The organism is Ruegeria sp. ANG-R (genome assembly GCF_000813985.1).
GTDB lineage: Bacteria > Pseudomonadota > Alphaproteobacteria > Rhodobacterales > Rhodobacteraceae > Ruegeria.
In genome coordinates, this window is the sequence record NZ_JWLJ01000006.1 from 1 (window position 1) to 111,963 (window position 111,963).

At 59.1% G+C, this 111,963-nt stretch carries 122 protein-coding genes (1 of these 122 only partly in view); 53 read left to right on the forward strand and 69 right to left on the reverse strand.

Translation table 11 applies throughout. The annotated features are described in order from the left end of the window. Positions 1-305: 305 nt before the first annotated feature. The 11 genes from RA27_RS24415 to RA27_RS14440 all read right to left on the reverse strand — a co-directional run bounded on the left by RA27_RS24415 (position 306) and on the right by RA27_RS14440 (position 7,944). Positions 306-446 (reverse strand): hypothetical protein, encoded by a 141-nt coding sequence (locus tag RA27_RS24415; RefSeq protein ID WP_193746520.1) that lies wholly within the window; start codon positions 444-446, stop codon positions 306-308. 154 nt (positions 447-600) lie between these two features. Further along, positions 601-849 (reverse strand): hypothetical protein, encoded by a 249-nt coding sequence (locus RA27_RS14395; protein WP_039540408.1) that lies wholly within the window; start codon positions 847-849, stop codon positions 601-603. Between the two features lie 89 nt (positions 850-938). Next, complete coding sequence (locus RA27_RS14400; protein WP_039540410.1) at positions 939-1,718, reverse strand: succinate dehydrogenase iron-sulfur subunit; 780 nt, start codon at positions 1,716-1,718, stop codon at positions 939-941. A 12-nt stretch (positions 1,719-1,730) separates the two neighbouring features. Further along, positions 1,731-3,539: a succinate dehydrogenase flavoprotein subunit gene (sdhA, locus tag RA27_RS14405; RefSeq protein WP_039540414.1), complete on the reverse strand. Its 1,809-nt coding sequence runs from the start codon at positions 3,537-3,539 to the stop codon at positions 1,731-1,733. A gap of 12 nt (positions 3,540-3,551) precedes the next feature. Then, entirely contained in the window at positions 3,552-3,935 is a 384-nt protein-coding gene (gene sdhD / locus RA27_RS14410) for a succinate dehydrogenase, hydrophobic membrane anchor protein (RefSeq protein ID WP_039540418.1), read from the reverse strand. A gap of 13 nt (positions 3,936-3,948) precedes the next feature. Next, on the reverse strand, positions 3,949-4,332 hold the full coding sequence (gene sdhC / locus RA27_RS14415; RefSeq protein WP_039540421.1) for a succinate dehydrogenase, cytochrome b556 subunit: 384 nt from the start codon (positions 4,330-4,332) through the stop codon (positions 3,949-3,951). A gap of 204 nt (positions 4,333-4,536) precedes the next feature. Further along, positions 4,537-5,211 carry a DUF1194 domain-containing protein gene (locus RA27_RS14420; RefSeq protein ID WP_039540424.1) on the reverse strand — a complete coding sequence of 225 codons (675 nt, stop codon included), beginning with the start codon at positions 5,209-5,211 and terminating at the stop codon, positions 4,537-4,539. Positions 5,212-5,277: 66 nt separating this feature from the next. Next, positions 5,278-6,306 carry a MaoC family dehydratase gene (locus tag RA27_RS14425; RefSeq protein WP_039540427.1) on the reverse strand — a complete coding sequence of 343 codons (1,029 nt, stop codon included), beginning with the start codon at positions 6,304-6,306 and terminating at the stop codon, positions 5,278-5,280. Continuing rightward, positions 6,306-6,512 carry a DUF1737 domain-containing protein gene (locus tag RA27_RS14430; RefSeq protein ID WP_039540430.1) on the reverse strand — a complete coding sequence of 69 codons (207 nt, stop codon included), beginning with the start codon at positions 6,510-6,512 and terminating at the stop codon, positions 6,306-6,308. The genes RA27_RS14425 and RA27_RS14430 overlap by 1 nt, the downstream gene beginning before the upstream one ends. Positions 6,513-6,524: 12 nt before the next feature. Then, positions 6,525-7,079 (reverse strand): NnrU family protein, encoded by a 555-nt coding sequence (locus tag RA27_RS14435; RefSeq protein ID WP_039540433.1) that lies wholly within the window; start codon positions 7,077-7,079, stop codon positions 6,525-6,527. Between the two features lie 7 nt (positions 7,080-7,086). Beyond that, positions 7,087-7,944, reverse strand: a complete 858-nt coding sequence (locus tag RA27_RS14440) for a CoA ester lyase (protein WP_039540436.1) — start codon at positions 7,942-7,944, stop codon at positions 7,087-7,089. Between the two features lie 177 nt (positions 7,945-8,121). Here RA27_RS14440 and RA27_RS14445 point away from each other — a divergent pair, with 177 nt between their 5' ends. Next, a complete protein-coding gene (locus RA27_RS14445) occupies positions 8,122-8,427 on the forward strand; it encodes a hypothetical protein (RefSeq protein ID WP_039540437.1) in 306 nt (101 codons plus the stop codon). Positions 8,428-8,430: 3 nt separating this feature from the next. Here the strand turns inward: RA27_RS14445 and RA27_RS14450 are convergent, their stop codons facing one another. Then, entirely contained in the window at positions 8,431-9,186 is a 756-nt protein-coding gene (locus RA27_RS14450; RefSeq protein WP_039540441.1) for a sulfite exporter TauE/SafE family protein, read from the reverse strand. A gap of 159 nt (positions 9,187-9,345) precedes the next feature. Here RA27_RS14450 and mdh point away from each other — a divergent pair, with 159 nt between their 5' ends. The 13 genes from mdh to RA27_RS14520 all read left to right on the forward strand — a co-directional run bounded on the left by mdh (position 9,346) and on the right by RA27_RS14520 (position 25,285). Beyond that, positions 9,346-10,308, forward strand: a complete 963-nt coding sequence (gene mdh / locus RA27_RS14455) for a malate dehydrogenase (protein ID WP_039540444.1) — start codon at positions 9,346-9,348, stop codon at positions 10,306-10,308. 258 nt (positions 10,309-10,566) lie between these two features. Then, a complete protein-coding gene (locus RA27_RS23180; protein WP_052265300.1) occupies positions 10,567-11,877 on the forward strand; it encodes a Hint domain-containing protein in 1,311 nt (436 codons plus the stop codon). 323 nt (positions 11,878-12,200) lie between these two features. Continuing rightward, entirely contained in the window at positions 12,201-13,394 is a 1,194-nt protein-coding gene (sucC, locus tag RA27_RS14465) for an ADP-forming succinate--CoA ligase subunit beta (RefSeq protein ID WP_039540446.1), read from the forward strand. Between the two features lie 594 nt (positions 13,395-13,988). After that, positions 13,989-14,144 carry a hypothetical protein gene (locus RA27_RS24420; RefSeq protein ID WP_193746521.1) on the forward strand — a complete coding sequence of 52 codons (156 nt, stop codon included), beginning with the start codon at positions 13,989-13,991 and terminating at the stop codon, positions 14,142-14,144. Beyond that, complete coding sequence (locus RA27_RS23185; RefSeq protein ID WP_052265301.1) at positions 14,144-14,809, forward strand: class I SAM-dependent methyltransferase; 666 nt, start codon at positions 14,144-14,146, stop codon at positions 14,807-14,809. The genes RA27_RS24420 and RA27_RS23185 overlap by 1 nt, the downstream gene beginning before the upstream one ends. Before the next feature lie 78 nt (positions 14,810-14,887). Further along, positions 14,888-15,769, forward strand: a complete 882-nt coding sequence (gene sucD / locus RA27_RS14475; RefSeq protein ID WP_039540448.1) for a succinate--CoA ligase subunit alpha — start codon at positions 14,888-14,890, stop codon at positions 15,767-15,769. A gap of 747 nt (positions 15,770-16,516) precedes the next feature. Next, positions 16,517-17,056 carry a DUF805 domain-containing protein gene (locus RA27_RS14485; RefSeq protein WP_039540452.1) on the forward strand — a complete coding sequence of 180 codons (540 nt, stop codon included), beginning with the start codon at positions 16,517-16,519 and terminating at the stop codon, positions 17,054-17,056. Next, positions 17,053-17,628: a DUF805 domain-containing protein gene (locus tag RA27_RS14490; protein ID WP_039540454.1), complete on the forward strand. Its 576-nt coding sequence runs from the start codon at positions 17,053-17,055 to the stop codon at positions 17,626-17,628. Before RA27_RS14485 ends, RA27_RS14490 begins: the two co-directional genes overlap by 4 nt. Continuing rightward, complete coding sequence (locus RA27_RS14495; RefSeq protein ID WP_039540456.1) at positions 17,625-20,582, forward strand: 2-oxoglutarate dehydrogenase E1 component; 2,958 nt, start codon at positions 17,625-17,627, stop codon at positions 20,580-20,582. The genes RA27_RS14490 and RA27_RS14495 overlap by 4 nt, the downstream gene beginning before the upstream one ends. A 3-nt stretch (positions 20,583-20,585) precedes the next feature. After that, positions 20,586-22,094, forward strand: coding sequence for a 2-oxoglutarate dehydrogenase complex dihydrolipoyllysine-residue succinyltransferase (gene odhB, locus RA27_RS14500; RefSeq protein WP_039540458.1), 1,509 nt, complete (start codon positions 20,586-20,588; stop codon positions 22,092-22,094). A gap of 2 nt (positions 22,095-22,096) precedes the next feature. Further along, positions 22,097-22,366 carry a hypothetical protein gene (locus RA27_RS14505; protein WP_039540461.1) on the forward strand — a complete coding sequence of 90 codons (270 nt, stop codon included), beginning with the start codon at positions 22,097-22,099 and terminating at the stop codon, positions 22,364-22,366. A gap of 517 nt (positions 22,367-22,883) precedes the next feature. Continuing rightward, the gene (gene lpdA, locus RA27_RS14515; RefSeq protein WP_039540466.1) at positions 22,884-24,272 is read left to right on the forward strand and encodes a dihydrolipoyl dehydrogenase; all 1,389 of its coding nucleotides are present in this window, start codon (positions 22,884-22,886) and stop codon (positions 24,270-24,272) included. Between the two features lie 164 nt (positions 24,273-24,436). Next, positions 24,437-25,285 carry a DUF533 domain-containing protein gene (locus RA27_RS14520; protein WP_039540468.1) on the forward strand — a complete coding sequence of 283 codons (849 nt, stop codon included), beginning with the start codon at positions 24,437-24,439 and terminating at the stop codon, positions 25,283-25,285. A gap of 20 nt (positions 25,286-25,305) precedes the next feature. On the opposite strand, the gene RA27_RS14525 is transcribed toward RA27_RS14520, so the two are convergent. The 4 genes from RA27_RS14525 to RA27_RS14540 are packed head-to-tail and all read right to left on the reverse strand — an operon-like array spanning position 25,306 to position 28,223. Next, positions 25,306-25,911: a pyridoxamine 5'-phosphate oxidase family protein gene (locus RA27_RS14525; RefSeq protein WP_039540470.1), complete on the reverse strand. Its 606-nt coding sequence runs from the start codon at positions 25,909-25,911 to the stop codon at positions 25,306-25,308. Then, entirely contained in the window at positions 25,898-26,638 is a 741-nt protein-coding gene (locus tag RA27_RS14530) for a lysophospholipid acyltransferase family protein (RefSeq protein ID WP_039540473.1), read from the reverse strand. Before RA27_RS14530 ends, RA27_RS14525 begins: the two co-directional genes overlap by 14 nt. After that, positions 26,638-27,537: an FtsX-like permease family protein gene (locus tag RA27_RS14535; RefSeq protein WP_039540476.1), complete on the reverse strand. Its 900-nt coding sequence runs from the start codon at positions 27,535-27,537 to the stop codon at positions 26,638-26,640. The genes RA27_RS14530 and RA27_RS14535 overlap by 1 nt, the downstream gene beginning before the upstream one ends. Continuing rightward, positions 27,534-28,223, reverse strand: a complete 690-nt coding sequence (locus RA27_RS14540; protein ID WP_241484088.1) for an ATP-binding cassette domain-containing protein — start codon at positions 28,221-28,223, stop codon at positions 27,534-27,536. Before RA27_RS14540 ends, RA27_RS14535 begins: the two co-directional genes overlap by 4 nt. A gap of 170 nt (positions 28,224-28,393) precedes the next feature. On the opposite strand from RA27_RS14540, the gene RA27_RS14545 reads away from it, so the two are divergent. Beyond that, the gene (locus tag RA27_RS14545) at positions 28,394-29,122 is read left to right on the forward strand and encodes a zinc-ribbon domain-containing protein (protein ID WP_039540479.1); all 729 of its coding nucleotides are present in this window, start codon (positions 28,394-28,396) and stop codon (positions 29,120-29,122) included. On the opposite strand, the gene RA27_RS14550 is transcribed toward RA27_RS14545, so the two are convergent. The 5 genes from RA27_RS14550 to argH form a co-directional block, all read right to left on the reverse strand. Next, entirely contained in the window at positions 29,119-31,662 is a 2,544-nt protein-coding gene (locus RA27_RS14550; RefSeq protein ID WP_082025136.1) for a TIGR02302 family protein, read from the reverse strand. The genes RA27_RS14545 and RA27_RS14550 overlap by 4 nt on opposite strands. Positions 31,663-31,697: 35 nt before the next feature. Further along, positions 31,698-32,963 carry a diaminopimelate decarboxylase gene (gene lysA / locus RA27_RS14555; RefSeq protein WP_039540485.1) on the reverse strand — a complete coding sequence of 422 codons (1,266 nt, stop codon included), beginning with the start codon at positions 32,961-32,963 and terminating at the stop codon, positions 31,698-31,700. Between the two features lie 65 nt (positions 32,964-33,028). Further along, positions 33,029-33,178, reverse strand: a complete 150-nt coding sequence (locus RA27_RS24425) for a hypothetical protein (protein WP_193746522.1) — start codon at positions 33,176-33,178, stop codon at positions 33,029-33,031. Between the two features lie 74 nt (positions 33,179-33,252). Beyond that, positions 33,253-33,435, reverse strand: a complete 183-nt coding sequence (locus RA27_RS14560; protein ID WP_052265322.1) for a hypothetical protein — start codon at positions 33,433-33,435, stop codon at positions 33,253-33,255. Further along, positions 33,435-34,823 carry an argininosuccinate lyase gene (gene argH / locus RA27_RS14565; protein ID WP_039540488.1) on the reverse strand — a complete coding sequence of 463 codons (1,389 nt, stop codon included), beginning with the start codon at positions 34,821-34,823 and terminating at the stop codon, positions 33,435-33,437. Before argH ends, RA27_RS14560 begins: the two co-directional genes overlap by 1 nt. 21 nt (positions 34,824-34,844) lie before the next feature. On the opposite strand from argH, the gene RA27_RS14570 reads away from it, so the two are divergent. The 11 genes from RA27_RS14570 (at position 34,845) to RA27_RS14620 (ending at position 43,302) form a co-directional block, all read left to right on the forward strand. Beyond that, the gene (locus RA27_RS14570) at positions 34,845-35,411 is read left to right on the forward strand and encodes a TlpA disulfide reductase family protein (RefSeq protein WP_039540491.1); all 567 of its coding nucleotides are present in this window, start codon (positions 34,845-34,847) and stop codon (positions 35,409-35,411) included. Positions 35,412-35,476: 65 nt separating this feature from the next. Continuing rightward, positions 35,477-35,842 carry a hypothetical protein gene (locus RA27_RS14575; RefSeq protein ID WP_039540493.1) on the forward strand — a complete coding sequence of 122 codons (366 nt, stop codon included), beginning with the start codon at positions 35,477-35,479 and terminating at the stop codon, positions 35,840-35,842. A gap of 94 nt (positions 35,843-35,936) precedes the next feature. Continuing rightward, positions 35,937-36,266, forward strand: a complete 330-nt coding sequence (locus RA27_RS14580; protein WP_039540495.1) for a hypothetical protein — start codon at positions 35,937-35,939, stop codon at positions 36,264-36,266. A 59-nt stretch (positions 36,267-36,325) separates the two neighbouring features. Beyond that, a complete protein-coding gene (locus RA27_RS14585) occupies positions 36,326-36,712 on the forward strand; it encodes a hypothetical protein (RefSeq protein WP_039540498.1) in 387 nt (128 codons plus the stop codon). After that, the gene (locus RA27_RS14590; protein WP_039540501.1) at positions 36,709-37,683 is read left to right on the forward strand and encodes a sterol desaturase family protein; all 975 of its coding nucleotides are present in this window, start codon (positions 36,709-36,711) and stop codon (positions 37,681-37,683) included. Before RA27_RS14585 ends, RA27_RS14590 begins: the two co-directional genes overlap by 4 nt. A 90-nt stretch (positions 37,684-37,773) precedes the next feature. Next, entirely contained in the window at positions 37,774-37,962 is a 189-nt protein-coding gene (locus RA27_RS14595; protein WP_039540503.1) for a hypothetical protein, read from the forward strand. A gap of 112 nt (positions 37,963-38,074) precedes the next feature. Then, the gene (locus tag RA27_RS14600) at positions 38,075-38,908 is read left to right on the forward strand and encodes an EAL domain-containing protein (protein WP_082025137.1); all 834 of its coding nucleotides are present in this window, start codon (positions 38,075-38,077) and stop codon (positions 38,906-38,908) included. A gap of 194 nt (positions 38,909-39,102) precedes the next feature. Continuing rightward, a complete protein-coding gene (locus RA27_RS14605) occupies positions 39,103-40,278 on the forward strand; it encodes an acetyl-CoA C-acetyltransferase (RefSeq protein WP_039540509.1) in 1,176 nt (391 codons plus the stop codon). A gap of 187 nt (positions 40,279-40,465) precedes the next feature. Then, positions 40,466-41,188 carry an acetoacetyl-CoA reductase gene (phbB, locus tag RA27_RS14610; protein WP_039540512.1) on the forward strand — a complete coding sequence of 241 codons (723 nt, stop codon included), beginning with the start codon at positions 40,466-40,468 and terminating at the stop codon, positions 41,186-41,188. Between the two features lie 303 nt (positions 41,189-41,491). Next, a complete protein-coding gene (locus tag RA27_RS14615) occupies positions 41,492-42,439 on the forward strand; it encodes a transcriptional regulator GcvA (RefSeq protein WP_039540515.1) in 948 nt (315 codons plus the stop codon). Further along, the gene (locus tag RA27_RS14620) at positions 42,436-43,302 is read left to right on the forward strand and encodes an EamA family transporter (RefSeq protein WP_039540518.1); all 867 of its coding nucleotides are present in this window, start codon (positions 42,436-42,438) and stop codon (positions 43,300-43,302) included. Before RA27_RS14615 ends, RA27_RS14620 begins: the two co-directional genes overlap by 4 nt. Here the strand turns inward: RA27_RS14620 and RA27_RS23715 are convergent. From RA27_RS23715 to RA27_RS14630, 3 genes are all read right to left on the reverse strand, one after another. Then, entirely contained in the window at positions 43,299-43,463 is a 165-nt protein-coding gene (locus RA27_RS23715; protein ID WP_010443648.1) for a DUF465 domain-containing protein, read from the reverse strand. The two genes, RA27_RS14620 and RA27_RS23715, sit on opposite strands and share 4 nt — an antisense overlap. 115 nt (positions 43,464-43,578) lie before the next feature. Then, positions 43,579-44,358, reverse strand: coding sequence for a methyltransferase domain-containing protein (locus tag RA27_RS14625; RefSeq protein WP_039540521.1), 780 nt, complete (start codon positions 44,356-44,358; stop codon positions 43,579-43,581). Next, positions 44,355-44,570 (reverse strand): DUF2007 domain-containing protein, encoded by a 216-nt coding sequence (locus RA27_RS14630; protein ID WP_039540523.1) that lies wholly within the window; start codon positions 44,568-44,570, stop codon positions 44,355-44,357. Before RA27_RS14630 ends, RA27_RS14625 begins: the two co-directional genes overlap by 4 nt. 56 nt (positions 44,571-44,626) lie before the next feature. On the opposite strand from RA27_RS14630, the gene RA27_RS14635 reads away from it, so the two are divergent. Beyond that, on the forward strand, positions 44,627-45,625 hold the full coding sequence (locus RA27_RS14635) for a polyprenyl synthetase family protein (RefSeq protein WP_039540526.1): 999 nt from the start codon (positions 44,627-44,629) through the stop codon (positions 45,623-45,625). Here RA27_RS14635 and RA27_RS14640 read toward each other — a convergent pair. The 4 genes from RA27_RS14640 to soxR all read right to left on the reverse strand — a co-directional run bounded on the left by RA27_RS14640 (position 45,618) and on the right by soxR (position 50,484). Then, positions 45,618-46,439, reverse strand: a complete 822-nt coding sequence (locus tag RA27_RS14640) for a 4-(cytidine 5'-diphospho)-2-C-methyl-D-erythritol kinase (protein WP_039540528.1) — start codon at positions 46,437-46,439, stop codon at positions 45,618-45,620. The two genes, RA27_RS14635 and RA27_RS14640, sit on opposite strands and share 8 nt — an antisense overlap. Continuing rightward, positions 46,429-48,141 (reverse strand): tetratricopeptide repeat protein, encoded by a 1,713-nt coding sequence (locus RA27_RS14645; protein WP_039540531.1) that lies wholly within the window; start codon positions 48,139-48,141, stop codon positions 46,429-46,431. The genes RA27_RS14640 and RA27_RS14645 overlap by 11 nt, the downstream gene beginning before the upstream one ends. A 104-nt stretch (positions 48,142-48,245) precedes the next feature. Beyond that, entirely contained in the window at positions 48,246-49,892 is a 1,647-nt protein-coding gene (locus RA27_RS14650) for an electron transfer flavoprotein-ubiquinone oxidoreductase (RefSeq protein ID WP_039540534.1), read from the reverse strand. 136 nt (positions 49,893-50,028) lie between these two features. Next, positions 50,029-50,484 carry a redox-sensitive transcriptional activator SoxR gene (soxR, locus tag RA27_RS14655; RefSeq protein ID WP_039540536.1) on the reverse strand — a complete coding sequence of 152 codons (456 nt, stop codon included), beginning with the start codon at positions 50,482-50,484 and terminating at the stop codon, positions 50,029-50,031. 87 nt (positions 50,485-50,571) lie between these two features. On the opposite strand from soxR, the gene RA27_RS14660 reads away from it, so the two are divergent. The 3 genes from RA27_RS14660 (at position 50,572) to RA27_RS14670 (ending at position 52,663) form a co-directional block, all read left to right on the forward strand. Beyond that, positions 50,572-50,952: a VOC family protein gene (locus RA27_RS14660; protein WP_039540540.1), complete on the forward strand. Its 381-nt coding sequence runs from the start codon at positions 50,572-50,574 to the stop codon at positions 50,950-50,952. A 233-nt stretch (positions 50,953-51,185) separates the two neighbouring features. Next, positions 51,186-51,656, forward strand: a complete 471-nt coding sequence (greA, locus tag RA27_RS14665) for a transcription elongation factor GreA (protein ID WP_039540543.1) — start codon at positions 51,186-51,188, stop codon at positions 51,654-51,656. Positions 51,657-51,670: 14 nt separating this feature from the next. Next, positions 51,671-52,663, forward strand: a complete 993-nt coding sequence (locus tag RA27_RS14670; RefSeq protein ID WP_039540546.1) for a hypothetical protein — start codon at positions 51,671-51,673, stop codon at positions 52,661-52,663. 44 nt (positions 52,664-52,707) lie between these two features. Here the strand turns inward: RA27_RS14670 and glp are convergent, their stop codons facing one another. From glp to RA27_RS14690, 4 genes are read right to left on the reverse strand one after another with little or no spacing between them, the layout of a single operon-like run. Further along, positions 52,708-53,973, reverse strand: coding sequence for a gephyrin-like molybdotransferase Glp (gene glp, locus RA27_RS14675; RefSeq protein ID WP_039540549.1), 1,266 nt, complete (start codon positions 53,971-53,973; stop codon positions 52,708-52,710). After that, a complete protein-coding gene (mobB, locus tag RA27_RS14680; protein ID WP_039540551.1) occupies positions 53,970-54,461 on the reverse strand; it encodes a molybdopterin-guanine dinucleotide biosynthesis protein B in 492 nt (163 codons plus the stop codon). Before mobB ends, glp begins: the two co-directional genes overlap by 4 nt. Beyond that, the gene (gene mobA, locus RA27_RS14685) at positions 54,458-55,102 is read right to left on the reverse strand and encodes a molybdenum cofactor guanylyltransferase MobA (RefSeq protein ID WP_082025161.1); all 645 of its coding nucleotides are present in this window, start codon (positions 55,100-55,102) and stop codon (positions 54,458-54,460) included. The genes mobB and mobA overlap by 4 nt, the downstream gene beginning before the upstream one ends. A gap of 4 nt (positions 55,103-55,106) precedes the next feature. Beyond that, positions 55,107-56,048: a formate dehydrogenase accessory sulfurtransferase FdhD gene (locus RA27_RS14690; RefSeq protein WP_241484080.1), complete on the reverse strand. Its 942-nt coding sequence runs from the start codon at positions 56,046-56,048 to the stop codon at positions 55,107-55,109. Here RA27_RS14690 and RA27_RS14695 point away from each other — a divergent pair. Next, entirely contained in the window at positions 56,047-56,757 is a 711-nt protein-coding gene (locus tag RA27_RS14695) for an AzlC family ABC transporter permease (protein ID WP_039540558.1), read from the forward strand. The two genes, RA27_RS14690 and RA27_RS14695, sit on opposite strands and share 2 nt — an antisense overlap. Further along, complete coding sequence (locus RA27_RS14700) at positions 56,754-57,086, forward strand: AzlD domain-containing protein (RefSeq protein ID WP_039540559.1); 333 nt, start codon at positions 56,754-56,756, stop codon at positions 57,084-57,086. The genes RA27_RS14695 and RA27_RS14700 overlap by 4 nt, the downstream gene beginning before the upstream one ends. Here the strand turns inward: RA27_RS14700 and RA27_RS14705 are convergent. The 7 genes from RA27_RS14705 to RA27_RS14735 all read right to left on the reverse strand — a co-directional run bounded on the left by RA27_RS14705 (position 57,075) and on the right by RA27_RS14735 (position 63,580). Next, positions 57,075-57,707, reverse strand: a complete 633-nt coding sequence (locus RA27_RS14705) for a hypothetical protein (protein WP_052265302.1) — start codon at positions 57,705-57,707, stop codon at positions 57,075-57,077. The two genes, RA27_RS14700 and RA27_RS14705, sit on opposite strands and share 12 nt — an antisense overlap. 19 nt (positions 57,708-57,726) lie before the next feature. After that, positions 57,727-57,861, reverse strand: a complete 135-nt coding sequence (locus tag RA27_RS14710) for an aa3-type cytochrome c oxidase subunit IV (protein ID WP_039540561.1) — start codon at positions 57,859-57,861, stop codon at positions 57,727-57,729. Positions 57,862-57,929: 68 nt separating this feature from the next. After that, positions 57,930-58,484 (reverse strand): hypothetical protein, encoded by a 555-nt coding sequence (locus tag RA27_RS14715; RefSeq protein ID WP_052265303.1) that lies wholly within the window; start codon positions 58,482-58,484, stop codon positions 57,930-57,932. Beyond that, positions 58,471-60,309, reverse strand: a complete 1,839-nt coding sequence (locus RA27_RS14720) for a glycerophosphodiester phosphodiesterase family protein (RefSeq protein ID WP_039541241.1) — start codon at positions 60,307-60,309, stop codon at positions 58,471-58,473. The genes RA27_RS14715 and RA27_RS14720 overlap by 14 nt, the downstream gene beginning before the upstream one ends. A 64-nt stretch (positions 60,310-60,373) precedes the next feature. Beyond that, positions 60,374-60,826, reverse strand: coding sequence for a DUF6173 family protein (locus RA27_RS14725; RefSeq protein ID WP_039540563.1), 453 nt, complete (start codon positions 60,824-60,826; stop codon positions 60,374-60,376). Positions 60,827-60,830: 4 nt separating this feature from the next. Next, positions 60,831-61,877: an MBL fold metallo-hydrolase gene (locus RA27_RS14730; protein WP_039540565.1), complete on the reverse strand. Its 1,047-nt coding sequence runs from the start codon at positions 61,875-61,877 to the stop codon at positions 60,831-60,833. Continuing rightward, positions 61,877-63,580, reverse strand: coding sequence for an acyl-CoA dehydrogenase (locus RA27_RS14735; RefSeq protein WP_039540567.1), 1,704 nt, complete (start codon positions 63,578-63,580; stop codon positions 61,877-61,879). The genes RA27_RS14730 and RA27_RS14735 overlap by 1 nt, the downstream gene beginning before the upstream one ends. Positions 63,581-63,712: 132 nt before the next feature. Here RA27_RS14735 and RA27_RS14740 point away from each other — a divergent pair, with 132 nt between their 5' ends. Continuing rightward, on the forward strand, positions 63,713-64,660 hold the full coding sequence (locus RA27_RS14740; RefSeq protein WP_039540570.1) for an L-threonylcarbamoyladenylate synthase: 948 nt from the start codon (positions 63,713-63,715) through the stop codon (positions 64,658-64,660). Here the strand turns inward: RA27_RS14740 and RA27_RS14745 are convergent. Beyond that, on the reverse strand, positions 64,657-65,211 hold the full coding sequence (locus RA27_RS14745; RefSeq protein WP_039540573.1) for a YqgE/AlgH family protein: 555 nt from the start codon (positions 65,209-65,211) through the stop codon (positions 64,657-64,659). The two genes, RA27_RS14740 and RA27_RS14745, sit on opposite strands and share 4 nt — an antisense overlap. Positions 65,212-65,358: 147 nt before the next feature. Here RA27_RS14745 and RA27_RS14750 point away from each other — a divergent pair, with 147 nt between their 5' ends. Together RA27_RS14750 and RA27_RS14755 are read left to right on the forward strand one after the other, a co-directional pair. After that, entirely contained in the window at positions 65,359-66,171 is an 813-nt protein-coding gene (locus tag RA27_RS14750; protein ID WP_039540578.1) for a protein-disulfide reductase DsbD domain-containing protein, read from the forward strand. A gap of 4 nt (positions 66,172-66,175) precedes the next feature. Further along, a complete protein-coding gene (locus tag RA27_RS14755) occupies positions 66,176-66,625 on the forward strand; it encodes an NUDIX hydrolase (RefSeq protein ID WP_039541244.1) in 450 nt (149 codons plus the stop codon). Here RA27_RS14755 and RA27_RS14760 read toward each other — a convergent pair. The 6 genes from RA27_RS14760 to RA27_RS14785 all read right to left on the reverse strand — a co-directional run bounded on the left by RA27_RS14760 (position 66,592) and on the right by RA27_RS14785 (position 74,088). Continuing rightward, a complete protein-coding gene (locus RA27_RS14760; RefSeq protein ID WP_039540581.1) occupies positions 66,592-69,993 on the reverse strand; it encodes an efflux RND transporter permease subunit in 3,402 nt (1,133 codons plus the stop codon). The two genes, RA27_RS14755 and RA27_RS14760, sit on opposite strands and share 34 nt — an antisense overlap. Positions 69,994-69,998: 5 nt before the next feature. Continuing rightward, positions 69,999-71,456: an HlyD family efflux transporter periplasmic adaptor subunit gene (locus tag RA27_RS14765; protein WP_039540583.1), complete on the reverse strand. Its 1,458-nt coding sequence runs from the start codon at positions 71,454-71,456 to the stop codon at positions 69,999-70,001. A 105-nt stretch (positions 71,457-71,561) separates the two neighbouring features. Continuing rightward, positions 71,562-72,104, reverse strand: a complete 543-nt coding sequence (gene moaB, locus RA27_RS14770) for a molybdenum cofactor biosynthesis protein B (RefSeq protein ID WP_039540586.1) — start codon at positions 72,102-72,104, stop codon at positions 71,562-71,564. A 6-nt stretch (positions 72,105-72,110) separates the two neighbouring features. After that, positions 72,111-72,731 carry a LysE family translocator gene (locus RA27_RS14775; protein ID WP_039540589.1) on the reverse strand — a complete coding sequence of 207 codons (621 nt, stop codon included), beginning with the start codon at positions 72,729-72,731 and terminating at the stop codon, positions 72,111-72,113. Then, complete coding sequence (locus RA27_RS14780) at positions 72,728-73,327, reverse strand: metallophosphoesterase family protein (RefSeq protein ID WP_039540591.1); 600 nt, start codon at positions 73,325-73,327, stop codon at positions 72,728-72,730. The genes RA27_RS14775 and RA27_RS14780 overlap by 4 nt, the downstream gene beginning before the upstream one ends. Next, entirely contained in the window at positions 73,324-74,088 is a 765-nt protein-coding gene (locus RA27_RS14785; protein WP_039540594.1) for a uracil-DNA glycosylase, read from the reverse strand. The genes RA27_RS14780 and RA27_RS14785 overlap by 4 nt, the downstream gene beginning before the upstream one ends. A 760-nt stretch (positions 74,089-74,848) precedes the next feature. On the opposite strand from RA27_RS14785, the gene RA27_RS14790 reads away from it, so the two are divergent. The 8 genes from RA27_RS14790 to RA27_RS14830 all read left to right on the forward strand — a co-directional run bounded on the left by RA27_RS14790 (position 74,849) and on the right by RA27_RS14830 (position 80,723). Next, the gene (locus RA27_RS14790; protein WP_039540596.1) at positions 74,849-75,784 is read left to right on the forward strand and encodes an aspartate carbamoyltransferase catalytic subunit; all 936 of its coding nucleotides are present in this window, start codon (positions 74,849-74,851) and stop codon (positions 75,782-75,784) included. Further along, positions 75,781-76,302: a hypothetical protein gene (locus RA27_RS14795; protein WP_039540598.1), complete on the forward strand. Its 522-nt coding sequence runs from the start codon at positions 75,781-75,783 to the stop codon at positions 76,300-76,302. The genes RA27_RS14790 and RA27_RS14795 overlap by 4 nt, the downstream gene beginning before the upstream one ends. After that, a complete protein-coding gene (locus tag RA27_RS14800; RefSeq protein WP_193746523.1) occupies positions 76,287-76,673 on the forward strand; it encodes a hypothetical protein in 387 nt (128 codons plus the stop codon). Before RA27_RS14795 ends, RA27_RS14800 begins: the two co-directional genes overlap by 16 nt. Before the next feature lie 454 nt (positions 76,674-77,127). Further along, the gene (gene pyrC / locus RA27_RS14810; protein ID WP_039540604.1) at positions 77,128-78,408 is read left to right on the forward strand and encodes a dihydroorotase; all 1,281 of its coding nucleotides are present in this window, start codon (positions 77,128-77,130) and stop codon (positions 78,406-78,408) included. Continuing rightward, the gene (gene plsY, locus RA27_RS14815) at positions 78,408-79,013 is read left to right on the forward strand and encodes a glycerol-3-phosphate 1-O-acyltransferase PlsY (protein ID WP_039540606.1); all 606 of its coding nucleotides are present in this window, start codon (positions 78,408-78,410) and stop codon (positions 79,011-79,013) included. The genes pyrC and plsY overlap by 1 nt, the downstream gene beginning before the upstream one ends. Continuing rightward, positions 79,010-79,285, forward strand: coding sequence for a hypothetical protein (locus RA27_RS14820; protein WP_039540609.1), 276 nt, complete (start codon positions 79,010-79,012; stop codon positions 79,283-79,285). The genes plsY and RA27_RS14820 overlap by 4 nt, the downstream gene beginning before the upstream one ends. 171 nt (positions 79,286-79,456) lie before the next feature. Then, on the forward strand, positions 79,457-79,930 hold the full coding sequence (locus RA27_RS14825; protein ID WP_039540612.1) for a YHS domain-containing (seleno)protein: 474 nt from the start codon (positions 79,457-79,459) through the stop codon (positions 79,928-79,930). Between the two features lie 259 nt (positions 79,931-80,189). Beyond that, positions 80,190-80,723, forward strand: coding sequence for a porin family protein (locus RA27_RS14830; protein ID WP_039541249.1), 534 nt, complete (start codon positions 80,190-80,192; stop codon positions 80,721-80,723). Positions 80,724-80,765: 42 nt separating this feature from the next. On the opposite strand, the gene RA27_RS14835 is transcribed toward RA27_RS14830, so the two are convergent. Further along, a complete protein-coding gene (locus RA27_RS14835) occupies positions 80,766-81,749 on the reverse strand; it encodes a quinone oxidoreductase (RefSeq protein WP_039541252.1) in 984 nt (327 codons plus the stop codon). Positions 81,750-81,961: 212 nt separating this feature from the next. On the opposite strand from RA27_RS14835, the gene RA27_RS14840 reads away from it, so the two are divergent. Then, a complete protein-coding gene (locus RA27_RS14840) occupies positions 81,962-82,819 on the forward strand; it encodes a DUF2189 domain-containing protein (RefSeq protein ID WP_039541255.1) in 858 nt (285 codons plus the stop codon). Positions 82,820-82,834: 15 nt separating this feature from the next. Here RA27_RS14840 and RA27_RS14845 read toward each other — a convergent pair whose 3' ends face one another. Continuing rightward, positions 82,835-83,821: an NAD(P)H-quinone oxidoreductase gene (locus tag RA27_RS14845; protein ID WP_039541257.1), complete on the reverse strand. Its 987-nt coding sequence runs from the start codon at positions 83,819-83,821 to the stop codon at positions 82,835-82,837. Between the two features lie 72 nt (positions 83,822-83,893). Beyond that, complete coding sequence (locus RA27_RS14850) at positions 83,894-84,586, reverse strand: COQ9 family protein (protein ID WP_039540615.1); 693 nt, start codon at positions 84,584-84,586, stop codon at positions 83,894-83,896. Between the two features lie 111 nt (positions 84,587-84,697). Here RA27_RS14850 and rpsU point away from each other — a divergent pair, with 111 nt between their 5' ends. Both rpsU and RA27_RS14860 read left to right on the forward strand, forming a co-directional pair. Next, positions 84,698-84,904, forward strand: a complete 207-nt coding sequence (rpsU, locus tag RA27_RS14855) for a 30S ribosomal protein S21 (protein WP_005614280.1) — start codon at positions 84,698-84,700, stop codon at positions 84,902-84,904. Positions 84,905-85,200: 296 nt separating this feature from the next. Then, positions 85,201-86,433, forward strand: coding sequence for a CAP domain-containing protein (locus RA27_RS14860; protein ID WP_039540619.1), 1,233 nt, complete (start codon positions 85,201-85,203; stop codon positions 86,431-86,433). A gap of 52 nt (positions 86,434-86,485) precedes the next feature. On the opposite strand, the gene ppk2 is transcribed toward RA27_RS14860, so the two are convergent. After that, on the reverse strand, positions 86,486-87,424 hold the full coding sequence (gene ppk2 / locus RA27_RS14865; protein WP_039540622.1) for a polyphosphate kinase 2: 939 nt from the start codon (positions 87,422-87,424) through the stop codon (positions 86,486-86,488). A 150-nt stretch (positions 87,425-87,574) separates the two neighbouring features. Next, on the reverse strand, positions 87,575-88,033 hold the full coding sequence (locus RA27_RS14870; RefSeq protein WP_039540625.1) for an Lrp/AsnC family transcriptional regulator: 459 nt from the start codon (positions 88,031-88,033) through the stop codon (positions 87,575-87,577). Positions 88,034-88,168: 135 nt separating this feature from the next. Here RA27_RS14870 and ald point away from each other — a divergent pair, with 135 nt between their 5' ends. After that, complete coding sequence (gene ald / locus RA27_RS14875; RefSeq protein WP_039540627.1) at positions 88,169-89,287, forward strand: alanine dehydrogenase; 1,119 nt, start codon at positions 88,169-88,171, stop codon at positions 89,285-89,287. Positions 89,288-89,476: 189 nt separating this feature from the next. Here the strand turns inward: ald and RA27_RS14880 are convergent, their stop codons facing one another. Further along, positions 89,477-90,283, reverse strand: a complete 807-nt coding sequence (locus RA27_RS14880; RefSeq protein ID WP_039540630.1) for a mechanosensitive ion channel domain-containing protein — start codon at positions 90,281-90,283, stop codon at positions 89,477-89,479. 221 nt (positions 90,284-90,504) lie between these two features. On the opposite strand from RA27_RS14880, the gene RA27_RS14885 reads away from it, so the two are divergent. Beyond that, positions 90,505-91,203 (forward strand): glutathione S-transferase N-terminal domain-containing protein, encoded by a 699-nt coding sequence (locus RA27_RS14885; RefSeq protein ID WP_039540632.1) that lies wholly within the window; start codon positions 90,505-90,507, stop codon positions 91,201-91,203. 49 nt (positions 91,204-91,252) lie between these two features. Here RA27_RS14885 and RA27_RS14890 read toward each other — a convergent pair whose 3' ends face one another. Together RA27_RS14890 and RA27_RS14895 are read right to left on the reverse strand one after the other, a co-directional pair. Then, positions 91,253-91,702, reverse strand: a complete 450-nt coding sequence (locus RA27_RS14890; protein ID WP_039540635.1) for a YtoQ family protein — start codon at positions 91,700-91,702, stop codon at positions 91,253-91,255. A gap of 84 nt (positions 91,703-91,786) precedes the next feature. Further along, positions 91,787-92,419: a class I SAM-dependent methyltransferase gene (locus tag RA27_RS14895; protein WP_039540638.1), complete on the reverse strand. Its 633-nt coding sequence runs from the start codon at positions 92,417-92,419 to the stop codon at positions 91,787-91,789. A gap of 84 nt (positions 92,420-92,503) precedes the next feature. Here RA27_RS14895 and RA27_RS14900 point away from each other — a divergent pair, with 84 nt between their 5' ends. Beyond that, complete coding sequence (locus RA27_RS14900; RefSeq protein WP_039540641.1) at positions 92,504-93,388, forward strand: LysR family transcriptional regulator; 885 nt, start codon at positions 92,504-92,506, stop codon at positions 93,386-93,388. Between the two features lie 45 nt (positions 93,389-93,433). On the opposite strand, the gene pheT is transcribed toward RA27_RS14900, so the two are convergent. From pheT to RA27_RS14945, 9 genes are all read right to left on the reverse strand, one after another. Beyond that, positions 93,434-95,830: a phenylalanine--tRNA ligase subunit beta gene (gene pheT / locus RA27_RS14905; protein WP_039540643.1), complete on the reverse strand. Its 2,397-nt coding sequence runs from the start codon at positions 95,828-95,830 to the stop codon at positions 93,434-93,436. A gap of 77 nt (positions 95,831-95,907) precedes the next feature. Beyond that, positions 95,908-96,315, reverse strand: coding sequence for a cupin domain-containing protein (locus RA27_RS14910; RefSeq protein ID WP_082025139.1), 408 nt, complete (start codon positions 96,313-96,315; stop codon positions 95,908-95,910). Between the two features lie 66 nt (positions 96,316-96,381). Further along, a complete protein-coding gene (locus RA27_RS14915) occupies positions 96,382-97,185 on the reverse strand; it encodes a polyhydroxybutyrate depolymerase (protein ID WP_152610707.1) in 804 nt (267 codons plus the stop codon). Between the two features lie 354 nt (positions 97,186-97,539). Next, on the reverse strand, positions 97,540-97,947 hold the full coding sequence (locus RA27_RS14920) for a DUF2513 domain-containing protein (protein WP_082025140.1): 408 nt from the start codon (positions 97,945-97,947) through the stop codon (positions 97,540-97,542). Then, positions 97,944-99,017, reverse strand: a complete 1,074-nt coding sequence (gene pheS, locus RA27_RS14925) for a phenylalanine--tRNA ligase subunit alpha (RefSeq protein WP_039540652.1) — start codon at positions 99,015-99,017, stop codon at positions 97,944-97,946. Before pheS ends, RA27_RS14920 begins: the two co-directional genes overlap by 4 nt. Before the next feature lie 70 nt (positions 99,018-99,087). After that, positions 99,088-100,458, reverse strand: coding sequence for a glutamate--cysteine ligase (locus tag RA27_RS14930; protein ID WP_039540655.1), 1,371 nt, complete (start codon positions 100,456-100,458; stop codon positions 99,088-99,090). Between the two features lie 67 nt (positions 100,459-100,525). Further along, positions 100,526-101,053: a hypothetical protein gene (locus tag RA27_RS14935; RefSeq protein WP_039540658.1), complete on the reverse strand. Its 528-nt coding sequence runs from the start codon at positions 101,051-101,053 to the stop codon at positions 100,526-100,528. Next, entirely contained in the window at positions 101,050-101,898 is an 849-nt protein-coding gene (locus RA27_RS14940; RefSeq protein ID WP_039540661.1) for a GNAT family N-acetyltransferase, read from the reverse strand. Before RA27_RS14940 ends, RA27_RS14935 begins: the two co-directional genes overlap by 4 nt. Further along, the gene (locus RA27_RS14945; RefSeq protein ID WP_039540664.1) at positions 101,895-102,620 is read right to left on the reverse strand and encodes a 16S rRNA (uracil(1498)-N(3))-methyltransferase; all 726 of its coding nucleotides are present in this window, start codon (positions 102,618-102,620) and stop codon (positions 101,895-101,897) included. The genes RA27_RS14940 and RA27_RS14945 overlap by 4 nt, the downstream gene beginning before the upstream one ends. Before the next feature lie 12 nt (positions 102,621-102,632). Here RA27_RS14945 and ubiA point away from each other — a divergent pair, with 12 nt between their 5' ends. The 3 genes from ubiA to RA27_RS14960 all read left to right on the forward strand — a co-directional run bounded on the left by ubiA (position 102,633) and on the right by RA27_RS14960 (position 105,888). After that, complete coding sequence (gene ubiA / locus RA27_RS14950; RefSeq protein WP_039540667.1) at positions 102,633-103,595, forward strand: 4-hydroxybenzoate octaprenyltransferase; 963 nt, start codon at positions 102,633-102,635, stop codon at positions 103,593-103,595. Between the two features lie 66 nt (positions 103,596-103,661). Further along, on the forward strand, positions 103,662-105,581 hold the full coding sequence (locus RA27_RS14955; protein WP_039540670.1) for an OmpA family protein: 1,920 nt from the start codon (positions 103,662-103,664) through the stop codon (positions 105,579-105,581). Beyond that, positions 105,568-105,888, forward strand: a complete 321-nt coding sequence (locus tag RA27_RS14960) for a hypothetical protein (protein WP_039540673.1) — start codon at positions 105,568-105,570, stop codon at positions 105,886-105,888. The genes RA27_RS14955 and RA27_RS14960 overlap by 14 nt, the downstream gene beginning before the upstream one ends. A gap of 5 nt (positions 105,889-105,893) precedes the next feature. Here the strand turns inward: RA27_RS14960 and RA27_RS14965 are convergent, their stop codons facing one another. Genes RA27_RS14965 through pgsA form a run of 3 tightly spaced genes read right to left on the reverse strand, consistent with a single transcriptional unit; the run spans position 105,894 to position 107,259 of the window. After that, complete coding sequence (locus RA27_RS14965; protein ID WP_039540675.1) at positions 105,894-106,337, reverse strand: molybdenum cofactor biosynthesis protein MoaE; 444 nt, start codon at positions 106,335-106,337, stop codon at positions 105,894-105,896. 4 nt (positions 106,338-106,341) lie between these two features. Further along, a complete protein-coding gene (gene moaD / locus RA27_RS14970; RefSeq protein ID WP_039540677.1) occupies positions 106,342-106,587 on the reverse strand; it encodes a molybdopterin converting factor subunit 1 in 246 nt (81 codons plus the stop codon). A gap of 3 nt (positions 106,588-106,590) precedes the next feature. Further along, positions 106,591-107,259, reverse strand: coding sequence for a CDP-diacylglycerol--glycerol-3-phosphate 3-phosphatidyltransferase (gene pgsA / locus RA27_RS14975; protein ID WP_039540681.1), 669 nt, complete (start codon positions 107,257-107,259; stop codon positions 106,591-106,593). 189 nt (positions 107,260-107,448) lie between these two features. On the opposite strand from pgsA, the gene RA27_RS14980 reads away from it, so the two are divergent. Beyond that, on the forward strand, positions 107,449-108,333 hold the full coding sequence (locus RA27_RS14980; RefSeq protein WP_039540683.1) for a DMT family transporter: 885 nt from the start codon (positions 107,449-107,451) through the stop codon (positions 108,331-108,333). Here RA27_RS14980 and uvrC read toward each other — a convergent pair. From uvrC to RA27_RS14995, 3 genes are all read right to left on the reverse strand, one after another. Beyond that, positions 108,330-110,204: an excinuclease ABC subunit UvrC gene (gene uvrC / locus RA27_RS14985; RefSeq protein ID WP_039540687.1), complete on the reverse strand. Its 1,875-nt coding sequence runs from the start codon at positions 110,202-110,204 to the stop codon at positions 108,330-108,332. The genes RA27_RS14980 and uvrC overlap by 4 nt on opposite strands. A 290-nt stretch (positions 110,205-110,494) precedes the next feature. Beyond that, complete coding sequence (locus tag RA27_RS14990) at positions 110,495-111,274, reverse strand: SDR family oxidoreductase (protein ID WP_039540691.1); 780 nt, start codon at positions 111,272-111,274, stop codon at positions 110,495-110,497. Positions 111,275-111,295: 21 nt separating this feature from the next. After that, positions 111,296-111,963 carry the 3' portion of a calcium/sodium antiporter gene (locus tag RA27_RS14995; protein ID WP_039540694.1) on the reverse strand. The gene runs 295 nt beyond the window's last position, so 668 of the gene's 963 nt are visible here — the last part of the coding sequence; its start codon lies off the right edge, out of view; it ends in the stop codon at positions 111,296-111,298.

The window sequence follows — 111,963 nt, forward strand, 5'->3', positions numbered from 1 at the left end:
GGTTCCGAGAATCTATCATGGGCTGAGAGTGGCGCAGTTCGTCCTGACGCGAAAGCCCCCAACTGCGTTACTGCCCTTTCAGGCATTGTGTGGGTTCTGCATCAGACTGCGAAACCGCGCCGCAGAAAACACAACGCCAATCGCCTTCCTTACGGTGCTGCCGCCACCTGCATTCGCGCGTCAGCGAAGACGTGCGGGACCGCCAAAGAAAATAGGCGAAAACGCCCGCGGCAAGCAGAAGCAGGAGAATAGGCATACTCCTGCATTGCCGATTGCTTCGGACTTTTCAAGCCTGCGCAATCCCATCAGGCCGCGTTGGCGTATTCAAAAAGCTCCGGTGTTTCGTCTCTCGCCGGGATTACGGGCTCGGGCGTATAATAGGCCCAGGCCTGTTCCAGTAGCTCCAGTGCCTTATATGCCTGCGATTTTGTGTTTTGCTTGTCCATCGGAGAGATCCTGTTCCAATTCAGCCACTCCTTCCCCCTTGCAAGGCTATGCTGGCAAGCACGTAACTTCACCACATCTTTTTGCAGTCTTGGTATGCTTAAAACACATAAAAGGCTGGCACATATATCTGCCAACCTAGAATAACGACGCAGGTTATGCGCCCATACACGCGTTCGCTTTGGCGGCCTGTGCCTCGCTGACGCCATTGCCCGCAACGAATACTTCGGTTTGCTTGCCATTTTGCAGGACGTATTGCGTCGTAAATGAACCTTCGATCCCTGCCTGATTGGCGCATTCTACTTGCTTAAAAACAAGGTCCGCCCGATTACTGCCAGATCCGCCGCAGGCTGAAAGAGCGATGATCGCAACCAAGGATAGAGCTTTCACTACTGTTTGGGTCATTGATATTCTCCGATATTTCAACGCCCGCATAACATGAAAAAACCCGGGAAGTTTCCACCCCGGGTATTAAACTATTTGCACAGCTGTAATCAAACCGCCCGGTCGACCATCATCTTCTTAATCTCGGCAATCGCTTTGGCCGGGTTCAGACCCTTTGGGCAGGTCTTGGCACAGTTCATGATGGTATGGCAGCGATACAGCTTGAACGGATCTTCCAGCTCATCCAGACGCTCACCCGTCGCCTCGTCCCGGCTGTCGATAATCCAGCGATAGGCGTGCAGCAGCGCGGCAGGTCCGAGATAGCGGTCGCCGTTCCACCAGTAGCTGGGGCACGAAGTCGAACAGCTGGCGCACATCACGCACTCATACAGACCGTCCAGCTTTTTGCGGTCTTCGATCGACTGCTTCCATTCCTTTGCCGGACGGTTGGTCTTGGTTTCCAGCCAAGGCATGATGCTTGCGTGCTGGGCGTAGAAATGGGTCAGGTCCGGTATCAGATCTTTCACAACCGGCATATGCGGCAGTGGATAAATCTTCACATCGCCTTTGATCTCATCCATGCCGTAGATACAGGCCAGCGTGTTGATCCCGTCGATATTCATCGCGCAGGAGCCACAGATACCTTCACGGCACGAGCGGCGGAACGTCAGCGTCGGATCGATTTCATTCTTGATCTTGATCAGCGCGTCCAGAACCATTGGGCCGCAAGCATCCATATCGACAAAATAGGTGTCTACGCGGGGGTTCTGGCCATCATCCGGGTTCCAGCGATAGATTTGGAACTTGCGCACATTCGTTGCGCCCTCGGGCTTGGGCCACGTTTTGCCGGTGGTGATCCGGGAATTCTTGGGGAGGGTCAGTTGTACCATGGATTCCTCTCCTTAGAACGTGCGCGCTTTGGGCGCGATTTTCTGCAGACTGATGCCGCCTTCGTCTTCGGTCGACAGCGGGTCGACGATGACAGGACGATAGCTGAGTTCGACCTCGTTCCCATCAACACGGGAAACGGTGTGAACGCGCCAGTTTTCATCATCTCGCTCGGTAAAGTCCTCGTGGGCGTGGGCCCCCCGCGATTCCTTGCGGGCCTCGGCCCCGACGATGGTGGCCAGAGCGCTTGGCATCAGGTTGGTCAGCTCCAGCGTTTCCATGAGATCACTGTTCCAGATGAGGCTGCGATCGGAAACCTTGATGTCATCCATCTTGGCTGCAATCGCTGTCATCTTCTCGACCCCTTCCGCCATGGTCTTGGCGGTGCGGAACACGGCAGCGTCCGCCTGCATGGTCTTTTGCATCTCAAGCCGCAGTTCGGCGGTTGCGATCTCGCCACTGGCGTTGCGGACCGCATCAAAGCGGTCGAACGCCTTATCGACCGACGCCTGGTTCAGAACCGGGTTCGGAGCGTCTGCATCAACAACCTTGCCCGCGCGGATGGCCGCCGCACGACCAAAGACCACTAGGTCGATCAACGAGTTCGAACCAAGTCGGTTTGCCCCGTGAACTGAGGCGCAGCCCGCCTCACCCACAGCCATAAGGCCCGGAACCACCGCTGTCGGATTGTCAGCAGTCGGGTTCAGAACTTCGCCCCAATAGTTTGTCGGGATACCGCCCATGTTGTAATGGACCGTTGGCAGAACCGGGATCGGCTCTTTCGTTACATCCACGCCCGCAAAAATCTTGGCGCTTTCGGAAATGCCGGGCAGGCGTTCATGCAGCGCTTCGGCTGGCAGGTGGCTGAGGTTCAGGTGAATGTGATCCCCTTCCGCCCCGACGCCACGCCCTTCGCGGATTTCCATGGTCATGGACCGGCTGACATAGTCGCGCGGCGCCAGGTCCTTGTATTGGGGCGCATAGCGCTCCATGAACCGTTCGCCTTCCGAGTTGGTCAGATAGCCGCCCTCGCCCCGTGCGCCTTCGGTAATCAGACAGCCCGAGCCGTAGATGCCGGTTGGGTGGAATTGCACGAATTCCATGTCCTGCAGCGCTAGCCCCGCGCGGGCCACCATGCCGCCACCGTCGCCGGTGCAGGTATGCGCCGAAGTGGCGCTGAAATAGGCGCGGCCATAACCACCGGTCGCCAGCACCACCATTTTGGCGTTGAAAACATGCATCGTGCCATCGTCCAGCTTCCAGCAGACCACGCCCTGGCATTGACCATCATCGGACATGATCAGGTCGATGGCAAAGTACTCGATATAGAACTCGGCGTTGTTCTTCAGCGATTGGCCATAGAGCGTGTGCAGGATCGCGTGGCCGGTCCGGTCAGCCGCAGCGCAGGTCCGCTGCACAGCAGGGCCCTCACCGAATTCTGTGGTGTGGCCGCCAAAGGGGCGCTGATAGATCTTGCCCTCTTCGGTCCGGCTGAACGGAACACCATAATGTTCCAGCTCATAGACGGCCTTTGGAGCCTCACGCGCGAGGTATTCCATCGCGTCGGTATCGCCCAGCCAGTCCGAACCTTTGACGGTGTCGTACATGTGCCATTGCCAATGGTCCGGGCCCATGTTCGACAGGGAAGCGGCGATGCCCCCCTGCGCCGCGACCGTATGGGAACGGGTCGGGAAAACCTTGGTCACGCAGGCTGTGCGCAGTCCCTGTTCCGCCATGCCCAGAGTTGCGCGCAGACCCGCGCCCCCGGCGCCGACAACCACCACGTCGTATTCGTGGGTCTCGTATTCATATGCTGCTGTCATTGTTCTTGTTCCTTACTGCGCATAACCGAGGGCAAGCCGTGCGAGCGCAAAAAGACCCGCTGCAATCAGCGTGTAGGCAAAGGCCCGCGCCGCCATCAGGGTAAGCTTTTCTGCTACGCCATGTACGTAGTCCTCAATCGCTTCTTGCACCTCGCGCAGCAGATGCGGAACAACAACAACCAATGTCAGGCCCATGACAATCGACGGGAACGGACGGCTGTAGTAAGCCAGCGCTTCGTCGTAGGTCCCGCCCAGAGCGTGTCCGAAGGTGAATACGAACAGCGGAACCAGAATGACCAACGCCGCCGAACTGAGCATCATCTGCCAGTGGTGATGCGTACCTGCGCGTCCGGCTCCCATGCCCTGTGCGCGTTTGCGATCTGTCAGAAACTGCATAGCCAACCTCCCTTTAAAGCGCCGCGGCTGTGATCAGGGCCAGCACCGTCGCGAGAACGAACATGCCAATGCCCATCTTCTCGGACACTTCAACATTCAGGCAATATCCCAGATCCCAGATGACGTGCCGCAAACGGCCCAGCATGTGATAGAAAATGGCCCAAGCCGCGCCGAACATGACCAGATCACCCAGGAAACTGGTCATCAAACCGTTGATCAGGTCAAAGGCGCTTTGCGATGTGGCAGCGGCAAGCAACCACCAGACAACCAGCAAAGCCAAACCAAAAGAGGCGATGCCCGTGATGCGCACCATGATCGAAGAGATCGACGTCATCTGCGGACGATAGATCGTCAAATGTGGAGAGAGTGGGCGGTTGCCTCGATTTACATCGGCCATGTTGGCTCCTTTTCGGTTGGCTACCGAACGTTTTACTGGTTTTTACGACTCTGTCACGCGCTGCAGGTGCAAAATCCAGTAAATTTGATGCAAAATCGCTGATAAGGTACGTTTGTGATCACACAAAATATTCTCGTGATCACAAAATACATGCGGCGTGATCAATGTTAGCGTTTTCAATGGAAAAGCAATGTGATCACGAATCTAGCGCAGCGGCTGTTTCAGGTCCGCGGTCTGCTGCGTCACCTCGCGCAAAAGTTTCTTGCGGATACGTTCGGGGTAATCGGCGAAGCCAGCGGCTGAAACGACAAACGCCCCCTCACCGACGATAACGTTCTCGAAAAAATACGCCGTCAGGTCGGGCTCGCTCTCTTCAATCGCGATGGCGTTCACGGTGACCCCGCGATCACGCAGCTTGCCGTGAAGCGTTGCCGGTTCGATCCCTTCATTCGAGACACCGTCGCCGGAAAGATCGATCAGATGCCTTTTGCACTCGGACACTTCGTCAAAACTGGCAACGGTCATTTCAAGCGCTTCACCAATCGCGGTCGAGAAATTACGCCAGACGCGCGGATCGGCAGCGACGTTGTCTGCAAACCTGTCCAGCGTGGCAAAGCTGTCGATCCGGGTCCATGGGATCGTGATCCGCTGGCGCGAGCTGCCGGTCCACTGCACCAGCATCAAACGTGCCTGCCCGCGCACCAACGCCTCGGACACGATCGGATCGCGCAACCCGGCGGAAAGCCCATCCATCTGAATGCGGTATTCGTCAGAATCGACCGAGCCAGATACGTCCACTGCCAAGGCCAGGGCCAGATCGCAGGCATGAACCTGCGGAGCCAGACAAAGGCTGGCCAGAAACATGCGCAACATCATCATATCGCAAGCGTATCACGGATTTCGCAAGCCATGATCACTTCAATGTCAGCAATCGGACGAAGGGCCCTAGATGGGCATCAATGCCCAGTAATCCAGATCCAGCAGAACGTTGGGCAGATATTTCCCATCTTCATTGCGCAAAGCAAACGGTGCGCCGCCCTTGGTCGCAACCAGCCGCAGACGCAGCGCACCAACGCCGGGCACATCAGTTTCGGCTTTATCCAAAACTTCTGACCAGGCCTTGATGGTATCGCCCGCAAAACAGGGGTTCGCATGGGCCCCGCCATTCAGGCCAGCGATCATCTGCGCATTTGCCAACCCGTTGAACGACAGGGCACGCGCCATCGAGATCACATGGCCGCCATAAATCAGGCGACCCTCGGGACGGAAGGTCAGGTCGAAATGCACCTTGGCCGTGTTCTGCCACAAGCGGGTAGCCAGCATGTGCTCGGCCTCTTCAACGGTCACGCCATCGACGTGATCGATCATTTCTCCCGTGTTGTACGCATCCCAGCGATGGTTTTCGCCGGATTGTACAAAGTCGTATTTCGAGAAATCGAGCCCCTTCGGAACCACGAGGTCACCGACGTCCAGCGTCTTTTTCAGATCGGGCACAACCGTCTCAGGTGCAGGGGCATCGAGGTTCGATTTGCGCACCATCACCCAGCGCACATATTCGATCACCACTTCATCGCGCTGGTTCAGCCCGCGCGTGCGGACCCATACAACCCCGGTCTTGCCGTTCGAGTTCTGCTTGAGACCGATCACCTCGGATTCCGAACGCAAGGTATCGCCGGGATAGACCGGCTTCAGCCAGCGGCCTTCGGCATAGCCCAGATTGGCCACCGCATTCAGCGAGATATCGGGGACGGTTTTGCCAAAGACCACATGAAAGGCGGCCAGATCATCGATCGGGCTCTGCGGCAGACCGCAATTCCGTGCGAACTCGTCCGAGGAATACAGGGCGTGACGCGCGGGATAGAGTGCGTGATAAAGCGCACGCTCTCCATCTGTAACTGTGCGCGGGACCGCATGATGCAGCACCTGCCCGACAGAGTAGTCCTCGAAAAAGCGGCCCGGATTCGTTTTTGCCATTATTGCTGTCCCAGTTTCATGTCAGGGGAATAGTCGGCGTCGACCTCTTTGGTCACCGCCTGCGCGCAGCGCATCACGTTATTTGCCGTATCAAAGGCGTAGGACGGATCGCCATAAAGCTCCCACCCTTTTGCCAATGCGTCCGAGACTTTGTGACAGAAGGCCGAGGTGTCCTCTTCGGTCAGCAAACGATAAAGCTTCGCCATCAGATAAGCCCCTTACGATCCAAACGGGGATGGGCCGACAAGCCCGTGAATATACCCCACGATGCCCAGCAGCACGATCGAGGCCAAAAAGAACATAGCATCCTTGCCATAGGTGCCGGGTTCGCCCGGGGTCCAGTCGGGCTCGGCCCGGTTTATGACGATCACCTCGACAATCGCCCACGCGAGCAAGCCGCCGAACAGGACGATCGAAGCCAGATCGCCATTCACCAGCAAATGCGCAAAAGCCCACAGCTTGAAACCGCCGAGCATCGGGTGGCGCATTCGACTCAGTAGACGGCCTTTCTGGCCTGCTGGACTCATCATGTAGAACGCGATCAACACCAACAGGTTGTTGATATGAATCAGGAAAGTTGGCGGTGCCCAGACATAGATAAAATCGGTCATGCGGTAGCCGAAGATCATCAACAGAATCGCAGCAACCAGTGCCAGTGCCACCGCACCTTTGCCCGCATTACCCATGGCGGCGCGGCGTTCGGGCATCGCGCGTTTGAACAGATGTGCGGCCCACCACAAGGCCACACCAAGGATCAGAAGAAAGAAGCCCATTGCTGGCTTACCCCGCTTGCAAAGCTAATATCGCGTCTGCTTTTGCCAGAGTTTCGCGGGCAGTTACAACATGCAGGTTTTCAACAATCTTGCCATCCACGACCGCGACCCCCTGCCCCTGTGCCTCGGTCTCTTCAAAGGCCGCGATCTGACGGCGCGCCAGATCGATCTCATCCTCTGATGGGGCAAAGGCTGCGTTGGCGATATCGACCTGAGCGGGGTGGATCAGTGTCTTGCCGTCAAAACCCATGTCGCGGCCCTGAGCGCATTCGGCCTCGAGCCCTTCGGCATCTTTGAAGGCATTGTAGACACCGTCGACAATAATCAGACCCTCGGCCTTGGCAGCCAGAAGACACAGGCCCAAAGAGGTCATCATCGGAAGGCGGTCAGGGCGAAAGCGGGTCTGCAATTCCTTGGCCAGATCATTGGTACCCATCACAAACCCGGCCATCAGCGGATGCGCCGCGATTTCAGCTGCATTGAGCATACCGCGCGGAGTTTCCATCATAGCCCAGATCGGCAGATCACCCGTAATCGCGGCCAGCGCATCAACGTCTGCGGCCGAATTCACCTTGGGCAGCAGCACCGCATCGGCATCCATCCCGCGCACAGCTTCCGCGTCGGCACGACCCCATTCGGTGTCCAATCCGTTGATTCGTACGATCTTGACTCGTGCGCCATACCCTCCGGTGGCCAGGGCGGCCTTCAGCGTTTCGCGGGCGTTGGGCTTTTCATCGGCAGCAACTGCATCTTCGAGATCGAAGATAACCGCATCGACCGGCAGGCTGCGGGCCTTATCCAGCGCCCGGTCACGCGAACCGGGGATATAGAGAACTGAACGATAGGGGCGCTGACGGGACTCCACTGGCCTCTCCCTTTGAAATAATGTTGCGCGGAATGGGACATTTTTTGACGGAAAGTTCAAGAGCAAAATCGCCGCAGCGCAGCATTGGCCCTTCGAACGATGCAACGTGCGTTGCTTTAACGTGATTTCTCCTTTGCCCGGGCAGGCTGGAAACCACTCGCAAAAGAGGGGACCAGAATGAAACCGACATTTATCAAGATGACCATGGGGCTGGGCCTAATGGTGCTGGCGGCACAGCAGCTCTATGCGCAACCCCGCCAATGTGCCCCACGCGACGACGTGATACAGCGATTGGCGGAAAATTATGGTGAAACCCGCCGGGGCATTGGCATCGCCCGTCAGGGAGCAGTGATGGAGCTGTTTGCGTCCGGCAGTACCGGCAGCTGGACGATTACGGTTACCCTGCCGGATGGCGTTACCTGCCTTATCGCCTCGGGTCAGGCGTTTGAAACGCTGGCCGAAGCACTGCCGCCCAACGCCTGAACCTCAGACAAGCGCATCCCAGATCAGCTTGCTGCCTGTGATGGTCAGCAACACGTAGGCGATCCCAAAAAACAGGCGTTCGGACATCATCCAGTGGGCCCGAACGCCAAGCCATGCGCCCAAGATGGCAAAGGGCGTAAGCAACAGATCCGCCAGCGCAGTGTGCCAGGTGAACATGCCCAGATAAGCATAAGGTACGAACTTGGCGGCGTTGATGACCCAGAACACCAGAACAGTGCTGGCCTGAAACTCGGTTTTCGACAGGCGTTGAGACAGCAGGTAGACGGCTGCCGGCGGGCCGCCCGCATGACTGACAAAGCTCGTGAACCCCGCAACCACTCCGGCGAACAAGCCTGCAGGCGGCGGCAAACGGTTGGCAAAACCGCGCACCCAACCCTGTGTCTTGCCGACATGCCAGATGACGAAGCCAACAGAGATGCCTCCGATCAGCAGCCGCAGCAGATCGGCGTCGGTGGCTTTATAAAGCCACGCGCCCAGCGCGACGCCGGGGATGGCACCCAGCATCAGCAGCCGGGAGTCCGGCCAGTTCCAGCGTTTCCAGTAGGGACCAAGCGTGGCAACATCGATAACCATCAGGATCGGCAACATCAGCGCCAGCGCCTGACCGGGGTCCAGAATAAGGGCCAGAATCGACGATGACGCGAAGGCTACACCCGAGCCGAACCCGCCCTTCGAGATGCCCGCAAAGATCACCGCCGGGATCGCGACGGCAAAAAACAAAAAATTCAATTCGAACATCTGATGCCTCGAAACGGCCTGTTTTGCTGGTCATTTAGCGCAAACTGCCGGACAGGCGCAAACGGTATGCGGTCGCATGCCGCGTCGCAGAGGCCTTGCGCGCTGTCGTTTTAAAGACTAGCACAACCGCGATTTCATTACCGACCGGAGACTTTCCAAATGGCCAGACCCAAGATCGCGCTGATCGGCGCTGGGAACATCGGCGGCACGCTTGCGCACCTCGCTGCCATCAAGGAACTGGGCGACGTTGTCCTGTTTGATATCGCCGACGGGCTGCCGCAGGGCAAGGCGCTCGACATTGCCGAATCCGGCCCGACCGAAGGATTTGACGCCGCCATGTCCGGCACCAGTGATTACGCCGATATCGCTGGAGCCGATGTCTGCATCGTAACCGCCGGGGTCGCCCGCAAGCCGGGGATGAGCCGCGATGACCTGCTGGGCATCAACCTGAAAGTCATGAAGTCGGTCGGCGAAGGCATCGCTGCACACGCACCCGACGCTTTTGTCATCTGCATCACCAACCCGCTGGACGCGATGGTCTGGGCCCTGCGCGAGTTCTCGGGCCTGCCGCACAACAAGGTCTGCGGTATGGCGGGCGTTCTCGATTCCGCGCGCTTCCGCCATTTCCTGGCGGAAGAGTTCAACGTGTCGATGCGCGACGTCACCGCCTTCGTTCTGGGCGGCCACGGCGACACCATGGTGCCTTCAGTGCGGTATTCCACCGTTGCCGGTATCCCGCTGCCCGATCTGGTCGAGATGGGCTGGACTTCGCAAGAGAAGCTGGACGCCATCGTGCAGCGTACCCGTGACGGTGGGGCTGAAATCGTTGGCCTGCTGAAAACAGGTTCGGCCTACTATGCCCCCGCTACGTCCGCGATCGAGATGGCCGAAGCCTATCTGAAAGACCAAAAGCGTGTTCTGCCCTGCGCAGCCTATTGCAACGGCGAGCTGGGCGTCGACGGCATGTATGTCGGTGTCCCGACCGTAATCGGCGCCGGCGGCATCGAGCGTATCGTCGATATCAAGCTCAACGACGAAGAGCAGGTCGGTTTCGACAATTCGGTCAACGCAGTGAAGGGCCTGATCGACGCGTGCAAAGGCATCGATAGCTCACTGACCTGACCAGTCACCGAACCTGGAACAGAAATGCCCCGCCCGAGTTGGCGGGGCTTTTTTGTCTGGATTGACGAAAACCGCAGGCAACACCAGAAAGTCACGGCATTCCGACCCATAAAATTCATAAATTACATTGATTTAGGCGAAATTTTCAAGTTTCGCTGGAATCTTGCCACAATCTTGTAACAGGACAGCGCTCAGCTTTGACACCGCACCAGACCAGTGTCGGCAGTGAGCGAATTATTTAATTGAGGAACGTCGAGTATGGGAACCTTTACCTACAAGAACTCGTTTGACGATGACGGAGATGGCGACAACCTGAACGGCGCTTCCGAATTCGGCACAAGCGGCACCGGCCTTGGCGTATTCAACTCTCCCAACTCGGGCGATGGAGACAACGAGTTTGTATTTTATTCCGGCGCGGGCGAGGAAAACAAACTCGATCTCAACGCCAACCTGACCGGGACGGACCGGGTGAACTCGTTCACCGCCGAGATGACCCTGGATTTTACAACTCGGCCCGGCCCCTGGGGTGATGGTGAATCCGACGGTCTTACGTTCAACCTCGGCGACCCGAGTTCACTGAGTTCGATCGAAGAACGCGGCGTCTCCACCGGCCTGGCCATTCGCCTTGCCCCTTTTAGCTGGGGCACCACGGGGTACGCGGGCAACGTTATCGAAATCCGCTGGAACAATACGATTATCGGCTCAACCACGGTGTCTGACCTCAGCTCGCCTGCAGCTTCTACTTTTTCGGTCTCGGTTGATACGTCCGGGAACGTCTCCGTCAGTTTCGGGTCGGAAACGGCCAGCGGCTCGATTCCGGGGACAGAGTGGACCAGCACCAGTCAGGACGGTTGGGATTTCCTCATCGCAGGCCGAACCGGGGCGAATGCCGGTGAAGCCTATATCGACGACATAGACGTAACCGCCAACACGGTATGTTTCGCGGCAGGCACTCTTATCGACACGCCCATAGGCCCGGTTCCTGTCGAGACGTTAAGACCCGCAGACATGGTGCTGACGGCCGACAACGGATCTCAGCCGATACGCTGGATAAACACCCGAAAATTCTGCAAGGCACAACTGGAAGCCGCAACAAATCTCAAACCCGTCATCATTCGGGCGAACGCGCTGGGGAAGGGGTACCCCGCGTCTGACCTGACGGTCTCGCGGCAACATCGCATCATGGTGCGCTCGCGCATTGCCGAACGCATGTTTGGTTGCCCTGAGGTTCTGGTACCGGCGGTCAAACTACTGGACCTTCCCGGGGTTTTTGTCGACGCGGAAGCCGACGGCGTAACCTACGTTCATTTTCTCTGCGACAATCACGAAGTCGTCTTTGCCAATGGCCAGCCCAGCGAGACTCTGCTGCTGGGCGATCAGGCATGTGAGACGCTTGGTGCGGATGCATTGGAAGAAATTCGGGCCATCTTCCCCGATATCGACATCAGTGATCGGCTCCCGATTTCGGCTAAAGCCATCCCCGACAGGGCCCGGCTGGGACAGTTCGTGGCGCGCCACCGCAAGAACAAAAAACCCTTCCTGTCCGCCGTCGAGCCCGAGCCAGCCTGAACCACTGCCGCAGGCTCTGCCCTGCTTCTCGCTTGGCGAGATTTCCTGCGCCCGGTTTATCTCTTACATCTGAAAGCGCTCGGCCTCGACGATCACGTCGGGCCAGCTTACAGATACTGTATTCGATGCGATTTTTGTGATCGCAATCGAAATTCGAATCAATTCCCGACACTCCGTCCATTTTGTGATCACACCTTAAAATACTGTGATCACAAACGGTGACAATCTTTGCTAAAATCCTGTTGCCCGTCAAAAAACCCTTTATAAATGACGATTAGACACGGCTATATCGAACAAATCGTAGTCAGACAGGACAGTTTTCGATGAATATTCACGAATATCAGGCCAAAGCGCTTCTTCGCAGCTATGGCGCTCCGGTCTCCGACGGTCGCGCGGTTCTGCGCGCCGAGGAAGCCAAATCCGCAGCCGGTGAACTGGATGGCCCTTTGTGGGTCGTTAAGGCGCAAATCCACGCGGGCGGTCGCGGCAAGGGCTCGTTCAAAGAGGTGGATGCCGGTGAAAAAGGCGGTGTTCGTCTGACAAAGTCGGTTGAGGAAGCCGCCGAGGAAGCCAAGAAAATGCTGGGCCGCACGCTGGTCACGCACCAGACCGGCCCCGCGGGCAAGCAGGTCAACCGCATCTATATCGAGGCCGGGTCCGGCATCGAGCGCGAATTGTATCTGGCCCTGTTGGTGGATCGCCAGACCAGCCGCATCTCTTTCGTCTGTTCGACCGAAGGCGGCATGGACATCGAAGAGGTCGCCGCCGCCACGCCCGAGAAAATCCTGTCCTTCTCGGTTGATCCCGCCACTGGTTATCAGCCCTATCACGGCCGCCGCATCGCCTTTTCGCTGGGACTGCAAGGCGCGCAGGTCAAGCAATGCGTCAAGCTGATGAGCCAGCTCTACAATGCCTTCGTCGAGAAGGACATGGAGATGTTGGAGATCAACCCGCTGATCATCTCGGACAAGGGTGATCTCAAGGTGCTAGATGCCAAGGTTGGCTTTGACGGCAACGCGGTCTACCGCCACCCCGATATTGCCGAGCTGCGCGACACGACCGAGGAAGACCCCAAGGAGCTGGAAGCCAGCAAATACGACCTGAACTACATTGCGCTGGATGGTGAGATCGGGTGCATGGTCAACGGCGCCGGTCTGGCCATGGCCACGATGGATATCATCAAACTCTACGGTGCCGAACCTGCCAACTTCCTCGACGTGGGCGGCGGTGCCACCAAAGAGAAGGTGACCGAGGCGTTCAAGATCATCACCTCGGACCCGCAGGTCAAAGGCATTCTGGTCAACATCTTCGGCGGCATCATGCGCTGTGACGTGATTGCCGAGGGCGTGGTCGCCGCGGTGAAAGAGGTCGGCCTGCAGGTTCCACTGGTCGTGCGTCTGGAAGGTACAAATGTGGAAAAAGGCAAAGAGATCATCAACACCTCTGGCCTGGACGTGATCGCGGCGGACAACCTGAAAGACGGTGCCGAGAAGATCGTGAAGGCGGTTAAGGGGTGAACACTGCCCGTCGTATAAGACTATTGTCGGGATTGTTGGCCGCGTGCGCTTTGCTTTCTGCATGTGTTGAAAGCCCTTCGGGGCTTTCTTCTGGAGGAAGCGTTGCGCAACAAGCAGCCAATGCATTCTCAAGCACATGCCTTAAGAGTTTGCCCAGCTTCGATGGATTTCAGACTGACGCCCGCGCCGCATCACTGAAACCATCAGAGAACCTAGGCAACATTCATTCGGTATACGTAGTGCCGAATAGCAAGGTTTTTATCGGCCTCCAGAATCTACCAAGTGCATCTGACGTTCAGGTCTGCGGTGTTAGAGCGGTTAGTTCCGAACCTTCTTCAGTCGTTGGAAATGCTATTCTGAACGCAGCCCGTTCGGCAGTAGGCTCAGGAACTGAAAAGCAGTTTCCGTCCGAGAGGTTCGAATACGCTATCCAGCTTCCAAACGGCAGCCTTCTTACACACGACGCAAAATACATGGGGAGCACGACAAGCAACGTGTTTCTGATTTCTCAACCAGTTCCGGAGGGAAGAGTCCCGTCGCTGATTTATGACGAATAGACCCTGCCCTTAGAAATCCAATAAAGGAGAACGCCAAATGGCAGTCCTCATCGACGAAAATACCAAAGTGATCTGTCAGGGCTTTACCGGCGCGCAGGATGCACTGGGGACTTGCGTCGGCGGGAGCACCGGGGCCATTCGAATGTTTAATACGCGGATGGTTCATATTGCATCAACGGAAGGGTCGAACTGATGCGTGAAGGCGTCAGAGACGCGTTCGAACACAAGAACTGGGGCGACAGAAATACGCCGCGTTCCGGTAGTGGCTCGACGCTTGATGCCACCGCGCCTCTTCGTGGTGCATTGCCTGCGATATTCGAACGCTACTCGGTAAAGACGTTTCTCGACGCCCCTTGTGGCGATTGGACTTGGATGCAGGAAGTGGACCTGAACGGGGTTCACTATATCGGCGGGGACATATCTCTGGAAGTTGTGGAGTCCGTGAAAGAGAAACATCAGGCTTTGGGGCGGGAGTTTTTCCATCTGGACATAACATCCGATCCACTGCCCAAGGCTGACCTGATGATGTGCCGCGATTGTCTGTTTCACTTGAAATGGTGGTTGAGATGGGAGTTTTTCGAGAACTTCGCCAAAAGCGATATTCCGTATCTGCTGACCACCAAACACCATAACGCACGAAACGCCAAGCTTCGTGATAACGCGGCTTTCAAGTTATTCAATCCTTGCGCCGCCCCATTCAACTTTCCGGAACCGGTAGAAGAGATAAGCGAAACGGGGCCCTATAATGACGACCCCGAATTTCTCCAGACCCGAGCAGGCAGACAGCAACGTTCGGTCGCAATTTGGTCGAAAGAGCAAGTGATTGACGTGCTAAAGCAGCGCGAGACGAAAACGTGAGATCAAGGATCAACTGAATTGCCGCAGCGATGGTTTGTTGCAGAGCTGTGCTAACTTTAAACAATACGGAGGCCTAACATGGCAGTCCTCATCGACGAAAATACCAAAGTGATCTGTCAGGGCTTTACCGGCTCGCAGGGCACATTCCACTCTGAACAGGCCATCGCCTATGGCACCAAGATGGTCGGTGGCGTGACCCCCGGCAAAGGCGGGATGACGCATCTTGACCTGCCCGTGTTCAACTCGGTCCACGAGGCCAAGCATGTGACCGAAGCCAATGCCAGCGTCATCTATGTTCCGCCGCCCTTTGCGGCGGATTCGATCCTCGAAGCGATTGATGCCGAGATGGAGGTGATCGTCTGCATCACCGAAGGCATCCCGGTTCTGGACATGATGAAGGTGAAGCGCGCGTTGGAAGGCTCGAAATCGCGCCTGATCGGCCCGAACTGTCCCGGTGTCATCACGCCTGATGCCTGCAAGATCGGTATTATGCCCGGCCACATCCACAAACGCGGTTCGGTCGGCGTTGTGTCGCGTTCGGGCACCCTGACCTATGAGGCCGTGAAACAGACGACCGACGTAGGACTGGGCCAGTCCACATGTGTGGGCATCGGCGGTGACCCGATCAAAGGCACCGAGCATATCGACGTGCTGGAATGGTTCCTGGCGGATGACGAGACCGAGTCGATCATCATGATCGGTGAGATCGGTGGCTCGGCCGAAGAAGAAGCCGCGCAATTCCTGGCGGATGAGGCCAAGAAGGGCCGCAAAAAGCCGACCGCTGGTTTCATCGCAGGCCGCACAGCCCCTCCAGGCCGTCGCATGGGCCACGCGGGCGCGATTGTCGCCGGTGGCAAGGGCGGCGCCGAGGACAAGATCGAAGCCATGCGCGCAGCTGGTATCGTCGTGGCCGAAAGCCCGGCGCAGCTGGGTGAGGCTGTGCTGGAAGCGATTGGATGATAGCTGACCGACCCTCCAAAGGCGCTGAGGGCAGCGCCCGACCCTGGGTGGGTGCTGCAAGCGCCCTCCCGGGGGGAGGGTCGGGCGCTGCCCGGCGTTGCCGCCGGGCGGTAAGCTTTGTATTTAGCCTAGCTCTTTGCCTTTGGGTTCCAACAGTTGGGATAGCCGAACAAAACAATCCTCTAAAAACGGTTCTTGATGTTTGTGCAAGTGATGGTTCCACTTTTGAAGAAACCGTTGCCGAATTTTATACAAAAGGTTGGACTAAAGTTCCTCCTAGCAACCTCGGCACAGCCACCAACGCGATAGGAGACGCGCATTTGTTCTCGGGCAAAATAACGTTGGAGGACGAGTGGCCTAGGCTAAGGCTCGAAAAACGAAGTCAGGTTGGTAGCCGTGTGAACAGAGCGAACAGTTTTTACTTCCAATCGGCAACACTGTCTTCGCAAGACAGAAGCAGCTACGTAAATGTTTTCTTCAGAAAGCAGGGAAAAAGGGTGGACTGCATGGCATCCACGACGAACATCCAAAACTTAGATGAATTCACCTATTCTATTATTGACCGATCCTCGACGGGAAAGCTTGGAGAACTCAGCGTGGAATGGATAGCTTATTCGGACACTTCTGAGCGCCCAAACGTGCGAGCAACTCTGTATTTGATCAAGCCCCACGTTCAAGACAGCTTTATAGTTGATCCTCTTCTTGCGCCGGCAGGATTAACTGTCCTCCGGCATATGAATTGATCTCATGACCTTCTCCGACGCCATCCGCACCTGTTTCTCCAAGTTCTTCACCTTCTCGGGCCGTGCTTCGCGGCCCGAATACTGGTTCTTTTTCCTGTTCATCGTGATCTGGAACATCATTGCCGGGATCATCGACTGGCAGTTCTTCACTCAGGTTGCAGTAACCGAAACCGAGACTTCCAAATCCGTTACTGCCACCTCAACAGGCCCGGTGCAAAGCATCGTGAGCCTGATCGTCTTTTTCCCACATCTGGCCGTCGCGTGGCGGCGGATGCATGATACCGGACGCAGCGGGCTTTATGCGTTGTTGCCGATCCTGCTGATCCTCGGTGCGCTGGGAGTTCTGGTCTTTGGCATCGGCCTTGCCAGTCAGTTCCATGGCGGCACGCTGGACATCCTGTTTACCCGCGCCACACTTCTGATTGTCATTCCGACACTGCTCATTCTGTTTGTGTCACCCCTTCTGGTTCTGTGGTGGCTGACCCGCCCCGGCGAACCCGGCGCCAATCAGTACGGTCCCAACCCCTATGAGGTGGCCCCATGAGTTTTTCTTGGGCTATCAAAACCTGCTTCAAAAAGTATGTGACTTCCTCGGGTCGCGCGTCACGTGCCGAGTTCTGGTATTTCTGGATTTTCTGCATGCTAGTCATGATCGCCCTAACCATACTTAATACGGTCTTGTTTGGGCCAAACATCATCGTGACCGAGCAAATTGTGATTGCAAGCAATGGCAATCCACACCTCGTAAAAAACGTCATGGAGTTCTACAATAGCGGGTTGCCCGGCACTGTCTTCCTGTTGATTGTAATTGTACCCGGACTCGCGCTTACCTCGCGTCGGCTGCACGACGTAGGATACAGTGCATGGTGGATAGTTGCTCTTGTCGTAACCATCGTGGTTGCTTTCTCGACCGCCGTTCTGGGTACGATCGGGTGGTCTGCAACAATTCATGCCTTAACAACCACGGGAAGAGTCGTTGTTAGCGGCGGCCCTGCCGTTGAACTCGCATTAGTTACAATCGTGGCTTCAATTGTCATATTTGTGGTTTGGCTTTGCACAAAGTTTGAACCAGGCACCAACCAATACGGTCCCAACCCAACCGAGGTAATCCCATGACCGAACACTCGCCCAACGACCAGTTTCACGCCTCAAGCTTCATGCAGGGGCACAATGCCGAGTATCTGGAGCAGCTCTACGCCCAGTACACCCGGAACCCCGGTGCAGTGGATGCAGCCTGGGTCGAGTTCTTCAAGGCCATGGGGGATGACGCACCGGATGTGCAGCGCGAGGCCGAGGGCCCATCCTGGGCACGAACCGACTGGCCTCCGATGCCCAGTGATGATCTGACGGGTGCGTTGACTGGGGAATGGGCCGAGATCGATGCCAACGCGGCGGGCAAGAAGATCAAGGACAAGGCGGCGGCCAAGGGGGTCGAGGTCAGCGATGATCAGATCAAGCGCGCGGTGCTAGACAGCCTTCGGGCGCTGATGCTGATCCGGGCCTATCGCATCCGGGGCCATCTGGCCGCTGATCTGGACCCACTGGGTATGCGCGCCGCAAGCACGCATCCTGAGTTGGACCCGAAGACATATGGCTTCACCGATGCCGACATGGATCGCCCGATCTTCATCGACAACGTGCTGGGCCTGCAAATGGCCAGTATGCGGCAGATCGTTGAGATCGTGAAGCGGACCTATTGCGGCACGTTTGCGCTGCAATACATGCATATCTCGAACCCGGAAGAGGCCGCGTGGCTGAAGGAGCGGATCGAGGGCTATGGCAAGGAAATCGCCTTTACCAAGGAAGGCCGCAAGGCGATCCTGAACAAGATGGTCGAGGCCGAGGGCTTTGAGAAATTCCTGCACGTCAAATACATGGGCACCAAGCGCTTTGGTTTGGATGGCGGTGAGGCTCTGATCCCCGCGATGGAACAGATCATCAAACGCGGCGGTGCGTTGGGGCTGAGCGATATCGTCATCGGGATGCCGCACCGGGGTCGTCTGAACATTCTGGCCAACGTGATGGGCAAGCCCTATCGCGCCATTTTCAACGAGTTCCAGGGCGGTAGCTTTAAGCCTGAGGATGTGGATGGCTCGGGCGATGTGAAATATCACCTCGGCGCCTCCAGCGACCGAGAGTTTGACGGCAACAGCGTGCACCTGTCGCTGACGGCGAACCCCTCACACCTTGAGGCGGTGAACCCTGTCGTTCTGGGCAAGGTCCGCGCCAAGCAGGACCAGTTGAACGACGAGGACCGCACCAAGGTCATGGGCATCCTGCTGCACGGCGATGCGGCCTTTGCCGGTCAGGGCGTTGTCGCCGAAGGCTTTGGCCTGTCGGGTCTGAAGGGGCACAAGACCGGCGGCACCATGCATATCGTGGTGAACAACCAGATCGGCTTTACCACCGCGCCGCATTTCAGCCGCTCAAGCCCCTATCCGACGGACATCGCGCTGATGGTCGAAGCGCCGATCTTCCATGTGAACGGCGATGACCCCGAGGCAGTTGTACATGCTGCCAAGGTGGCAACCGAGTTCCGCCAGAAGTTCCACAAGGACGTGGTGCTGGATATCTTCTGCTACCGCCGGTTCGGGCATAACGAGGGCGACGAGCCCATGTTCACCAACCCGATCATGTACAAGAAGATCAAGACGCATAAGACCACGCTGTCGCTGTACACGGAACGTCTGGTCAAGGATGGCCTTATCCCCGAGGGTGAGATCGAGGATATGAAGGCCGCGTTCCAGGCTCATCTGAACGAAGAATTCGATGCCGGGAAGGATTACAAGCCCAACAAGGCCGACTGGCTGGATGGGCGCTGGTCGCATCTGGACAAGAACAAAGAAGAATACATGCGCGGCGAAACCGCGATCTCAGCAGATACGCTGGCCGAGATCGGGACCGCCCTGACCGCTGCACCCGAAGGTTTTGCGATACACAAAACCGTTGGCCGGTTGCTGGATCACAAGAAACAGATGTTCGAAACCGGTACCGGCTTTGACTGGGCCACTGGTGAAGCGTTGGCATTTGGATCGCTGTTGACCGAGGGTTACCCGGTACGGCTGTCCGGTCAGGACGCAACACGCGGCACGTTTAGCCAACGCCATTCCGGATTGGTAAACCAAGAGACCGAAGAACGCTATTACCCGCTGAATAACATCCGCGCCGGGCAGTCGCAGTATGATGTGATTGACTCGATGCTGTCCGAATATGCGGTTCTGGGCTTTGAATACGGCTATTCGCTGGCGGAACCCAACGCTCTGGTTCTGTGGGAAGCGCAGTTTGGCGATTTCGCCAACGGGGCGCAGATCATGTTCGACCAGTTCATCAGTTCGGGTGAATCGAAATGGCTGCGGATGTCCGGTCTGGTCACGCTGCTGCCGCACGGGTTTGAGGGGCAAGGCCCTGAACACTCATCCGCGCGCCTGGAAAGGTTCCTGCAGATGTGCGGTCAGGACAACTGGATCGTGGCGAACTGCACGACGCCTGCGAACTACTTCCACATCCTGCGCCGTCAGCTGCACCGGACCTTCCGCAAGCCGCTTATCCTGGTGACACCGAAATCGCTGCTGCGTCACAAGCTGGCCGTCAGCACGGCGGATGACTTCACCACAGGCTCCAGCTTCCACCGGGTGCTGTGGGATGACGCGCAGAAAGGGAATTCCGACACCAAGCTGGTGTCGGATGACAAGATCAAACGCGTCGTCATGTGTTCCGGCAAGGTCTATTTCGATCTGCTGGAAGAGCGGGACGCGCGTGGCATCGATGACATCTACCTTATGCGGATCGAGCAATACTATCCGTTCCCCGCCCATTCGCTGATCAACGAGCTTGAGCGCTTTAAAGGGGCCGAGATGGTCTGGTGCCAGGAAGAGCCCAAAAACCAAGGGGCCTGGACCTTTATCGAGCCCAATATCGAATGGGTTCTCACCCGCATCGGCGCCAAGCACACTCGCCCGGTTTATGCCGGTCGCGCAACTTCGGCCTCACCCGCGACGGGTCTGGCCAGCCAACACAAAGCCCAACAAGAAGCGCTGGTGAACGAAGCGCTGAGCATTGAAGGAAAGTAAACGATGACGATTGAAGTTCGTGTTCCCACGCTGGGCGAGTCCGTCACCGAAGCAACGGTTGCGACATGGTTCAAGAAACCCGGTGACGCGGTCGCCGTAGATGAAATGCTGTGCGAGCTGGAGACCGACAAGGTCACGGTTGAGGTGCCCTCTCCTGCCGCTGGCACGATGGGAGAAATCGTGGCCGCCGAAGGTGAAACCGTCGGCGTCAACGCTTTGCTGGCCACAATCGCAGCAGGCGAAGGCGCCGCACCGGCCCCGGCGGCAGCGGCTGCTCCGGCTGCCGCGCCTGCCGCCTCGGGCGGCCATGTCGACGTCATGGTGCCGACTTTGGGTGAATCGGTGACAGAGGCAACCGTTTCCACGTGGTTCAAACAGGTTGGCGACAGCGTGGCGCAGGACGAGATGTTGTGCGAGCTAGAGACCGACAAGGTCTCGGTCGAAGTACCTGCCCCGGCGGCAGGCGTTCTGGCCGAAATTGTTGCCCCGGAAGGCAGCACCGTGGGCGCGACTGCCAAGCTGGCGGTAATTTCCGGGTCCGCAGCGGGTGCAATCGCGGCACCGGCAGCCGCAGCGGCTGCACCACCGGCAACCAGCACCGGCAAAGATGTGGCAAACGCGCCTTCGGCGGAGAAAGCCATGGCCGAAGCTGGTCTGTCCGCAGATCAGGTTACCGGCACAGGTCGCGATGGGCGCATCATGAAAGAGGACGTGACAAAAGCGGTTGCAGCGGCTTCGGCCCCAGCGCCTGCGGCGGCTGTGCCCTCCCCAACTGCCCAGACACCGCGCACACCGGTGGCCGCAGATGACGCCGCCCGCGAAGAACGCGTCCGCATGACCCGTCTACGCCAGACCATCGCCAAACGCCTTAAGGATGCACAGAACACTGCCGCGATCCTGACCACCTTCAACGAGGTGGACATGACCGAAGTCATGGCCCTGCGTAACCAGTACAAGGACCAGTTCGAGAAGAAACACGGCGTCCGTCTGGGCTTCATGTCCTTCTTCACCAAGGCCTGCTGCCATGCGCTGAAAGAAGTCCCCGAAGTGAATGCCGAGATCGACGGCAATGACATCGTCTACAAGAACTTCGTACATATGGGCGTGGCCGCCGGTACGCCGCAGGGCTTGGTGGTTCCGGTTATTCGCGATGCGGACTCGATGTCCTTTGCAGCGATCGAAAAGGCGATTGCCGAAAAGGGCAGACGCGCCCGCGACGGCAAGCTATCCATGGCAGAAATGCAGGGTGGCACATTCACCATCTCGAACGGTGGTGTTTATGGCTCGCTGATGTCGTCGCCGATCCTGAACCCGCCGCAGTCGGGTATTCTGGGGATGCACAAGATTCAGGACCGCCCGATGGTCATCAATGGTGAGATCAAGATCCGTCCGATGATGTATCTGGCCCTGTCCTATGACCACCGTATTGTGGACGGCAAAGGCGCGGTGACCTTCCTTGTTCGTGTCAAAGAGGCGCTGGAAGACCCGCGCCGCCTGTTAATGGACCTGTAATCATGGCGACACATGTACTCTGGCAGGCCGATGTGGCCGATTTCGACGCCTGGCTGAAAGTGTTCCGCGAGGACAAACCGATGCGCGAGGCCGCGGGTATCCGCGACCTGCATGTCTGGCGTGATCCCGATCAGAAAGACCATGCGATTGCGATGTTCGAAGTTCTCGACCTAGACAAGGCCAAAGCCTTTTTTGGATCAGAGGAGTTGGCTATGCATCACGAGCGGGGTGGGATCGCGCACATTTCGGTCAAGCTGCTGGAACCCGTTTGAAATAGACTACGTCGCCCCTGTCTGGGCGACGTAATGTGATTTCTACCCAGCTATCTTAGGCTATTAGGTTAACGAAGTAACTGGCTAAACTTGCTCTTATGGAAAGACTCTCGAACCTACTTGGGATCATTGAGAAGATTGTGATTATTCTTGTGGCGATTGCCGCACTATTCCCAATGTATCAATGGATAGCCGAAACTGACATGCGTGTGCTTCAGCGCACTACAGAGGTTATAAAAGCTGTGGAGTACTGCGAAGAGTTTAGAGAGCAATCGTCCCAAGGGAATATGAACCTAGCTGAGATCGACTTCAAAGAAGAAGTTTGCAGTGTGATCTACTCTCAGCTGAACTCGTGGTACCAAGATGTTTTCGATAGCTAGCTTGGATCAAATTGCAAGACGCCGTTCCGAAGGGCGGACAGCTCAGCGCCAAAATAACCTCGTCCCGCTCAAGAACATAGGCGATATACAAAAACACTGGCTTGGGAACTGAGTCGGATTTCGGAAGGAAAAAACCCATGTCTCAATATGACGTCATCGTAATCGGCGCCGGACCCGGCGGCTATGTCTGCGCCATCCGTTGCGCCCAGTTGGGCCTGAAAACCGCTGTTGTCGAAGGGCGCGAGACGTTGGGCGGGACCTGCCTGAACGTGGGCTGTATCCCCTCGAAGGCGTTGTTGCACGCTAGCCATCAGTTGCACGAAGCCGAACACAACTTTGCAAAGATGGGTTTGAAGGGGAAATCGCCTTCGGTCGATTGGAAGCAGATGCAGGCCTATAAAGACGAGGTGATCGAGGGCAATACCAAGGGCATCGAGTTCCTTTTTAAGAAGAACAAGATCGACTGGCTGAAAGGCTGGGGATCGATTCCCGCAGCTGGCAAGGTCAAGGTTGGTGATGAGGTCCATGAGACTAAGAACATCATCATCGCGTCGGGCTCTGAGCCGTCCGCGCTGCCGGGTGTTGAGGTGGACGAAAAGGTCGTGGTGACCTCGACCGGCGCGCTGTCGCTGGGCAAGATCCCCAAGAAGATGGTGGTGATCGGGGCAGGTGTGATCGGGCTGGAACTGGGTTCGGTCTACAGCCGTTTGGGCGCCGAGGTGACGGTGATCGAATTCCTCAAGGAAATCACGCCGGGCATGGACCCCGAGGTGCAGAAGACATTCCAGCGTATCCTCAAGAAACAGGGCCTGAAGTTCGTCATGGGGGCCGCAGTCCAAAAGACCGAGGCCACCAAGACCAAGGCCAAGGTGACCTATAAGCTGCTCAAAGATGACAGCGAACATGTGATTGACGCGGATACCGTGTTGGTGGCAACCGGGCGCAAACCTTATTCCGGTGGTCTTGGGCTGGAGGCGTTGGGTATCGAGATGACCCAGCGCGGCCAGATCAAGGTTGGTAGCGACTGGCAGACCAACGTGCCGGGCATCTACGCGATTGGCGATGTCACCGAAGGCCCGATGCTGGCGCACAAAGCCGAAGATGAAGGCATGGCTGCCGCCGAACAGGTTGCGGGCAAGCACGGTCATGTAAATTACGGTGTCATCCCGGGTGTCATTTACACGTGGCCCGAGGTGGCCAATGTGGGTGAAACCGAGACAACGCTTAAGGAACAGGGCCGCAACTACAAGGTGGGCAAGTTCATGTTCATGGGCAACGGTCGTGCCAAGGCAAACATGATGTCGGACGGGTTCGTAAAAATCCTTGCGGACAAGGAAACGGATCGCATTCTGGGCTGTCACATCATCGGCCCAGCAGCGGGTGACCTGATTCATGAGGTCTGCGTTGCAATGGAATTCGGTGCCTCAGCCGAAGATCTGGCCCTGACCTGTCATGCCCACCCAACCTATTCCGAAGCGGTGCGCGAGGCCGCTCTGGCCTGTGGTGACGGGCCAATTCACAGTTGAATACAGGCGCGGTTGAACAGATATGGCGGGCCAAAGGGCCCGCCTTTTTCTTGCCTTACACAAGTCTAAGTTTTGCTCTCCTCAAGATTGAATTATCCAGTCAATGGAGCGCTTTAGATTGATCATTGCCCTCCATGATCCCGATTAAGAGTTGAGGCAAAACAATGCGATTTCTGATTTTATGCGCAGCAGCGATTACGGTTTCGTTGTTCTTAGGCGGCGAGGCGCACGCCAAACGTGCCGGTGGCGTCTGGGGCACGTCCGAGCAAATGAGTTTGGTGGCCGAGACCCAGATAACCAATGACCAGGGTCAAACCCTGTCACTGTGTCATCTCACGGAGAAAACCCACATCCTGTTCGCCGGTGTCTGGCGCAGTTCCATGGGATACGCGCTGGCGACCAATAAATGTGATGCCGACAGCTATTACGCCGTTAATGCGGAACAACTGACACTGGGACAGGCCATTGGAGAGTACCCAAATGACCTGCCGACACAACCCGCCATGTCGTTCGGCGATATGATCTCGGGGTTCTGGGGGCTTTGTGCCCTCGTTCTTTTATTCGCACTGGCGGGTATCAAATGGGCGGGACAAAGTGCACGCACCAGCAAGCGGCGGGCAGAGATGAGAGGCGCGGCCCCAGCAGCGGTCAAGGCCATCGACGCCATGTGCCATGCGGCAAAGGCGGACGGCAGGCTGGATGATAGCGAAATTGCGCTGATGTCGGATATTGCCAAACAGATGACCGGAGAAACCTTTGACGAGGCCCGTATCCGGCGGATGTACGATCTTGCCGAAGCAAAGCCGACCGAGCACCAGTTCGCAAGTTTTGGCAGCGGGCTATCACCTGATCAAAAGCGAATGGTGCTGCAAGCGGTTCTGATGATCATCGGGTCGGATGGTGATCTGGACAAGCGCGAAACGGACTTTGTTCAGAAGCTTGCACATGGCCTTAAAATCAGCGGTGCCGAGGTAAAAGCTCTGTTCCATTCCATGTACGCAAAACCCGCGTAAGCCGTAAGACCGAGGGTGCCCTACCACATGGTTTTGGCGGCGCGGGCACCCCATTCCTGGTCATACTGTGCGCCGCCTTCTTCGCCCGATGTCATCTCGGACAGAATCTCACCAACGCTGGGAAGGCCATCGGTTTCATTACGTCCGCTCCAGGTTGCCGCCCGCATCAGGGCGCGGGCGCACTGTGTGTAGATTTCGGAGATTTCGATCACGATGACGGTCGCAGGGCATTTTCCCTGTTTCTCAAACCGGGTGCGCAGATCTTCGTCATCGGTCAGCCGAGCCGCCCCGTTCACCCGAACCACATTGTTCGATCCCGGCACCATGAACATCAGCGAGACGCGCGGGTCCCGCACAATGTTTCGCAAAGAGTCCAAGCGGTTGTTTCCCCGCCAATCCGGCAGCGCCAGGGTGCCCGGGTCCAGTTCCAGCACAACTGGCCCATCGTCGCCACGCGGGCTGCCATCGACCCCTTCGGGACCGACAGTGCTGAGGATACACAGGCGCGAGGCCATGATCCATTTGCGGTAGAGCGGCGTCAGTCGCCGCGCCACTTTGCGTATAGAGGCCGCTCCGGGCGCGCCATACAACGCCTCGAGCGCTGTGATGTCGTTAATGAACTCCATCCGGTTCAAACCCCACTTCCCGCATCAAATTATTCGACCGCGTCTCGATCTCGCTCTCCAGCCGCTCAAGAAAGTCGTGCCGCGCGACGCCCGGTTCGATCGGATCAAGGAAATCGACAATCGCCGTGCCCGGTTTGCGCAGAACACCCGTTCTGGGCCAGAAGACGCCCGCATTGGTGGCGACAGGTATACATGGGAACCCAAGCCCTTCATACAGAACCGCAGTACCAACCTTATAGGGCTTGTGAACCCCCGGCGCGACGCGTGTCCCTTGGGGGTAGATCACCAGCTGACCGGGTTCGCTGAATTCTCGGGCGACATCCTTGACCATCTTCGCAACCGCGGCCCCCCGCTTGCCACGATTGACCGGGATACAGCCAAGCCGACGTGCATACATACCGATGATCGGCGTCCACAGCAGTTCTCGTTTCATGATGAACTTACCATGCGGTATCGCGTTGAAAATAATGATGATATCCAGGAATGACTGATGCTTGGCGCCGATCACGACTTCGCCGTGAGGTACATCTCCGCGCACTTCGCAGCGAATACCTACCATCCAACGGGCCAACCATATCGTCGTGCGCGCATAGGTCTTGCAGGCCCGCAAGGCGCCCCGTTTGGAAAACAGCGCGTAGGGTGCAAAAACGATCCCAAGGACCAGCATCCAGGCGTAGATAGTAATCATGAAGATCAGCGAGCGGACCCATTGAATGGCCATGAACATCACGAAAGCTCCTTCAACTTGCGCTGCGCGGCTGACCATGTGGCCAAAAACGCAACGCCTGCGCCCAAGATCGGGATCAGCGCCGGTAGTATCCAACCGATCCCCTGAAAACCAAGCCCGGTCAGAAACCCACCTGCGTCCGAGGCTTCAGGTAACAGCAATACACCTGACATGCCCAGAAGGGTCCCAACAGCCGCACCAAAGAGCGCGCGGAAGGTAAAGCGGCGCACGAAGGCCCCGGCGATGAACCGGTCGCGGGCACCAACCTGGCGCAAAACCTCGATAATCTGCGCGTTGGCGGCAAGCGAGGCGTTGGCGGCAAGGGTGATCATGGCAGCGGTCGCGCCGCCGATCAGCAGGATCGAGATCCAACCCAGCCGCCGCAGCGACATGGCCGCATCGACCAGCGGCTCACGCCATCGGGTGTGATCGTCCAGCACCGCGCCCGGAACCTCGGCGCCCAGACGCAGCCGCAGGCCTGTCGCATCCAGACCAGGCTCACCTTCGATAATCTCGATCAACTGAGGGATCGGTAAAGCATCCAGCGGCAAATCCGGACCAAACCACGGTGACAGCAACGCGGCCTGTTCCTCGCCTGTCAGAGCACGGGCCGACGCGACGCCCGGCGTTTGCCGCAATACACTCAAGGCCGCCTCGGTCTGGGCCGCCCGCTGTTCGGCGGGCGCATTGATCCGCAAGGTCGCAGCACCCGCGAGTTCCGATGCCCAGCGATCCGCCAAACGGCCCGAAGCCAGCGACAGCGCCAGCGCAAATACTGCCAGAAACGCCATCGCACCCGAGACGAACAGGGTGAGTTGTGCGGTGAACCCGGTGGGCGGCACCACCCGGTCAGCACGTGTGTCGCGGCGCAGCAGATTGCGGATATTCCCCTTGCTCATAGGTTCGCCCCCGCAAGCTGCACCCGGCGCTGAGCAATCCGCAGTACGCGGGCCTGTACCTGGCTTTTGGCGGCCCGGATCAGGCTCAGGTCGTGCGTGGCGATCAGGACGGTTTTCCCCATCCGGTTCAATTCGATCAGCAGGTGCAGCAGGCGCTGCGACATCTCCCAATCCACATTGCCGGTGGGCTCATCTGCAAGCACGACGTCAGGCGACAGAATAACCGCGCGGGCCAGAGCGGCGCGCTGGCGTTCCCCGCCAGACAGTTCGGGCGGGTGCGCCTCGAGCCGGCTTCCAAGCCCGACCCATCCCAGAAGTTCGGTCAGGTTGTCCTGTGTCCCGTTCTCGGCGCGCCCGGATACCATCAGCGGTAGTGCCACGTTTTCAGCCAGCGTCATGTGATCCAGAAAGCGGCAATCCTGGTGCACCACGCCGATCCGTCGGCGCAGCAGAGCCATCTGATCGCGATTCATGCGGGCGATATCCTCGCCAAAGGCCATCATTCGGCCCGCGGTTGGCAACAGCGCGCCATAGCAGAGTTTCAGCAATGTGGTCTTGCCCGCGCCGGACGGGCCGGTCAGGAAATGGAACGACCCCGGTTGCAATTGCAGCGATACATCGCTCAGCAATTCGCCGCCGCCATAACTGTAGCTGATGTTTTCCAGCTCGATCACGCCTGTCCCCATTGTTCTGCTCACCTCTTGCCCGAGCGCAGCGGTGGATTCAATGCCTCGGGCGGGGCCAATTGGCGACACTTGGCCCGTGAAACCGAAAACACGCTTTGCTGTTGGGTCTTAACGGAATATCATTCCTGAAAAAACAATTATCAGGCCAGCTTTGGAGGCCAGGAGGCAGAATGCGTTTAACGTGTCCGAATTGCAGCGCCCAGTACGAAGTCCCGGACGAGGTGATCCCCGAGGGCGGGCGCGAAGTTCAATGTTCGAATTGCGAAGAGACATGGTTTCAGGCCAAGCATCCTGTCACCGGTACAACGGAAACTGAACCGGAAGCAAAGCCCGATGAAACCACTGCCGAACCAGAGGAGGTCGTTGCAGAGGATGCTTCAAAGCCCGAAGTGGCCGCGAAAGAATCCGCTGCGGCAGACGACCGGTCTGTCGGCAACGTAGATCCGGCGGTTTCCAGTATTCTCAAGGAAGAAGCCGCCCGTGAGGCCGAACTGCGTGAGCGCGAGGGCAGCAACCTGGAAAGCCAGCCCGATCTGGCCTTGGACCCGCCCGAAGAACCAAAGGTCAAACCCAAACGTCCGTCGGCCACGGAAACCGCCGCTGACGCGGGTCAGAAAGACGAGTTGCCGGATGTCGAGGCGATCAATTCGGGCCTGCGCAGCGATTTGACGTCGGATGACTCTGCGGCAGTTGCTCCGGCGCGCAAATCCGGTGGTTTCATACGCGGCTTTGCCCTGATCATTATCATCGGCGTTATTCTGTTTCTGATCTATGGCAACGCAAATCAGATCAGCGAGGCCGTTCCGCAAGCCGATCCGGTGTTGAAGCCCTATGTCTCGATGATCGATCAGGCGCGCCTGTGGCTTGAAGCCCAGACCGGCGGCGCGGGACAGAACTAGAACCTTTCGAGCAATCGTTTGAGGTACTCCAATTCGATCTGGGGTCTGTCCTGTTCACCAGTACGGCGCCGGATTTCGTCGAGCAGTTCACGCGCGCGGCGATAAACGTCTTCACCCTGCAACAGGTTGTCGTCCGTCGAAATCGAACCCGCGGTGCCCGGAGCGCGACCCAACGGGTCGCGGTTGTTGGCCTGCATGTCGCCTGCCTCTGTGCCTTGTCCCGGCTGGTTCTGCTGGTTTTGCGCCATGGCCTCACCCAGCGACCGCATACCTTCACGCAGGGCCTCCATCGCCTCGGACTGGCGGTCGATCGCCTCGGCCAGATCGTCGCTGCGCAGAGCGTCCTCGGCCTCATCCATGGCACGGCCCGCACGACCCAGCGCTTCGCGCGCAGCGTCCCCTTCGGGCGTGCCACCACCGGGCAAACCCTGCTCCTGACGTCCAAGCTCATCCCGCAGGGCCTGCTGACGGTCAGCCAATGATCCCTGACCCTGCTGGCCCTCACCCGCCTGATCTTGACCCTGGCCCTGGCCACCTTGCCCTTCATGGCTTTGGCCGCGACCCAGGCCTCCGCTGCGGCCCTCATTCCCCTGGCTTTCGCCGGATTGAGCCCCTGGGTTGAACTGTTCCTGCAGATCGCGGAAGGCCTGATCGCTGAGCCCCTGCTGCTCGCGCAGCGTCTCAGCCAACCCTTCCATGGCCTGCTGGCCCTCGGATTGGCCACCCTGACCCTGCCCTTGCGTGACGCGCATGTTTTCCATCATCTGCTGGAACTCTTCCAGCGCCTGCTGCGCCTCGGCCATACGGCCCTGTTCCATCAGTTCCTGAATGCGGTCCATCATCCGTTGCAGATCGTCCTGCGTCATCTGAATGGATTCGCCACTTTGACCCTGTTGGCGTTCGTCGCCTCCGTTTTCCTGAGCCAGACGCTGAAGCTGGCGCATATAGTCCTGCGTCGCGTCGCGCAGTTCCTGCATCAGTTCGGCGATTTCTTCGTCGCTGGCACCGTTCTTCATCGCTTCGGTCAAACGTTCCTGCGCACGGCGCATCCGTTCCAACGCATCGGCCAGCGTTCCATCCTCGATCAGAACCGCCAGATCCCAGAGGGCCTGCGCGATCTCTTCCTGTTGTTTGACATTCAATGCGCCGTACTGGTCGAAGGTCTCCAATCGGCGCAAGATCACCCGCAGACGCAGATAAGCGGTATCCGAGCGAAACAGGTCCTCAGGCAGGTGCGATACCGCCCGCAACAGCTGCGATACACGCAGCGCATTCTCGCGCGACCAGAGCAGATCACGCCGTTGCTCGATCACCGCCGAGGCCAACGGGTCAAAGAAACGCCGCGCGGGCAGATCGGTCATATAGGTATCGGACATCGTTTCCTGATCGGCAGCATCCCGCGCCATCAGCGTGATCTTTACCGGCAGATGCGCCCATGGGTGCTGCGAGAAATCTTCGATCAGGTCTTCGGTGAAATCGGTCCGCTCACCGGTGATCGGCATTGGCAGATCAATCGAGATATTCTCACGCGGCTCGGGTTCTGTTGCCAATCCATACGAACGGTCCACCGCAGCCAGATCCAGCTCGATCCGGGCCGAACCGGCGACAATGCCATAGTCATCCGCCGCCGCAAAGGGCAACTTCATCTGGCCGCCCGCTTCTGCTTCGGCCGCACCCGCGACTTCGATCCGAGGGGCGGTGTCAGCCAGGATATCCAGCACCCAGTCGCGCCCTGCTGGGCCGTCGATGCGTAGCTGGCCCGAACGTTCGGCGATAAAATCCTGCTCCGGCTCTGTTGCCGCCTCGGTTCCCAGAGGTGTTGTTGTTTCTGTGAGGCTATGCGCACCGATCTCGCCGTAGAACCGAAGCGTGATGCGGCTGCCCTTGGGCACCGTAAGGGCCGGATCGGTTTGATCAGCGAGGTAAAGCGTCGGCAACCCCGTATAACGTGGCGGTTCAACCCAGCCTTCCCAACTTGGCCCCTGACCGGCCACAGCCGCGCCCGGTGTCATATCCGCCACAGATCCGATCCGCCAGAATGATCCAAACAGCACCCCGATAACGAGCGCCAGCAACGCAGCATAGCGCAACGCATAGGGATCGCGGGATGCAAGCTGCAGGTCGGGTTTCACCGGTTCGGCCTGCGCCGCACGCTCGGCCATGCGGGTCTGGTGCGCTTGCCACAATGCCACCGACTCCGCATCCATTGCTCCGATGGCCTGATCATCCATCAGAGCCTGTATCGGACGCCCGGGTAGCGTTTCATCCAGCCGAACCAACGCCTCGGAACGTGTTGGCAAATGAAACCGCCTGATCCCGAGAACCGCGGTTACAACCAGCCCGATCAGTCCGGCCCCGGCGGAAGCCCAGACAGTCTCGATAGACACCAGATCCTGCAACCCCAGCATGAGGGCCGCCAGAAGAATCATGAGAACCGAGAAAAAGGGCCAGAAGGCGCGCAGCACCTGCTCGGCCAGAAGGCCCCCGTGTGTCAGCCACAGGGACAATCTTGGAATCGGCAGGGTCTGGTTGTCGCGCAAGGCGGGCCTCCTGATCGGCCCGCGCGCCTATCGCGTCAGAGCCACTCGGGTATGGTATCGCGGTTTATGATTTCGTCAAAGCTTGGGCGTTCACGAATTACGGCAAATTGATCCCCATTCACCAGAACTTCGGGGATCAGGGGGCGTGTATTGTATTCGCTCGACATCACCGCGCCATAGGCTCCTGCACTGCGGAAGGCGATCAGGTCCCCCGATTTCAAAGGCGGCATGTTGCGTTGTTTGGCGAATGTATCGCCGGATTCGCAGACCGGACCGACGATGTCATAGGGTCGTTGTTCGACCCCGGCGGCAGGTTCCTGCACAGCAACAATGTCGTGATGCGCCTCATACATTGCGGGGCGGATCAGGTCATTCATCGCACCGTCGAGGATCAGGAAATCGCGATCTTCCCCGGATTTGACATAGATGACCTTGGACACCATCAGCCCCGCATTTCCCGCAATCAGCCGACCGGGCTCGATTTCGATCTCACAGCCCAGCTGGCCCAGTGTTTTCTTGATCATCGCGCCATATTCAACCGGCAGCGGTGGCGCGTCGTTCGAGCGGGTATAAGGAATGCCCAAGCCACCGCCCAGATCAAGGCGGCGGATCGTGTGACCCTCGGCGCGCAGGCGCTCGGTCAGTTCCGCGACCTTGTTGTAGGCCAGCTCAAACGGTTCCAACTCGGTCAATTGCGAGCCGATATGGACATCGATGCCGATCACTTCGAGGCCGGGAAGGCTGGCGGCCAACGCATAAACCTCGGAGGCACGCGAGATCGGGATGCCGAACTTGTTCTCGGATTTGCCGGTGGCAATCTTGGCATGGGTCTTGGCGTCCACATCCGGGTTCACCCGAACGGTGATCGGCGCAACCTTGCCCAGTTCGAGTGCAACCGCATTGATCACCTGCATTTCGGGCTCGGATTCGACGTTGAACTGCCGAATGCCGCCGGTCAGCGCCGTGCGAATCTCATCCGCCGTTTTGCCGACACCCGAAAAAACGATCTTGTCGCCCGGCACGCCTGCCGCTTTGGCGCGCAAATATTCTCCGCCCGAAACCACATCCATTCCCGCGCCTGCCTGCGCCAGCGTCTTCAGGATCGCCTGATTGCTGGCCGCTTTCATCGCATAGCAGACAAGATGGTCGGTGCCTTCAAGCGCGTCATCGAACAGCTTGAAGTGACGCAGCAAGGTGGCCGTCGAATAGACATAGAAAGGGGTTCCGACCGCTGCAGCGATTTCGGAGATTGGGACATCCTCGGCGTAAAGCGCGCCGTCGCGGTAGAGAAAGTGATCCATGCCTGCGCGCTTAGACCAAAAGCGCCCTGCGGATCAATGGATTCTGAACAGGTCGCGTATCCAAGTCACTTGCGTGTCGAAACACCGACCCGACCATAGCCCGAAACCGAGATGCCCGAGCCGCTGCTGGAGGCTTCCGGTTCCGTTCGGGGTGGGCTTGACGGATCGCAGGCCGCAAGTATGGCAAGGCAGAGGATCAGGCCGACAGGTCTCATGGGTATCTCTTAAGTAATTGAAACGGTGTATGTCGCAGATGGGCTGGCGTCCTGCCGATTGCAATCAAATAGCGTCAGAGGCCCAGATATACACCCAGCCCGCCGCGTCTGAGGCCAAGCCCGACGCCGCCATAGGTGCCGCTGCTGCCGACACCGACATTGGCGCTCATCGTCGGTTGGATCGGCTCGCCATCCGCACCGCACCCGGCCAGGGCCGCGCCTACAGAAATCAACAACACCACGCGTAGTATTCGCATCACACCAGCGCCTTCCATCGCTTGATCTGGGCCCGCACCTGATCCGGTGCCGTGCCGCCATAAGACTGGCGCGAGTTTACAGAATTTTCGACGGTAAGGACAGAATAGACATCATCGGTGATGTTTGTGTGGACCGATTGCATGTCGTCGAGCGTCAGATCGGGCAGGTCGCAGCCCTTGCTTTCCGCCAATGCAACCAGCGATCCGGTGACGTGATGGGCGTCGCGGAACGGCAGGCCGAGCACGCGCACCAGCCAGTCGGCCAAATCGGTTGCAGTCGAGAAGCCGGACCCGGCAGCAGCGGCCAGGCTGTCGCGATTGGCGGTCATGTCCTTGACCATGCCTTCCATCGCCGCCAGCGCCAACATCCAGTTGTCCGCAGCGTCAAAGACCTGTTCCTTGTCTTCCTGCATGTCCTTGGAATAGGTCAGTGGCAGCCCCTTCATCACCATCATCAGGCCAGTATTGGCACCATAGATGCGCCCAACCTTGGCGCGGATCAGTTCCGCCGCGTCGGGGTTTTTCTTCTGCGGCATGATGGACGAACCGGTCGAGAAGCGATCGGACAGCGATACAAACCGGAACTGGGCCGAGGACCAGATCACCAATTCTTCGGCAAAGCGCGACAAATGCATCGCGCAGATCGAGGCGATGGACAGGAACTCCAGCGCAAAGTCCCGGTCGCTTACGGCGTCCAATGAGTTGGCGGCGGGTCGGTCAAAGCCCAGCGCCTCAGCCGTCATGTGGCGGTCGATGGGGAAGGACGTTCCAGCCAAAGCCGCAGCACCCAGAGGAGATTCGTTCATCCGCGCACGTGCATCACGGACGCGGGACAGATCGCGACCAAACATCTCAACATAGGCCATCATGTGGTGGCCCCATGTGACGGGCTGCGCGGTTTGCAGGTGAGTAAAGCCCGGCATGACCCAATCGGCGCCAGCCTCGGCCTGCGCCAAAAGCGCGCGGATCAGGGCCAACAGACCGGTTTCAGCCGCGTCCAACTGATCACGCACCCAAAGCTTGAAATCGGTCGCAACCTGATCATTCCGGCTGCGGCCCGTGTGTAAACGGCCTGCGGGCTCACCGATCACCTCTTTCAGCCGCGCCTCGACATTCATGTGGATGTCTTCCAGCGCGGTCGAGAACTGAAATTCCCCGTTCTGAATTTCTGACAAAACGGTGAGCAGCCCTTCCCGAATGGCCTGCGCATCACTATCAGTAATAACGCCTGTGGCCGCCAGCATGGCGGCATGGGCGCGTGAGCCTGCGATGTCCTGGGCTGCCATCCGCTGATCGAACCCGATCGAGGCATTGATCGCCTCCATGATCGCGTCTGGACCGGCGGCAAAGCGGCCGCCCCACATCTGGTTCGAAGTTTGATCGGTCATGAAAGAAAACCCGGAGTTGATATGCGCCTGTTACGTCTGATCCCCCTTTATATGGCCCTTGCGCTGGGTGCAAACGCCGCTTTGGCGACCGATGCCGAGACGCTTGAACCTTTGCGGGAGGGCAGCCTGAAGCGACTGATCCTGCATAGTGAGCCCAAGCCGGTGAAAGTGGTTGAATTCGAACTGGAGGATGATGGCGGCAAAGGATCGCTGGCCGATTACAAAGGCAAGTATGTGCTGCTGAACTTCTGGGCCACATGGTGCGCACCCTGCCGCAAGGAAATGCCACAGATCGCAGAGCTGCAGGAGGAGTTTGGCGGCGACAAGTTTGAGGTTCTGACACTGGCCACAGGACGCAACACGCCAGCTGGGATCAAGAAGTTCTTTGACGACAACGGCATCGACAACCTGCCGCGCCATCAGGACCCCAAACAGGCAGTCGCACGCGAGATGGGTGTTATCGGTCTGCCCATCACGCTGATCATTGATCCGGACGGGAACGAAATCGCGCGTCTGATCGGCGATGCCGAGTGGAACTCGGATAGCGCGAAGTCGATTATCTCGGCGCTCATCAATGGCGAAAGCTGAGCGTTATATGTCTTTTTCGGGAAATGTGCTATTCTCCTGACCTTTGATTTAGGGGGGAATAGCCGATGAAACGTTTTGCTCTGATTGGGACATTAATTACGGTAATTGCTGCTGCCGGAGTGGCGCAGGCGGATTACAAGCGCATCAAAACCGGGACTCAGTTCAACGCAGACGTGGTCGGGAAAAAGTTGGTGGACGATCAGGGCAATGTGTTTGTTGCCAACGCAGACGGCACCATTTCAGCAAAACTCGTGAATGGAAAGAAGTTTAGCGGCAGCTGGGTTTGGAACAAGAAATTCTGGTGCCGCAACGGTGTTTTAGACGGCAAAGCGCTTGGTACCGACTGTCACGTTTTTGAAATTGACGGCAACTCTATCAGAATGACGCGTAAAAAGGGCAAAGGCAGCACGACCATTTATTCGCTTCAATGACCGCCGGGCCCGTCCGTTCGGGAGTCGTGGTATACTGAGTTGGGCCCTCGGCAACGAGGGTGAGCCATTCGGTGTATTCGAATTGGGGGCGACGATGAAACCTGTAGTACTACTAATAGGGCGGCTGCCGAACGTGATTGGCGATGTGGCCCGACAACTGGATCACCTGCCGATTCAGTGGCTGGGCGCGCATGATCAGGATGAGGTGCGGCGGCAATTGGATACTGAACCGCGCATCGCCTGCGCAATCATGGGCGCAGGTCTGGATGACAAGATACGCGGCGAACTGGTGGGCATTATAGCTGCGCGCAGGCCCGATATCTGCATTCATCTCAAAGATCGGGCGTCAGGCCCCGAAGGTCTGATGCCGTTCGTCAAACGCATCGTACAGCACGAAATTCTGGAAAGCCTGGAAAACGGCTGACGCCACGCCACCTTTGACAGCATTCACACTCCCTTGCAGTTTGATTGCAGGAGGGTGGAATGCCGCTGGAAATTCTATTGGTGCTGGTCGTCGGCGGCATAGCCGGGGTGACACTGCTGCTGCATCTGACGGGCAGGTCCCGTTTGCGTCTGCTGACGTCCGAGACCGCGTCGGATCAGTGGCTGCGACATTTTCCAGATGATACGGTGATCGACGTGACGGTGGCCCATGACGGCCACGCGGCGCTTGTGCGGACCGAGACAGGAGCCGGACTGCTCTGGTCTTTTGGGGCCGATACAGTGGCGCGGCATCTGCTCGATTTCGACCGGATCGACCACCCGGAAGGCTTTGAGGTCCAGTTCCACGATTTCAGCACACCGCGCGTGATCATCCATCTGGACGACACCGAACGCCGCCACTGGCAACACCTGATGGAGCCCGCATGACCGACCACGTGAGTTTTCCCGACGCGGTACAATGGGCTGTGCCCTTTTTCATTGCCGCCATTCTGGCCGAGTTCCTCTGGATCGCCATCAAAGGTCGGGGCGGTCGATATGAAACACGCGATGCCGTGACCTCTCTGATCATGGGGGCGGGCAACATCGCTTCCGGCTTTCTGCTGGGGTTCATCGCCTATGCGTTCTTCATGTGGCTGTGGCAGATTACACCGTTGAATCTGGGCACCTCTATTCCGGTCATCATCCTGTGCTTTGTGCTGGACGACCTGCGCTATTACTGGGTGCATCGGTTCGGACACCGCATCCGCTGGGTCTGGGCCAGCCATGTGAACCACCACAGCTCGCAACACTACAACCTGACGACGGCGTTGCGGCAGACCTGGACCTATACGTTCACCTTCATGATGGTGGTGCGTGCGCCACTGATCCTGCTGGGGTTCCACCCCGCCATGGTCCTGTTCGTCGGAGGTCTGAACCTGATCTACCAGTTCTGGATTCATACCGAGGCGATCGGCAAAATGCCGCGTTGGTTCGAAGCCATCATGAACACGCCCAGCCACCACCGCGCCCATCACGGGCGGAACCCGCGCTATCTGGACTGTAACTACGCCGGCGTCTTCATCATCTGGGACAGAATATTTGGTACATTCGTCCCCGAGCAGGAGGACGATAAAGTCGACTATGGGCTGGTCCACAATATCGGCACTTTTAATCCCCTGCGCGTGGCTTTTCACGAATGGGTCGGCATCTGGAAGGATGCCAGCCAGCCAGGGCTGACGGTGCGCCAGCGCTTGGCCTATTGTTTTGCGCCGCCGGGGTACAGCCATGATGGCAGCCGCGACAACTCGGAACAGATCAAGGCCAAACACCTGGCCCGTCACCCTGAAGATCGTGGGACGCCCGGCTTCGACCAGTTGGGTGCAAAACCCTCTGCTGCGACAACGACAAAGCAGGCTTAAGCCCCAAAAAGACCACTTGTATGCTTGAATTTTGGCACAAGCGCTCCATATCCGGACAGTGTTTTGATTACGTATTTTCCGGAGGCCCGCATGTCAAAACTGCTGAGGATTTCTACCGTTACCGGCTTGCTGGGTCTTGTTGTTACCATGGCTGCGGCGCTCAACGGAGCTGTGCCGACGATTTTGGGACTTGGCTTCGTTATGGCAGCGCTCGGGCTTCTTGGGGCGCTCGTTGGCGCGGCGGCTTCCCTAAAGCATGTCTGGCAGTCAACACACTGATCGCTGAACCAAGCACCGGCAAATAAACGCGCACTCATTAACTCGGGTTTTACCTGTCTTCCCTGAAACTGCTGCCTGACCCATTTTCGTCAGAATCGGGAAACGGTACATCATGCGAAACAGGAAACGTGCAGACCTGCCCGAGGGCGCGGACAACCCGCTGAGCGCCGCCGTCACGTCCCGGGATCAGTCGGTCGTACAGATGGCAACCGAGGCCGTGAAGCACAAACAATGCAGGCTGGCCTTTCAACCCGTCATGCAGGCGCATCCGCCGCACGGTGTCGCCTTCTACGAAGGGTTCATCCGCGTGCTGGACGAAACCGGGCGCGTCATCCCCGCGCGCGAGTTCATGCCGCAGGTCGAAAACACACCCATAGGCCGGGATCTCGATTGTATCGCTCTGGATATGGGTTTGCGCACCCTGATCCGAAATCCAGGCATCCGGCTGTCGATCAACATGTCGGCCCGGTCCATCGGTTATGCCCAATGGTCGCGCGTGCTGGATCGGTTCCTGAAAAAGGACGCGAGCCTGGGCGAAAGACTGATCCTGGAAATCTCGGAAGGTTCGGCCATGCAGGTGCCGGAACTGGTGGTCGATTTCATGGACCGCCAACAGGCCCGTGGCATTGCCTTCGCGCTGGATGATTTCGGCGCCAGCAACTTCAGCTTTCGTCATTTTCGTGAGTTTCTGTTCGACGCCGCCAAGATCGACGGGCAATTCGTGCGCGGCATCAGCGGCAACTCCGACAATCAGGCGCTGGTGCGCGCGCTGATCGCCGTCGCGCGGGAATTCGAAATTCTCGTTACCGCCGAATCGGTCGAAACTGCCGAGGATGCCAGCTTTCTGATTGCCAACGGTGTCGATTGTCTGCAGGGCTTCTTGTATGGCGCTCCGTCGGTTACCCCACCATGGAAAAGTGAAAACCCGGCCAAAACGGGCAGTTAACGACAGTATTTTTCGCAAAACACCGCCCTTGATCGATCTGAGACAAGCTGCCCGTTGCTGCAGATGCAGCATTGCGCTATTGCAGAAGATGCTGGAGCGGGGGATCACGAGGCGCTCTTGCAGCCGGAGAAAACCTCTCCACGCCCTGCGCCGTCAGATTTCCCACAGGACCATGACGGTAAAGGATTGACTGTATGACCAACGTAGTAATCGCATCCGCCGCACGTACGGGCGTCGGTAGCTTTAGCGGTTCGTTTGCGAACACCCCCGCACATGATCTGGGCGCTGCCGTCCTTGAGGCCGTCGTCGAACGCGCCGGGATCGACAAGGGCGAGGTAAGCGAAACCATCATGGGCCAGGTCCTGACCGCTGCTCAGGGTCAAAACCCCGCGCGTCAGGCACATATCAATGCAGGCCTGCCACAGGAAAGCGCCGCATGGGGCATCAACCAGGTCTGCGGTTCGGGTCTGCGCGCTGTCGCCCTGGGGGCGCAGCACATCCAGCTGGGCGATGCCGAAATCGTGGCCGCAGGTGGACAAGAGAACATGACCCTGTCACCCCATGCCGCCGCCCTGCGTGCCGGTCACAAGATGGGTGACATGAAGTACATCGACACGATGATCCGCGATGGTCTGTGGGATGCCTTCAACGGCTATCACATGGGTCAAACGGCCGAGAACGTTGCCGAGAAATGGCAGATCAGCCGCGATATGCAGGATGAATTTGCGGTCGCCAGCCAAAACAAGGCCGAAGCCGCGCAAAACGCAGGCAAGTTCGCCGACGAAATCGTCCCCTTCACCATCAAGACTCGCAAGGGCGACATCGTGATGGACAAGGACGAGTACATCCGCCACGGCGCCACCATCGAAGCCATGGGCAAGTTGCGCCCGGCCTTCGCCAAGGACGGCTCGGTGACCGCTGCCAACGCCTCGGGCTTGAACGACGGTGCTGCGGCCACGCTGCTGATGTCGGCAGAAAACGCCGAAAAGCGCGGGATTGAGCCTTTGGCCCGGATCGCCTCCTACGCAACCGCCGGTCTTGACCCGTCGATCATGGGCGTCGGCCCGATCTACGCCTCGCGCAAGGCGCTGGAGAAAGCAGGCTGGTCGGTTGACGATCTGGATCTGGTCGAAGCCAACGAAGCGTTTGCTGCGCAGGCCTGCGCCGTGAACAAGGACATGGGTTGGGACCCGTCAATCGTGAACGTAAATGGTGGCGCCATTGCCATCGGTCACCCGATTGGTGCATCCGGCTGCCGGGTTCTGAACACCCTGCTGTTCGAAATGAAGCGCCGGGATGCGAAGAAGGGCCTCGCGACCCTCTGCATCGGCGGCGGCATGGGCGTTGCACTGTGCGTGGAGCGCGACTAAGTGCGCTGAAAACTAAATACAAAAGGGCGTCCACCGGGCGCCCTTTTTTGTTACAATCAGAACATATCCCTTAGATGCGACAATATCGCCGGACAGAAAGACAAAATCGATCACGAAACGATATTGCGCATCTTTAACTCTCAGAGTAACAGAATTACCAAGACGACTAAATTTGGAGGAGTCCTAAATGGCACGTACAGCACTCGTAACCGGCGGTTCCCGCGGCATCGGCGCAGCAATTTCCAAGGCGCTGAAGGCCGAAGGATACAATGTTGCCGCTACTTATGCAGGCAATGACGAAGCCGCCGCGAAGTTCACCGAAGAAACCGGTATCAAGACCTATAAATGGAATGTTGCGGATTACGACGAATCCAAAGCGGGCATCGAAAAAGTCGAGGCCGAGGTCGGCCCGGTCGACATCGTGGTCGCCAACGCGGGCATCACCCGTGATGCGCCTTTCCACAAGATGACACCGGAGCAATGGCATCAGGTTATCGACACCAACCTGACCGGCGTGTTCAACACCGTGCATCCAGTCTGGCCCGGTATGCGCGAACGCAAGTTTGGCCGCATCATCGTGATCAGCTCGATCAATGGCCAGAAAGGCCAGTTTGCGCAGGTCAACTATGCCGCAACCAAAGCGGGCGATCTGGGCATCGTGAAATCTCTGGCGCAGGAAGGCGCGCGGGCCGGTATCACGGCCAATGCGATTTGCCCCGGCTATATCGCGACCGAAATGGTCATGGCAGTACCGGAAAAAGTGCGCGAATCGATCATCGGCCAGATCCCGGCCGGTCGTCTGGGTGAGCCGGAAGAAATCGCGCGCTGCGTCGCCTTCCTGGCATCGGACGATTCGCAGTTCATCAACGGCTCGACCATTTCGGCAAACGGTGCACAGTTCTTCGTCTAAGCCGACGACCTGAGAATGAAAACGGGCCGGTCCATCAAGGACCGGCCCTTCTTTTATCCCGTAAGATCACGCGCGCTGTGATCAGCGGGAACCGAATAGCCAGGACCAGAACCCGACAACCGCCTTGCCGCGCTCTTCATGCGCACGGTGAATGGCATTCTGAATGGCTGGGTTTGTTGTCATCTCGATCATGCTGAACCCTTCTCAATCAAGTTGGATTTGTCTTGCCATCAGCATGGCCTTTGATTTTAAATCGCACAAACGAGAGTTTTCGCCCCTTCAGTTCAGAAAAACTTAACTGTCATGACTGACCGCCTGCCTCCGCTGACTGCTTTGCGCGCCTTCGATGCCGCCGCACGACATATGTCTTTTGCCAAGGCGGCGGAGGAACTGAATGTGACACCTGCGGCCCTGTCCTTTCAGATCAAGTCGTTAGAGGAGCATCTGGGCCACCCCCTGTTTCGCCGTCTCAATCGCGCTGTCGAGCTGACCGAAGCCGGGCGCACATTGGCCCCCGGAACAGCAGATGGCTTTGCCGCCCTGCAAACCGCGTGGCAAGCGACGCGGCGGCTGCAGGATGAAACCAGCCTCACGGTTACAGCAGGCCCTGCCCTGACAGCGAAATGGCTGGCACCCCGCCTTTATGAATTCGCACGTGCAAATCCGGGGATTGACCTGAAATTCTCGGCCACTCTGCGCAACATGGACCTTGAACGCGATGACGTGGACGTGGCGATCCGCTTTGGCTATGGGCCGGATGAGGGGCTCTATTCCGTTCCCGTCCGCAAGGAATGGCTGACCCCGGTGATGACCCCGGAACTGGCCGAGCAATTCCCCACGCCTGCATCGTTGCGCGAGGCCCCTCTGATCCATGACGATTCGATCAGTTTCCTAAAGCCGCGTTGCGACTGGCCCGCGTGGTTCCGCGCGGTGGGATTGGATTTCACACCGACCCATGGGGCGCATTTTTCAAACGCCGATCACGCCATCGACGCTGCCGTGGCCGGGGTGGGCGTGGTTCTGGGGCGTCGCGCCATGATTCTGAAAGACCTGACCGAAGGGCGACTGGTCGCGCCGTTCAAAGTGGCACTGGAGACCGCCGGACGATTTCGTTTTCTCTGCCTGCAAGGGGCAGAAAAGCGACCGCAGATCGCAGCGTTCCGCGACTGGTTCATTTCCGAGATTGAAAAGACCGCGCATATATCGGATGAGTTTGAAATCATCCCTGTTGAGAAGGTAGCTGGTGAATGAGCAAAATGGGCGCGACCGCAGTCGGTTTTGTCGCGGTTTTGCTGTGGTCTCTTCTGGCGCTGTTCACGGTGGGTTCGGCCCCGACGCCGCCTCTGTTGTTGAACGCGATCTGTTTTACCATCGGCGGCACGTTGGGCCTGATCTGGACCATGGCGAGCGGTGGTCTGCGACAACTACGTCAAGTCGCGTGGACGACATATCTGTTTGGTACAATTGGCCTATTCGGCTACCACGCGCTGTATTTTTCTGCCTTGCGCATGGCCCCCGCGGCCGAGGCCGGGCTGATCGCCTATCTCTGGCCCTTACTGATCGTTCTTCTGTCAGGCCTGCTGCCCGGAGAGCATCTGAAACCGGGGCACCTCATCGGAGCCTGCCTTGGCTTTGCCGGAGCCGCCGTCATCATCACCGGTGGAGGCAGCGCTGGCTTCCAGATTCAGCACTTGCCCGGTTATGGGCTGGCTTTGCTCTGCGCGCTGACATGGTCCAGCTACTCGGTCCTGTCGCGTCGGCTAGGCGATGTGCCCACAAGTTCAGTCGCAGTGTTTTGCGCCCTGACTGCCGTTGCGTCCTGGGTCCTGCATTTCGCCGTCGAAGAGACAATTTGGCCGCAAAACACATTGGGCTGGGCTTCGACACTTGCGCTGGGTCTGGGGCCGGTCGGGTTGGCGTTCTATGTTTGGGATATCGGCGTCAAGCGAGGGGATATCCAGATTCTGGGCACCGCCTCTTACGCAGCACCTTTGTTATCCACGCTTGTGTTGGTTCTGGCCGGGATCGCCGCCCCATCCTGGGGCCTGGCGATCGCGGCCTTGCTTGTCACCGGTGGCGCGGCCATCGCGGCCAGCGCCAGCCTGAAGGCTTAGGCCGACAGGCGTTCAATCTCTTCTTTCAGCTTCAGCTTTTGCTTCTTGAGCTGTGCGATATGGAGATCGTCGATACCAGGTGAGCGTTGAGCTTCTTCTACTTCAAGACCGAGAATTTCGTGTTTCTTCTTCAACTCCGTCAGATGCGCGCTCACGCTCATGGCGGTCCTCCTTCTCTGGTTTGGTAAATGTCACGTAGGAAGTTGATCACATCATTTCCACCCTGTCACGCTGCAGACGCACAGAATCTGTAACAAATCCGACAAATTCGGCTGGTCATTGCCGATCTGAGGTAAAGCCGGGCATTGCTGCACCCTTGCGTAGTATCGCTGAGACCTCAGAAGAGTAGCTTTCGCCATCACTCAGATGCCGATCCCCCTGATGCAGTATAAGCGGCGCGTGCAAGCGGAATGCGGCGCGTCCGCCTTTGCGGGCACGTAGAATGACCAACTCGGCAGCGCGGCCCGCGCGCGGGGACAAGGGCAGTACCTCGACTGAACCCAAGCGGGCGGTGCACGCAGCCAACATATCCGGCAGGCGATCCACCTTCTGAATCATGTGAAGGTACCCTCGTGGCGCCAACCGTCGAGCGGCGACGTCGATCCAATCCGCCAGGGGCGTTTCTTCGCCCAAGGCAATCCGCCTTCCCGGGTCTCTCGCTGGGCTATGTGCGCCGGGTCGGTAATACGGCGGGTTGGCAATGACATGATCGAACTGTGCCTGTCGCAAATCATCGGGCAGCGCGCTCAGATCAGCTTCGACGACAGATAAGTTCAGAGCGTTTTGGGCGGCATTTCGACGCGCCAGCGCGGCGTAAGCGGGTTGCAATTCAACCCCGGTGGCACGCAAGTCGGGAACGCGTGCCAGAAGGCACAGAATGGCCGCCCCGGCGCCACATCCCAGCTCCAGCACCGATTGATCGGTGCGCGCTGGAACCGAGGCCGCCAGCAAAACAGGGTCAACACCCGCGCGATAACCCGACCTGGGCTGCCACAAACGCACTCGTCCGCCCAGAAAATCGTTGCAGGTCAGATCGCTGTCGGAAAACGCGCTCATCGACCCAACGGTATCTCATTATCGCGCATCACGCGCTCGGCGCGGGTCAGGTCATCGGTGCGCACCATCAGGCGACGGGGGAAAATCCCGATTCCGCCTTCGAGGATGCTCATATTTACGTCCATCTGAAAGCAGTCTATATCCTCGCCTTCAAGAAGAGCGGTTGCAAAGGCTAGGATTGTCGGATCGGTGCTGCGCAATAGTTCTTTCATGGGGATGGATGTAAGGGCAAGGTGACAGGGATGTCGAGCCTTGTATCAGGGGTGTGATGAACGTCGGCACGATCTCGAAACCACATGAGCGTCTGGCAGAGATGCTTTCGGGCGAAATGGCAGCGGTCAATACGCTGATTCGCACACGCATGGCGTCGGAACACGCACCGCGCATCCCCGAAGTAACAGCGCACCTGGTTGAGGCGGGCGGCAAGCGCCTGCGTCCGATGCTAACCTTGGCGGCGGCCCAGCTGTTTGGCTATTCCGGCGATCATCATGTTCGGCTCGCCGCGACGGTCGAATTCATTCACACCGCCACTTTGTTGCATGACGATGTCGTCGATGAAAGCGGGCAGCGGCGCGGGCGACCTACGGCAAACCTACTGTGGGATAATAAATCCAGTGTTCTGGTGGGGGATTACCTGTTTTCCCGCAGTTTCCAACTGATGGTTGAGACGGGTTCTCTGCGGGTTCTGGATATCCTGGCCAACGCGTCGGCCACAATTGCCGAAGGCGAGGTGCTGCAGATGACGGCGGCCACCGACCTTGGGACCGATGAGGGTGTTTATCTACAGGTCGTGCGCGGCAAGACTGCGGCACTTTTCTCGGCCGCAACCGAGGTGGGTGGTGTAATCGCGGGCGCGTCCGAGGAGCAGGTCAAGGCCCTGTTCGACTATGGCGACGCACTGGGGGTCGCATTCCAGATCGCCGACGACCTGCTTGATTATCAGGGTGACAGCGCAGCAACCGGTAAAAACGTGGGCGACGATTTCCGTGAACGGAAATTGACCTTACCGGTGATCAAGGCCGTAGCGCAGGCAACGCCCGAGGAACACGCGTTTTGGGAGCGCACGATTGGCCGGGGACGCCAGGAAGATGGTGATCTGGACCATGCACTGGCGCTGATGAACAAATACGGCACGTTGGAAGCCACCCGTTCCGATGCGTTTGGCTGGGCGGCAAAAGCAAAATCGGCGCTCAGATCTCTCCCGGACCACGAAATCCGGTCACTGCTGGGCGACCTGGCCGATTACGTCGTATCCCGGCTCAACTGAGCGTCGTCGCGCGACACCACCACTCGGGATGTGCTGCACCGATCTCATAAGCCGCAAAATGGGCCGCCTTTGCTGTTGGGTAGAGTGCGAAACACGTCGAACCCGAACCGGACATCCGGGCCAGCAGCACATCACGGGTTTCCGATAACTCATCAAGCACGTCGGCAATTGCGCTCGCCACTTCGCAGGCCGGACGTTCCAGATCATTACGTTGGCCTTGCAGCCAGTCCGCGCAGCTAGCGGGTGTTCCGAATTCGGGAATAGTGTCGGGCATCGGCGGGTGTTCCCGGGTCTGCAATGCAGTGAACACCGCCCCTGTGGGAACGGACACGCCCGGATTGACCAACAGGGCGGGTAATTTCGGCAGCGCGACCGGCTCAATCTGCTCGCCGATCCCACGCATCCGGGCCGAGGCCGCATGTATACAAACAGGAACATCCGCACCCAAAGACAGCGGCGCATGACGGGGAACAACGGCTCCCTGTTGCGCCAGCAGCCGCAGGACAGCTGCTGCATCCGCAGAGCCGCCGCCAACACCGCCCCCATGAGGCAACTGCTTGTCCAGATGAATATCACCGGTCCAGTCAGCGGTCTGAGCGGCCTGCCATACCAGATTGCGGTGATCGGTGGGTACACCGTCCGAGAATTCGCCGGTCACCGACAAAGACAGCGCGGGACCTGCTGCAAGATTCAGTCGATCCCCGACATCCGCAAAGGCAACCAGCGAATCCAGCAGATGATAGCCATCGTCCCGCTGGCCAGTCACATGCAAAGTCAGGTTGATCTTGGCGGGGGCAAATGCCTCAGCCTTCATTGGCGACCTTCAGAGGTTCCGCGCCTTCTTCCTGCAGAACGGCGTCGAGCCCGACCTCGATCTTTTGACGGATGCGCTCGGGGTCGGCTTCACCGTCGGTGTCTTCGGGGTCGATGAAGGACAGGGCGCGTTTCCACTGGAACTCGGCCTCGCGGGCACGGCCCACGGCCCAGTAGACATCACCCAGATGGTCATTCACCACCGGATCGACCGGCATCAGCTCAACGGCGCGTTCCATGTGTTCAACCGCCTCGTCATAACGGCCGAGGCGGAACAGAACCCAGCCCAGACTGTCGACGATATAACCACTGTCCGGACGCGCGGCGACCGCGCGCTCGATCATGCTCAGCGCCTCGTCCAGCTTCTCCTGCCGTTCGACCAGCGAGTATCCAAGGTAGTTCAGCACCTGCGGCTGATCGGGGTTCAACTCAAGCGCGCGACGAAAATCAGCCTCAGCCTTGTCCCAGTTCTTGAGGCGTTCGTGAGAAATCCCGCGGGCGTAATGCAGAAACCAGTTGCCGCCCCCACCCACTTCGGTCAAATCGATGGCCTTGTCATACGAGGCAACAGCTGCCGCATACTCCTCTTGCTGGCGCTGAAGATCTGCCAATGCCACATGCACACCGGGCAGATCAGGGCTCTGAGCGGTGAGATTTTGCAGCACTTCGGCAGCGGCCTCTTTCCGATCGGAACGGCTGAGCACCTCGGCGCGCCCAAGCTCGGCGGCATGATAATCGCTGCTGCCCGGAGGCACCTGGCGATAGACATCGACGGCCAGATCGTATTGCTCGAGCCCGTCCAGCAGCTCAGCGCTCAGCAGGAGCGCGTCGATGTGATCAGGACGCAGGAAGGCAGCAACCCGGGCATAGAGCAGAACATAGTCTTGCGCAGCCTCAGCACTTAATGCCGCGCCCACGGTAAAGAACACCTCAGCCATACCGTCCTGGGCCGAGCCGACATGGGTAAAGGGCAGCGTTTCATCGGCTGAAAGGCGTTCCATATACCCGTCGATGGTCGGATCACTGCCCGCTGCGAACACATTCCTGAGGAATTCCAGCGCGTCCTCATTGCGATCTAGTTGCGACAGCACCTCGGCCCGCGCCAGCGCGGCCCGGCGCGAGAAACGCGCAACCACGTCATCGTCTGCGGAAAAAATAGCCTCAGCGCCCTCGAAATCCCCGACTGACGCCAGAGCCATAGCCTTGTGATAAAGCGCAAATTCTTTCAGACCGTCCTGCGTGGAAACAAGATCGAACTGCTCCATCGCCTTGGTCATGGCACCCTGGCCCATATGGGCCCATGCGATCATCAAGCCATCGACCAACGGGCCGACGCCCTGAGTTTCGGGATCGCGCGCAAGGAATTCATCCAGCTTTCCGTCGGCCACCAGATTGGCCGTGATCACCATACGGGCGGCCTGACTGGGCAGTTCATTTTCTTCGATGACTTCTGCGACGGTCAGCGCTCGATCGATTTCACCCAATGCCAGACGGGCAACAACAACGTTTTCCAGCAGCTTCGGGTTTTGGGGATCTGCGCGCAGCGCTTTGGCATAATACTGCTCGGCAGCTGGGTAATCGCTCTGATAAATAGCCTGTCGCCCTGCCAGATACGAACCCGATCCGGTATCCGAAACCGCGGGAAGCGCAATTGAAGAGCTGAGGATCGCGGCCAGGGCCGCGCGTCGAACCAGGGAAACCACTGATAATCTGCCTTGCTGTCGTTGACTGAACGACAAGCTAGGGCTTTGGCGTGCGAGAGGCAATGGCAGAGCCTTCACGACCCTGCCAGTGCCCATGTTCTTGCTTACATATTGGGGTAGTTCGGGCCATCGCCGCCCTGCGGTGTGGTCCAGGTGATGTTCTGGCTGGGGTCTTTGATGTCGCAGGTCTTGCAGTGAACGCAATTCTGGAAGTTGATGACGAATCGCGGACCGTCTTCATCCTCGACCATTTCATAGACGCCTGCGGGGCAATACCGCTGCGCCGGTTCGTCGAACCTAGGCAGGTTGACCTTCACCGGAATCTCAGGGTCGGCCAGTTTCAGATGGCAAGGCTGGCTTTCCTCGTGGTTGGTGGCCGCAAACGATACGTTCGTCAGACGATCAAAGGACAGCGTGCCGTCGGGTTTCGGGTAGTCGATGGGCTTGTGTTTGCTGGCATCTTCCGTCGATTCCGCGTCGTTCTTACCGTGGCCCAGCGTGCCCAGCAGCGAAAAGCCCAGCGTGTTGGTCCACATGTCCATACCACCCAGCACCAGCGAGGCGGTCAGGCCATACTTCGACCACAGCGGTTTGACGTTCCGCACCTTCTTCAGGTCCGTGCCGATGGCACCATCGCGCACATCAGCCTCATAGGCGGTCAGTTCATCACCCGAACGTTCGGCCTTGATGGCATCATACGCGGCCTCGGCCGCGGCTTTGCCCGACAGCATCGCATTGTGGTTGCCCTTGATGCGCGGCACGTTGACCATACCCGCCGAACAGCCCAGCAGCGCCACGCCCGGAGCGACTAGCTTGGGCATCGATTGATAGCCGCCTTCGGTGATCGCTCGCGCCCCGTAAGCCACGCGCTTGCCGCCTTTCAGCAGCTCGGCCACCATCGGGTGATGCTTGAAGCGCTGGAATTCCATGTAGGGGTAAAGGTGCGGGTTCTTGTAGTTCAGGTGAACCACGAAGCCCACATAGACCTGATTGTTTTCAAGGTGATAAATGAACGACCCGCCACCCGCGTTGCTGCCCAGAGGCCAGCCCATTGTGTGCGTGACCGAGCCTTCTTTGTGCTTGGCTGGATCAATCTCCCAGATCTCTTTCATGCCGACGCCGTATTTCTGCGGCTCTTTGCCGGCTGACAGGTCGTACTTGGCGATGACTTCCTTGGACAACGATCCGCGCACGCCTTCCGACAGGAAGACATATTTGCCGTGCAGTTCCATCCCCGGCTCGGTGTTGGGGCCATAGGACCCATCTGCTTCCAGCCCGAATACACCTGCGACGACACCTTTGACCTCGCCATTCTCGCCGTACACCAACTCGGAACAGGCCATGCCGGGGAAGATTTCCACGCCCAGCTCTTCGGCCTGTTCGGCCATCCAGCGGCAGACATTGCCCATCGAGACGATGTAGTTGCCGTGGTTGTTCATCAGCGGCGGCATCGGGAAGTTGGGAATGCGGATCTGACCGGCCTCGCCCAGCATATAGAAATGATCTTCATGCACCGGCACGTTCAGAGGCGCGCCTTTTTCCTTCCAGTCCGGGATCAGAGCATCCAGCCCGCAAGGATCAAGAACCGCACCCGACAGGATATGCGCACCCACTTCCGAGCCCTTTTCCAGAACCACGACGTTCAGGTCGGCATCCAGCTGTTTCAGACGGATGGCCGCAGACAGACCCGCAGGGCCTGCACCCACGATCACCACGTCATATTCCATCGCTTCGCGTTCAATCTCGGCCATCGCGGGCTCCTTAGCTAACTTTCCGAATTGGCGCTTTCTTCATGCGGTCGGCGCAATATTGTTTCACGGCTGATTACATGGTCGGAAAGACTTTGGTCAATCGAAACACGGCGTAACAATGCCGCTATTCGACACTTCACGCCTCTGGCGCGTCGCCCATCAGGTATCTGGGACCGCTACCATGGGATTTGGCCCTGTCATCTGGGTTATACAGCGCGCATTTCGGCAGGCTGAGGCAACCGCATCCTATGCAGCCATCCAGATTGTCCCGTAACCGTATCAGCGTGTCGATTCGCTGATCCAGACGGGCGCGCAGGACCACGCTGATCTGCTGCCAATCCTTCGGCGTCGGTGTGCGATTTCCGGGCAGCTCCGACAACACCTCGCGGATTTCGGGCAAGGTCAGACCGAATTGCTGCGCAATCATCACGAAACTCAGCCGTCGGATATCAGCGCGCTGATACCGCCGCTGCCCCCCGGCATTGCGCCATGGTGCGATCAAACCCTGCGCCTCGTAATACCGGATGGCCGAGACAGCCAACCCGGTACGCCGGGCCAGCGCCCCGATTGCCAGACCTTCGGAGACTGCCATAACACCTCCACAAAATTTCCTTGACCTAAAGTTAGGTTTAGAAATTACGGTGAGTCGGGAGAAACCTCAAGGCACAAAGGAGACCCCATGATGGCGACGCTTGAACATACCAACTTCACTGTCCGCGACCCGAAGGCATCCGCGGCATGGATGCAAGACGTCTTCGATTGGAAAACCCGCTGGGAAGGCCCGGCCATCGCCGGTGGTTACACGGTGCATGTGGGCAGCGCTCACACCTATCTGGCGCTCTATGCCCCCGGCGATCCTAAGCCATCGGGTGAAAGCAGCTACGACATCGTGGGCGGCCTGAACCATGTCGGCGTGTTGGTCGAGGATATTGACGCCACCGAAGAAAGAGTCCGCAAAGCGGGGTTTGAGCCGCATAACCATGCCGACTACGAGCCCGGTCGGCGGTTCTATTTCCGCGACGACAACGGCATCGAGTTCGAGGTGGTTCAGTATGATTGAGATGTTATGGCTTGGGCACGATGCCAGCCGTTGGCGGCGCGGAGAGTTGCTGGGCCAGCGGCACCGGCGCAATCGCCCCCCTAAACGGCGGCGCTAAGTTGCGAGTTTACTGACAACCCACGCGTCCCCTCTTGCAATTCACGCTCCATTTGGGTCAGGTAATTGCCAACCCATCCTTCGCCCCGACGCTTTTGTGCGGCGGGGCGTAACATTTATGCGTGGACGACAAGACTATGGAAAAGATCCCCATGACGCCCTCGGGCAATGCCGCGCTCGAGGCAGAGCTGAAGAACCTGAAATCCGTCGAGCGCCCGGCGATCATCGAGGCGATTGCCTCGGCCCGCGAACTCGGTGACCTCAAAGAGAACGCGGAATACCACTCGGCCCGTGAAAAGCAGGGCTTCATCGAGGGGCGCATCAAAGAGCTTGAAGGCATCCTTTCGCTGGCCGACGTTATCGATCCGGCGAAACTGTCGGGTGCGATCAAGTTCGGTGCCAAAGTGACGCTGGTCGATGAGGATACCGACGAAGAAAAGACCTGGCAGATCGTGGGTGAGTATGAGGCCAATATTGAAAATGGCCTTCTGAACATCAAATCCCCCATCGCCCGCGCCCTGATCGGCAAGGAAGAAGGCGACAGCGTCGAGGTTCGCACCCCCGGCGGTGTGCGGTCCTACGAAGTTTTGAGTATCGAATACGCCTGACCGGAGCGTTTATCATGTCGGGTTCTGAACCTGAGCAGGAAACCGAAAAACCGACCTCGCTGGGGATCTACGACCGCCCCGCACACCGCTCGGTCACCGAGATCGAGATCGCGGCCGTAGTGCTCAGCCTGATCTGGCTGGTGGTGTCGGTGGTATTTCTGGTGCTGCCCGGAGCGCAACAGGGCGGGTTCATCGTCACATTTCTGGCGGTGTTCATGCCGGTGGCGATGATCTGGGTCGCAACCCTTGCGATGCGCGCCAGCCGTGTGATGCGCGAGGAAAGCGCCCGCCTGCAGACCGCAATCGATGCGATCCGCAACAGCTATGTGGTCCAACAACAACGCGCCGCCAGCACGTATGAGCCGACGGTGGGCAAGAAATTGGATGAAATCGCCGAAAGCGCAAAAAAGACTGAAAGCGCGCTGGCGACATTTTCGACCAATCGCAGTGAACCTGCACGTGTCAACAAGCCCTCATCGGTACCCGCTAACCAGACTTCGCTGGAACTCGGTACTTCCGCAGAAGAAATTGCGCCCCCGTTGCCCACAGACATCTTTATCCGGGCGCTGAACTTCCCCGAGACACAAAGCGATGAAGCGGGTTTCGACGCGCTGCGTCTTGCATTGAAAGACCGTAAGACATCGCAGCTTGTGCAGGCCTCACAGGATGTTCTGACTCTGCTCAGTCAGGAAGGCATCTATATGGACGATCTGCGTCCGGACATGGCCCGCCCCGAGGTCTGGCGGCAATTTGCGCAGGGCGCACGCGGTCGGTCGGTGGCCGCGTTGGGCGGCATTCGGGATCGGTCTTCGCTGGCACTGACAGCGGCACGGATGAAACAGGACCCTATATTTCGAGACGCGGTACACCATTTTCTGCGGCGTTTCGACCGGATGATCGTCGAATTCGAACCCGAGGCTACCGATGCCGAGCTGTCGGCTCTAGGCGAGACCCGCACGGCACGCGCCTTTATGCTGCTGGGACGCGTGACAGGGACGTTCGACTGAGGCGCTTTCAACCGAAGGGGAAGGCCGCGCTCTTCAAGCCAAACTCAAAGCCCGAAACTTCCATAAGGGATAAAACGCACCGGATCGCCCGGTTTTATTTCACGCGCCCCGTCTTGGATCTCGACCAGCCCTTCGGCCCAGCTCAGCCCGCTGATCCGGCCGGACCCTTCCGAATGGAACACCTCTGCGCGCCCCTCGCGGATACGGGCCCGCAGGTATTCGCGACGGCCCGGTTTCTTGCGCTTCTCGAACGCGGCGGGCACGTCGAATCCCATCGGCTCCTGCCAGCCTGCGCCGGCCATCAGGCTCAGCGCGGGGTGCGCAAAGATCAATGTGCAGACCATCGCCGCCACCGGATTTCCCGGCAAACCAAACACGGGTGTATGATTCCACATCCCCAGCGCCAAGGGGCGCCCGGGTTTCAACGCGATGCGCCATTCCTGCATCGCGCCGGCTTCACTCAGCAACGCTGAGACGTGATCTTCGTCGCCCGCAGAAGCCCCGCCACTGGTCAGGATCACATCTACCTGCTGCGCCGCTTGATCCAGATGCAGTTTCAGCGCCGCGCGGTCATCCGCCGCGCACCCCAGATCAACCGCGTCGAATCCGATCCTTCTGACCAAAGACAGCAGCATCGGTCGGTTGGCATCGTATATCTGCCCCGGCCCGGCGGTGTCACCTGGTTCAACCAGTTCATCTCCGGTCGACAAAATCCCGACGCGCAACGCCTTGCGCGCGGATATTTCGGCCACACCAACCGCCGACAGAAGCGCCAGGTCGGCGGGCGTCAATCGTCGTCCGGCAGGCAAGGCCAACGCGCCTTCCGTCACATCTTCGCCCGCTTTCCGCGTGTTCGCCCCCTGTTTCAACGGGCCTCGGAACGCAATGTGACCCTGATCCAAGGTCACATCCTCTTCCAGTATGACCGTATCGACACCCTCTGGCAGCGCAGCCCCGGTCAGTACGCGCACGGCATGGCCCCGCGGAACGTCGCCGCTGAATGGAACCCCCGCAGCCGCCCGGCCCTCGACCAGGGGCAGAACGCAGGGGCCATCGGGCGCGGGTCCGGAAAACCCGTATCCATCCACCGCCGTGTTGGGCTGCGGCGGGTTCGACCGTTTGGCTGATACATCCGCTGCCAGTATGCGACCGGCGGCCTGCATCAGCGGCACAGTCTCGACCCCTGTCACGACGGTCAATCTATCTTTCAACAGCGCCAAGGCTTCGTCGACCGGCGTCCAGTTCACCCCGGCAGGCAAGGCAAAACAATCATTGCGCAGGGGCGGAGGTGCGATATCAGGCTTGCTCATAATCCGACCTCCCCGAGGATGAAATCTGCAATGGCAATCGTATCGTTCAGATCGAACACCGGGCGATCCAGTTCCACGGGGGTATCACTGGCGACGGCACGTATCGTGTCATCCCTGGTGGCGATCAGAGGATTGCCGGGTTCGGCGCGATAAGCCTCGACCTTTGGGTGACCCTCGCGCTTGAACCCTTCGATCAACACCAGATCGACAGGGGACAAACGGGCCAGCAGCGCATCCAGTGTCGGCTCTGGCGCGCCACGCAACTCCTGCATCAGGGCGACGCGCTGGCCCGATGCCAGCAGCACTTCGGAAGCGCCCGCGACACGATGCCGGTGGCTGTCTGTGCCCGGCTGATCGACATCGACGCTGTGATGGGCGTGTTTGACAGTTGAAACGGTAAAGCCGCGCCCCGTGATCTCGGCCACCAGACGTTCCATCAACCCGGTTTTGCCTGCGTTCTTCCAACCCGTGACGCCATAAACTCTCATGCCAGCTCCAACAGGATTTCGGCGCGCGTCAGATCTTCGGGTGTGTTAACGTTGAAGAACGGGTCAAAAGGCTCGGTCGAGAACAACGCCTCGCGCCCATCATGTTTGTCGGTCCACAGGACGACCTTGCGTAATCCGTCGTTCAACGCCGCCCGCAAATCATCACGCAGCGCGACAGGCCAGAGACCGAATGTGGGGTGTCGATTAACCCGCTTGCTGCCGCCCGATTTCAACGCCTCCTCCCCCGAGCGGGGCGTGGTGGCCAGAACCAGCGGATGTGTCTGCCCTTCGGAGGCGCGTACCAATTGCGTCACCAGATCACACGGAAAGAACGGCGTATCTGCAGCGGCGGTTACGATACTGTGGGCGCCCTGCCCGGCAGCCCAATCGAGCCCGGCCAGAACACCGGCCAGCGGCCCTGCAAACCCTTCGATGGAATCCGAGATCACAGGCAGGCCCAAATCCTCAAACCGCGCGGGCTCGCCATTCGCATTCAGCGCCAAGCCATCGACCTGAGGGCGCAACCGATCGATCACGCGGCTCAACAAGCTCTGCTCGCCAATCCGTAACAGGCCCTTGTCGCCTCCGCCCATGCGGGTAGCGAGGCCTCCGGCTAGAATAACGCCCAACGGCTTTTGCATTTGCTCAGCCATTGGCACTCTTCCTGTGATGCTTCTTATCCTCGACCACCACCGTCGCCGGATCAACGTCGCGCATCAAACGGTCTTCGCCCGACAGGCAAACAAACCGCTGCCCGCGCATACGGCCGATCAGGGTCAGACCGACTTCACGGGCGATCTCGACGCCCCAGGCGGTGAAACCCGACCGCGAAGCGAGTACCGGGATACCCATCATCGCCGTTTTGATGACCATCTCCGAGGTCAGGCGACCCGTGGTATAGAGAATCTTGTCGGCAGCGCCCTCGCCTTCGGACAGCATCCAGCCCGCGATCTTGTCGACCGCATTATGGCGGCCGACGTCTTCCATATAGACTAGCGGGCGGCCCTCGTGGCACAGCACCGTGCCATGGATCGCACCGGCCTCGAGATAAAGCGACGGGGTGCGGTTAATCTTGGCGGCCAAATCATACAGCCATGAAGTCCGCACCGAGACCTGTGGCAGGCGTACATCCTCGAGCCCCTCCATCATGTCGCCAAAAACAGTACCCACGGCGCAACCGCTGGTGCGGGTTTTCTTTTTCAGCTTGTCCTCATACGACGTCTCGCGTGCAGTGCGCACGACCACGGTTTCCAGATCGTCGTCATATTCGACCCGAGTGATCTGATCATCTGCCAACAACATGCCCTGATTGCGCAGAAAACCCAGCGCAAGATATTCGGGATAGTCGCCAATGGTCATCGCCGTCACGATTTCCTGCGCATTGAGGAAAATCGTCAAAGGCCGCTCCTCAACCACCGAAATCTGGCTGAGCTCCCCATTCTGATCCACGCCTTCAACCGCGCGGGTCAGGTGGGCCGCGCCGGGATCGGGCGCGATGAGGTAGTCCGAGAGGTCGATTTCCGAGGCCAATTGCAACCCTTTCACAAGACGGATACTGCTGCTCGCGTCACCATAGGATTTAGCCATGGCCACCGCCACACCCAAGTCATACTTCTGGAAAGGTTTTCGCGACGGAACACCTTTCGTGTTCGTCGCTATGCCCTTCGGCCTTCTGTTCGGCGTCTTTGCCACCGAGGCCGGGCTGGATGTCGTCCAGACAATGGCTTTTTCCGCAACAGTGTTCGCCGGGGCGGCGCAATTTACCGCGCTCCAGCTTTTGCAGGATAACACACCCACGGTGATTGTCCTGATCTCGGCACTGGCCGTAAACCTGCGGGTTGCGATGTACTCCGCCTCGCTGACACCTTATCTGGGGGCGGCACCTCTGTGGCAGCGGGCTTGTGCCGCCTATTTGATCGTGGACCAGTCTTATGCCTGTTCGATAGCGCGGTTCGAAAAAGAGCCCGATATGTCTGTGCCACAGCGGATGGTCTATTTCGTTGGCTCGGTTACGCCGATCACGCCGCTGTGGGTGCTTGGCACGTATCTGGGGGCGGTACTGGGCACGCAGATACCAGACAGCTGGGCGCTGGACTTTGCCCTCCCTATCACTTTTCTGGCGATGATCGGGCCGATGATGCGAACGCTGGCCCATGTGGTTGCCGCACTGGTTGCGATCGTTGTGGCCCTGCTGACGGTGGCCGTGCCGTTCAACCTGGGCCTTCTGATCGCGGGCGCAGCAGGCATGATCGCCGGGGCGCAGACCGAGTTGATGCTGGAACGGAGCAAATCATGACCCAGATCGACACCACCACCATCTGGATCATCATCGTCGGTCTTGCGGTCGGCAGCTACCTTCTGCGATTCACCTTCATCGGGCTGGTCGGAGATCGACCAATGCCACCCTGGCTGTTGCGCCATCTGCGCTATACTGCGGTGGCTATCATCCCAGCGCTGATCGCGCCGCTGGTGGTGTGGCCCTCGGCCACTGACGGGCAGCCGGATCTGCCGCGTATGGCAGCGGCTGCGGTGGCGCTGACTGTCGGGTTTGCGACGAAAAACGTGCTGGCGGCCATCTTTTCCGGGGCCGCCACGCTCTACGGTCTGCTCTACCTAGTTGGTTGATGCCGCTTCGAGCTGATTGAGGCGCGCGTTATTCGCAGCCAGTCCCTGCTGCAGATCAGCCGAGTCGCTTTCACGGTATTCCGTGGTCACAACCCCGGGAATCTGGCCGAATTCGTCGGACAGCTTCACCGGATAGAACGTGGTGCTGATCTGCCCGAACCCCGGCACCTGCTGCAATAGCTGCGAGGTTGAATTCGCACAGAAAGCGCCTGCCACCGGCCCCATCTGCTTGGCCAGTTGCAGCGCGATTTCTGCCTGTTGCGGCGTCACTTCGATGGTCTGAATGCGCGCATAATGCGTTTCACGCGCGTGGCTGCTGCGATACGCACGCTCGACATTTGGGGTGATGCCGTACAAAACGTCATTCCTGATCGGCACGACATCCGCCCGGAATGATCCCGCAGGATCAAAAATCACCCGTTCGCTGCCGCTGATCATCAACGAGGTATGCGCACCCGAACCGGTCCGCGTGTTGATCATCGTATAAAGCGTCAGGGTTGATGGCCCCGGATCGCGATAGGATCGGGCCACGATTTCGGACGGATCGGCCTGCGGGCGCTGCGACCCGGTACAGCCTGCCACGGTTGCTGCCAGCAGGCAGGCTATCAGTATCCTGAACAAGGGGGCGCCTCTGATCGGATTAAGCCGCGAAAACCGCCAGGAAAATGCAAAGGAAAATGATTGCCACCACGCACCATGTGGTGAACTTGACGAACCCGTCAAAGGTTTTGGTTTGAACGGTGATGTCCATCTCGCCGTGCTTGTGTTCAGCCATGTCTCAAAGAATCCCAATTCGCGTGTTTGAAATGTTGGATAATGCAAAATGCGGGGCCTGTCACGACGTCATTCGCGCGCAGGCGCGGCAAAAACCGAGCATCCCGGATAGCCGAACCCCCAGCGCCACGGCAGACCGCTGCAGGGGCCGCCGCCAAAGCGCACGGCCATATACATTGCCTCGGAGGTGATCGAATGAACCGAGATAATCTGATCAGGCGTCATGTCATAACGTTTGGCGTATTCAACGGCATGGGTCTCGCCATGGGCTTTGACGCAAGCGCGAAGCTTGTCATCGGCCGCAAGGCGGGCATCAAAACTGGCATCCGCCTGCGAGGCGCCGCCCGCATCGTGATAGGCGCGATCATGGGTGACACAGCAGTATTCCCATGGGGGATGCGCCTCATAAAGCAGGCTGAAATCGGGAAATGTCTGGGCCACCAGTCGCCAGCTTGAGGAAAGCCCGCCTGAGCAGCCATCGGTTTCAAACGGCGTCAGGTCGGCGTTCCCGACAGCGGCCATCAGTGCCCGGTGCGCGGGTATCTCGACGCTACGCATCAGGTCCTGCGCGGCGGCGGGCAGCGCGCAACAGGCCAGAACAACGGCCAGCCTAGGGGCTTTCATCACGCATCTCAGAGGTATCGATGGACAGGCCAAAAGTCGTCGCGAGCCAGAGCATCAGCCGCTCGCCCGGCCCCATCTCGGCGCGGACCCGCAGCACTTCGCGGGCCATCGCCGGACGATCCGTGATCAGCCCGTCGACCCCCATCGAGGCCATGGCCGACATCTGCAGCGGGTCATTCACCGTCCAGACATAGATATCCTTGCCCGCGTCGTGGACCGAGCGGATCAGACCGGGCGAAACCGTCGCTGCATTGACCGCCACGAAATCGCCCTCAAGTCCCGACAAGTCGCCAATCGCGGTCGCAGCAAGAACACCCGCGCGCCAATCGGGACGCAACGCTTTCATCTTCTGCACGGCGGGGTATTTCAGCGACATCGTGGCGATATCGTCCTGCATCTCCAGTTCTTCGACAATCGCCGCCACGCGGTTTTCCAGATCGACGTCGTGGCCGTAGTATTTCAGTTCGATAATGACCTTGGCCTTGCCCTTGGCGGCCTCCAGCACGTCATACAACGTCGGCGCGCGTTCCGAAGCGTATTCCGGACCGAACCAGCTGCCGATATCGATCTCGGCGACATCCTCCATGGTTGCGTCCCAGACCTTAAGCGGCACGCCTGCCAATTTCATGAAGTCGCTGTCGTGAGCAATAATGACTACGCCATCAGCGGTCTCCTGCACGTCGATCTCAACCCAATCCGCCCCGTCTTCGATGGCCTTCAAGACCGAGGCCATGGTGTTTTCGGGTCTCAAAGCCGCCGCACCCCGATGGCCGATGACATCCGCATGATCGGGGGCCTGAACGCGCTCCAGCAACTCCTGCCCGGACCAGAGGCCGATCAGCAGGGCGACAACCGCGCCACCGACCACCGCATAGAGCGGCGCGCGTAGATTACCGGGTTCGGGATGCGGCACCTCTCGGCCCTGCTCATCAAAGAACCCGTCCAGCAAAACCGCCAATGCGCCCAGCGCAATGGCCGCCAATACCAACCCCGCCAGCGACCACAGCCCCGCGACAATGAAACTGAGGATCAGCGCAAAGCGCAGATTCGCGCTCTGTTGCAGCGGCACAAGGTCGAACAACACACCGGCGACAACAGCGATCAGCGACGCAATGGCCAGACGCAGGATCAGCCACAGGCCCAGCTCGATCTTGAGCCGGCCACGTTTGCCCGCCATCCGATCTGCGCTGATTGCAAAGGCTTCGGCGGGTTTGCATTCCTCAAAGAGAACCAGATGCAGCGCCAGCGCCCAGGCCGAGAGCCTGCGGATCAGGACCCAGACCAGACACAGCACGACAAAACCGATCAGCACCACCGCGACCCAAAACGAGGGCGGGTGGAAGGTCAGGTAATAGTTGATGTCGTATTCCGTCAGCGTCCACCACGCGATCACCCCGGCCACAAGCACAAAAGGCAGAGCCAGCAGCAAAACACGCAGAATAAACCGCGCGGCGAACCCGAAAAGCGCAAGCAGGCGTGTCAGAATCAAACGGATCGAAGCACTGCCCGCGCGCCAGGGATCGCGTTCGCCCATCCGAAGCGACCCGGCCATGACCGAGAAGACGAAAACCTCGGCCAGCAGGAACAGGCTGAGAACGGCAACCGCCGCGATGAACCCGGCGGGCGACAGCAGGAACATGGCGATGTCCTGATCCGTCAGCGCGGACTGATCCGAAAGCGAAACGGCCAGATTGACCGCAATGGCCACCCCGGGCGCGATCAGGGCCACCAAAAGAAGCCGCACCGCCAGATAGATCGGCACAAAGACACGCCGCCGCGCCCAGGCCCCCCGATAGGCGTTTGTAACGGTTACGAAATTGGTCACGCGGCGCACTCCTGAATGATGCTCTCATTCAAGGCTGCGCACATGTGAATTGCAAGGGATGCTGTCAGCTTTCTTCCAGATCCGCCGCAAGGCGAAAGCCGATGCGGTTGGCCGGTTTATCCTCGACCGTCTTGGGTAAGGCGCGCAACATCACATTCAGCTGGCTGACATGCTGCACCAGCTGCGTTTTGGCCCCGGTCGCATCCGAGCCGTAGAAGGTGATGATATCGGGATCGAAATAACCCATCCCTTCGATCCGCATCACACCTGCGTCACCGCCGGTAAAGCCCATGGCGACCTCGTGATCGCCATCCAGCGTCTTTTCGAAGTTCTGGATATACATGATCAGTCGCTCATAGGCCCACTGCGCCGGGCTTTTGGTTTCAACCGGCTTTTGCAGGGGCTTCGGCAGGTCCTTGCTGCCCGACGCCGCATCCGGGTTGGCGTGCACCTCGTAGCAGCGGGGCAAAGCTGCGGATTCCGCCGCCTCGGCTGAGGTTTCGATCTGGTCCTGCATTGCTCTACCCTTTGCGCTGATACTCCCACGCCCCGTCCGCGCGGCGCGTCCGGGTGACCGCTCCAATGTGGTAGAGATGGTTCACATGTGCAACCGCCTCGACCAGCGCGAGGCCGTATTCGCCGCCTTTGATCGGGCGCTTGAACAGCGGGGCAAAGCATTCGGCGGCAGTTTTGGGTTGGTCGAGGTCGTTCAGCAAACGGTCGAGCGCGCTGTGATGGTTGTCGATCAACTGACGCATTCGAACGGGCAATCCCGTGAAGGGCAGCTTGTGCCCGCCCAACACCAGATGATCAGGGCGGGCCAAAGGCTGCAGACGTTCGCAGGCTTCCAGCCAATCGGCCACCGGGTCTGCCATCGGCTCGGTCGCATAGACACCCAGGTTTGAACTGATCGAGCTGAGAATCTGATCTCCGGTCAACACCAGATTGTCGTCACGGCTCCAAAAGGTACAGTGTTCGGGCGCGTGGCCGTTGCCCATATGAACATCCCAGTCACGCCCGCCCATGCGTATCACGTCGCCTTGTTTGACACGGGTAAAGCCCAGCGGCATGGGGTAGACGGTGTCGGCAAAGTTGAAGGGACGTTCAGCCATCCGGCCCGCCAGCACATCCGCATCCATCCCGGCGCCGCGGTAGTAATCGAGCGTTTCCTTCGGCCAGTTCTCCTGCACGTCCAGCGTCAGCATCCGGGCGAACAGCCATGCGGTGCGGCTGGTGACAAGCTCAGCACCGTGTTCTGACTGGAACCATCCCGCATTGCCGACATGGTCGGGATGGTGATGCGTCACGACAACCCGATGAACGGGTTTACCACCCAAAGGACCCTCCATCAGGGTCTGCCAGATGGCACGCGTCTTCTTCGAAGACAGCCCGGTATCGACCACCGTCCAGCCATCACCATCATCCAGCGCGTAGACATTCACGTGATCTAGCGCCATGGGCAGAGGCAACCTGATCCACAAAACCCCCTCGGCGACCTCGACCCATTCGCCCGGCGCGGGCGGTTCCGACCACGGATAGCGCATCACCTGAGGCCCCTCACCGTCCATCAGACCGCCAGCTCGTCGGCGCTTAGCGCATAGAGGTCAGCGGCCCCGTTCTGCGCCTGCGCCAACAGGCCCGTATGTTCCGGCAGCAGCGCGTTGATGTAGAACCGCGCCAGCTTGGCGCGCGGACCCTCGGGGTCGGCCAAGGCCGCCGACAGGTGATAATGCCCGCCCAGAACCCGTGCGAAGGCCTTGAGGTACGCGGCGGCCCCGGCGAACCGGGTGTTCATGTCTGACTGCGCCACCAGCCATTCAGTGGCTTCCCGAAGAGACTCGGTGGCTTCCCAAACAGGACCGGCAAGTTCCGGCATCGTGGCGCGGGCTTTCTCGGCCTGATCCTCGATTTCATCCAGCAGGTTCGAGGCCGCCTCGCCCCCATCCATCATTTTACGAGCGACGAGGTCCATGGCCTGAATACCGTTGGTGCCTTCATAAATCGCAGTCACGCGGACATCGCGGTAATACTGCGCGGCGCCGGTTTCTTCGATGAAGCCCATACCGCCATGCACCTGCACGCCGGTCTCGGAGACGCGCATCCCGGTTTCGGTTCCAAAGGCCTTGCAGATCGGCGTTAGCAGGGCCGCCCGCGCCGCCCAATCCGCATCGCCCGTGGCCTGCGCCATGTCGATCGCGGCGGCATTGGCCAGCATGATCGCCCGTGCGGCAAACACATCCGCGCGCATCGAGATCAGCATCCGCCGTACATCAGCGTGATCAATGATGGTGCCCGAGGGCGTCTTGCCTTGTTTGCGCTCCAGCGCATAGGCCAGCGCGTGCTGATAGGCACCCTCGGCCACCCCAACGCCTTCGCCGCCAACGCCCAGACGGGCGTTGTTCATCATGGTGAACATTGCAGCCATGCCGCCATGTTCCTTTCCGATCAGCCAGCCCTTGGCCCCGTCATATTGCATCACGCAGGTGGGCGAGCCGTGCAGGCCCATCTTGTGTTCCAGCGAGACGACCTTCAGATCATTGGCTACGCCGGGATTGCCGTTCTCATCAGGGATGAATTTCGGGACCAGAAATAGCGAAATCCCTTTGGTCCCCGGCACACCGTCTGGCAGACGGGCCAAAACCAGATGGCAGATGTTCTCGGCAAAGTCATTGTCGCCCCAAGAGATATAGATCTTCTGCCCAGTCACCGAATAGGTGCCATCGCCGTTATCCTCGGCCTTCGATGTCAGCGCTCCGACATCCGAGCCAGCCTGCGGTTCGGTCAGGTTCATGGTGCCTGACCACTCACCCGCCATCATCTTGGGCAAATAGAGCGCTTTCAATTCATCGCTTGCGTGATGCTCCAGCGCCTCGATCTGGCCTTGGGTCATCAACGGGGCGAGTTGCAGCGACAGGCACGCCGCGCTCATCATCTCGTTCACGGCGGTGGTCATGGTCATGGGCAGGCCCATGCCGCCATATTCGGGATCACCGCTCATCCCGATCCAGCCGCCTTCGGCGATTGCTTTCCATCCTTCCGCGTAGCCCGGAGAGGTCCGCAGCACGCCGTTTTCCAACCGCGCGGGCTCCAGATCGCCGGGGCGCTGCAGCGGGGCCATAACCTCTTCGCACATCTTTCCGGCTTCGGTCAGAATGGCGCTGACCACGTCTTCGCTGGCTTCCGAGAACTTCTCGGTCGCGGCGATCTGGTCAAATCCGATCACGTTGCGGAACAGGAATTCATAGTCTGAGATCGGGGCACGATAGGGCATGGTTTCCCTCTGGGTATGACATGTTCATTGCGTGGGGTTGGAATCCCGGCCCCACGCCGGTATTCATCTGGGCTGGCACGATTACCTACCGTTACCGGAACTGCAAGCAACCAAAACGCGGCGTCACGACCTATGACCCTTCTCGGCACTCAAGACTTATCAGCGGACACCGACGGCATCGCCAAAGCCGCTGACCTGCTGCGGCAGGGGTTACTGGTCGCCTTCCCGACCGAGACTGTCTATGGCCTCGGCGGAGATGCGCGAAACGGAGAAGCCGTCGCTGCGATCTACGAGGCCAAGGGGCGGCCCAGCTTCAACCCGCTAATTGCTCATGTCGCCTCAACCGAGACCGCGAAACGGTTCGTCGAGTGGACTGATCAGGCCGAACAGCTTGCGAAAGCCTTCTGGCCCGGACCACTGACCTTGGTCCTGCCTCTGCGTGCCGACCACGGGATATCGTCGCTGGTGACGGCGGGGTTGGACACTCTGGCCGTCCGCGTGCCTGCGCATCCCACAGCGCGGGCGTTGCTTGCGGCGTTCGATGGCCCGGTAGCAGCCCCTTCGGCCAACCCGTCGGGCCAGATCAGCCCGACCACGGCGGCCCATGTCCGAACCGGGCTGGAGGGGCGCATCGCTGCTATTCTGGACGATGGGCCCTGCGGGGTTGGGCTCGAATCCACCATTGTGGGTCTGGCAGGAACCCCTGCTCTGTTGCGTCCCGGTGGTATCGCCCTGGAACAGATCGAAGAGGTGCTGCAGACGGAACTGCATCACCATCAACCCGGCGACCTGCTGACCGCGCCGGGGCAGCTGCAATCCCACTACGCGCCGGATGCGCCGGTCCGCCTGAACGCAGGGTCGGTTCAAGGAGATGAAGTATTACTGGGTTTTGGCCCGGTCACGTGTGACCTGAACCTGTCTGAAAGCAGCACCCTGTCCGAGGCGGCGGCCAATCTGTTTGCCGCCCTGCACAAGCTGAACGAAACAGGTCGTCCGATTGCCGTATCACCGATTCCCGACCATGGGTTGGGCGCAGCCATCAACGACCGTCTGCGCCGCGCCGCAGCCCCGCGCGATTAGGCCCGCCCCGCGCTGGCAGAGAGCGTCAGCGGATCGACCCCGAGCGTGGCCAAAGCGGCTTCCCATTTCTCGTCATCCGGTACATCAAAGACCAGTTTCGAAGACGCCTCGGTGGTCAGCCAGCCATTCATGGCAATCTCATCCTCAAGCTGATCTGGCCCCCAACCGGAATAACCCAGCGCCAGCATCGAATTCAGCGGCCCCTTGCCCGAGGCCAGATCCTCGAGCACATCCAGAGTTGCGGTCATGCTGAAATCTTCGGAAATCTGCATCGAATGGAGATTCGCTTCGTAGTCCGCGCTGTGCAGAACAAAACCGCGCGACATCTCGACCGGGCCGCCAAACTGGACCAGACGTTCCCCCACCACCGGAATGCGGCAGGGAATATTGAGCTGTTCCAGCAAAGTCTTGATCCGCAGGTCCGAGGGCTTGTTGACGATCAGCCCCATCGCACCATCCTCACCATGGCTGCAGATATAGACGACCGAATGCTCGAATCGCGGATCGCCCATGCCGGGCATCGCTATCAACAGTTTTCCCGTAAGGTCCATCAGCAGACATCTCTTGCGCTCAGGTTCACCCTAGAATGACCCTGTGGGCCGGGGAATGGCAAGGGATCAGCCGGGATTTCCGCGTATTTCACCCGGGTGACCGGAACGTGACTTGGCATTCTCGGTCAGAATGCGCATCTTCCCGGTATGATGAAGCTTTGGAAACCCTTCGCTATTGCCTTGACCGCAAGCCTTTGCCCGGGCTTTGCGGCCTTTGCGCAAGGCGTGGATCAGCTTGTGCGGCTTGAAGTGCTCGATGGTGGTAAATCCGACAACGGCACCTATCAGGGCGCATTGCATCTGACTTTGAAGGACGGGTGGAAAACCTATTGGCGTTCCCCCGGGGACGCGGGCATTCCGCCGCAGTTCGATTGGAGCAAATCCCGCAATGTCGGCGACGTCGCGATCACCTGGCCTGCACCGAAAATCTTCGATCAAAACGGGCTGCAATCCATCGGGTATGAGAATCAGCTGGTCCTGCCCGTCGAAATAACCCCCAAAAACCCCGCCAAGCCGGTGCGGTTGCGGGGCGAGATGGATCTGGGCGTCTGCAAGGATGTCTGCGTACCGGGCCGTCTGGATTTCGACCATACTCTGGACGCCAATGCCGGACGCAACCCGGCGATTGCCGCTGCGCTGGCCCAACGGCCGTTTTCCGCGCGCGAGGCCGGGGTAGCAGAGGCAACTTGCCGACTGACACCTACGGCGGACGGGATGCGGATTGAGGCGCATATCACCATGCCGTCAGCAGGCGGCGCAGAAGTCGCCGTCATCGAGCCCGGCAATCCTACGCTCTGGGCATCGCAATCCGAAACGGGTCGGCGGGGCAATACGCTAGTCGCCCGATCCGAGGTTATCAGCGCTTCAGGCGGTCCGTTTGCGCTGGACCGGTCCGAAGTCCGCATCACCGTACTTGGCTCAAACCATGCGGTTGATATCCTCGGGTGCAGCGCGGGTTGACCGCATGAGGCAAACCCCAAAGATCGGTGCTCTGGCCGTGGTCTTGCATCAGGGGCAGGTTCTTCTGGTTCAACGCAACAAACAACCCGACGCGGGCCTCTGGGGGTTTCCCGGTGGGCATGTGGAGTGGGGCGAAACGGTTCTGGAAGCAGCGGCACGGGAATTGCTGGAAGAGACCGGCGTTATCGCCGAGCCACTGGGGTATCTCGACAATCTCGACCTGCTGCTGCGTGAGCCGGACGGGCAAATCAGGGCGCACTACCTGCTGGTCGGTGTTGCCTGCCGCTATGTCTCGGGCACGCCGGTCGCAGCGGATGACGCTAGGGATGCGCGCTGGTTTTCGACTGACAGAATCTCCCGTGGAGATTTGCCGATGAGCGACCGAGTCCCCGATCTGTTACGCATGGCTTTGAACGCCAGTCAGACCTCTGCCCTGCCTGAAAGTCGGGCATAAAGCAGGCCCGACAGGACCACCCCCAACAGCAGGATCAAGACCGCACCAACGGCAAAGACGCCGAGACCCATTTGCAGAATACTCAAACCATCTGCGCCGGGGTAGAACCCCGCCAGCAAGCCCAAAGGGGCGCCCGCCAAAGCGGGCCAGATCATTGATACCCCGAGCCAGACCGCCAGCGCGGCACCGGTTACGCAAACGGCAACACGCACCACCCGATCGGGTGCACGCAAAGCGCGGCGCATGGCTATCATCGGACGCGAGACATCGTTCAGGATCGCTAGGAGCGCCGGCACCAGCAGTAGGATCAGGACCATTCCAAAACCCAGCCCATAAACCAAAGTAATCACTGTCGGCTTGAGGAACTGCGCCTGCTGTGAGCTTTCATACATCAATGGAGTCAGCCCCAGCACTGTGGTCAGCGTGGTCAGCATCACGGGTCGCAATCGGTCTGCTGTGCCCTCGACTATCGACGGCACCAGCCCGCGTTCCTGCTGGTATCCATCGATGGTCGTCACCAGAACAATCGAGTCGTTGATGATGATGCCGGTCATGCCTAGCAGGCCTACAACGGTGAACATGCTCAGCGGCACTCCCCAGATGTAATGCCCCCAGATTGCACCGACGAGGCCGAACGGAATGATCGCCATCACCACCAAGGGCCGCGTCCAGCTGGCAAAAACCCAAGCCAGCACCAGATAAATCCCGGTCAGACATAAGATCAGCCCTGTGCGGGCCTCGGACAGGAATTCATCTTCCTGCTCGCTCAACCCCGCCATGCGCCATTCAACCTGACGTTCGGCGGCGATGTTTGGCAGTATCTCTTCACGCATGGCCCGCGCGATCTCGGCGGCCTGCGCCGGGTCGTCTTCTGAGATATCGCCGTTCACCGAAATCACCCGCAGGCCGTTTTCGCGCCGAACCGTCGAGAAACCCGACTTACGCTCGACCGAGACAATGTCTGCCAGCGGAACATAGACACCATCGGGTGTGCGCATCAGAGTGCGTTCAAGGAAGTCCGCCGTCAGCTCACCCTCGGGCAGTTCCACGCGAATTTCAGTGCTGCGTGGACCATCCGGGAACGTCGCGGCCTCAATTCCATTCAGCCGGTTTCGCAGCACGCGGCCCAGTGTTTCGATGCGGAAGCCCAGCGCCTGACCCTGGGCAGTCAGGTCCAGAATAAACTCCTCCTTGTCATAAGCCAGATTGTCTTCAAGCGCAGAAACTTCGGTGTATTTGGACAATTCCGTTTGCAGATCCTCGGACGCGGATTTCAACGTGTTCACATCCGCACCGTAAAACTGAACGTCGATTGAATCGCCACCCGGGCCTGAGCGCCAGCCGCGGAAACTGAGCAGTTCGACCTTCGGATGGCGGGGGACGAAATCCTGCAGCTCTCCCACAAACTCAAAACTGGAATAAGGGCGCAGGTCGGCATCGATCAGTTCGATAGAGATACCGCCCAGCAGATCGCTGTCCTTTCCATCCGCCGCACGCAGCCCCCATCCTGCCGATCCACCAACTTCGGCTAAAACGTATTCGATCGGGTTCTGGCCATGCCTCTCTTCGTAAATCTCTCCAAGCTCTTCGGTGGCCTGTTGCACCATCCGCATCATTTCCAGTGTCTCGGCGCGGGTGGCACCTTCGACCATGATGAAATTGCCCGTGACCGAGCCACGCTCGGGCGCGTTGAAGAACCGCCAGTTCACGTCACCCCGGATAAACAATGCGATCTGGCTGGCCAGGATCACCACCATGAGCGCGACGACCACATAGCGCGCCCAAACCACCCATGCGACCAAAGGCCGGAACAGGTTGTCACGCACCCAGCGAAAACCCCGATTCACGACCCGGTTGGGCCAGTCATACCAGTGCTCCTTGGCCGAATGCGCAATGGCATGGGCCATATGATTGGGCAGAATCAGGAAGCACTCGATCAGCGAGGCAATCAGAACGGCGATGACGGTAAAGGGAATATCCCGGATGAGTTCACCAAACCGGCCACCGATGGCGGTTAGACCAAAGAACGCGATAACAGTGGTAACCGTTGCTGCAAAGACCGGCATCGCCATACGGCGCGCGGCACGTTCAGCGGCAACCATCGGAGCCTCGCCCAACCGCCGCGCACGGAAATCGGCGTGTTCGCCCACCACAATGGCGTCATCCACGACAATGCCCAACGTGATGATCAGACCAAACAGCGACACCATGTTGATTGACAGGCCGCCCAGATACATCAGTGCGATCGCCGCCGACATCGCCACGGGGATACCTGCTGCCACCCAAAAAGCGATCCGTGCATTGAGGAACAGGAACAGCAGGCAGACAACAAGACCGAGACCAACCAGGCCGTTATCCACCAGAATATCCAGCCGGTCAGTGATGGCCTGCGCACGGGTGCGGATCAGCTCGACCGTAATGCCTTCGGGCAGGCTGACCTGCATGTCCCGCACCACGTCCTCGACCGAACGCTGTATACCAATCGCATCGCCCAGATTGGACCGGTCGACGCGGATCGACATGGCAGGATTGTCCCCGACATAGTAACTGCGATTGCGGGTGACACCTTCGACCCGGATTTGCGCCACATCGCCCACAACCAACTTCGATCCGTCGGCAAAGGTGCGCAGAGCAATGCCCTCAATCTCTTCGGGTGAACGCTTTTCAGCGCCAGTACGAATACGCGCGTTGGCGCCAGAGACATCCCCCGCGGGATTCGCCGTAACCTCGGCCGCGATGGCCGAGGCGATATCGGACATCGCGATGTCGTTGGCGATCAACTGTGCAGTGGGCACCTCCACCACCACGCGCGGCGCGGCAAGCCCCCGTATCGTTGTGCGCGTAACCCCCGCCGCAAAGAGGCGGTTGATCAGTTCATCGGTGAATTTGGCGAGCTGCTCGGCCTCGATCGGTCCGGTAATGACGACATCGGTCACCCGATCCCGCCAAGCACCGCGCCGGATGGTGGGCTCTTCGGCGTCGTCGGGCAGGTTGGTTACTCCATCGACGGCAGTCCTGACCTCTTCAACCGCACGGGACATCTCCCAATTGGGCTCAAATTCCAGCCGGATGTTGGCCGAGCCCTCGCGCGAGGTGGATTCGGTGCTGGCAACTCCTTCGACCGCCAGTAGCGCAGGTTCGAGAAGCTGTATAATGCCGTTGTCGACATCCTCGGGACCTGCCCCCTCCCACTCGACATTCACATCGACGCGTTCAAGGATCACATCCGGGAAAAACTGCGCCCGCATACTCGGGACCGCCGCTGCACCCAGCACCAGCATCACCAGAAGCAACAGATTGGCGGCCGTGCGATGCCGGGTGAAATAACTGAGGATTCCGCCCGCCGCATTGGGAATATCGCGGATCATGGAGCCTAGCCTCCGGCCCGATTTTCATCAAGGCGTCGCAACAGAGACGCAGGTACCTTCGCATCACGCAACTGCCCCAGAACCTGATCCTTGACGTCCTGCGACATGCGCTGGCTGGCCTCGACCTGCGCCACAAGCTGGGCGCGCTTTGCGTCCGACAGCTCTACCATTTCCGGGTCGCTTTCGATCCTTGCCTCGACGCGCAGAGGACGCACGCGTACGCCAGAGCCCAGCAACGGCGTGCGGCCAATCACAACCTCACGGCCCGCTAGCCCGGCACCCCGTAACAGAACCTCATCGCCCTGTCGGCGCACCAGTTGCACAGGTATGGGCTCCAACCGGTCGCCGGGGCCCAATACCAGAACATTGCCCGCAGCATCCAAAGCCGATGAGGGCATACGCACCACATTGTCCAACGGCTGTTCTTCGATTGAAACCGTAACGAAATCTCCTGGCTTGAATCCCGGCGCATCGTCCAGACGGGCATAGATCAGGCGCCCTGTCTGCCCTTCACCTGCCGAGCCGCTGTCGCGGCTGATACGTCCGGTTGCCTTCAAGTCTGCCCCCGTCACTTCAAGCGATATGGTGACTGGCGCTGCGACAAGATCACCTTGCACGTCGAGCAGACGCACATATTGTGCAGTCGAAACGCGAAAGGCCACTTCAAGCGAATTGGGGTCCACCAGTTCCGCCAGCTTTTCGTTGGCCGAGACAAGCCGCCCTTCGACCAGGGTTACCCCCGTCAGCGTTCCGTCAAACCCGGCATGGATCGTCATGTCTTCCAGGTCACGTTCGGCCCCTTCCAGCGCGATGCGGGCGCGGGCAAACAGAGTAGTGGCCTGATCGACCCGGGATTCTGCCTGAGCCAGCGCAATCCGACGTGCCAGAACCGCCTGATGCGCGGAGGTCGCGGCCAGTTCCGCCTCTTCCACGCTCGCGGCCGCGCCAACTCCGCGCGTCTGCAGATCCTGCTGACGTTGTAACGCCCGGTCTCGCAGCTCGGCCTGCGCCTCGGCCGACTTCAACTCGTCCTGCGCCAGCAGCAACGAACGCTCGGCGTCACGCTCCTCGAACTGGGCATCCAGCAGATCCGACTTGGCGCGATCCAGCGCCGATTGCATGTCGGCGGGATCGAGCTCGACCAGCAATTCACCTGCTGCCACCGTGCCGCCATCTTCGAAATCTTCCGCCAATGATATGACGCGACCGCCCAGCGCCGCACGCAGCTCCAGCCGACGGCGGCTTTGCACCTGACCAAAAGCCTCCAGATACGGCGTGATGGTTTCCGGTTCAGCCGTTCTGACACTCACGGCAAATATCCGTTCACGCCCCTCGGGTGCCTGATTGTCACGGGTCAGCATGTCCTGGACCGCGCCGGTGATCATCTGTGCGGCAACAAGCAACAGGCCCAGCGTCAGAAACGCCAGGAAAACACCGACAAGGCTTTGCCGCAGGAATCGCATCTGTCACTCACCTCAGGTCGCACATGCTGCCTTCCGCAAAGGTAGCCGGGTCGCAAAAAATGCCAAGCCACAAAGCGGTTATGATGCGTTAAACGCAGAGCCAGTCTACTTCCGTCGCAGATGTTCGTCCAATCTGGGCATTATTTCCACGAAATTACAGGGCCGGTGGCGATAATCGAACTGTTTTTCCAAAATCGCGTCCCACGCATCCTTGCAGGCCCCCGGGCTACCCGGCAGCGCAAACAGATAGGTGCCGCCCGCTACACCGCCCGTCGCGCGGGACTGCACGGCTGAGGTACCGATCTTTTCCATCGAAACGATGGTGAAGACGGTACCAAAGGCCTCGATTTCCTTTTCATAGACGTCCCGATGCGCCTCGACGGTCACGTCTCGGCCCGTCAGGCCCGTGCCGCCGGTCGAAATCACGACATCAATCTCGGGATCGGCAATCCACAGGCGCAGCTGGCTCGCGATCTCGGTACGCTCATCCTGTATGATCTTTCGATCAGCCACCGCGTGCCCTGCCTTTTCGATCCGATCCACAAGCGTCTGGCCCGAACGGTCCTCGTCCAGCGATCTGGTGTCCGAGACGGTCAGAACGGCGATACGGACTGGGATGAACTTAAGGGTTTCGTCAATGCGTGACATACGGCGTCAGGCCCTTTCCATGATGGCAAGCCGGATAGCGAGCGCAGTGAAGATACCGCCTGTGATCCAGCCCACAATGCGAGAAGCACGCGGGTTCGAGACGAGTATCCGCCCTGCCCCGCCCGCAAAGATGCCCACCAGCCCGTTTACCAACATGCTGCCCAGGGTGATAATCGCGCCGAATGTCAGGAACTGCAGCAGAACTGAGCCAAGAGCTGGGTTCACAAACTGTGGAATGAAGGCCAGCACGAAAAGAATAACCTTGGGATTGGTCAGGTTCACCACCAGCCCTTCACGAAACGCGAAATGAGCAGGTTTGACCGGAGCGTCCGCAGATATGGCCCCGTTTCGGATCACGCCCCAGGCAAGGTACAGCAGATAGGCAACCCCCATCCACCGGATCACATCAAACAGCCACGGTATGGTCGATACCGCAGCGCCAAGCCCGAGCCCCGCTAGCAACACGTGGATCATCAACCCGACCGAGACGCCCGTACTTGCCAGCAGCGCCGACCGGGCACCCGCTCGCAGACCTTGCCCGAAACAGAACATCATATCGGCGCCGGGCGTGAAATTCAGCGCCAGTGCAGCTGGAACAAAGGCCAGCAGGGTTACCGTTTCGATCATGAACTTACCTCGAACCAATTCAGAGTCGGACCCAGATTTGCGATTTGGGTTCGACCGAGCGTACCGCGATAGCCCCAGCTGTCATGAATATGACCACAAAAGGCGAAATCGGGCTGTATCCGCTCCACCGCGTCCCGGACGGCGGTCGAGCCGACGGATGTGCCCTCAGACGTCACATCGCCGTAACCCTTGGGCGGTGAATGCGCGATCAGGATATCAGCACCATCACATCGATACAGCATTTCAGCCGCCTCGGCTTCCGTCAGATCGCATGACCAATCGCCAAACGGCGTGAGCGGGACGCCGTAGCCCAACCCGAACAATCGAACACCGTCCAAGGTCATGCCGGAACCGTGCAGAACATGCACATCTTCCGGTGTGGCCTCAGCCAACTCATCCGCGCTTTCGGCATTGCCCGGCACCAGCACCAGCGGTGCAGAGATGCCCGAAAGCATCTGCATGGCCTCGTCCAATCCCCGTCGCATGTTGCAGAAATCTCCGGCGCCAATCACCAGATCAGCCTCGGAACTGGCCGCAACCAGATCAGCGGCGCGGTTGCGCGCCATATGAAGGTCGGAGAATGCCAGCACCTTCATGCACCTGCCTCCAGTCGGGCTTTCAGCTCTAACAGATCAGCCCACGCCTGACGCTTCATCTGCGGTTGCCGCAGCAGATAGGCAGGGTGGAACATCGGGATCACAGGCAGGTCCAGCGCCTGATCCCAGCGCCCGCGCAATCGGGTAATGCCCCGTTTGCCCAGAACCGCCTGACAGCTAATGTTGCCCATCACGACCAGAACATCGGGCTTGGCCAGTGCCACGTGCCGTTCCAGAAATGGCTTCATCATGCCAATCTCTTCGGGCTTGGGATCTCGGTTTTGCGGAGGTCGCCACGGCAGGACATTGGTGATGTAGACGTTTTGCGTGCGATCCAGATCAATCGCAGCCAGCATCCGATCCAGCAACTGCCCGGCGCGTCCTACAAAAGGTTTGCCCTCGCGATCCTCATCTCGACCGGGTGCTTCGCCGATGATCATCACTCGTGCGCCGGGTGTACCGTCCGCGAACACAAGCTGACGCGCACCACGTTTGAGTTCGCACAGATCGTACGCCTCCAGTGACGCGCGCAGTTCAGGCAGCGATCCGGAAGCCTTTGCCGCCCGCTGCGCAACCGCTGCGGCGTCAATTTGCTCCGGTTTCTTCGGAGGTTCTGCAACGACGGCCTTCTTCGCCTTTGCCGCTTTGTCTGGCAACGCATAGCGATCGATCGGCGTATCCACGATCGCATCTGTTGCGCCCAGTTCGATCTGCCATTCCAGCAGCGCCCGCGCGGTATGATAATCCAAACCCGATTCCATAACCCTCAATCTAACCAGCTTTTGACCGAGGGAAAGCGAATAGACCTTGCTTCGGCGTCCAGACAGACCGACCATACAGCTATTCATGTTGTTGGTCCTGCGAATATTCATGTTTGGATTGTTGCTGACCCTAGTCAGCGACCCGGCGCAGGCAACCTTCCACGACCGCCATGGCCAGTGCCGTCCGGGCCAATTGCAATGCGGTCGCGGATGCTGCCCCGCGGGCCAACGCTGCAGCTTTGATGGCCGCTGTATCCCACCCGGGCACACCTATTGCGGCGGCGGGCGTACCTGTGGCCCATTTGAGCGGTGCGTGGCAGGTGGCACACGCTGTGCCCCTGCGGGATTGAACAAATGCACTTCACGTCTGGATTGCCCCGGTAACAGCTTCTGTAACGGGCGCGGAGAATGTGAACGCAACACACCTGATTTCGATCCCGGACCAGCCATTACATGTGACGATGGCCTAACCTGTGGCGCCGGCTCATCGTGCCTGCCGGGCGGCGGATGCTCTCGCCCTGGCTGGTTCTTGTGCGAAGAAACCGAATCGCAGTGCCGCCCCGGCTTCAAATGCTCGGCGCATCAAGGATGCGTACCGATCAAAGCCATCGATTGTGGCTACGGCAAATGGTGCAAACCCGGCGAGCGATGCCTGCCTGAAGGCGGGTGCGAGAAATTGCCCGAAGGCGCGGAACCTTAGGTTGCCACACGCGATACGCCTTCCTATAAGCGGTCCGATTGTCAGACAGGAGCCCGCCCCATGCGTTTCGCCCATCGTCACCTTCTCGGCATCGAGCACCTGTCGCAATCCGATATCACTGCCATCCTCGATCTGGCCGAGGAATATGTCGACCTGAACCGCCAGTCGACCAAGCATTCGGACGTGCTGTCGGGCCTGACGCAGATCAACATGTTCTTTGAGAACTCGACCCGAACACAGGCCAGTTTCGAACTCGCGGGCAAGCGGCTGGGCGCGGATGTCATGAACATGGCGATGCAGGCAAGCTCGATCAAAAAAGGCGAGACCCTGATCGACACGGCAATGACGCTGAACGCGATGCACCCCGATCTTCTGGTGGTGCGGCATCCCCATTCTGGAGCCGTCGACCTGCTGGCCCAAAAGGTGAACTGCGCCGTGTTGAACGCCGGTGACGGACGGCACGAACACCCCACGCAGGCGCTGCTGGACGCACTGACCATCCGTCGCGCCAAGGGCCGTCTGCACCGGTTGAACATTGCGATTTGTGGAGATGTCGCCCATTCCCGCGTTGCGCGATCGAACCTGATCCTTCTGGGCAAGATGGAAAACCGCATTCGCCTGATCGGCCCACCGACGCTTGTACCCGGCCAGTTCGCCGATTTCGGCGCCGAGATTTATGACGATATGAATGAGGGCCTGAAAGACGTGGATGTCGTCATGATGCTGCGCCTTCAGAAAGAACGCATGGATGGCGGCTTCATCCCCTCGGAACGTGAATACTACCATCGCTACGGGCTGGACGCCGCCAAGCTGGCGCTGGCCAAACCCGATGCAATTGTCATGCACCCCGGCCCGATGAACCGCGGGGTCGAGATTGACGGCACGCTTGCCGACGACATCAACCGGTCGGTCATTCAGGAGCAGGTCGAAATGGGTGTCGCCGTACGCATGGCTGCGATGGACCTGCTGGCCCGCAACGCGCGAGAAGCCGCATGAGTGATTTGACCATCGCCCCTCACGAGCGTGGCGTCATCCGACTCTTCACGTTGGATATGCGCCCGGAAGAGGCCAAGTTCCTGCGTGAACCGGGTGCTGCTGGTCAGGTGCTCGGGGTCGAAGGGCTAGATCCCAAACAAATAGACATCTTCCCGGTGTCAGACCTCGAAGATCTTGGGCTTTATGGCTATCTAGACGAGGGCTGTGGCGTATCCGAAGATCAACTGGATCGGACAGCGCTCAACGCTGTCGAAGGATGGGTCATGGTATTGCGCAGTGCCGCGTTCGAAGGTCAACCCGCAACGCTTTCGCCGGACCCGAGGGTGCGCCTGATCGGGCTCTATACCGAAGAGGCGACCAACTGGTCTGGCGGCACGATCGACACCGACAGCGCCAAGCCGTTTTCAGCAACTCCGACGGAGATTGAGCGTGACGAACGACCCCAGCGCATCGGCTCGGCCGTGTTGGCGGTCATTATACTTTTGGTGATCGGAGGTGCCTTTTGGCTGATCCTGTGATCTTCACGCCGGACAGAACCGCCTATATCCGGACGAACACATGGCTGGCTGCGTTCGCGATGGCTACTGCCATGGCCGTTCTGTGGGTGATCGGGAACCCCTATGTCTGGACCGGCGCCCCCGCTGGGCTGGCTGCAGTTGGTCTGCGCGCCTGGTATCTGGCCTCGGAAGAACTGGTCGCCACGTGGGAGATGACGGGCACGACCCTCACCGGTCCCGGCCCGCGCAAAGTGCCCCTGGATCAGATCGCTTCGGTAAACACCATGGGCAGCTTCGTGCAGATCATCACCAAGGGCGGTGACAAGCACCTGATCAAATACCAGGCGGACCCTGCAGCAACCAAGGCAACAATCGAAAGGGCCTTGGCATGACGGCTACTGTTGAGGATTGGTGGCGTGACCAAATACCCGACGGAGAAAAGATACTATGGTTCGGGCGACCGGATCAGGGATTCTTCCCGCCCCGATACGGTTGGGCTTACGTCGCTGGGTTTCTCGGGCTCATAGTTTTGTGGCTGAGCAGCCCGTGGCTGTTCGATACCGTCAGAGAGTTTTGGAAACTCACCTGTGTTACTTTGCTGATCGCGTTCGCATTATGGGCAGATCGGTTTGTACGGGCGCAAAGAGTGTATGTCGTGACTACGCAGAATGCGCGGATAATCAATGAGATTTTCAAACCGAAGATTCTGAAAATCGACAAATCTCTGAAATACTTTTTCTCACGGCGCAGGCTGACTTTTAGCCGAGGCCTTTTTTTCTCATTTGACCATCTTTCCGATCCTGATGCCGCTTTGAAGGCACTCAACCAAGCGCGCGAGGCTTCGACATGACCGACATTCTCTTCACCAATGCACGCCTGATCGACCCCGAAGCTGGAACGGACACAACCGGTTGGCTGCAAATCTCCGGCGGTCGGATTGCCAAGCGTGGTGTCGGGGATGCTCCCGCGTTCGAGAGCCAGACAATCGACTGTGAAGGCCAATGTCTCGCCCCCGGCATCGTCGATATCGGCGTCAAGGTTTGTGAGCCGGGCGAGCGGCACAAGGAAAGCTATAAATCCGCCGGTCTCGCCGCGGCTGCCGGGGGTGTGACCACCATCGTTACCCGTCCTGACACTTTGCCGACGATCGACACGCCTGAAACGCTGGAATTTGCCACCCGCCGCGCGCAGGCCGATGCGCCGGTCAATGTGCTGCCGATGGCGGCGCTGACCAAAGGGCGCGAAGGGCGCGAGATGACCGAGATCGGGTTCCTGCAGGATGCGGGCGCCGTGGCGTTCACCGATTGCGATCACGTCATCACCAACACCAAAGTGTTCTCGCGCGCGCTGACCTATGCGAAATCCTGCGGTGCTTTGGTGATTGCCCACCCGCAAGAACCCGGGCTCAGCAGTGGGGCGGCTGCAACCAGTGGCAAGTTCGCTGCCCTGCGCGGTTTGCCGGCAGTGTCGCCTATGTCTGAACGCATGGGACTGGACCGCGACATCGCACTGCTGGAAATGACAGGCGCGGCCTATCATGCCGACCAGATCACCACCGCCCGCGCCCTGCCCGCGCTTGAACGCGCAAAACGCAACGGGCTGGACATCACCGCCGGAACCTCGATCCATCACCTGACACTGAATGAACTGGACGTGGCCGACTATCGCACCTTCTTCAAGGTCAAGCCCCCGCTGCGGTCCGAGGACGACCGGCAGGCGGTGATTGAGGCGGTGCGCACCGGGTTAATCGACACGATCAGTTCCATGCACACTCCGCAGGACGAAGAAAGCAAACGTCTTCCGTTTGAAGAGGCGGCCTCGGGCGCGGTGGCGCTGGAAACGCTGCTGCCCGCAGCACTGCGCCTCTATCATGCGGGACAGCTGGACCTGCCCACGCTCTTCCGCGCGATGGCGCTGAACCCGGCTAAGCGGTTGGGGCTCGAAGCCGGTCGTTTGTCCGAAGGCGCTCCGGCCGACCTGATCCTGTTCGATCCGGATGTTCCTTTTGTTCTGGACCGTTTTACGCTGAGATCGAAATCTCAGAATACGCCGTTTGACGGGCAGCGGATGCAGGGTAAGGTCACCGTGACCTATGTCGCTGGACAAGACGTGTACCGGAGAGCCTGATGCCCCTGATCGACAGTACAATAACGCAGCTCATTCTGTGGGCCGCTTTGGGATATCTGATCGGGTCCATCCCGTTTGGAATGATCATCGCGCGGGTGATGGGGCTGGGTAATCTACGGCAGATCGGCTCGGGCAATATTGGCGCAACCAATGTCCTGCGCACCGGGAACAAGGCCGCGGCGGCACTGACATTGCTGTTCGATGCGGGCAAGGGTGCTGTCGCTGTATTGCTGGCGCGCGCGCTGGCTGGTGAAGATGCTGCGCAGATAGCTGCGCTGACGGCATTCCTTGGGCATTGTTTTCCGGTCTGGTTGGGCTTCAGGGGCGGGAAAGGCGTGGCGACGTTTCTGGGCCTCTGGCTGGCACTGGACTGGCGTGTTGGTGTTGCGTGCTGCCTGACATGGCTGGTGGCGGCGCTGATCTGGCGCATTTCATCCGTTGGCGCACTGGCCGCGGCCGCTTTGTCGACCACATGGATTATGGTCCTGACGGATGGCAGCACATTCATCCTTGGGATTGCCCTGACGCTACTGGTCTACTGGCGTCACAGCGCCAATCTGGCCCGGATCAAGGCAGGGACCGAACCGAAAATCGGAAAGTCGTGACGGTACCCGGCGCTTTTCTGGACGCCATCTTCGACCTGCCCCAAGGCACATTCACCGGCACCGCCGGTCACGATAGGTATGTGGTGTCGCACCGGATCATGGCGGGCGGCAAATCTCACAAGCTGGTGGCACATCAGCTGGGTGGGCCCGACTACATCAGCCTGAACCTGTATCTGACGGCAAAAAGCGGGGCCTTGCTGCGCCCCTGTGAAATGCCCCCCGAAAAGGTGGTGGCCTTTGTTCTGGCGCTGGTTCCTGACGTGCGCAAATGAACAGCGGGTATTTGTGACCGCACAATCACGATTGATTGCTTTGAACGTGAACGGGCCATCCCCCAACTGGGTTTTGTGACAGCCAATTACCGGCGTTGCGGCAATCAAATCCGGTTCGCCCGGGCAAAATTCCGGTGCTCTTAAGCGAGCCTATTCACGAAAGGTGAAACCATGAACAAGTTTAAATCCATCATCAGCGGCGTGGCGCTGTCCGTTGCAATTGCAAGCTCGGCAATGGCCGCTGGCGTCGAGATCAACGCAAGCTCGACCGGTCTGGCGCTGCAGGGTTATGACCCGGTTGCCTATTTCACCGTTGGTGAAGCCACAAAGGGCGACTACAAAATCACCGCGCTGCACGATGACGCGCTGTACCGTTTCGCGACGGAAGAAAACAAAGCCGCGTTTGAAGCCAACCCCGAGGCATATCTGCCCGCTTACGGTGGCTACTGCGCCTTCGGCACCGCGATGGGCTTCAAGTTCGACGGTGATCCGAACTATTGGAAAATCGTTGACGACAAACTGTACCTGAACCTGTCGCAGGACATTCAGGAGCGCTGGGAAGGCGACATCCCGGGCTTCGTCGAACAAGCCAGCGCGAACTGGGAAAACATCGCCGACAAATCCCCGGCTGAACTGCAGCAATAATTCGCTGAACGGACCATTTGCATCGGCGGCAGATCGTATCTGCCGCCGTTTGTCATTTGAACGCGCCGTGTCGCGACCTATCTGATTCAAAAGACAAGCGCCCAACTTCAGTGGGCCAGCGCCGGGACAACCGGCACAAAAAACGGTTCGGAATAGACAAAGCATCACTGACCCGGCCTCGGCGCCGGGCCGTAGCTTCATGGATATGGCTGCCGGCATATCGACATGGCAGCAGATTTCGAGCGAAAGGAAACATAAGATGACAGGTAAATTGGCACTGATCACCACTGTCTCGATGTTGGCGGCAGGATCGGCGTTGGCACAATCCTCGGGCAACTGGACGGGATTTTACGGCGGTGCGCAGATCGGCTATGCAGACATCGACACCAATCTGTCAGGCGTAAACGGAGACGGCGCGATTGGCGGTATCATCCTGGGATACGACTATGATCTGGGCGATTGGGTCGTCGGTGGCGGCTTCGACTATGACTGGGCCAACATCGACCTCTCCAGCGCCGCCACGGTCGAGAAGGTCTGGCGGATAAAGGCGCGTGCAGGCTACAAGGTGAATCCGCAGGGTCTGCTGTACGGCACCGCCGGGTATGCCGACGCAGATACCGACAATCTGGGCAGCGACAACGGCTGGTTCATCGGTGCAGGCTACGAACAGATCGTGGCCCCCAACATCAGTGTTGGCGGCGAGCTTCTGTATCATGAGTTTGACGACTTTAATTCTTCAGGCGTCGATGTCGATGCAACGACACTGCAGCTTCGGGTCGCGTATCGGTTCTGATGGAACGTCAAAGGCCCGGCAGTTGCCGCCGGGCCTTTCCTGTCACGGCACCAGTATTGTACTGCCAGTCGTCTGCCGCGCCTCGAGCGCACTATGGGCTTCGGCCACCTGATCCAATGGGAATTCCTGATCGACGTGAATCTTGACCTCACGCCCTTCCACTTTGCCAAAGAGACGCCGCGCCATCGCCTGACAGACTGCATGATCCGAGATATGGGTGAACAACGTGGGTCGCGTGACTTTCAGTGACCCACGTTGTGCCAGCATTCCCAGATCGACCGGTGGCACCGGCCCTGAGGCATTGCCGAATGAAATCATCATGCCCAACGGTTTCAGGCAGTTCAACGACCCCTCGAACGTGTCCGCGCCGATGGAATCCATAACCACGTCGACCCCTTTGCCGCCGGTGATCTCAGCCACGCGCTGCACGAAGTCCTCGGTTCGATAGTTGATGCAATGCGCCGCGCCGTTGAACTGAGCAAGGCTGCATTTCTCATCCGTTCCGGCGGTGCCGATCAGGGTGATCCCCTCGGACTTGGCCCATTGGCAGGCGATCAGGCCGACCCCTCCGGCGGCGGCGTGAAACAGAACCGTATCTCCCCGCCGCAACGGCGTTGTGCGGTGAAACAGGTATTCGACCGTCATCCCTTTGAGCATCATCGCCGCAGCCGTGCGGAACGAGATCCCCTCGGGCAGCGGGCAAACCTGCGCCGCAGGCATCACACGCGCTTCGGAATAGGCACCTGACGGTCCTGCGGCATAAGCGGCGCGTTGGCCCGGAATGAGGTGCGTGACACCTTCGCCCACGGCCTCGACCACGCCCGCGGCTTCCATACCCAGCGCGTGAGGCAGTTCCAGCGGATAGAGACCGCTGCGCTGATACACGTCAATGAAGTTCAATCCACAGGCATGATGACGAATGCGCACTTCCCCTGGTCCCGGGTCACCTAGCGGACGATCCTCGATCCGCAGGATCTCGGGCCCGCCATTCTCGTGGATAACGACGGTACGCGCTGTTTGCTGCATTCTGGCCTCCATTAGCTTTTGGACAAAGCTAACATGCCTGATCGGCAGGGCAATCCTTGCGATCTCGTAACGGTGATCGGGCAATATTCCGCAATATGTGCTATAGTGCGGGCAGACGTTGCAAATGGGCAGACGTTGCCGGCTGATCCGGTCACGCGAATTGCCACGCCGGATGCATCCCGCGGCGCGCCCACGCCAGAAAGGGGATGAATATGGAAAAGACTATCGGTAACCCAATAACCTGGGTCGCCCGAAATCTGCGGGCAACCGGCGATCATGTCACAGAGGCGGTGTCAGAGATCGGCAGTGCCGATGTCCGTACCCTGCCAACCGTGCACACGCTGACGACGCAGGATCTGATTGAATGTCTGAAAGCCGGATACACTGACTTTCTGGAAACCCGCGCGGATGCGATCTTTATCGTTCTGATCTATCCGATTGCGGGCCTGCTGATGTTCGGAATTGGGTTGAACAAGGACATGGTGCCGTTGCTGGCACCGCTTGTCATGGGCTTTGCCCTGATCGGACCCGCCGCAGCCGTCGGACTTTACGAGATCAGCCGCAAGCGGGAGCAGGGCGGAGACGTACACTGGTTGGACGCGTTCGGCGTATTCCGCTCACCTTCGTTCGGAGCCATTCTGGCGCTGGGGTTCTATCTGGTCATGCTGTTGCTGGTCTGGCTGATGGTCGCACAGGGCATCTATGCGCAAACCCTCGGGCCCGAGCCTCCGGCCTCGGCCATGTCATTCGTGACCGAGGTATTCACCACCGGCGCGGGCTGGAGCATGATCATCATCGGCTCGGCGACCGGTTTCCTCTTTGCACTGGTCGCACTGGCGCTGAGTGTGGTCAGCTTTCCGCTGCTGCTGGATCGCAAGGTCGGCGTCCCGGTGGCCGTGGTGACCTCGGTCCGGGTCTTGCGCCACAACCCGGGCGTGATTCTGACCTGGGGCGCCATCGTGGCAACGCTGTTGATACTGGGAGCGATCCCGATGTTGCTGGGATTGATCGTTGTCATGCCCATTCTGGGCCACGCCACATGGCATCTGTATCGCCGGGCCGTCGCCTGACCGCACGGCGTCAGATTAACCGGAGACCTTTAGAACGATCTTGCCGATATGGCCCGAGCTTTCCATCCGCGCGTGGGCTGCTGCGGCATCTCCGAGTTCAAACTCGGAATCCATCACCGGCGCGACCTTCCCCGCCTCGAGCAGAGGCCAAACGGCTTCGCGCAGGTCCTGCGCAATACGTGCCTTGGCCAGATCGCTTTGAGGTCGCAGGGTACTGCCGGTCAGGGTCAGGCGTTTGACCATCATCAGCGCAAAGTTCAGTTCGACCACTGGACCTTGCAGGAACGCGATTTGAACCAGCCGCCCATCCTCGGCCAGCGCCTTGACGTTGCGTGGGATGTAATCGCCGCCGACCATATCAAGGATCAGGTTCGCCCCGCCTTCGGCCCGCATCGCGGCCACGAAGTCCTCGTCGCGGTAGTTAATTGCCTTTTCTGCACCCAGCTTGACACAGGCTTCGCACTTCTCCGCCGACCCCGCGGTCGCAAAGACCCGCGCGCCGAACGCATTGGCCAGCTGAATCGCCGTCGTCCCGATCCCGCTGGACCCACCATGGACCAAAAACCGCTCTCCGGCTTTGAGGCCGCCGCGGGTGAAGACATTGGACCACACGGTAAAGAAGGTTTCGGGCAGGCACGCGGCTTCTTTCATGCCCATGCCCGCAGCCACCGGCAAGCAATGCGCGGCGGGTGTGGCAACATACTCGGCATAGCCACCACCCGGCAGCAACGCGCATACCCGATCGCCAACGGCCAAACCTTCGACGCCCGTTCCGATCGCCACGACCTCACCGGAAGCCTCAAGCCCGGGCAGATCGCTGGCACCGGCAGGCGGATCATAGGCCCCTGCCCGTTGCAGCGCATCCGGGCGGTTCACCCCGGCATAGGCCACCTTGATAATCACCTGACCCTCTGTCGGCTCAGGCATCGGGCGTTCGGTCAGTTGCAGAACATCCGGGCCGCCCGGCTGGGTAATTTCGACAGCACGCATCGTCTGGGTCATGGGCATATCTCCTTTGCCTCCTGCCTAACAGGCAGTAACGCAGAGGCCCAGCAGCAAGTGGAAGCGCTGCGACTATTTTCCGGATGACAGCGAACCGGGCAGGTCGTCGGGTATCTTGACCGGCGCCCTGACGTGACCCGCAAGCCAATTGGGCACGGCCAGAAATGGTTTCAGAAGCGGGTTATCGTTCACCTGCGCCTTGAGCTTTTCAAACTGCATCACACCCTCGATCCGGCGATCAAGGAATTCCCATGTCGCCTGATAATCCGGGCTGTCGTCGCCCAGCCAGTACAACAGGGTCGAGGAGTACACCCCCGACAGCGTCGCCCGTTTGGTGTACCAATTTACATCATCCGACGTATCGCCAAGCGCCGTCCAAATCTGATCGCAGGTGCCCCAGACCGCCTTAGCCCCGTCAGCCGCGTATATCGGCAACGAGAACAGCGTCACGCCCCTCCGCACCGCTTCTTTGTCCGCGACCGCTTGCAGGCGGAACCGAATAGCGGCGGCGATCTTGTCGCGGAATTTCAGCCCACTCAGGTCCTCGGATTTCAACCGCTCCAACATGGCGGCATCCCCACGTGCATGAAACGCCAGCGCCAGATCGACGGCGCCGCGCGGACAGATCGCCCGCGCCAGCCCGGCGTCCAACTCGCAATCGGCAATCGCCGCGCGAAAGCTGGTTTCCGACCAGCCATCAAACGGCACATGGTTCAGGATCGCATCAAGTAGCTGTTCTTTGGTGTCTTCATAGGTGGCGGTCATGTCGGGTCTCCGGTCTGCGGGTCCAGTACTAGACAAGTTAGGCGCGCTTTGCTATACGGCCACTTCCTGCAATTTCCTTGCAACTCTATCTAGAAAGGTGGTGACAACCACATGCAGGTTAGTGTTCGCGACAATAACGTCGATCAGGCGCTTCGTGCCCTGAAGAAAAAGCTGCAGCGCGAAGGCGTGTTCCGTGAAATGAAGCTGAAGCAACATTTCGAGAAACCGTCCGAGAAAAAAGCGCGCGAGAAAGCTGAAGCGATCCGCCGTGCCCGTAAACTGGCACGCAAGAAAGCCCAGCGCGAAGGTTTGCTCTAAGAGCTTCCTGCGACTCGTCCAGCTTTGGATGACACTATTTGACGACCCCCGAGGCATCGCCCGGGGGTTTGTCGTTTTCAGAGCGGGTTTTCCCGCCCATTCCCAACCTGACCAACGCGGCAACTTGCCGATCTCGGCGCATGTTGTTTGGTCGGCATTTTACAGCGCAGCGAATCGCCGCTCGGTTGCATTCCGCCGCCGAAAAATGCCGGTCCCTGTCGCCACCCTATTCAGCGTTCCGTGATCGTCTGTAAGTGAGGCCGTCCACTCAGACATAACCAAAAACGGAGGCACTGATGTCGACAGCAAGTACGGTCGAGCGCGAAATGCTGGCGCTGATCAACCAAGAGCGCACATCCCGCGGGCTTAACCCCCTGCAACTTGAGACCAACCTGAACGAATCATCCGAGGACCACAGCACCTGGATGCTGGACACCGACCGGTTCAGCCATACCGGCGCCGGAGGCTCATCCGCGACCCAACGGATGCAGGCCGCAGGATTCGATCTGTCCGGCAGCTGGCGCACCGGCGAAAACATCGCCTGGCAGTCCGAGCGCGGCGCGCCGGGCATCAGCGATGATGTCGCCCAATTGCACCAGAACCTGATGAACAGCCCAGGCCACCGCGCCAACATCCTGAACCCTGATTTCAAGTATATCGGCATCGGGGTCGAAGAGGGTGACATGCGAGGGTTCGACGCGGTCATGGTGACGCAGAATTTTGCGGCGACCCAAGGCGAAGTCGATCTTGATAACGGCAACACCACACCCCCCGTCACCCCTCCGACTGATGAGGTTACGGAACCGGACGAAGAAGTTACCAATCCCACCGAGCCCGAAGTGCCGGATACGGATGTAACCGAGACCGAACAGCCGGAAGAAGAAACTCCGGATACTGACGTCACCGAAACTGACGAACCGGTAGACGAAACTCCGGATACCGATGTCACCGAGACCGAGGAACCAGCAGACGAAACACCCGGTACCGACGTCACCGAAACCGAAGACCCGGTAGACGAAACTCCGGATACCGACGTCACCGAAACTGACGAACCGGCAGACGAAACACCCGATACCGATGTGACGGAGGTGGAAGACCCGGAACCCGAAACGCCGGATACGGATGTCACAGATGTTGAAGAGCCTGAAACACCGGTCACAGACGTGACCGAAGTGGAGGAACCCGAAACACCGGGCACCGACGTCACAGGGGTCGAAGAACCCGAGCCGGAGACACCCGATGTCGTCGTCGATAGTGGTGAACCGGGTGCGGATTGTTTCGATGTTCAGGCGTTCCTTGCCGGAATCGAAGCCTTCGTCAATGCGCTGCAGGCCCACCTTGACCAGTTCGAATGGTCCCCGGTTCAGCGTGCTGACACGCCTCCGGAAGTCGATCACTTCGATCTGGTGTTCGACAACGATGCGGCTGACGACATCATCGAGACCACCGAGAACATGATCGAAGAGGTGAATGACGACATGTGCGGCATGTTTGTCTTCGAGATGAACTGCGGATTTGATTGGGCTTGATCAAACCGTCCAGGTGCGGGGGATTACTCCTCCGCACCACATGCCTGCCACATCAATAAATCTTTGGCACGTATAGGTCATCCGGCAGAATGCGCCGTTCGTATTCGGGATTATAGCGCCGATCCGGTAGATTGACCTTGTCCTGCGGCACGTCGTCATACGGGATTCTGGTCAGCAAGTGCTCGATGCAGTTCAGCCGCTCGCGCTTTTTGTCGTTGCCTTCAACGATGTACCACGGCGCCTCGGATATGTTGGTGCGAAAGAACATGTCTTCCTTGGCCTTGGTATAAGCCTCCCACCGGATGCGGGATTCCAGATCCATCGGAGACAGTTTCCACTGCTTCATCGGGTCGTGAATTCGCATCAAGAACCGAAGCTGTTGTTCCTCGTCGGTGATCGAGAACCAGTATTTCAAAAGAATAATCCCCGACCGCACCAGCATCCGCTCGAATTCGGGAACGTCCTGAAAGAACTGTTCAACCTGATCCTCGTTGGCGAATCCCATCACGCGTTCGACGCCGGCGCGGTTGTACCAGGACCGGTCGAACAGCACGATCTCACCTGCAGCGGGGAGATGCGGCACGTAACGCTGAAAGTACCACTGGCTTTGCTCCCGACGGCTGGGCGCAGGCAGCGCCACCACACGCGCAACGCGCGGGTTCAGGCGTTGCGTGATCCGCTTGATCACCCCGCCCTTACCGGCACTATCGCGGCCCTCGAAAAGAATGCAGACCTTGGCCCCGGTATGGACGACCCAATCCTGAACCTTGATCAGCTCAGCCTGCAGGCGCAGCAAATTGCGAAAATAGACCTTGCGATCCAGCATATCGGGATGCTGGTCCTTGTAGATCTTGCGAACCTCCATCGAGAGCATGGGCTCGCTGAATTCGATCTCGAAATCCTCGTCCAGCGTGTCTTCCAGTTCGGCTTCCAGCCAGTCTTTGGGAGTGCTGTCATTTTCGTAAGCCAAGGTCTGCTCCTTCTCGTTCATCGGGTTCGGACCGTATAGGGCCTGTGTAACCATCGGATGTCAGCGCATTTCCGGGGTCACACAAAAGGTCGGGACCCCGGATTTTGACCCGGTCCGGCGGCAGATACAAGCGGTGGAATCGATGCAAGGCCACTCGCTTTCCGGCCCGCATCAAACCGGCAGGGCGGTGGTTTTGAAAACCGTGCGTAGGGCAAACGAGCTTTGCATCTGCGCCACACCGGGCAGGCGGGATAGGTATTGCCGATGTATGCGGGCAAAATCTTCGGTGTTTTCTGCGACGACTTTCAGAATGTAATCCGCCGTTCCCGCCATTAGATGGCATTCAAGCACATCCGGTATCCGCGCGACCGCCTTTTCAAACGCCTCCAGCACTTCTTCCGCCTGACCCTGCAAGGTGATCTCGACAAACACAGTCGTCGGAACGTTCATCTTTCGCGCATCCAGAAGGGCAACGTAGTCTTTGATATAGCCCTCGGCCTCTAGCCGCTGAACCCGCCGGTGGCAGGCCGAAGGGGAAAGGTTCGCCTGTTCGGACAGTTCCGAATTGGACATTCGCCCTTTGCGCTGCAGGGCTGCCAGAATCTTCCGATCTGTTGCATCAATCGTCATTTGCGCACATCCATTGCGTCGATAAGCCTAGTTTCCGAATATTTTCCCGCAGTTTCCCGGATTAGCAAGTGGGGTTTCACAAATATTGCGCTGATTTATGCCCATAATTTAGGCAGTTTATGAATGGAGTCTCACATGAAAATCGGCTGCCCCAAGGAAATCAAACCCCAGGAATTCCGCGTCGGAATGACCCCTAACGCTGCTGGCGAAGCTGTGGCTCGTGGCCACGAAGTCATCATTGAAACCGGTGCCGGGATGGGCTCGGGCTTTGACAACGACGCCTATGTCGCGGCAGGAGCCCGCATCGTCGACACTGCTGAAGAGGTGTTCGCCACCGCAGACATGATCGTCAAGGTCAAAGAACCCCAGGCGGTTGAGCGCAAGATGCTGCGCGAAGGCCAGTTGCTGTTCACCTATCTGCACCTGGCACCCGATCCAGACCAGACCCACGACTTGCTGGCCTCGGGCTGCACCGCGATTGCCTATGAGACTGTCACAGATGCAAACGGCGGGCTTCCTCTGCTGGCGCCGATGTCCGAGGTCGCCGGTCGTCTGGCACCGCAGGTCGGGTCCTGGACCCTGCAAAAGGCCAATGGTGGTCGCGGTGTCCTGATGGGCGGCGTCCCGGGTGTTGGCCCCGCCAAGGTGATCGTCATCGGCGGTGGCGTCGTTGGCACACATGCTGCGAAGATCGCGGCAGGTATGGGCGCCGATGTTACTGTTCTGGACCGTTCGCTACCCCGTCTGCGCTATCTGGACGACGTGTTTGGCGGCACATTCAAAAGCCAGTACTCGACCGCCGGCGCAACTGCCGAACTGATCCAGGACGCCGACATGGTCATCGGTGCGGTTCTGATCCCCGGTGCCGCAGCTCCGAAACTGATCACACGCGAGCAGCTTTCGACCATGAAGCCCGGCGCGGTTCTGGTGGACGTGGCCATCGACCAGGGCGGCTGTTTTGAGACCTCGAAAGCGACCACCCACGCCGACCCGATCTATGAAGTTGACGGCATCATGCACTACTGCGTCGCCAACATGCCGGGCGCCGTTGCCCGTACATCGACGATCGCATTGGGCAACGCCACAATGCCGTTCATGCTGTCGCTGGCCAGCAAGGGCTGGAAACAAGCGTGTCAGGACGATCCGCACCTTCTGGCCGGCCTCAACGTACACGCAGGTCAACTGACCTATGATGCTGTGGGCGTAGCACTGGGTATCGACGTCGTCTCTCCCGCCGAGATCGTAAGGTCGTAAGGGCTCCCGCCCCTGAAAGCGCTCTCTGACGAGAGCGCTTTACAGCATTGGGCCAAGCGCCGCGCCTTTGGCGCGGCGCGGTTGCACTAAGCAGCAACGCTGGAAAAACATGGGCGCCGCGCATTCTGCGCGGCGCCGGGCCCAACCGGAGGAGGGCATTTCCAATGCCTGATCGACGGGCGGGAGGACCTAGCCCTCTTTGTGAATCTCCACCGAGTGCGGATAGGGAATCGATACGCCCTTGGCGTCAAACGCTTCCTTGATGGCCTTGGTGAGCTCGAATTTCACGTCCCAGTAATCGGCAGCGGCGCACCACAGGCGCGCAGTCAAATCAACCGAGCTGTCACCAAGGTTCGTCACACGTACCCAAGGTTCGGGATCACCCATGATGCGGTTGTCAGCCTTGGCGACATCCAGAATGATGCCCATCGCCTCATCCGCGCTATCCCCGTAATCTATGCCAAACACCAAATCGACCCGGCGGGTGTCATGGGCGGAATAATTGGTGATTACCGAACCCCAGGCCTGACCGTTTGGAACGATGATCTGAACATTGTCCGGAGTCACCAGCTCCGTCGTGAACAGGTTCAGATCTTTCACCGTTCCGGCCGTGCCGCCGATATCGACATACTGACCCAGTTTGTAAGGGCGGAATACAACCAGCATAACACCGGCTGCCAGATCGCTGAGCGTTCCCTGCAACGCCAGGCCGATGGCCAGCGACGCCGCACCCAGAATGGCGACGATACTGGTCGCTTCGATGCCGAAGATACCAAGTACGGCCACTACGACCATTGCCAGAATGGCCCATTTGACCAGACTGGCAACGAAATTCCCCAATGTCGGATCTATATGCGGCGTCGCATTAATCCGGCGGCGCACCAGACCGGCGATGGCCCCGGCCACGATCCAGCCCAGAACCAAAACGATCAATGCCTTGACCGCGCTCATGATCAGCGGACCAAATGCGCCCACCTGTGCTACAACATCTTCCACGCGCTTCTCCTTTGCACCAACAGCAAACCCGCGCCTACGGCGCGGGGTTGCCGAAAAGTTTGGGCTAATTTGACGCTCAGGTCTAGGTGCAGGATTCCCGAGTTTTCCCCCTGCTGTTCCCCAGCAAACATCGACTGACCGGTCATGCACAGACACAGACCTTACAAAAGCGCCTTAAATTGCCAGATTAACCACGACGCACGCGCACACAGGAGCCTATCATGCTGGACACGACCCAATTCCCGATCATGACCAAATGGTCCCCACAATTTCCCGAACGGATTCAGCTGTACTCTTTCCCCACACCAAATGGCGTCAAAGCGTCAATTATGCTGGAAGAAACCAGTCTGCCCTATGAGGCACATCGGGTCACACTGGCGGATGCAGATGTCAAAAGCCCGGAATTTCTATCGCTGAACCCGAACAATAAGATACCCGCAATCATTGACCCAAACGGACCGGACAATGCACCGCTTGCCCTATTTGAAAGCGGTGCGATCCTGCTGTATCTGGCCGAAAAAAGCGGCAAGCTGCTGGGGCAGAGCAAGGGGGACAAGCACCGGATCACCCAATGGGTCATGTTCCAGATGGGCGGCATCGGGCCAATGTTTGGTCAATTGGGGTATTTTCACAAGTTCGCAGGACGCGAAATCGAAGACCCTCGCCCGCGCGAACGCTACGTATCCGAGGCAAAACGGCTGCTGGACGTTCTGGACAGGCAACTGAACGGGCAGGATTGGATTGCGGGAGAGTTCTCTGTCGCTGATATCGCGATCGCACCCTGGCTACGCGGACTGGAGTACTATGACGTGAAAGACGTCATCGGCTGGGATGGTTACAGCAACGTGACTGGCTATCTCGACAGGTTCCTGGACAGACCCGCTGTGCAAAGGGGCCTGAATATCCCTTCGCGCGACTAAAACCAAAAAAATGTTCGTGGCGGCGGAAACCGCCGCCACGGTGATCGGATTAACCGGGTAACACCCCTGTCAGAACGTAACGCAAGATCTCGACAACCTGAGCAGGCGCTTCTGCGACGGCCAGAGCTGCTGCATCCACCTCTTTCAGCGCGTGCTGGTGATCAGGTCCATGCAGAACGATGATCGATTTCCCCAAAGCGGCTGCGTAACCTGCATCAAAGGCGGCATTCCACTGCTTGTATTTGTCACCAAAGCGCACAACCACGACATCCGCGTCTGAAATCCCCTTGCGGGTCCGAATTGCGTTGACCATCGCACCCTTGTGATCATGCCAATACTTGTTTGGCTCCGCCCCCAGTATTGCGACACCGCAATCGTCCGAGGCGCCGTGGTCGGTAACCGGGCTGCTGAATGTCACATCCAGCCCCTGAGCTCCGTCGATAATTTGCTCACGCCAGTCCGTGTGGATTTCTCCCGAGAGATATACCTTCAGGCTCATTGCATCCTCCGCTTTTGCTTCAGAGGCTACTTAAGACCCAATCGGCCAAAGCCCAATCGGAAAATGCGAAAACGGCCTCATACGTCAAATCTTGCGCGCAACCAGAAATCGGTGGGCGTCGCGGGCGGGAAAGCTGTCCTGCTCGACCAACTCAAACCCTGCCCGACGCACGGCGGCGCCCAGCTCTTGCTCGGACAGGAAGCGCACGAATGGAGCTTTTCCCAGAAACTGCATAAGCGGCAATGCCATACGAATGGCCCTGAACCGCAGGCTTGCACCGTGCAAGGGGGCGCAGAATGTCTTTGAAATGAACAGGCCGCCCGGTTTAAGGACCGAGTTAATCTGTTTCAGGGCCCCGTCGAGGTCTTCAAGCAAATGCAGCAGATTGAAAGCCACGGCCGCGTCATATGGCCCCGCTGGCGGAGTATTCGCCTCGGCGCTTAGGAATGTGACATTCGATACGTCCTGCCGGACGGCTTGTTTTCGCCCGACGTCCAACATAGCCTGAGATACATCAGTTGCGATGATTGAGTGCACGAACCTCGACAGGCGCAGTGCTGTCATCCCGGAGCCGCAGCCAAGCTCCAGTACATCATCTGTTTTTTGCAGATACGACGCCGTCCGTTCGAGCGTATGCTCATACGAGGCCATATCCCTGATAGGTGAACGGGCATATTTTTCGGCCACGCCATCCCAGAATTTTTCAGCAGTCGTCATAGGGGGTCTCCTTTGCCCCCTACGTATCTATGCACAGATCGAATAGGAATTGCCGAAAACTGCAGACCTCTTATACATATTCGCATGAGCACTCTTCGTGATTTTGATTGGAACCATATCCGAGCCTTTCTCGCCACGGCCGAAACAGGCTCTTTATCTGCAGCCGCGCGCCGATTGGGACAAACACAACCCACACTCAGCCGTCAAATCGCGGCGCTTGAGGCTGATCTGGGTGTCATGCTGTTCGAGCGCATCGGTCGGTCACTGGAAATCACGCAGGCCGGTGTCGAGTTACTGGAGCACACGCGTGAGATGGGCGAAGCCGCCAATCGCATATCGCTGGCCGCATCCGGTCAGGCGCAATCCATCGAAGGGCTGGTTCGCATCACGGCCAGTGACGTGATGGCCGCTTATATCCTGCCCGACTTGCTGCGAGATATTCGCGCGCAAGCTCCACGCCTTCGGATTGATGTAATCGCATCAAACGACATTCGCGATTTGATGCGGCGCGAGGCGGATATCGCGATCCGGCATGTGCGCCCGGATCAACCCGATCTCATCGCGAAGCTTGTGCAGGAAGCCTCCGGGCATTTCTACGCGACGACCGAATACCTGAACCGTGCGGGGCGCCCCACTTGCAAAGGCGATCTGTCTCGGCACGAGTTTATCAGTTTCGGCGATACCGCCCAGATGATCGCCTATCTGAAACCGATGGGTATTGATCTGTCTGACGAGAACTTCCGCCTCGGGTCACAAAACGGGCTCGTGTCGTGGGAATATGCAAAACATGGCTTTGGGATCGCACCAATGTCTCAGGTCGTCGGGGATGCCACGACCGGGGTAGAACGTGTTCTGCCAGAGATGGAGCCGATCACCTTTCCCATCTGGCTCACAACACATCGGGAACTGCATACCAGTCGGCGCATCCGGCTGGTCTTTGATCTGTTGGCCGAGTTTCTGTCGAAATGAAAAACGCGCCCGAAGGCGCGTTGTTCAAACAGCAGTCGAACGGTTCTATCCGCGCAGCACGCCACCCGTCGCCTTGGTGACCTTGGCGATGATCTTTTCCGCCACGGCTTCGATATCTTTTTCCTTGAGCGTCTGCTCCGAAGGCTGCAGACGCACGGTGATCGCCAGCGATTTCTTGCCCTCGCCGAGGCTGCCGCCGATGAATTCGTCAAAGACGCGCACATCCTCGATCAGCGCCTTATCAGCCCCCGCAGCCGCATTGACCAGCGTCAGAGCCTCAACATCCGCGTCGACGACAAAGGCGAAGTCACGCTCGACCGCCTGCAGGTCACGCAATTCCAGCGCCGACCGGGTTGCTCCCGATTTACGCGGCAACGGCACCTGATCGGGCCAGATGGTGAAGGCCATCGCCGGGCCTTTGATGTCCATCGCCTGCAACACGCGGGGATGCAATTCACCAAAGACGCCCAGAACCTTTTTCGGGCCCAGACAGATCTTGCCATGTCGGCCCGGATGCCACCAGGCATCCCCGCCGCGCAGGATCTGAGCCTTGGCAGGCGCGCCAATGGCGGCCAAAACCGCCTCGGCATCCGCTTTCGCGTCATACAGATCAACCGGGCGGGACGCGCCGTGCACGTCCTTGGGACCGTTCCGACCAACAAGTAAACCGGTAATCTGCGTCTGCTGATCCCCCGGCTCACCATCATGGAACACCGGTCCGACCTCGAACAGAGCCAGATCGGCATAGCCGCGCGCCTGATAGCGGGCCGCCGCTTGCAGCAGACCGGGCAACAGATCGGGGCGCATATGGCTCATCTCGGACGAGATCGGGTTTTCCAGCATGGTCGTCTCGTCACCGCCGCCGAACAAAGCCGCCGACGCCTGATCGATGAACGTATAGCTGACGCATTCATTGTATCCCAGCGCCGCGCATGTCCGCCGCGCCATCGACTGGCGGCGTTGCGTCGGCGTCATGACCGGTTTGGGGATACCCGCTGTGGTGCGCGGCAGAGGAATACCCTGCAGCTTGGTCAGGGACGCGATCCGCGCGACCTCTTCCACCAGATCGGCCTCACCCATGATATCCGGGCGCCAGCTGGGCACATGCGCCATCTCTCCATCCAGGCGGAAGCCCAAACGGGTCAGAGTCTGCCGCTGCTCGCTCTCCGGGATGTCCATCCCGACCAGTGACTGTACCCGTGCCGCATCCAGCTTATAAGCCCGCGCGTGAACCGGTGCCTTGCCCGCTTCCACCACGTTCGAGGCCTCACCGCCGCAGATATCCAGTATCATCTGCGTCGCGTGCTCCAGCCCTTCCAGAGTATATTCCGGATCGACGCCGCGCTCGAACCGATACCGCGCATCCGAGTTGATTTTCAGAGCACGGCCCGTCAGGGCAATCTGTACATGATCCCAGAACGCGCTTTCGAGGAAGACGTTCACCGTCTCTGCGGTGCAACCTGTTTCTTCACCGCCCATGATACCGGCGATGGATTCCGGGCCTTTGTCGTCAGAGATCACCATCATGCCGGGCTGCAGCGTGTATTCCTTCTCATCCAGCGCCACCAGCTTTTCACCACCCTCGGCACGATGCACCCGCAGATTGCCCTGCACCTTGTCGGCATCGAACACGTGCAGCGGGCGGTTATGATCGAAGGTCATGTAGTTGGTGATATCCACCAAGGCCGAGATCGGCCGCAGGCCAATCGCCTTCAGCTGATCCTGCAGCCATTGCGGGCTGGGGCCGTTCTTCACGCCCCGGATCAGGCGCCCGGTGAAATGCGGCGCGCCATCCAGCGTGTCGTCATCAATCGTCACCCTGATCGGGCTCTCGAAGTCACCCGGCACAGGCACATAGTCGCGAACCTTCAGCGTGCCCAGACCACGCGCCGCCAGATCGCGCGCGATCCCTGCAACACCCAGCGCATCGGGCCGGTTGGGTGTAATCGCAATCTCGATCATCGGATCGACTTTCGAGGGTTCGTTTTCCGCCAGCCAGTCAACAAACCGATCACCGACCTCGCCCGAAGGCAGCTCGATGATACCGTCATGCTCGTCCGACAGCTCCAGCTCGCGTTCCGAGGCCATCATGCCAAAGCTTTCGACGCCGCGGATCTTGCCGACACTGATCGTCAGATCGAGACCGGGAATATACATACCCGGTTTACAGACCACGACCGTGATCCCCTCACGCGCATTGGGCGCGCCGCAGATTATTTGCAACTCCCCTTCATCTGTGGCCACTTTACAAACACGCAGCTTGTCGGCGTCAGGATGTTTTTCGGCATGGGTCACTTTGCCCAGCGTAAAGTCCGCAAGTCGATCTGCCGGGTTCACCACCTCTTCGACTTCCAGTCCAAGGTCGGTCAGTGCCTCAACGATCTCGTCCACCGATGCATCGGTGTCGAGGTGGTCTTTCAGCCAGGAAAGCGTGAATTTCATCGGTCTTCATCCGCCAGTCAAACGTGGGTCAGACCGCGTGTAACGGATATTGCGCACAGGGGAAAGAGGCCGTGCGCCTACTTGTCCGATACCGTATTGGGCACGCTGTCCGAACCGGCAAAAACCGCCAGTATCCGCGCAATCCCCGGCCCCGGGTTCATCCCGTTATGCGGTGATCGGAACGCTTCGACAAAGGCGTCGCCCTCTTTATAGGTCTTGGTTCCGTCAGCGCCGTAATCGACGGTGATCTCGCCTTCGAGAATATAGGCCGCCAACGGCACGTCATGCTGGTGCAGCCCGGTTTGCTGGCCCGGTTGCATCGTCACGATCGCCATTGTGATCTGCGGTGTGCCCTCCGGGTATTCCAGCGGCTGACCGATGACCGAGGTTTCCGTTTTCACCAACACATCCACGGGCGGATAAGTGTCGCGGGCCGTCGCCGGTGTCGCGGCAAGGATCAATGCGCTCAGCATCAGAGGTTTCACGGGTGCAGGCTCCTGTTCATGTGGGTGATCGCAAAGGACCCCGGTTCGCTTCAGGAGTCAAACCGTTCAGGGGTAAACCGGCGCCCGCCCGGCCAATTCGTCCAACTGCCAGCCTATCCAGCCATGGGGGATGAAATGCCCACCGGGATGAGTATCCAGCACCACCTGTCCCTGCGCGCAATCGGTCCACTCGACCCGGCTGAGCGTCAGGAACGGCTTCACGCTCCAGTCCCCGCGCGGGGTCGCGCCGTTACAATCGAACTTGGCCTTCCATAGCGCCACCGGATAGGTCATGTCCCCATCCGGCCCAAAGGGGAAATCCATCACCGTATCGTCCAGCCCGTGCACATGACGCACCTCGCGCGGGGCTTCCGGGCAATCCTCGGTCTGGCGGATCGAGCCTGCAACGGCCAGCAGCGCCGCGATGTCATTGCCCGACTGACAAACAAAGCGCCACGCCATCGCGCCGCCGTAAGAATAGCCCGAGACATAGATGCGTTCAGGATCAATGGGATAGCGTTTGGCCACGTCCTGTAGCACCCGATCAGCGAACGGCACGTCTGCGGTATCAGCGGTCCAGAAATTCCAGCTTTTGCCCAACCCGTTCGGAGCCACCAGTAGCACATCGCGCAGCTTGGTTGCCCCGGCGATGCGTTCATGGTTCACCACCACATCGCCCTGCCGCGCCCAGCCGTGGAAATGCAACAGCACCGGCAGAGGCGTTTCGCCATCCCAACCATCAGGTTCCAGTACGTGGTACGAGCGGTCGCCCACCTCGCAGGCGGTATCGCCGTGACAGTCAGATTTCCACGGCCCCATCGCAAAGGCCGGAGTCGCGGTCAGCAGAAGAAAAAGCAGTCGATAGATCATAGGCCGGAGCCTAGCGACGTCTGCCGCGCTGTCACATAACATATTGGTGTAGGGTGGGGCTTCACCCCACCTTTATTCGCCACACAAACGTAGGCCGGGCTTCAGCCCGGCACCCGACGCATGGTGGGCTGAAAGCCCACCCTACATCCAACTTCGCGACAAAGCCGCGCTATCGCCAGACCGCGGGGTGGCGATCCTCGGGCTGTGCTGAGCACTTTATGCCAGCCAAATCCGCAAAATGTTCAAACCGTGCGCTTACGGAGACAAATCGCCAGCCCATGCGGGCGGTCTGGCGACAGCGCGGCGGCCTATCGGCCTTTGCTCCACGCTCAATGGCAAGCATGAGACCAGAACCTAGAACTCTACCCCGGTATGCTTCGATAGCTTTGTTTTGGCGAAACCGATAGCAAGAATCTTCACGACTTCCAGCGATGCACTACCACCAGTCTCGACTAGCGCCCGTTTGGTCTTCTCCCAGATGCCTTTATCGCGAACTGAATCTAAATAGTCATGACCCGCCCAAGTGATCTTATAGGTCACCGGTTTATGGAATTTAGCCAATCCGTGATCGTATATAGCCCCCGGACGGAATGTAACTGGGACCTTCGCCGGATCGCGCACGTCGATCAACCCAGCCTCGGCCATCTTCTCCAACTGGTATCGGTCAAATTCGCAAGTCGTTTTCTTCAGCTCGAACTCCGCTGCCTCCGAAGCTTCCAACTCCAGCAGCAATTCCCGAATTCGATCTAAGTCCCTTTTCACCTACTCAAACCACCATGCAGGTTAGGCATATCCAGCGCCGCGAACCCGTAGTGCCGCAACCAGCGCAGGTCGCTATCAAAGAACGCCCGCAAATCCGGAATACCGTATTTCAGCATCGCCAGACGGTCGATGCCGATGCCAAAGGCAAAGCCCTGATAGACCTCGGGATCAATCCCGCCGGCGGCGATCACCTTGGGGTGGACCATGCCAGAACCAAGAATCTCCATCCAGTCGTCGCCCTCGCCGATCTTCAACTGGCCGTTATCCCAGGAACAGCGGATATCGACCTCGGCCGACGGCTCGGTGAAGGGGAAGTGCGAGGCGCGGAAGCGCAGCTCGACATCGTCGACCTCGAAGAACGCTTTCACGAACTCTTCCAGAACCCATTTCAGGTTCGCCATAGAGATGTCCTTGTCGATGGCCAGCCCCTCGACCTGATGGAACATCGGCGTATGGGTCTGGTCATAATCGGCGCGGTAGACGCCGCCCGGGCAGATGATACGGATCGGCGCACCCTGCAGTTCCATCGAGCGAATCTGCACTGGCGAAGTATGGGTGCGCAGCACATGCGGCGGGCGATTGTCGCCCTCGGCGCGGTGCATATAGAACGTGTCCATCTCGGCTCGCGCGGGGTGGTGGCCGGGGATATTCAGAGCGTCAAAGTTGTGCCAGTCGGTCTCGATCCGCGGCCCTTCGGCCACCGAGAAACCCAGTTCGGCAAAGATCGCGGTCAATTCCTCGGTCGCCTGGCTGACCGGATGGATCGAGCCCTGACGGCGCGCGCGGGTCGGCAAGGTGACGTCCAGCCATTCGGTGCGCAGACGCTCATCCAGCGCAGCATCGGCCAGAGCGGCTTTCTTTGCAGAGAGGGCCGAGTTGATCTCATCCTTCAGAGCGTTCAGCGCGGGGCCTGCAACCTGACGTTCCTCGGGGGTCATCTTGCCCAGTTCACGCATCTTCAGCGCGACCTCGCCTTTTTTGCCCACGGCAGCGACGCGGATCGCCTCAAGCGCGTTTTCATCGCCTGCTTCGGCGATTTGGCCCAGATATTTTGCCTTAAGATCGTCCATTACGCCCTCTGAATTTGGTCGCCAACCTGCTATCGGCCCCGCCCCGCGATTGCAAGCGGGACGGCTGCGATCAATAGCTGTATTCGGGATAAATCCGGGTCAGGTCGCCATTCCAGTCGCCGTTATAGTGATCCAACAACTCATCAGCGGGAACTTTGCCGGTCTCTATGCTGTCCTTGAGCGCGTTCAGGAAATGTGTCTCATCCTGCACCAGACCGCCCGCTCCGGGACGCGCGCGGGACGCCAGACCGCTCTCGGCGATTGCGACCACTTCGCGGGCCAGATCATGCATATTGATGCTGCCAACCTGCGCTTGCAGGCCATCCTTTGCAGCGGCACTGCGCATCTCCTCGCGGGTTTCGGCATCCCAGCCTTTGACCAGATCCCACGCCGCGTCCAATGCGCCCTGATCGTAGGTCAATCCAACCCAGAAAGCGGGCAAAGCACACAGGCGCCGCCATGGGCCGCCATCAGCGCCGCGCATTTCCATGAACTTCTTGATTCGCGCCTCGGGGAAGGCGGTGGTCAGGTGGTCAGCCCAATCGCTGAGCGTTGGCGTCTCACCCGGCAGCGCGGGCAGTTTGCCCTGCAGGAAGTCACGGAACGACTGGCCCAGCGCGTTGATGTAGTTACCGTCGCGATAGACGAAATACATCGGTACATCGAGCGCATATTGCACATAGCGTTCAAAACCGAAGCCCTCTTCGAACACAAAGGGCAGCATCCCGGTGCGCGCGTCATCCAGATGGCGCCAGATATAGCTGCGCCAGCTTTTCTGGCCGTTCACCTTGCCCTCGAAAAACGGGGAATTCGCGAACAGGGCCGTGGCCACGGGCTGCAACGCCAGAGCTACGCGCAGTTTCTGCACCATGTCGGCCTCGGAGCCGAAGTCGATATTGACCTGAACCGTACAGGTCCGCCGCATCATCGCGCGGCCCATGGTGCCGACCTGCTCCATATAGTCGTTCATCAGCCGGTAACGGCCTTTCGGCATCAGCGGCATCTCGTCATGGGTCCAGATCGGAGCCGCACCCAGGCCGATGAAGCCGACGCCGATCTTGTCGGCAATGTCCTTCACATCGCGCAAATGCGCGTTCACCTCGTCACAGGTTTCGTGAATGGTCTCCAGCGGCGCGCCTGACAATTCCAACTGCCCGCCAGGTTCCAGCGAGACATTGGCCCCGTCCTTTTCCAATCCGATCAGCTTGCCTGCTTCTTCAACCGGTGCCCAGCCGTGGCCGTCGCGCAAACCTTTGAGCACAGCAAGAATGGAGCGTTCGCCCTCATAAGGCAGCGGCTTCAGCGTGTCTTTGCAATAGCCGAATTTCTCGTGCTCGGTGCCAATACGCCAATCAGCCTTGGGCTTGCAGCCCGCTTCCAGATATTCGGCCAATTGCTCGTGGCGTTCGATTGGCCCGCCGCCGGACTGGGGGATGGACATGTGACCCGTGCTCCGATCCTGATGTGTCTGTCTTGTGGGTCACTCCTGAGCGCAAACCGCGCCAGTGTCAATGCAGCCTGAGATGAGCGGGTCGTGAGGGCGTTCGTTCCCAGATCACCACCGGATGGGCCGCGCCACCGTTAAGTTCCGTCAGCATTTGCTCGGTTTTCAGCCCCGGCAGCGCTGAGAACACATCAAACAACGCCTCGGCCCCTTCGGCGTTCACCGGAATGTGAAGGGTCGGCTGCCCCGGTTGATCCAGAACCCATAGCGCGGGACGCGAGGTCGGGTCCAACGCCAGCCGCTCGATCTCACGCGTCGCGATTATACCGCCGTCGAGCGGCCCGAGATAGGTGATCTGACCTTCATCGATGGTCACGACACCCGGCCCGCCCGCGCCATTGCGAAAGCGCGTGCGCTGCACCCCGATCACCGCCAGAGCGATCGATACCGCGATCAGCAGCCACCCCAACCACGCCATCAATCCGCCAGGGCCACTGATCCAACTGAGGCCGAGGATCAGAACAAATCCTGCCACCAGTACTTCGCGCCAGCGCCACAGGGCCAGCTTGGCTTCGGGTCGGATGAAACTCATGCCACGTCCTCCGGGTTTTTGAACAAGATCAGCGAGTAATGACCCGCAGGCTGGAACCCAATGGATATATAGGCACGGGCCGCCGCTTCGGAAGCCGCAAAGAGAACAGCGCGAGAGACCCTTTTGTCCCGCGCCTCAACCAGATGCAGGGCAACGGCCGAACGCGCATAGCCCCGCCCCCGCAGTTCGGGTGGCGTATAAACGCCACCGATCTGCACCACATCGGGCAGGCGCGCGTTGAACCCGGTCATGCCAACCGGTTCACCATCAATCAGTAAAACCCTGTGAGAGCCGCGCGCAATATAGGCTTCGATATCTTTGACAGCCTGCTTCTGCGCACGTGCTGAAGCGAAATCCATGGCCTCGATCAGGTAACTCCGTCGCCACCCCTCGGTGACAGAGCGGTCAGCAACGGCAAGCGGTACCAGTTCAGCCCCGGTCAAGCTCGGGATTTGGAGGTTATTCAGTTCCAGCGAGAACCCCGGCTCGTCACTGTTCAGGGTCGCTGGCCGGTCCTCCCATCCCGCAATCCGCATGATCCGGCGGGCCTGAGTGGCCTCGGCAGCCATGCCAAACAGTGGTCGCCCCCGGATCAACTCGATCGCATTATTGAGCTGTTCGTCGCTACAGTCTGCGCATTGTGGCAATACCATGCCTTCGTTTGTGATGGAAAAAACTGCGCGCGGACCGTCGCCCAGCACCCAGACATTCAACGCACGCGGATCGGCACCAGACAGGCCATGTTCGCGCAGATTGGCCAACGGAAACATAGATGTCTGAATGTGCCGGAACAAAAACGCGTCGATCTCCGAAAGGTCTGCATCCTGTGCCCGACGCCATGTCATGACCAGTCCCCCAGCGCCTGCTGCCACACCGTCATCGCCGCGACTGCTGCGGTGTCCGCGCGCAGGATACGCGGGCCGAGGCTGACCACATGCGCATATGGCAACGCCGACAGACGCTTGCGTTCAGACTCGGAAAACCCACCCTCAGGACCGATGAGTATAGCCCATGGCTGGCCCTTCTCGTTCCCGGCCAGCCGCAGGGCTGCACCGGCTTCGGCCTCGTCACAGAACATCAACTGACGATTTTCAGGCCATGCGGCAAGGAGGCGATCCAAGCGCTGCAGATCGGTGACTTCCGGCACGAACATACCGCCGCATTGTTCCGCAGCCTCGACCGCATGTGCCTGCAGGCGATCCTGCCGGATACGTTCGGAGTTGGTGAATTCGGTCTGAACGGGCATAATCCGCGATGCGCCCATCTCGGCCGCTTTTTCAACGATGAAATCGGTCCGGGCCTTTTTGATCGGAGCGAAAAGCAGCCACAGATCGGGCGGTAATTGCAACGGTTTCGTCTGCTCTGCGCAGGACAGAACGCCATCGCGTTTGCCGGCTTCGACAACCTCGGCAACCCATTCGCCATCCTGCCCGTTGAACAAGGCAACTCGCCCCCCAACCGACAGGCGCATGACGCCGAACAGATAGTGCGCGTGCTCACGCGTCAAAGGAACCGATTGCCCCGGACCCAAAGGGTGCTCTACATACAGTCTGATCTTCGCATTCATGAGACCCTACATATGCAAGGCAATGCCCCAACACCAGACGGTCAGGTCGCCGATGCCATAACCGGCAATTGGGTCGACACCCATGCCCCCGCCTTTGCCCGCCCTTACCTGCGGCTCAGCCGCGCGGACCGGCCCATTGGCACGTGGTTGCTGCTGATACCCTGTTGGTGGGGTCTGGCGCTGGCGATCCTCAGCGACAGCACGCCGCGGTGGGAAGACCTCTGGATCGCCATCGGCTGCGCTATTGGTGCGTTTCTGATGCGCGGCGCGGGTTGTACATGGAATGATATCACCGACCGCGAATTCGACGGGAAGGTCGAGCGCACAAGATCGCGCCCGATTCCATCCGGCCAGGTCAGCGTACGTCAGGCCGTGTTCTGGATGGTGCTGCAATGTCTGTTGGCTCTGGCGATTCTGCTGACTTTCAATCGGGCCGCCATAGCGATGGGTGTCCTGTCGCTGCTGCCAGTCACAATCTATCCTTTCGCAAAACGGTTTACGTGGTGGCCGCAAGTCTTTCTGGGTCTGGCTTTCAACTGGGGCGCATTGCTGGCCTGGGCTGCCCATACCGGAACCGTGGGATGGCCCGCCATAATGCTCTACCTGTCGGGGATCGCCTGGACGTTGTTCTATGACACGATTTACGCCCATCAGGACGCAGAGGACGATGAACTGATCGGCATCAAATCTACCGCGCGGCTGTTCGGAACCGATACAGCCCGATGGCTCAAGTATTTTCTGGTCGGGACGGTCAGCCTTATGGGTCTTGCCATTATTGATGCCGCGTTGCCCGAGGCGTCGGTTCTCGCCTTGGTCGTTGCCCTTGGCGGACCCTGGGCGATGGGTTGGCACTTGGCTTGGCAGTTGCGGGGTCTGGATACGGAAGACAACGCCAAATTGCTGCAGCTTTTCCGGGCCAATCGCGACACCGGCTTGATTCCGCTGATCTTCCTCTGCGTCGCGCTTTTCCTCTGATTGCACCTCTGTGCCGGGCTCTGTATGAGTCCGAAATCAATCGACCGAGGAGTCTCGATCCCGCCCATGCGCCTGCCTTATCCCATCGCCGTCGCGTTGATTTTTGCAGTCTCTGCCGTGTTGTCGCTGGTGGCCGCAGGTTTCTCTGTCAGCAAGATTGAAGATGCATCTGAACTGGCAGTGCGCCGTGCGCTGAATCTGCAGGGACATGACTGGGCCGAGGTCGAATCCGACGGGTTGCGCGTTGTCCTGACCGGTACCGCGCCAGACGAGGCCACCCGGTTCAATGCCCTGACCGCCGCCGGAACCGAGGTCGATACCTCGCGCGTGATCGACGAAATGGACGTCGCGCCCACAGCCGACCTGACCCCGCCCCGCTTCTCGGTCGAGATTTTGCGCAATGACAGCGGCATTTCGATCATAGGACTGGTGCCTGCCAGTCTGGATCGCGACGAGTTGATCGACAGGCTGCAACGGCTGGATCGGGACGCACCCGTCTCGGACCTGATGGAAAGCGCGGACTATCCCGAACCCAGCAGATGGGATCAAGCCTTGGAGTATGCAATCCGGGCGCTGTCCAACTTGCCCCGTGCCAAGATATCGGCCAGCCCCGGGCTGGTACGCATTACTGCCATCGCCGATAGCCAGCAGGAAAAAGACCGGCTGGAGCAGGACCTGAACCGTGAGGCGCCCCCGGGGCTGCGGATCGGCCTTTCCATTTCAGCACCCCGCCCGGTTATCACGCCATTTACCCTGCGGTATCTGATCAACGAGGACGGCGGGCAGTTTGATGCGTGCTCGGCCCAAAGCGAGGAGGCACGGGATCTCATCGTCGCAACCGCGCGCGAGTCAGGGCTGACTGGTCCATATTCCTGCACGATAGGCCTAGGCGTCCCCTCGCCCCGTTGGCCTAATGCGGCACAGCTGAGCATCCGGGCACTGGCCGAGATCGGGCAGGGTTCGATCACCATGTCAGATGCCGACATCACATTGGTCGCCGCACAGGATACCGACCCGTCTCTGTTCGACCGCATCGTCGGAGAGTTGGAGAACACCCTGCCCGAGGTATTTGTCCTTCACGCCGTCCTGCCCGAGCCCGAACCGGATGATCCTGCGGGACCGGTCGAATTCAGCGCGACCCTCAGCCCGGAGGGTCTGGTGCAACTGCGAGGGCGGGTAAGTGACGAGACCCTGCGTAACATGACCGACAGCTTTGCACGTGCCGCCTTTGGGTCCGAGCGGGTGCACACCGCCACCCGAATTGCGCCGGACCTGCCGGCGGAGTGGGCGGTGCGCGTTCTGGCGGGCCTCGACGCCTTGTCGCTTCTGCACAATGGAGCGCTGACGGTGACACCCGACACCGTTTCGCTGACAGGCATCAGTCATCACCCCGACGTTAAGGCCCTGATCGCAGGTATGCTGTCGGAGAAGCTGGGGGATGCGCAGGATTTCAACTTGTCGATTACTTATGTTGAGCCTCCGGCACCCAAAGATGCCCCGCCCGATCCGGAGGTCTGCGAAGAGCGGATCGCCGAGGTTCAGAAGGGCAGCAAGATCGCCTTCGAACCCGGATCGGCGACAGTGGCCGCCGATTCGCGCGACGCGCTGAATCAGATCGCCGACATCCTGCGCGAATGCGGCCCGATCCGATTGGAAATTCAGGGCCATACCGACAGCCAGGGCCGAGAGGAAATGAACCAGCAACTCAGTCAGGCCCGCGCGCAATCGATCCTGAACGAACTGCGCGGACGGCGCGTGCCGACCTCGAGCTTTTCTGCCGTCGGCTATGGCGAAACGCAGCCCATCGCTGACAATGACACCGAGGAAGGGCGCGAAGAAAATCGCCGGATCAACTTTCACCTGATCCGGCCCGAGCCGGTCGCCAATACCGAAACCGGGCTTGAGGCCATGGAAGCAGAAACAGAAACACCGGACGCCGATGCCCCGGATGCGGGCTCAGAGGACCAGCAAAGTGAACAGAATTGAATTTGTAATCGCCACCGCAATCATCCTGTTCGCAGCGTTCTGTATGGGCTGGTTCGCCAATTGGCTGGCCCATCGTCTGTCTCGTGTCCGTCAAAGCGATGTGGCCGATCTGGATCGGATGAGCCAGGAGTTGCACGAAGCCGAGGAAACCCGCGATCAGGCAATCACATACCTGCAGCAGCGCGAAGCAGAGCTGACGAACCAATTGACGCAAACCGAGGCTGAACTGAATGCGGCGATGGAAGGGTTGCGCGCAGCACGGCAGGAAGCCGAGGAAATGCGCGGTCGGATCAACAACGCCGACTGATCGTCCTACCAACGGGTCAGCGCGTCTTCGTCCTCTTCCTTCGCGGCGACCCATTCGGCGCCGGAGGTGGAGATTTCTTTCTTCCAGAACGGCGCGCGGGATTTGAGGTAATCCATCAGATATTCCGCCGCCTCAAAGGCGTCCTTGCGATGCGGCGCCGCTGTGGCGACCATCATGATCCGGTCACCGGGGGCCAGACGCCCGTGCCGGTGAATCACCAGAACATCACCCAAAGACCAGCGATCCATCGCCTCTTGCGCGATTGCGGCCAGCGCCCGTTCGGTCATGCCCGGATAGTGTTCGATCTCCATGACATCCAGATCCCCGGTCGTCAGATCACGCACAACGCCCGTGAACGTCACGATGGCCCCATTTGCGATAGCACCTTCTGCGAAGGCATTGGCCTCGACACCCAGATCGAACGCTTCCTGCTGAACCGCTATGCGCATCGGGTCAGCCGCCGGTCATCGGTGGAAAAAACGCAACCTCGCGCACCCCGTTCAGCGGAGCATCAAAGTCCGAAAGCTCCTGATCCAGCGCCACGCGCAAGGCCGACAGATCCGCGAACGCGGCGGCATAGCGATCTTCGCGTGCGCTCAGCTCGGCGACCAAGTCGGACACTGTCGCGGCCTCGGTCACGATTTTTTCTTTCGGCAGACCGATGCGTTCGCGCACCCAGGCGAAATACAGCACATCCATCCCTTAACTCTCCTTCAGATGTGGCATGGCTTTACGTAGGTAGTCGTAGCCGGTGATCAATGTCAGCGCTGCGGCGATCCACAACAGCCACAGCCCGATACGGCCTGACCAGAACATGCCTTCAAGGTACCAGCGCATGTGGTTCAGATCCTCCACTTGCCCGGTCAGCACCTGATCTATGGTCACATTATCCATGCCGAACGTGGCCATCACGAAGTGATGTTCGAATATCCCCTGCGAGAACAGAATCGCAATCGCGACCATCTGCGCAGTCGTTTTCCATTTGGCCAGCTTCGTCACTTTCAGCGTCCCGGCCACATCGCCGAGATACTCCCGCAGGCCCGAGACAAAAACTTCGCGAAACAGGATCACCGTGGCCGGCAGCACCAGCCAGGGCGTCCAATGCTCGGTTGAATACCCAACCAGGATCATCAGCGCGATCACCACCATCGCCTTGTCGGCAATCGGGTCCAGCATCGCACCGATCTTGGTTTCCTGCTTCCAGGCCCGCGCCAGATAGCCATCGAACCAATCGGTGATGGCCGCAGACAGGAACAGGACCAGTGCGAACCAATCAGCGTAGGGCCGTGTGAAATACAAGAACATCACGGCAAGACCGGGTGCCGCCACCAGGCGTAGGACGGTCAGAATATTCGGCAGGTTCCATTTCATGGGTTGGACCCTACATCGCAGGTTCGGGACAGAAAAGACAGGGTCGAAAAAAACTGCCCGCGGACAAGCATTTGGCGCACTGCACGTCAAAGCGTCGCAACCGCACGCGCGCCACCGGTTATATCTTGGCACAGGAAAGCTTTGACGTCAGATTGGCGCGGCGGCGCCAGAAAGCACTCCAGAGCTGACATGACCACACATATTCAAACCGATCCCCGGTCGAACCTGATCGGCAGCGCATGGATGATCGCAGCCATGGCCCTTTTCGCGATTGAAGACGCGTTGTTGAAAGGCGTGTCGGCCCTGTTGCCCATCTGGCAGGTACTGGTTCTGTTCGGCACAGGTGGTGCGATAGTCTTCGCCTGCGTCACCACCTTACGTGGTGGTCAGTTGTTCCACCCTGACGTCCTTTCCCGGCCAATGAAGGTACGTGTGTTTTTCGAGATACTTGGGCGGATGTTCTACTTGCTGGCTATCGCCCTGACGCCGCTGTCATCAGCAACGGTTATTCTTCAGGCGACGCCGCTGGTCGTCGTCGCCGGGGCGGCGCTGTTCTTTGGCGAAACCGTGGGGTGGCGGCGTTGGAGCGCAATCCTGATCGGCTTGATCGGTGTCGTCGTCATCATCCGCCCGACCGGCGACAGCTTTTCGGCGCTGTCGCTTCTGGCGGTGTTGGGGATGCTGGGGTTTGCAGGCCGCGATCTGGCCAGCCGCGCGGCGCCCATCACTTTGGGAACCGACGTGCTGGGGTTTTATGGCTTTCTCTCAATCATTGTCGCCGGGTTCGCCTATCAGCCCTGGGAAGGGACCTCGATGGTGGCGCTGAACGCCGTGACAGGTGCGCATGTTGCGGCAGCTGTCGCCATCGGAACGATGGCCTATGCATCCCTGATGAAAGCGATGCGGACCGGCGAAGTCTCGGCGGTGACGCCATTTCGCTATTCCAGACTGCTTTTCGGAATTGGGCTAGGCATTTTCCTGTTCCAAGAGCAGCTGGATCAAACCATGTGGATCGGCAGCGCGCTGATCGTTGCTTCGGGGCTTTATATCCTCTGGCGCGGCCGAAAAGCCTAGCCCTTGTCATGGAAGAAATCATAGACCTTCTGCGCCAGCCCGGCCGAGATCCCCTCAACCGCTTTGAGGTCCGCCAGATTGGCCCGGCTCACGGCTTTGGCGCTGCCGAAATGAGCCAGCAAAGCCCGTTTGCGCGCAGCCCCGACGCCGGTGATTTCGTCCAGAGGCGTTGCGCCAACGGCCTTGGCGCGTTTCGCACGATGGGTACCGATGGCGAACCGGTGTGCCTCATCCCTGAGGCGTTGGATGAAATATAGCACCGGATCGTTGCGTTTCAGCGCAAACGGGCGTTGACCGGTCCGGTGAAATTCTTCCTTACCATGGTCACGGTCCACACCTTTGGCGACGCCGATCATGGGAATGTCTTCGACACCATGTTCGACCATGATTTCGTGCACGGCACTCACCTGCCCCGCACCGCCATCGATCAACAGCAAATCCGGCCACAACCCCTTGTCTCGATCCGGGTCTTCCTTTTGCAATCGGGTAAAGCGGCGGGTCAGCACCTCTTTCATCATCCCGAAATCGTCGCCCGGAGTCAGATCATCACCCCGGATATTGAACTTGCGATAGGCGTTTCTCATGAACCCTTCGGGGCCGGCAACGATCATGCCACCGACCGCATTGGTACCCTGAATATGCGAGTTGTCGTAAACTTCGATCCGATTGGGCGGGCTGTCCAGATCAAATGCCTCAGCGACCCCTCGCAGCAGTTTGGCCTGAGTCGCGCTTTCGGACATCCGCCGGGCGAGTGACTCGCGCGCATTGCGTAGCGCGCCCGCGATCAGTTCCTGCTTTTCACCGCGCTGAGGAACCAGAATCTCTACTTTGCGCCCGGCCTTTTCCGACAACGCTTCCTGCATCAGATCGGCGTTTTCGATTGCGTCGGACAGGATCAACTGACGTGGCGGTTCCTTGTTGTCATAGAACTGGCCGAGGAATGCCTCCATTACCTCGGCCGGGGAAACATCCGGCCCGACCCGAGGATAGAAGTCCTTGTTTCCCCAATTCTGATTGGCGCGGATGAAGAACACCTGCACACAAGCCTGCCCGCTATCCATATAAAGACCGATCACATCCGCCTCAGCGACGCCCCGTGGATTGATGCCCTGAGAGGTCTGAACCTGGGTCAGAGCCCGGATGCGATCGCGCAGACCAGCGGCACGTTCGAACTCCATCGCCTCGGAGGCGGCCATCATCTGTTCGGCCAGATCCTCCTGCACTTTGGTAGACCGGCCTGACAGGAACCGCTCGGCATCCTTTACGCTTTCGCGGTAATCCACCTCGGAAATCAACCCGACACACGGCCCGGAACAGCGCTTGATCTGATAGAGCAGACAAGGCCGTGTGCGGCTCTCAAACATGGAATCCGAACAGTTGCGCAGCAGGAACGCCTTTTGCAACTGATTGAGCGTCCGGTTCACTGCCCCTGCGCTGGCGAAAGGTCCGAAATAAGCGCCTTTTTCCTTCTTGGCCCCGCGATGCTTCTTGATCTGTGGAAAGGCGTGATCCTTGGCGACCAGAATGTTCGGAAAGCTTTTGTCATCGCGAAGCAGCACATTGTACTTCGGCTTGAGCTGTTTGATCAGGTTCTGCTCAAGCAACAGGGCTTCTGTCTCGGTCCGCGTGGTCAGGAACATCATCGAGGCGGTCGCCGCGATCATCTTTTCGATCCGCCCCGAATGCCCTGGACGCATATAGTTCGATACCCGCGCCTTCAGGTTCCGCGCCTTGCCCACGTACAGAACCCGGCTATCAGCATCCAGCATTCGATAAACGCCGGGCGAGCTGTCCAGCGTTTTTACATACCGCTGAATACAGGCATATCCCGTGAGTTCAGTGTCCGGTTTGGTATCGTTGTGAGATGTCATGGCCGTGACTTATGATTCTCTGACCATGGCTGCAATCTTGTGCGCTTCAGATCAAGAGAAAACAAATCCACGACTTCTGTGGATAACTGTGCAGATAACTTTTGGGGCATCACGATTTTCCCTTGAATCCTTACCTATTCGTTGATCTGCACAAAAAATAGGCAGGAAATTATGGTATTGTTTTTAAACAATATTTTATATCATCTGAGACAAGTATATGAAAATTAAGACAATTTTGTAACGCTCAGGTAACAGGGATGAGAGCGGTGCAAAACTTGCAGCTGATATGTCTATTCTATGCCCAGAACATCCGGCGTTTGCCAGCCCAGATGCTGCCCGCCATCGACGCATAACAACTGGCCGGTAACGGCATGTGCATCCAGAAAGTACCCCAGCGCGGCGGTGATGTCCGACGGGTTTGCTCCGCGCTCCAGAATTGTGTTCTGCCTTTGTGCATTAAAGTGCTTTTCACTTTGTCGATGGCCCTGCAGCGTCGGGCCCGGACCTATTGCGTTCACGCGGATTGCAGGCGTCAACGCCTGCGCGGTTGTCCGGGTCAGCGCCCACAGGCCCATCTTGGCAATCGTGTACGACATGAATTCAGGGGTCAGCTTGCGCACCCGCATATCCACCATGTTTACGATCAGCCCAACCGCCTGAGGTTCTCCCTGATCATCCAACTCCGGCTCCAGCCCTTGCCCGGCCATGGCTTGCGTCAGAACAAATGGTGCACGCAGGTTGCTGTCGAGATGCCGGTCCCAGCTTTGGCGGGTCGCCGTGTGGATATTGTCATACTCAAAAATTGACGCGTTGTTGACCAGACAGGTGATCGGCCCACCCAGCGCTTCAACCGCACGGGGAAGCAATGTGCCGACCTGGGCTTCGTCCAGCAGATCGGCTTGCAGCGCGACTGACGCGCGGCCCCGCGCCTGAACCTCGGCCACCGTTTCGCGTGCCGCTTGTTCCGAGTTGGCATAGTGGACAGCGACATCCATGCCGCGCTGCGCCAGATAAAGCGCCATAGCACGGCCAAGGCGTTTTCCGGCGCCGGTCACCAAGGCTCGGGTCATGGGCTCTCTCCCCTGATCAGATCACGCCAGAAGGCTGACGACGTAAATCAAATAAAGCAGCGTCAGAACCAGTCCCCAGATACGCGTAATATCTTTTTTGAAAAACACGAATGGGACCAGCAGCAGCGATGCACCCAGCATCACCCACAGATCGAACCGAAGGAATTCAGGGTCCACAGGGATGCGCCCGAACAGAGTTGTGATACCGATGATGGCCAACAGGTTGAACATGTTCGAACCGATAACGTTGCCCAGCGCCACATCGGCCTGACGGCGCAACGCCGCCATTACTGTTGTCGCTAGTTCCGGCAAAGACGTGCCCACGGCAATCAGCGTCAAACCGATCACCGTCTCACTGACGCCGTAGTCGCGGGCGATGATCGTCGCGTTGTCCACCAGCAATTGCGCACCCATTGGCAGGCCGATCAGGCCGAGAACCAGATACAGGGACACCTTCCAATAAGGCATGTCCGGATCGGCTTCTTCGAGGCCTTCAAGCTCATCTTCATCCGCGCACGCTTCGCCACAGGCCTTGCGATGGGCATGTGCCTCGCGGAAGGCATTGGCCAGAACCAGCGCCAGCGCCGCCAGCAGGATTGCCCCGCTGAACAGGTTAAAGACTCCGCAGAAGGCCAGCCCGATAAACAGGACCGTTGCAAGCAGCATGAAGACATAGTTCTTGCGGCTGT

Bases quoted from the DNA above. Each gene is read 5' to 3' on its own strand.
- RA27_RS14765 (WP_039540583.1), bottom strand. From the start codon at position 71,456: ATGCGATTCCTGCGGCAAAGCCTTGTCGGTGTTTTCCTGGCGTTTCTG.
- RA27_RS23715 (WP_010443648.1), bottom strand. From the start codon at position 43,463: ATGAGCGTGAGCGCGCATCTGACGGAGTTGAAGAAGAAACACGAAATT.
- RA27_RS14955 (WP_039540670.1), top strand. From the start codon at position 103,662: ATGCGCCTGCCTTATCCCATCGCCGTCGCGTTGATTTTTGCAGTCTCT.
- RA27_RS14650 (WP_039540534.1), bottom strand. From the start codon at position 49,892: ATGGCCGAGATTGAACGCGAAGCGATGGAATATGACGTGGTGATCGTG.
- sdhC (WP_039540421.1), bottom strand. From the start codon at position 4,332: ATGGCCGATGTAAATCGAGGCAACCGCCCACTCTCTCCACATTTGACG.
- RA27_RS14740 (WP_039540570.1), top strand. From the start codon at position 63,713: ATGACCCTTCTCGGCACTCAAGACTTATCAGCGGACACCGACGGCATC.
- RA27_RS14445 (WP_039540437.1), top strand. From the start codon at position 8,122: ATGAAACCGACATTTATCAAGATGACCATGGGGCTGGGCCTAATGGTG.
- RA27_RS14595 (WP_039540503.1), top strand. From the start codon at position 37,774: ATGTCAAAACTGCTGAGGATTTCTACCGTTACCGGCTTGCTGGGTCTT.
- uvrC (WP_039540687.1), bottom strand. From the start codon at position 110,204: ATGACATCTCACAACGATACCAAACCGGACACTGAACTCACGGGATAT.
- RA27_RS14750 (WP_039540578.1), top strand. From the start codon at position 65,359: ATGATGAAGCTTTGGAAACCCTTCGCTATTGCCTTGACCGCAAGCCTT.
- RA27_RS23185 (WP_052265301.1), top strand. From the start codon at position 14,144: ATGCGTGAAGGCGTCAGAGACGCGTTCGAACACAAGAACTGGGGCGAC.
- lpdA (WP_039540466.1), top strand. From the start codon at position 22,884: ATGTCTCAATATGACGTCATCGTAATCGGCGCCGGACCCGGCGGCTAT.
- RA27_RS14860 (WP_039540619.1), top strand. From the start codon at position 85,201: ATGTCGACAGCAAGTACGGTCGAGCGCGAAATGCTGGCGCTGATCAAC.
- mdh (WP_039540444.1), top strand. From the start codon at position 9,346: ATGGCCAGACCCAAGATCGCGCTGATCGGCGCTGGGAACATCGGCGGC.
- RA27_RS14930 (WP_039540655.1), bottom strand. From the start codon at position 100,458: ATGTCCATCCCCCAGTCCGGCGGCGGGCCAATCGAACGCCACGAGCAA.
- RA27_RS14425 (WP_039540427.1), bottom strand. From the start codon at position 6,306: ATGGCAAAAACGAATCCGGGCCGCTTTTTCGAGGACTACTCTGTCGGG.
- RA27_RS14530 (WP_039540473.1), bottom strand. From the start codon at position 26,638: ATGTTCATGGCCATTCAATGGGTCCGCTCGCTGATCTTCATGATTACT.
- RA27_RS14980 (WP_039540683.1), top strand. From the start codon at position 107,449: ATGACCACACATATTCAAACCGATCCCCGGTCGAACCTGATCGGCAGC.
- RA27_RS14540 (WP_241484088.1), bottom strand. From the start codon at position 28,223: ATGGGGACAGGCGTGATCGAGCTGGAAAACATCAGCTACAGTTATGGC.
- RA27_RS14710 (WP_039540561.1), bottom strand. From the start codon at position 57,861: ATGGCTGAACACAAGCACGGCGAGATGGACATCACCGTTCAAACCAAA.
- sucC (WP_039540446.1), top strand. From the start codon at position 12,201: ATGAATATTCACGAATATCAGGCCAAAGCGCTTCTTCGCAGCTATGGC.
- RA27_RS14495 (WP_039540456.1), top strand. From the start codon at position 17,625: ATGACCGAACACTCGCCCAACGACCAGTTTCACGCCTCAAGCTTCATG.
- RA27_RS14450 (WP_039540441.1), bottom strand. From the start codon at position 9,186: ATGTTCGAATTGAATTTTTTGTTTTTTGCCGTCGCGATCCCGGCGGTG.
- RA27_RS14890 (WP_039540635.1), bottom strand. From the start codon at position 91,702: ATGAGCCTGAAGGTATATCTCTCGGGAGAAATCCACACGGACTGGCGT.
- RA27_RS14620 (WP_039540518.1), top strand. From the start codon at position 42,436: ATGAGCAAAATGGGCGCGACCGCAGTCGGTTTTGTCGCGGTTTTGCTG.
- RA27_RS14430 (WP_039540430.1), bottom strand. From the start codon at position 6,512: ATGGCGAAGCTTTATCGTTTGCTGACCGAAGAGGACACCTCGGCCTTC.
- glp (WP_039540549.1), bottom strand. From the start codon at position 53,973: ATGAGCAAGCCTGATATCGCACCTCCGCCCCTGCGCAATGATTGTTTT.
- RA27_RS14635 (WP_039540526.1), top strand. From the start codon at position 44,627: ATGAACGTCGGCACGATCTCGAAACCACATGAGCGTCTGGCAGAGATG.
- sdhD (WP_039540418.1), bottom strand. From the start codon at position 3,935: ATGCAGTTTCTGACAGATCGCAAACGCGCACAGGGCATGGGAGCCGGA.
- RA27_RS14670 (WP_039540546.1), top strand. From the start codon at position 51,671: ATGTCGGGTTCTGAACCTGAGCAGGAAACCGAAAAACCGACCTCGCTG.
- RA27_RS14915 (WP_152610707.1), bottom strand. From the start codon at position 97,185: ATGATCTATCGACTGCTTTTTCTTCTGCTGACCGCGACTCCGGCCTTT.
- RA27_RS14790 (WP_039540596.1), top strand. From the start codon at position 74,849: ATGCGTTTCGCCCATCGTCACCTTCTCGGCATCGAGCACCTGTCGCAA.
- RA27_RS14735 (WP_039540567.1), bottom strand. From the start codon at position 63,580: ATGCCCTATCGTGCCCCGATCTCAGACTATGAATTCCTGTTCCGCAAC.
- RA27_RS14600 (WP_082025137.1), top strand. From the start codon at position 38,075: ATGCGAAACAGGAAACGTGCAGACCTGCCCGAGGGCGCGGACAACCCG.
- RA27_RS14840 (WP_039541255.1), top strand. From the start codon at position 81,962: ATGGAAAAGACTATCGGTAACCCAATAACCTGGGTCGCCCGAAATCTG.
- RA27_RS14520 (WP_039540468.1), top strand. From the start codon at position 24,437: ATGCGATTTCTGATTTTATGCGCAGCAGCGATTACGGTTTCGTTGTTC.
- RA27_RS14850 (WP_039540615.1), bottom strand. From the start codon at position 84,586: ATGACCGCCACCTATGAAGACACCAAAGAACAGCTACTTGATGCGATC.
- pgsA (WP_039540681.1), bottom strand. From the start codon at position 107,259: ATGAAATGGAACCTGCCGAATATTCTGACCGTCCTACGCCTGGTGGCG.
- RA27_RS14625 (WP_039540521.1), bottom strand. From the start codon at position 44,358: ATGAGCGCGTTTTCCGACAGCGATCTGACCTGCAACGATTTTCTGGGC.
- RA27_RS14590 (WP_039540501.1), top strand. From the start codon at position 36,709: ATGACCGACCACGTGAGTTTTCCCGACGCGGTACAATGGGCTGTGCCC.
- RA27_RS14945 (WP_039540664.1), bottom strand. From the start codon at position 102,620: ATGAATGCGAAGATCAGACTGTATGTAGAGCACCCTTTGGGTCCGGGG.
- lysA (WP_039540485.1), bottom strand. From the start codon at position 32,963: ATGGATCACTTTCTCTACCGCGACGGCGCGCTTTACGCCGAGGATGTC.
- plsY (WP_039540606.1), top strand. From the start codon at position 78,408: ATGCCCCTGATCGACAGTACAATAACGCAGCTCATTCTGTGGGCCGCT.
- pheS (WP_039540652.1), bottom strand. From the start codon at position 99,017: ATGGACGATCTTAAGGCAAAATATCTGGGCCAAATCGCCGAAGCAGGC.
- RA27_RS14785 (WP_039540594.1), bottom strand. From the start codon at position 74,088: ATGGAATCGGGTTTGGATTATCATACCGCGCGGGCGCTGCTGGAATGG.
- mobB (WP_039540551.1), bottom strand. From the start codon at position 54,461: ATGAGAGTTTATGGCGTCACGGGTTGGAAGAACGCAGGCAAAACCGGG.
- RA27_RS14725 (WP_039540563.1), bottom strand. From the start codon at position 60,826: ATGCAGGACCAGATCGAAACCTCAGCCGAGGCGGCGGAATCCGCAGCT.
- argH (WP_039540488.1), bottom strand. From the start codon at position 34,823: ATGACCGATCAAACTTCGAACCAGATGTGGGGCGGCCGCTTTGCCGCC.
- RA27_RS14760 (WP_039540581.1), bottom strand. From the start codon at position 69,993: ATGATCCGCGATATTCCCAATGCGGCGGGCGGAATCCTCAGTTATTTC.
- sucD (WP_039540448.1), top strand. From the start codon at position 14,888: ATGGCAGTCCTCATCGACGAAAATACCAAAGTGATCTGTCAGGGCTTT.
- RA27_RS14570 (WP_039540491.1), top strand. From the start codon at position 34,845: ATGCGCCTGTTACGTCTGATCCCCCTTTATATGGCCCTTGCGCTGGGT.
- moaB (WP_039540586.1), bottom strand. From the start codon at position 72,104: ATGTCACGCATTGACGAAACCCTTAAGTTCATCCCAGTCCGTATCGCC.
- RA27_RS14935 (WP_039540658.1), bottom strand. From the start codon at position 101,053: ATGAGTTTCATCCGACCCGAAGCCAAGCTGGCCCTGTGGCGCTGGCGC.
- RA27_RS14870 (WP_039540625.1), bottom strand. From the start codon at position 88,033: ATGACGATTGATGCAACAGATCGGAAGATTCTGGCAGCCCTGCAGCGC.
- RA27_RS14420 (WP_039540424.1), bottom strand. From the start codon at position 5,211: ATGATGATGTTGCGCATGTTTCTGGCCAGCCTTTGTCTGGCTCCGCAG.
- moaD (WP_039540677.1), bottom strand. From the start codon at position 106,587: ATGGATGTGCTGTATTTCGCCTGGGTGCGCGAACGCATCGGTCTGCCG.
- ald (WP_039540627.1), top strand. From the start codon at position 88,169: ATGAAAATCGGCTGCCCCAAGGAAATCAAACCCCAGGAATTCCGCGTC.
- RA27_RS14585 (WP_039540498.1), top strand. From the start codon at position 36,326: ATGCCGCTGGAAATTCTATTGGTGCTGGTCGTCGGCGGCATAGCCGGG.
- RA27_RS14885 (WP_039540632.1), top strand. From the start codon at position 90,505: ATGCTGGACACGACCCAATTCCCGATCATGACCAAATGGTCCCCACAA.
- RA27_RS14695 (WP_039540558.1), top strand. From the start codon at position 56,047: ATGGCCACCGCCACACCCAAGTCATACTTCTGGAAAGGTTTTCGCGAC.
- RA27_RS14895 (WP_039540638.1), bottom strand. From the start codon at position 92,419: ATGACGACTGCTGAAAAATTCTGGGATGGCGTGGCCGAAAAATATGCC.
- RA27_RS14825 (WP_039540612.1), top strand. From the start codon at position 79,457: ATGAACAAGTTTAAATCCATCATCAGCGGCGTGGCGCTGTCCGTTGCA.
- RA27_RS14965 (WP_039540675.1), bottom strand. From the start codon at position 106,337: ATGCGCATAGCGGTTCAGCAGGAAGCGTTCGATCTGGGTGTCGAGGCC.
- RA27_RS14485 (WP_039540452.1), top strand. From the start codon at position 16,517: ATGACCTTCTCCGACGCCATCCGCACCTGTTTCTCCAAGTTCTTCACC.
- RA27_RS14580 (WP_039540495.1), top strand. From the start codon at position 35,937: ATGAAACCTGTAGTACTACTAATAGGGCGGCTGCCGAACGTGATTGGC.
- RA27_RS14535 (WP_039540476.1), bottom strand. From the start codon at position 27,537: ATGAGCAAGGGGAATATCCGCAATCTGCTGCGCCGCGACACACGTGCT.
- RA27_RS14845 (WP_039541257.1), bottom strand. From the start codon at position 83,821: ATGACCCAGACGATGCGTGCTGTCGAAATTACCCAGCCGGGCGGCCCG.
- RA27_RS24415 (WP_193746520.1), bottom strand. From the start codon at position 446: ATGGACAAGCAAAACACAAAATCGCAGGCATATAAGGCACTGGAGCTA.
- RA27_RS14660 (WP_039540540.1), top strand. From the start codon at position 50,572: ATGATGGCGACGCTTGAACATACCAACTTCACTGTCCGCGACCCGAAG.
- RA27_RS14730 (WP_039540565.1), bottom strand. From the start codon at position 61,877: ATGGACGGTGAGGGGCCTCAGGTGATGCGCTATCCGTGGTCGGAACCG.
- RA27_RS14835 (WP_039541252.1), bottom strand. From the start codon at position 81,749: ATGCAGCAAACAGCGCGTACCGTCGTTATCCACGAGAATGGCGGGCCC.
- RA27_RS14940 (WP_039540661.1), bottom strand. From the start codon at position 101,898: ATGACATGGCGTCGGGCACAGGATGCAGACCTTTCGGAGATCGACGCG.
- RA27_RS24425 (WP_193746522.1), bottom strand. From the start codon at position 33,178: ATGAGACCTGTCGGCCTGATCCTCTGCCTTGCCATACTTGCGGCCTGC.
- RA27_RS14435 (WP_039540433.1), bottom strand. From the start codon at position 7,079: ATGGGCTTCTTTCTTCTGATCCTTGGTGTGGCCTTGTGGTGGGCCGCA.
- RA27_RS24420 (WP_193746521.1), top strand. From the start codon at position 13,989: ATGGCAGTCCTCATCGACGAAAATACCAAAGTGATCTGTCAGGGCTTT.
- RA27_RS14990 (WP_039540691.1), bottom strand. From the start codon at position 111,274: ATGACCCGAGCCTTGGTGACCGGCGCCGGAAAACGCCTTGGCCGTGCT.
- pheT (WP_039540643.1), bottom strand. From the start codon at position 95,830: ATGAAATTCACGCTTTCCTGGCTGAAAGACCACCTCGACACCGATGCA.
- RA27_RS14715 (WP_052265303.1), bottom strand. From the start codon at position 58,484: ATGAAAGCCCCTAGGCTGGCCGTTGTTCTGGCCTGTTGCGCGCTGCCC.
- RA27_RS14505 (WP_039540461.1), top strand. From the start codon at position 22,097: ATGGCGACACATGTACTCTGGCAGGCCGATGTGGCCGATTTCGACGCC.
- RA27_RS14900 (WP_039540641.1), top strand. From the start codon at position 92,504: ATGAGCACTCTTCGTGATTTTGATTGGAACCATATCCGAGCCTTTCTC.
- pyrC (WP_039540604.1), top strand. From the start codon at position 77,128: ATGACCGACATTCTCTTCACCAATGCACGCCTGATCGACCCCGAAGCT.
- RA27_RS14490 (WP_039540454.1), top strand. From the start codon at position 17,053: ATGAGTTTTTCTTGGGCTATCAAAACCTGCTTCAAAAAGTATGTGACT.
- RA27_RS14700 (WP_039540559.1), top strand. From the start codon at position 56,754: ATGACCCAGATCGACACCACCACCATCTGGATCATCATCGTCGGTCTT.
- RA27_RS23180 (WP_052265300.1), top strand. From the start codon at position 10,567: ATGGGAACCTTTACCTACAAGAACTCGTTTGACGATGACGGAGATGGC.
- RA27_RS14395 (WP_039540408.1), bottom strand. From the start codon at position 849: ATGACCCAAACAGTAGTGAAAGCTCTATCCTTGGTTGCGATCATCGCT.
- RA27_RS14525 (WP_039540470.1), bottom strand. From the start codon at position 25,911: ATGGAGTTCATTAACGACATCACAGCGCTCGAGGCGTTGTATGGCGCG.
- odhB (WP_039540458.1), top strand. From the start codon at position 20,586: ATGACGATTGAAGTTCGTGTTCCCACGCTGGGCGAGTCCGTCACCGAA.
- RA27_RS14605 (WP_039540509.1), top strand. From the start codon at position 39,103: ATGACCAACGTAGTAATCGCATCCGCCGCACGTACGGGCGTCGGTAGC.
- ppk2 (WP_039540622.1), bottom strand. From the start codon at position 87,424: ATGAACGAGAAGGAGCAGACCTTGGCTTACGAAAATGACAGCACTCCC.
- greA (WP_039540543.1), top strand. From the start codon at position 51,186: ATGGAAAAGATCCCCATGACGCCCTCGGGCAATGCCGCGCTCGAGGCA.
- RA27_RS14780 (WP_039540591.1), bottom strand. From the start codon at position 73,327: ATGAAGGTGCTGGCATTCTCCGACCTTCATATGGCGCGCAACCGCGCC.
- RA27_RS14545 (WP_039540479.1), top strand. From the start codon at position 28,394: ATGCGTTTAACGTGTCCGAATTGCAGCGCCCAGTACGAAGTCCCGGAC.
- RA27_RS14745 (WP_039540573.1), bottom strand. From the start codon at position 65,211: ATGGACCTTACGGGAAAACTGTTGATAGCGATGCCCGGCATGGGCGAT.
- RA27_RS14400 (WP_039540410.1), bottom strand. From the start codon at position 1,718: ATGGTACAACTGACCCTCCCCAAGAATTCCCGGATCACCACCGGCAAA.
- RA27_RS14640 (WP_039540528.1), bottom strand. From the start codon at position 46,439: ATGAAGGCTGAGGCATTTGCCCCCGCCAAGATCAACCTGACTTTGCAT.
- RA27_RS14775 (WP_039540589.1), bottom strand. From the start codon at position 72,731: ATGATCGAAACGGTAACCCTGCTGGCCTTTGTTCCAGCTGCACTGGCG.
- RA27_RS14560 (WP_052265322.1), bottom strand. From the start codon at position 33,435: ATGCGAATACTACGCGTGGTGTTGTTGATTTCTGTAGGCGCGGCCCTG.
- RA27_RS14615 (WP_039540515.1), top strand. From the start codon at position 41,492: ATGACTGACCGCCTGCCTCCGCTGACTGCTTTGCGCGCCTTCGATGCC.
- RA27_RS14830 (WP_039541249.1), top strand. From the start codon at position 80,190: ATGACAGGTAAATTGGCACTGATCACCACTGTCTCGATGTTGGCGGCA.
- sdhA (WP_039540414.1), bottom strand. From the start codon at position 3,539: ATGACAGCAGCATATGAATACGAGACCCACGAATACGACGTGGTGGTT.
- soxR (WP_039540536.1), bottom strand. From the start codon at position 50,484: ATGGCAGTCTCCGAAGGTCTGGCAATCGGGGCGCTGGCCCGGCGTACC.
- RA27_RS14755 (WP_039541244.1), top strand. From the start codon at position 66,176: ATGAGGCAAACCCCAAAGATCGGTGCTCTGGCCGTGGTCTTGCATCAG.
- RA27_RS14575 (WP_039540493.1), top strand. From the start codon at position 35,477: ATGAAACGTTTTGCTCTGATTGGGACATTAATTACGGTAATTGCTGCT.
- mobA (WP_082025161.1), bottom strand. From the start codon at position 55,102: ATGCAAAAGCCGTTGGGCGTTATTCTAGCCGGAGGCCTCGCTACCCGC.
- ubiA (WP_039540667.1), top strand. From the start codon at position 102,633: ATGCAAGGCAATGCCCCAACACCAGACGGTCAGGTCGCCGATGCCATA.
- RA27_RS14690 (WP_241484080.1), bottom strand. From the start codon at position 56,048: ATGGCTAAATCCTATGGTGACGCGAGCAGCAGTATCCGTCTTGTGAAA.
- RA27_RS14630 (WP_039540523.1), bottom strand. From the start codon at position 44,570: ATGAAAGAACTATTGCGCAGCACCGATCCGACAATCCTAGCCTTTGCA.
- phbB (WP_039540512.1), top strand. From the start codon at position 40,466: ATGGCACGTACAGCACTCGTAACCGGCGGTTCCCGCGGCATCGGCGCA.
- RA27_RS14795 (WP_039540598.1), top strand. From the start codon at position 75,781: ATGAGTGATTTGACCATCGCCCCTCACGAGCGTGGCGTCATCCGACTC.
- rpsU (WP_005614280.1), top strand. From the start codon at position 84,698: ATGCAGGTTAGTGTTCGCGACAATAACGTCGATCAGGCGCTTCGTGCC.